We start from the raw sequence: 113,801 nt of genomic DNA on the forward strand, positions 1-113,801 counted from the left end.
TCATGACCTCAAGCGCTCGAACCGCCCGGTGCGGACCCGCATGCCGGGTGGTGTGGGAGGGGCTCCGTCGACAATGACGGACCCCTATCCCGATTTGGCTGATTCCGTTCAGGCGGGCCGAAGCGCGGTGCAGGGCTTCGACAGGCTCGGCCCAAACGGCCGGGAGGCATCACGGCCCGGATGGCCGTGTGCGCCACTGCACTTTGCAAGCCGTCGCGCGCCGTCCGCAAATCCCTGCTCGTCGTGCCGTCGCCGCACCGCCGGTACAGTGCCGGGCCTCGTCCAGGAGACACCACGCTTGCTCTTCCGCTTCTTCGAAAAACTGCTTCAGCCCTATCCGCCCAACGAGCCTTCGCTGCCGCCCAAGGGCTTCTTCGCCTTCCTGTGGTTCACCACCGAAGGCGTGCGCGGCAAGGTGGCCGCGCTGGCCTTCCTCACGGCCATCATGTCGGCCTTCGAGGCACTGCTCTTCGGCATGCTGGGCCGGCTGGTGGACTGGCTGTCGGGCATCTCACCCGCGCAACTGTGGGCCGAGCGCGGCGGCGCCCTCACCTGGCTGGCGGTCGCCCTGGCGGCCAGCGTGTTCGTGGTGGCGCTGCAGACCATCGTCAAGCACCAGGTGCTGGCCATCAACCTGCCGATGCGGCTGCGCTGGAACTTCCACCGGCTCATGCTGGGCCAGAGCATGTCCTTCTACCAGGACGAGTTCGCCGGCCGCATCACCACCAAGGTGATGCAGACCGCGCTGGCGGTGCGCGACACGCTCTTCGTGATGGCCGACGTGCTGGTGACCATGGCCACCTACGTCGCCACCATCGTGGTGCTGGCCGGCGTGTTCGCGGGCGGGCTGATCTGGCCTTTCGTCGTCTGGCTGGTGCTGTACCTGCTGGCCATGGCGTACTTCGTGCCGCGGCTGGGACGCATCGGCAAGGCGCAGGCGGATGCGCGCTCGGCCATGGTCGGGCGCATCACCGACGCCTACACCAACATCGCGACCGTCAAGCTCTTCTCCCACACCCGGCGTGAGGCGCAGTTCGCCCGCGCCGCCATGCAGGACTTCGTCAAGACCGGCTACACGCAGATGCGGCTGGTGAGCGCCTTCGAGATCGTCAACCATGCCCTGTCGATGCTGCTGGTGGGCGGCATGGCCGGCGTGGGCCTGTGGATGTGGAGCCGCGGCGCGGTGGGCGTGGGCGCGGTGGCCGCCGCCACCGCCATGGCCCTGCGCCTGCAGGGCATGTCGCACTGGATCATGTGGGAGACCACCAGCCTGTTCGAGGCCATCGGCACCGTGCAGGACGGCATCAACACCCTGAGCAGGCAGCGCACCGTGGTGGACGCGGCCGATGCGAAGCCCCTGGTGGTCGAGCGCGGCGAGGTGCGCTTCGAGGACGTGAAGTTCAGCTACCGCCCGCCCCTGCTGCCCGGTGCGGCGGCGCCGGCCGTGCAAGGCCGCACGGTGATCGACGGCCTGAACCTCACCGTGCGGCCGGGCGAGAAGATCGGCCTGGTCGGCCGCTCCGGCGCGGGCAAGTCCACGCTGGTGAACCTGCTGCTGCGTTTTCACGACCTGGAAGGCGGCCGTGTGCTGATCGACGGGCAGGACATCGCCCACGTCACCCAGGATTCCCTGCGCGCCCACATCGGCATGGTCACGCAGGACACCAGCCTGCTGCATCGCTCGCTGTTCGACAACATCGCCTACGGCCGGCCCGATGCGACCGAGGCCGAGGTGCGCGCCGCCGCCGAGCGGGCCGAGGCCTCCAATTTCGTCGACACGCTCACCGACCCGCAGGGCCGCCACGGCCTGGCCGCGCACGTGGGCGAGCGTGGCGTCAAGCTCAGCGGCGGGCAGCGTCAGCGCATCGCCATCGCGCGGGTGATGCTCAAGAACGCGCCCATCCTGCTGCTGGACGAAGCCACCAGCGCCCTCGATTCCGAGGTGGAGGCCGCCATCCAGCAGAGCCTGAACCGGCTGATGGAAGGCAAGACGGTGATCGCCATCGCCCACCGCCTGTCGACCATCGCGGCCATGGACCGGCTGATCGTGCTCGATGCCGGCCGCGTGGTGGAGGAAGGCTCGCACCGCGAACTGCTGGCCCGCGGCGGGCTGTATGCGCGCCTGTGGGCGCACCAGAGCGGTGGCTTCCTGGGCGAGGATTTCGGCGACGAGGCCGAGGCGACGGCGGAAGCCGCGGCGCGCTGAGGCGCGGCCTGCTGAGGCGCGGCCTGCGCCGGGGCCGACCGCCCAACGAGGCTGCCCTGCGACAATCGCCGGTTTTTTCGCCGCGCCGCGCCATGGCCTACGCCGTCAAGGAAATCTTCTACACCCTCCAGGGCGAGGGCGCCCAGGCCGGGCGCCCGGCCGTCTTCTGCCGCTTCGCGGGCTGCAACCTGTGGTCCGGCCGCGAGGAGGACCGCGCCGGCGCCCAGTGCCGTTTCTGCGACACCGACTTCGTGGGCACCGACGGCACGCTCGGCGGCAAGTTCGCGACGGCCGAGCTTCTGGCCGACCAGGTCGCCGCCTGCTGGCCCGCGCCGGCGCACGATCACCGCTTCGTCGTGCTGACCGGCGGCGAGCCGCTGCTGCAGGTGGACGATGCCCTGGTGGCCGCCCTGCATGCGCGCGGCTTCGCCATCGCCATCGAAACCAACGGCACCCTGCCCGCCCCCAAAGGCATCGACTGGATCTGCGTCAGCCCCAAGGCCGGCAATGCGCTGGTGCAGCGCCGCGGCGACGAACTCAAGCTGGTGTGGCCGCAGGCCGGCATCGACCTGGCCCAGATGGAGGCGCTGGACTTCGGCCGGCACTACCTGCAGCCACTGGACGACCCGCAGCGCGCCGCCCACACCCGCGCGTGCATCGACGTCTGCCTTCAGCGCCCGCAATGGCGCCTGAGCACGCAGACGCACAAGGTGATCGGCATCCGGTGAGCACGGCCATGGAATTCGAATTCGAGCTGTCGCAGCGCTTCTTCTTCGACGCCGCTCACACGCTGCGGCGGGCGCACGACACGGCCAGCAGCCTGCGCGTGCACGGCCACACCTACCACGCCGAGGTGAGCGTGCAGGGCGCGCGCGACGCCGCCACAGGGATGGTGGTCGACCTGGCCGTGCTGCGCGCCGAGATCGAGACGCTGCGCCAGACGCTCGACCACCACCTGCTCGACGAAGTCCCTGGCCTGGGCACGCCCACGCTGGAGAACCTCTGCGCCTACATCGCCACCGCGCTGCGCGAGCGCCAGCTGCCCGTGTCGGCCGTGCGCGTGTGGCGCGAGGCCGGCGGCGACAGCTGCCGGCTCGTGCTGCCGCGCTGACGCCGCGGGCGCCTCCCTATGGTCCAATCGCGGGTTCGCGGCCCGCGCCGCAACCGATACGACGACGCTTCCTTCCGACGCACATGAGCACCATCCTGCAATCCCTCCCCACCGGCCAGAAGGTCGGCATCGCCTTCTCCGGCGGCCTGGACACCAGCGCCGCCCTGCTGTGGATGAAGAAGAAGGGCGCCCAGCCCTATGCGTACACCGCCAACCTCGGCCAGCCCGACGAGCCCGACTACGACGAGATCCCGCGCAAGGCGCTGGCCTATGGCGCAGAGAAGGCCCGCCTGGTGGACTGCCGCCAGCAACTGGTGGCCGAGGGCATCGCCGCCCTGCAGTCCAATGCCTTCCACATCTCCACCGGCGGCGTGACCTACTTCAACACCACGCCGCTGGGCCGCGCCGTGACCGGCACCATGCTGGTGGCCGCCATGAAGGAAGACGACGTCAACATCTGGGGCGACGGCTCGACCTTCAAGGGCAACGACATCGAGCGCTTCTACCGCTATGGCCTGCTGACCAATCCGGGCCTGAAGATCTACAAGCCCTGGCTGGACCAGACCTTCATCGACGAGCTGGGCGGCCGCAAGGAGATGAGCGAGTTCCTGATCGCCAACGGCTTCGACTACAAGATGTCGGTCGAGAAGGCCTACAGCACCGACTCCAACATGCTGGGCGCCACGCACGAGGCCAAGGACCTGGAACTGCTGTCCAGCGGCATCCGCATCGTCAACCCGATCATGGGCGTGGCTTTCTGGAAGCCCGAGGTCGAGGTCAAGGCCGAAGAGGTGCGCGTGCGCTTCGAGGAAGGCCGCCCGGTCGCCCTCAACGGCAAGACCTACGACGACCTGGTCGCCCTGATGGAAGAGGCCAACCGCATCGGCGGCCGCCACGGCCTGGGGATGAGCGACCAGATCGAGAACCGCATCATCGAAGCCAAGAGCCGCGGCATCTACGAGGCCCCCGGCATGGCACTGCTGCACATCGCCTACGAGCGGCTGGTGACCGGCATCCACAACGAGGACACCATCGAGCAGTACCGCGTCAACGGCCTCAAACTGGGCCGCCTGCTCTACCAGGGCCGCTGGTTCGACCCGCAGGCCATCATGCTGCGCGAAACCGCCCAGCGCTGGGTGGCCCGCGCCATCACCGGCGAGGTGACGCTGGAACTGCGCCGCGGCAACGACTACTCGCTCCTGAACACCGAGTCGCCCAACCTGACGTACGCGCCCGAGCGCCTGTCGATGGAGAAGGTGGAAGACGCGCCTTTCTCCCCCGCCGACCGCATCGGCCAGCTGACCATGCGCAACCTCGACATCGTCGACACCCGCGCCAAGCTGGCCACCTACGTGCAGGCCGGCCTGCTGGCCAAGCCCGAGGGCACGGAGCTGCCGCAGATCAAGGACGACAGCAAGCGCTGATCGGCGGACGGGGCTTCCTCGGCCCCATCAAGACGAAAGCGGCCTCGTGGGGCCGCTTTTTTCATGGATGCGCCACAGGCGCCGGTGCCGCTCAGGCGGTGTCGGCTTCCAGCCGGTAGCCGATGCCGCGCAGGGTGCGCACGCCGACGCCGCTGTCCACCAGCCGCTTGCGCAGGCGGGAGACGAAGGCCTCCAGCGCGTTGTCGCTGAGCGGGCCGTCCGCCTCCTCGGCCAGCTTGCGGGCCAGTTCGCGCTTGGCCAGGACCTGGCCGGGCGGGCTCATCAGGGCCCAGAGCAGGCCGAATTCGCGCGCCGGCAGGTCCAGCGGCTCGCCGTCGATGCGAAAGCGCCGGGCACGGCGGTCCAGCTGCAGGCGGCCCACGGCCACCACGTCCTTCGCGCCTTCGGCACGGCGCACCAGCGCGCGCAGACGCGCTTCGAGCTCGCCAGGATCGAAGGGCTTGCCCAGGTAGTCGTCGGCCCCGGAATCCAGGCCGATGACGCGCTCGTCGGTCCGGTTGCGGGCCGTCAGCACCATGACGGGCGTGCGGTCGCCGCGGGCCCGGGCGCGGCGCAGGGCCAGCAGGCCACTGCCCAGGCCGCTGTCGGGGCGGGTGTTCTCGGGCAGGTTCAGGTCGAGCAGCACGGCGTCGAAACCGCCGTTGGACCACTGCGCATCGGCTTCCTCGACGGTGGCGGCCAGGGCCACCGCGTGGCCTGTGTCGCCCAGGCTGCGGCACATCACGCCACTGAGCACGGCATCGTCTTCGACCAGCAGGATTCGCATGGCGAGCGAGGCTATCAGCGGGCCGGGGGGCAGGCAAATGAACGGTCAGCCGACCGTCAGACGTCGGCCGCCGGGGACAATAGAGCCCATGTCCCGCCCCTCGCCGAGCTGCCGGCTGCTGCCGCGCCTTCCCTCTTGAGCCTCTCGCCTGCCCCCCTGTCCTTCGCCGATGCGCTCACGACCGAGGCGATCCGGCGCATCGAGTCCGACGGCCTGCTGGAAGACCAGTCGGTGCTGCGCCAGCTCGCCCATGCGCCCGAACCCGCACCCTGGCCGCTCGTGCAGCGGGCCCGCCTGCTGGCCGAGCGCCTTGGTCTGCCCGGCCGGCTGGCCCGCGCCCGCGACCTGGCCCCCCTGGTGCTGCTGGGCCTCGCCGCGCTCATGGTGGTGGCCGGCCTGGGGCTGGCGGGCGCGGTGGTGGATGCGCAAGAGCGCCGCATCAACGTCGTCGCCTCGCTGGCGGGCCTGCTGGGCCTGCATGGCCTGTCGCTGCTGGCCTGGCTGGCGGCGCTGCTGGTGCCGGGCCGCGGCCGGGACGGCGCCCTGGCTGGCCGGCTGTGGCTGGCCCTCACCGCGCGCACGGCCCTGGGCCGCGGACGCGAGGGCGCTGCGCTGCTGCAGGCCGGCGTCCAGTTGCTGCAGCGGGCGCGGCTGCTGCCCTGGCTGCTGGGCCTGGCCAGCCACCTGCTGTGGGCCATCGGCTTCGGCGTCGCCATCGCAGCGCTGCTGTCCGCCCTGGCCTTCCGCCGCTACACGCTGGGCTGGGAGACGACGCTGCTCGATCCCGCCGGCTTTGCCCGGGCCATCGATGCGATGGCATGGCTGCCCGGCCTCCTGGGTTTTCCGGTGCCGGACGCCGCGTTGATTCGTGCCGCGGGCGATCCCGCCGCCCCGCCCGATGCGGCGGGCCAGGCGGTGCTGGCCTGGTGGCTGGTGGGCTGCGTGCTCGTCTATGGCCTGCTGCCGCGGCTGCTGTGCGCCCTGTGGTGCGCTGTCCTGTGGCGGGCACGGCGCCGTTGGTTGCAGCCCGACTTCACCCTGCCCTACTACCGGCAGTTGCAGGCGCGGCTGGATGCCCTGGCACCCGCCCGGGTGGTCGACGCCGAGCCGGTGCCCGGACATGGCGCCGGCCTGCCCCGGCCCGCCGGCGATGCGCCGGGCGCCCCCGTGCTGCTGGCCTTCGAACTCCCACCCGAGCAGCCCTGGCCGCCGGCCGATCTGCCGCACGACGTCCGGGCATGGGCCTGCGATGGCAGCGCCGCAGCCCGCGGCGCCGCCGTTCAGCAGGTGGCCACTTGGCGACCGCGGCGGCTGGTGGTGGCCTGCCAGGCCACGGCGAGCCCCGACCGCGGCACCGAACGCCTGCTGCGCGAGTTGCTGCCCCTGACCGCTTCGCTGCACCTTTGGCTGGTCGATGCCGACCAGGCGGACGAAGCGCAGCGGGCCCGCTGGCCGCGGTGGCTGCATGACACTGGCCTGGATGCGCTCGTCGCCTGCCATCCGCACTGGCAGTCCGCCCTGGCGGACGTTGCGTCTGGACCGGCGACGCCGGAGGCACCCCGATGACCGCCGCCATGCCCCCGTCGACCGCCCTGGACCGCGCCGCAGGCACCGGCCCCGACGCGCCGCCGCTGCGCATCGCCGTGGTGGGCCACACCAATGTCGGCAAGACCTCGCTGCTGCGCACCCTGACGCGGCGGGTCGACTTCGGCGAGGTCTCCGACCGGCCCGGCACCACCCGCCACGTGGAGCAGGTGGACCTGCGCATCGACGGCACGCCGGTCGTGCGCTTCCACGACACGCCGGGCCTGGAGGACGCCGTCACGCTGCTGGCCCACGTGTCGCAGTTGCCCGGCGACAGCCGGCCCGCCCGCATCCGGGCCTTCCTGCAGGGCCCCGAGGCGCAGGCCGCCTTCGAGCAGGAGGCGAAGGTGCTGCGCCTGCTGCTCGATGCCGATGCCGCCTTCCTGGTGATCGACACGCGCGAGCCGGTGCTGCCCAAGTACCGCGACGAGGTCGAACTGCTGGGCGCCTGTGCCCGGCCCGTGCTGCCGGTGCTCAACTTCATCGCCCATGGCGCCAGCCGGGAGCCACAGTGGCGCGCCATGCTGTCCGACGCCGGCCTGCATGCCGTGGTGCGATTCGACGCCGCCGCGCCCTTCACCGGTGCCGAGCGCGATCTGTACCACGACCTCGGCACCCTGCTGCCCGCACGCCGCGAAGCGCTGCGGGCCGTGGCCGCGCATCTCCTGGCCGAAGCCGCCGCCCGGCATGCCGGCGCCTGCCATGCCGTGGCGGGCACGCTGGTGTCGTGCGCCGCGTTGCAGCGGGTGGTGCCGACGGCGCAGTTGGCCGATCCGCAGCGCCGCGCCGCCGAGGTGGAGGCCCTGCGCGCCACCTTGCAGGACGAGGTGCGCGGCAACACCGCGGCGTTGCTCAGGCTGTATGGCTTCCGGTCCGGCGACGCGGCGGAGCCGCCGCTGCCGCAGCTGGAAGGCCTCGAAGGGATGGACCTGTTCAACCCCGAGCTGCTGCGTCAGGCGGGGCTGCGCCTGGGCCAGGGCGCGGCGGTGGGCGCGGTGCTGGGCGCCGCGGCCGATCTGGCGGTGGGCGGGCTGTCGCTGGGGGCCGGCGCCCTGCTGGGCGGCACCGTGGGCGGTGCGCTGGCCCAGGGGCTCGGCCCGCTGGGCCGCCGCCTGGCCGGACGCCTGCGCGGGCAGCAGGCACTGACCGTGGAGGACACCGTGCTGTACGTGCTGGCAGAGCGCCAGTTGGCCCTGGTGCGGGCGCTCGAGGCGCGCGGGCATGGCGCGGTGGGCACGGCGGCCGTCGACACCGCAACCGCCGCCGTGTCACCCGAGCGGTCCGATGCCCTGCGCGCCGCCGTCCAGGCCACGCGCGTGGCGCGGGCGCATCCGGAGTGGCGGCCGACCGATGCACGCCGGGCCGTGGTCTCGTCCGCGCGCGACGAGGCCGTCGAGCGCGTGGCGGCGCACCTGGTGCAGGCTGCGGGCCCCGTGGCCGAAAGCCGTGCTGCCCCCTTTTGACGCCTCGATTGCGGCCGGCCGATGGGCCGAATTCCCTCACAACGCGGACGGGCTTCCTACACCGGGCCCCTGGGCCGTCCGACGGCGGACGGCCGTCCGACCGGCCCACACTGCATTCCATCGCAATTCGAGGAGCTCCTCCGTGAACACCATCATCTACATCGTCGGTCTGGTCGTCGTCATCGCTGCCGTGCTCTCCTTCTTCGGCCTGCGCTGAGTGGCCCACCCATGGCTCGGCGCGACGCCGGGCCATCCGGCACCGGATGCCGCCGCACTGCGGCATGATCGGCGGATGACTTCCGCTGGTGCCGCCCTCTCCTCCCCTGCATCCTCCCCCTCCCCGCTCTCGGCCGATTCCCGGCCGCTGCTCATCGTCAAGACCGGCAGCACGCTCGACGCGCTGCGCGCCAAGCGGGGCGATTTCGACGACTGGATCGCTCGCGGCCTCGGCGTCGATGCCGGCGAGATCCAGGTCTGCGATCCGCGCGATGGCGGCCTCCTGCCCGAGCCGGGCATGCTGCGCGGCGTCGTCGTCACCGGCTCCCATGAAATGGTCTCGCACCGCGCGCCCTGGAGCGAGCGAACGGCCGCCTGGCTGGCGCGTTGCGTGGAGGCCGAGGTGCCCGTGCTGGGCATCTGCTACGGCCATCAACTGCTGGCCCACGCCATGGGCGGCCAAGTGGACTTCCACCCGGGCGGGCTGGAGATCGGCACCGTGCCGCTGCGGCTGGTGTCCCACGCGCAGGACGACCCTCTGTTCGCCGGCCTGCCGGAGCAGTTTCCTGTCCAGGTCATTCATCGTCAGAGTGCGCTGCAGCTTCCGCCCGGCGCCGTGCCGCTGGCGTCCAACGCGCACGAGCCGCACCAGGCCTTCCGCATCGGCCGCTGTGCCTGGGGCGTGCAGTTCCACCCGGAGTTCGATGCCGAGGCGATGCAGGGCTACGTCCAGGCGCAGGCGCCCCACCTCGACGACCCCGCGGCGGTGGCGTCACAGGTGCGGCCCACGCCTGAGGCCGCCAGCCTGCTGGGCCGCTTTGCGAGGCTCGCCGCGGCCGGAACCGGACGGCAGACTACATTGGCCGCCGCTGTCGCCGGCTAGGGTGATGCGGTCTTCCAGCCCTTTCCAGGAGTGAACGCACCATGTCCACCCACGTCTCTTCCGTCGACGCTTCCGCACGCCGGCGGCATTTCTCGATGATCCGCGGCTTCCATCTGGCCGACTTCTTCACCCTGGGCAACGCCGCCTGCGGCATGGGCCTGGTGCTGCTGGCCATGGCCTATGTCGCCAGCGGCGATGTGCGGCATTTCTATGCGGCCGCCGTGCTGGCACCGGCCGCCTTCGTGCTCGACATCTTCGACGGCCGCATCGCGCGCTGGCGGCAGACCCATTCCGCGCTGGGCCGCGAGCTGGACTCGCTGGCGGACGTGATTTCCTTCGGCGTGGCGCCCGCTGCCCTGGGCTTCGCGGCCGGCCTGCGCGGCGGCTGGGACGCGGTGGTGCTGCTGTACTTCGTGTGCTGCGGCGTGAGCCGGCTGGCCCGCTATAACGTCACGGCCGAAACGCTGTCCGAAGGCGGCGACAAGGTGCGCTACTTCGAAGGCACGCCCATTCCCACCAGCGTGGTGCTGGTGGGGCTGCTGGCCTGGGCCGCGGCGCAGGACCGCCTGGGCGGCGCGCTGTGGGGCGGCAGCTGGGAGATCGGGCCGTGGACGCTGCATGCCTTCACATTGCTGTATGCCTTGTCGGGCACATTGATGATCAGCAAGACGCTGCGCATTCCCAAGTTCTGAACGCGTCTGCGCCGCCCATCGGCGCCGGCCCCGCCACCCCGACCCGTCCCATGACCCATCCCGCACCCCAACTCACCCAGCATGCCAAGGGCCTGGCGCAATTGATCCAGCTGGCCTCGGCCACGCCCCTGGACCCGGCCGTCGACCACTTCTACTTCCTTCGCCACGGCCAGACGCCGCGCAATGCGCTGCGGATCTTCCAGTCCTATGACGAACCGCTGTCGGATCTCGGCCTGCAGCAGGCCGCGCTCGCCGCCGCCGTGCTCGCGAACGAGCCCATCCGCAGCATCGTCTGCAGCGACGCACGTCGGGCCTTCGACACGGCCCACACCGTGGCCGCGCCGCTCAAGCTCACCCCGGTGGCGCGCGAGGTGCTGCGCGAGCGGCACTTCGGTTGCCTCGTGGGCACCTCGTCGGTGGACATCGACTGGGCCTGCGCCCCCGAAGGCGGCGAGACGCTGGCTCAGTTCGTCGACCGCAAGCGTGCCGCCCTGGACGCCGCCCTGCAGGAGCCGGCGCCCGTGCTCGTCGTGGCCCACGGCGGCACCCTGTACGTGCTGGCTGCGCTGCTGAACGTGACCGTGGATGCGGCGGTGCTGGGCAACGCGCAGCCGCTGCGTTTCGATCGCGCCGCGGATGGCCGCTGGGGCGTGCGCGCGTTGCGGGCCGCCGACGGCAGCATCGCCGCTGTCGCCTGACACGCGGCGGCGGCGCCTGTTGTGCGCGGCGCACTTGTCATTGCGCCTACATTAACGATGAGTTGACTTTTTCTGACGCCACGGGCGGTTGATACCAGCCTTCATGAAATCCGTCCGCCGTCGTTGGCCCCTGGTGGTCAACCTGAGGCACTTGATCATTGCGCTGACCACGTCCAGTGCGGTGGTCTCGCTGCTGGCCACCTTCTACGCCAGCTACAAGGTGCAGCGTCAGCAACTGATCGCGCAGTCGCTCGAATCCAACCTGGCCTATGCGAACAAGCTTGCCAGCAGCACCGACGACTACTTCAAGGGCGTGCTGCAGCAGATGGCCTACGCCGCCAGCCAGGTGGCCCCGGCCCTGAACGACACCCGACGCGTGGACGCCGAAGCCCGGCGCTTGCATCTGCAGACCGACAGCCTCAATTCGGTGGTGATCGCCGACAGCGCGGGGCGGGTTCTGGCCGATTCGCCCCCGCAGCTCAACCTGCGCGGCTCGCTGCTGCACACGCCGCAGGCCACGCAGGCCCTGGAGGCGGCCGGGCCGCGGGTCAGCGCGCCCTACCTCGCACCCAGCGGCAACATGCTGGTGCTGGTCTCGCAGCCCATCGTGGCCGCGGACGGCGCGCGCAAGGGCGTGATCCTGGGCGCGATCTACCTGCGGCAGCAGAGCGCGCTGAACAAGCTGCTGGGCACGCACTACTACCACGATGGTTCCTACCTCTACGTGGTGGACCGCGAGCGGCGCATCCTGTATCACCCCGAGACGCAGCGGGTCGGCTCCGTCATGGGCATCAACCCGGCGGCGGATCGCATCGTCCAGGGGGTCTCCGGCAGCGAGGTGCTCGTCAACTCGCGGGGCGTGGAGATGGTTGCCGGCTATTCCATCGTGCCCACGACGGGCTGGGGCATCGTCGTTCAACGGCCGCTGTCGGCCACGCTGGCCCCCATCGGTGCGTTGATGCGACAGGTGATGGAGTGGACGCTGCCGCTTGCGGCGGTGGCGCTGCTGCTGGTCTGGGCCTTCGCCCTCAAGATCGCCAGCCCGCTCCATGCGCTGGCCGCCACGGCGGCGAGCTACCGGCCCGGCGAGTCCGATGCGCGGCTGCGCTCGATCTCGTCGTGGTACCTGGAAGCAGCCCAGCTGAAGAAGGCCATGCTGCGGGGCCTGGGCGTATTCGACGGCAACCTCCGCCGGCTGCAGAAGGACGCCGCTACCGATCCGCTGACCGGCCTGGGCAACCGCCGGCAGTTCGACTTCAGCCTGGCCGTCTTGACCGAGGGTGAGACCCCCTTCTGCGTGGTGCTGCTCGACATCGACTTCTTCAAGCAGGTCAACGATCGCTTCGGCCACAACGCGGGCGATGCCCATCTGCGCCAGCTGGCGGGTCTCATGGCGGAAGGCCTGCGGCCCGAGGACCTGGCCTGCCGCATCGGGGGCGAGGAGTTCGCCCTGCTGCTGCCTGGCACGGCCCTGACCGAGGCGGTGGCCATCGCCGAGTCGCTGCGGCGCCGTGCGGCCGAGTCGGCGGCGCCCGATGGGCAGGCTGGCACCCTGTCGCTCGGCGTTGCCGAATGGCAGGGCCCGGACGACGACGTGGAGGCGGTGCTGAGAACGGCGGACGAACGCCTGTACGCAGCCAAGGCGCAGGGGCGCAACCGGGTCGTCTTCGGCTGAGCGTCGTCGTCGATGCGGCCCCCCTTGCAAATATCGGGCCAGGACTGCACCTGGGGGTCAGCATCGCCTGGCGCGCAACGCGTGCAGGACCAGCGACGTGGCGGGCCCCCACAGCGCCGCGCCGTCTGCGCGGCACGCCTTGGGCGTCCGGCGACGCAAGGCCCGGCACGGCCCGGGCCTTGCGCATCCACGAACCTGGGACACGCAACGCCATGGACGCTTCGAAGAACCACTACGACACGCTGGGCGTGGCGCCCGACGCCACCGCCGACCAGATCCGCAAGGCCTACCGCCGCCTTGCGCGCAAATACCACCCCGACGTCAGCAAGGAAGCCGACGCGCAGACCCGCATGCGCGAGATCAACGAGGCCCACGAGGTGCTCGGCGACGCGGCCAGGCGCGCCGAATACGACGCGATGGCCGAGCGCCTGCGCCGCGGCGCGACCATGGGGCCCGGCAACGGCTTCGCGCCGCCGCCGGGCTGGGAGGACGGCTTCAGCTTCTTCCGCAGCGGCGGCCCGGGCGCCGGTGCCGAAGCGCCGGACCTCGGCGCCTTCTTTTCCGACCTGTTCGGCGCCGGGCCTGCGGGCGGCGGTGCCGGGCGACGTGCCCGCGGCGCGACGGGCGAGGACCGCCATGCCGCCATTGAGGTCCCGCTGGAATTCGCCCTGGCCGGGGGCGAGCGCGAGATCCAGTTGCGGGCGGTGGAGATCGACGCTGGCGGGCGGCCCCGGCCGGTGACCCGCACGCTGCAGGTGCGCGTGCCGCGCGGGGTGCGGCCCGGGCAGCAGATCCGCCTGGCGGGCCAGGGCATGCCGGGCATCGGCGGTGAGCCGGCCGGTGACCTGTACCTGGAGGTGCGGATCGCGCCGCACCCGCTCTACCGCGTCGAGGGGCGCGACCTGGTCATGGATCTGCCCGTGACGCCCGCGGAAGCCGCGCTGGGTGCCGAGGTGGAGGTGCCGCTGCCGGGCGGCGGCACCGGGCAGGTGAAGGTGCCGGCTGCGGCGCGTGCGGGCATGAAGCTGCGGCTGAAGGGCCGCGGGCTGGGTGGCGACCTGTACCTGGTGCTTTCGATCGCCGTCGCGCCGGCCGACAGCGCGGCGGCGCGTGCGGCCTACGAGCAGCTCGCCAGGGCGACGGCCGGATTCGACCCTCGCCGCGACCTCGGCGCGAGCAGCCGCACGGCCAACACGGCCAGCACGGCCTGAGCCTTCATCGCGGGACGCTCACCAGCCCGCGCCGTCCCTGTGCGCCAGACAACGCCGCGGCTCAGACGGCGGCCGCTCCATGGCCCAGGCGGCGGCTGGCGGCAGACGCGGCCTCGCGCAAGGCCAGGCCCACCCGCCCCTCGGGGTCGGGATCGAACCCGCCTGTGGCGCCCAGCGCCGTGATCACCGCCCGCACCCGGCCGGCATGGTCGAACAGGGGCGCCGCGATGGCGCTGATGCCCGGCAGGTTGGTATCGCGCACCCAGGCGCAGCCGGCGGCCCGCACGGACTCGCACAGCTGCGCGATGGGTCGTTCGGCCGCGAGCGAGGCCCGATGCCGCCCATCGGCCTGCGCGAGTTCCGCCTCGGCCAGCGCACGCACGCGCGCCTCGTCGCCCAGCCACCCCAGGAAGGCACGACCCGTGGCTGACCACAGCAGCGGCAGCACCGAGCCCACGCGCACATTGACGGTGATCGGCAGGCCGGGCTCCTCGAAGCGGACGATGGTCGGCCCTTTGTTGCCCATCACCGCCAGGAAGCAGGTCACTTCGAGCGACTCGCGCAGGTGCACCAGTGCGGGCTCGGCCAGCCGAAGCGGGTCGGCCTGGCGCATGGCGGCCACGCCGATCTGGATGGCCGCCGCCCCCAGGAAGTAGTGCTGCGAGCCGCTGTCCTGCGTCACCAGTTCCTCTTCGACCAGGCTGGCCAGGTAGCGGTGGACCTTGGCCGGGCTTTCTCCCACGTGGGCGGCCAGGGCCGTCAGGCTGGCCCGCCCGCCCAGGCGCGCGAGCCCCTTGAGCACGGCCATGCCGGTTTCGGCGGACTGCACGCGCTGGCGGCGCTCGCGGGCACGCGCGGGGGCTTCGGCCTCGGCCGAGCCGGCGGTGGCGCCATCGGCTTCGGGAACAGGGGAATCGGGCAAGGGCGAAGGTCGGCGAGGCATGGTGCGCGAGGGAATGGGGTTAACCCGATCCGCGAGATTACGCAATGCGTACCAAAATTACGCCTATCAAAAACCCGAAGACGCCTTGTCGGGCGTCAAGTTCTGGAGACTTTCCCATGAAGAAGCTTCTGGCTTCCTGCCTGATGGCGCTGCCGCTGCTGGCACCCGTCGCCTCGGCCCAGGCGCAGGCCGCCTACCCGTCCAAGCAGATGCGCTGGCTGGTGCCGTATCCGGCGGGCGGCGGGTCGGACTTCCTGGCCCGTACCATTGGCCAGCAGCTGTCGACGCAGACCGGTCAGCCGGTGGTGGTCGAGAACAAGCCGGGCGGCAACACCGCCATCGCCGCCGCCGACGTGGTGCGCTCGCAGCCGGACGGCTACACCATGCTCTCGGCCGACAACGGCACGCTGGTCTTCAACCCCGTTCTCTACAAGAGCCTGAGCTACAACCCCGGCAAGGACCTGGCGCCCGTCACGCTGATGGGCCGCTTCCCGATGATCCTGGTCGTCAGCCCCAGCGTCACGGCCAAGGACGCCAAGGAATTCATCGCCCAGGTCAAGGCCAATCCGCAGGGCATCAACTTCGCGTCGGCCGGCGCGGGCAGCCCGCACCACCTGGCGATGGAACTGCCGAGGCCGGCCTCAAGATGACCCATGCGCCCTACCGCGGCGCCGCCCCGGCCCTGGCCGACGTGGCGGGCGGCCAGGTGCCTGCCATGATGGTGGACTTGGCGGCCGGTGCCGGCTTCATCAAGGGCGGCAAGGTGCGCGCGCTGGCCGTGGCCAACGCCACGCGCCTGCCCCAGTTGCCCGATGTGCCGACCTTCGCCGAGCTCGGCTTCAAGAACGTCGAGGCCGCCGCGCTGGTCGGCCTGGTCGTGCCGGCGGCCACCCCGGCCGACGCGGTCAACGCGCTCAACAAGCAGGTGGTGGCCGCCATCAACGCGCCCGATGTGCACAAGAAACTGATCGACTTCGGCGTCGAGCCGGTCGGCAACACGCCCGCGCAGTTCGCCGAACTGCTCAAGGGCGAGAACGCGCGCTGGCACAAGCTGATCCGCGATCTGAACATCACGCTCGACTGATCCTCCACCGACGCCCGCGCCATCTCCAGGGATGGCGCGGGCGTTTCGCTTTCCGGAGTTGCCGAATGACCGCCTCGACCGCCGCCGCCCCCGCTTCCGTGCCCACCGGCGGCTGCCCCTTCGCCCACGGCGCCGCGCCCGCCCCCTCGGCGCCCAATGGCTGCCCCGTCAGCCATGCCGCGGCCGCCTTCGACCCATTCAGCGACGGCTACCAGCAGGACCCGCCCGAGTACGTCCGCTGGGCCCGGGAGCAGGAGCCCGTCTTCTACAGCCCGCTGCTGGGCTACTGGGTGGTGACGCGCTACGAGGACATCAAGGCCATCTTTCGCGACAACCTCACCTTCAGCCCGTCCATCGCGCTGGAGAAGATCACGCCCACCGGGCCTGAGGCCAACGCGGTGCTGGCCAGCTACGGCTTCGCTCTCAACCGCACACTGGTCAACGAGGACGAGCCCGCCCACATGCCGCGCCGACGCGCGCTGATGGAGCCCTTCACGCCCGAGCACCTCAAGCACCACGAGCCGCTGGTGCGACAGTTGGCGCGCGAGTACGTGGACCGCTTCATCGACGACGGCCGCGCGGACCTGGTGGACCAGATGCTGTGGGAGGTGCCGCTCACCGTCGCCCTGCACTTCCTGGGCGTGCCCGAGGAGGACATGGACACGCTGCGCCAGTACTCCATCGCCCACACGGTCAACACCTGGGGCCGGCCGAAGCCGGAGGAACAGGTAGCGGTCGCCCATGCCGTCGGCAACTTCTGGCAGTACGCCGGCCAGGTGCTCGACAAGATGCGCGCCAATCCCGACGCGCCGGGCTGGATGCAGTACGGCATCCGCATGCAGAAGCAACTGCCGGAGGTCGTCACCGACTCCTACCTGCACTCGATGATGATGGCCGGCATCGTCGCCGCCCACGAGACCACGGCCAACGCCACCGCCAATGCGATGAAGCTGCTGCTGCAGCATCCCAGCGCCTGGCGCGAGATCTGCGAAGACCCCGGCCTGATCCCCAACGCCGTGGAGGAATGCCTGCGCCACAACGGCTCGGTCGCCGCCTGGCGCCGCCTGGCCACGAAGGACGTGAGCGTCGGCGGCATCGCCATTCCGGCGGGCAGCAAGCTGCTGATCGTCACCTCGTCCGCCAACCATGACGAGCGTCACTTCGCCGATGCCGACCTGTTCGACATCCGCCGTGACAACGCCAGCGACCACCTGACCTTCGGCTACGGCTCGCACCAGTGCATGGGCAAGAACCTGGCGCGCATGGAGATGCAGGTCTTCCTGGAGGAGTTCACCCGCCGGCTGCCGCACATGCGGCTGGCCGAGCAGCAGTTCAGCTACGTGCCCAACACCTCCTTCCGCGGCCCCGAACACCTGTGGGTGGAATGGGACCCAACGGCCAACCCCGAGCGCCGCGATCCGGGCGCCCGCGATGGCGAGCGCGCGCCAGTGCGCATCGGCGAGCCCACGGGCCATGCGCTGACGCGGCCCGTGGTGGTCGAGCGCGCCGAGCCGGTGGCCGAGGGCATCTTGCGCCTGCGCCTGGTGGCCGCCGATGGCGGCACCCTGCCCCGCTGGTCGCCCGGCGCGCACATCGACGTGGAATGCGGCGACACCGGGCTGTCGCGCCAGTATTCGCTGTGCGGTGACCCGGACGATGCCCGTGCCTTCGAGATCGCCGTGCTGCTGGAGGCAGAGAGCCGGGGCGGCTCGGCTTGGATGCATGCCCATGCCCGCGAAGGCGCCCGCCTGCGCATCCGCGGGCCGCGCAACCACTTCCGGCTCGATGAAGGCGCGCAGGGCCTGGTGCTGGTCGCCGGCGGCATCGGCATCACGCCCATCAGCGCGATGGCGCGGCGGGCGCAGGCGCTGGGCATTCCGTACGAGTTGCACTACTGCGGTCGGCGACGCAGCACCATGGCCATGGTGGACGCGCTGCGGGCGCTGCACGGCGAACGGCTGCACCTGCATGTCGGCGACGAAGGCGGGCGGCTGGACCTGGCCGAGCTGCTGCGCGTGCCGACGCCTGGCACGCAGGTCTATGCCTGCGGCCCGACGCGCCTGCTCGACGCGCTGGCCGCCCGTGCCGCCCACTGGCCGGAGGACAGCCTGCGCGTGGAGCACTTCGCCTCCACCCTGGGCACGCTGGACCCGAGCCAGGAACATGGCTTCGAAGCCGAGCTGAAGGACTCCGGCCTGACCATCGCCGTGCGGCCCGACCAGACGCTGCTCCAGGCCCTGCGCGCCGCCAACATCGACGTCCAGAGCGACTGCGAGGAAGGCCTGTGCGGCTCCTGCGAGGTGGCCGTGGTCGACGGCGAGATCGACCACCGCGACCGTGTGCTCACCCGCGCCGAGCGCGAGGCGAACCGCAAGATGATGAGCTGCTGCTCGCGCGCCTGCGGGCAGAAGATCGTGCTGCAGCTCTGAGCCGCAGCGTCCCTCAATCCAGCAGCCGCACAGGGGTGCTCAGCGAGCGCGCACATGGCCCCGCAGATCGATGGTGCCATCACGCGTTGCCGAACGCCTGAAGCCGCTGCACGGGCTGCAGCGCTTCCACGTCGCCGCGGGCGTGGCCTGGTATTCGCTGCTGGACCGTCTCAGCCAGCGATGAGCGCTGCGCCTTCCGCGCGCCACCAGTCGATGAAGGCCCGCAGCGCCGGCGAGGCCTGGCGCCGGCCCGGGTAGTACAGCTGGAAGCCGGTGCCCGGTGGGCACCAGTCGTCCAGCACCGCGACGAGGCGGCCGCTGCGCAGGTGCGGCGCCGCCATGGCCTCGTACACGTAGGCCCAGCCGGCGCCGTCGAGGGCGGCCTGCAGGGCGAGCGGCTGGTCGTCCACCGTCAGCCGGCCCCGCACGTCGAGCGCCACGCGTTCGGTGCCGCGGGCGAACTCCCAGTGGTACATCTCGCCGTGCGGGAATCGCTGCCGGATGCAGGGCCGATCGAGCAGTGCCCACGGGTCGACCGGTGCGCCGCCTCCGGCCAGCAGCGCTGGCGTGCCCACCACCACGAAGCGTTGCGGGCCGCCCATCGGCATGGCCACCATGTCTCGGGGAACCGCCTCTGCGAAGCGGATGCCGGCGTCGCAGCCGGCTGCCACGATGTCCAGAAAGCCATCCTGCGTCTGAAGTTCGAGCGCGATGCGCGGATGGGCGGTGAGGAAGGCCGACATCACCGGCGCCATGACCAGTTGCGCCGCGCTGCGGGGCATGTTCAGGCGCAACACGCCGGCAGGTTCGCCGGCGGCCTCGTGCGCGCCATGCCATGCGGCCTCCAGTCCGTCGAGGTGCGGCCGCACGCGCGCCAGCAGTTGCAGGCCGAACGCGCTCGGTGCGACGCTGCGCGTGGTGCGCTGGACCAGTGGCTGGCCCAACGCGTCTTCCAACGCGCGCACCGACTGGCTGACCGCCGAGGGCGTCACGCCCAGGCGTGCGGCGGCGCGGCGATAACTCTGCAGTTCGGCCACCGCGGCGAAGGCGCGCAGCTGGCGAAGGTCGGGCATCGACGGGCTCATGGCCACGGATTGTGTAGCCGGGCTGGATGGGCCATGCAGTCCGGGCTGGATTGCGGCAGAGGCTGCCGCGGACGACGATGCGGACCTGTTCCGCGTACCGGCGGTCTTTGCGGCAGTGGGCGTGGCCCGCCGCCCCTCGCGCACCTTGCCGGACGGCCGGCACGCCCGGCAGCCCCCTCGCGGCCCATCCTCTTCTTCCACAAGGCTTCCATGACCATCGGCCCTGACCCTTCCGCCCCTCTCGGCGTTACGCCTCGACAGCTTGCCGCCCGCAAGGTCTTCCCCATCGGCCTCGGCTGCATGGGCATGAGCGAGTTCTACGGCGCCAGCGACGACGCCGAATCGCTCTCCACGCTGCGTGCCGCGGTCGACCTCGGCGTCCAGCATTTCGACACGGCCGATACCTACGGCTTCGGCCACAACGAATCGCTTCTGGGTCGTTTCCTGAACAACCTGGCGCCCGACGAGCGCCAGCACCTGACCGTGGCCACCAAGTTCGGCATCGTGCGCGAGCCGGGCCGCTACGAGCGGCGCATCGACAACACGCCTGCCTACATCCGCTCTGCCTGCGAGGCCTCGCTGCGCCGATTGGGCACGGACTGCATCGACCTCTACTACTGCCACCGGCGCGACCCGGCCGTGCCCATCGAGGACGTGGCGGGCGCGATGGCCGGGCTCGTGGCCGAGGGAAAGGTACGGGCCATCGGCTTTTCCGAGATTGGCGCGGACAGCCTGCGCCGTGCCCATGCGGTCCATCCGGTGGCGGCGTTGCAGAGCGAGTTCTCGCTGTGGGAGCGTCAACTGGAGCGCGAGCTGCTGCCGCTCACCCAGCAGCTGGGCATCGCGCTGGTTGCCTACAGCCCGCTGGGCCGCGGCATGCTGACCGGCGCCCTGCCGGCAGCCTCGGAACTGGAGGAAGGCGACTTCCGCCGCGCCCTGCCCCGCTTCAACGGCGAGGCCGCCGAGGCCAACCGGCGGCAGGTGGAAACCTTGCGGATGCTGGCTGAGCAGTGGGGCGCGCCCGCCACGCAACTCGCACTGGCCTGGACGCTGCACCGCGGCCCCCATGTGCTGCCGATTCCAGGTGCGCGCCGACAGACGCATCTGGCGCAGAACATCGGCGCCGCAGGCGTGTCGCTCGACCGCGCGCAGCTGGAGACGCTGGACAGGCTGTTCGCGCCCGGGTCGACGGCCGGCGCGCGCTATCCCGATGCGGGCTGGGCCGGGATCGAAGACAGCGGCGCGTCGCCGCGATAGCTGCCCTGCTTCCGCCGCCGGGCTGTGATGGCCGGCAGCGCGCCCGCACGGAAGCGCTGCGGCGGGGACGACTCAGGAATCGGCGGTGAAGCCGATCTTGCGCACCAGCGGGCCCCAGCGCTCGGTCTGGGCCCGCTGCGACGCAGCCATTTCCTCGGGCGAGGACACCGAGGCAACCAGCCCCACGCCTGCCAGCGAGTCCACGACGGCGCGGTTCGTCATCGTGAGGCGCAATGCTTCGTTGGCGCTCTTCACGACGGCCGCCGGTGTTCCGGCAGGTGCATAGAAGCCGAACCATTCTTCGCTGCTCAGCATCGGGAAGCCCTGCTCTGCAAAGGTGGGCACCTCGGGCGTGAAGACAGTGCGGGCCGGCCCCGACGTGCCCAGCAGGCGCAGCTTGCCGGCCTTGTAATGCGGAAGCAGATCGCCGGTCGTGGTGAACATCACCGGGATCTGGCCCGCCACCACATCGGCGATGCCGGGCACGGCGCCCCGATAAGGCACCTGCACGAGCGGCAGCTTGGATTCCAGGCCCAGCAACGCGCCCAGGAAGTGCGATGTGGAGCCGGCGGCCGGCGATCCATAACTGGCGAACTGCGGGTTGGCGCGGACCCACGCCACGTAGTCCGGCAACGTCCTGACCGAGGCCGGAACCATGGGGCCAACTGCCATCGCTTGCGTGGTGGTGGCGACGATGCCGACGGGCACGAAGTCGGCCACCGGGTCGTAGCCCAGCTTCTTGTAGACGAAGGGGAAGATCACCATGCACGAGTACGGCGTGCACAGCAGGGTCTGGCCGTCGGGCGCCGCGCCCTTGACCGCCATGCAGGCGATCTGCCCGCCCGCGCCCGAGCGGTTGTCCACGATGGCCGTCTCGGCAAAGCTGCCGCCCAGCTTCTCGGCCACGCGCCGCGCCACGAGGTCGGTGGTTCCCCCGGGGGCGTATCCCACGACGATCCGGGTGGACTTCAAGGGTGCCGTTTGCGCCTGCGCGGATGCAATGGCAAGTGGCGGCAGCACCAGGGCGGCGGATCCGGTGGCGACGAGTCGGCGGCGAGTGAGCATGGAAACTCCAGGTTTCGGGTTGACGGAAATCGGAAAGCCGCGCGTTCAGATGGCGCAGTACCCGCCATCGACCGGCAGCGTCACCCCCGTGATGCAGGCGGCCTGGTCCGAGGCGAGGAAATGAACGGCATGGGCCACGTCGGCCGGCAGCACGGTGCGACGCAACGGCACGCGCTCCAGAAAGGCGGACAGCGCCTCGGGGTCGCGGCGGGTGCCTTCCGTCATATCGGTTTCCGTGATGCCGGGCGCCACCGCGTTCACCCGGACGCCGTCGCCGCCGAGTTCCAGCGCCAGCGCCTGGGTCAACTGCTTCACGCCGCCCTTGGACGCGGTGTACGCCACCGAATTGCGCACGGCCACGAAAGCGTGGATCGACGCCACGTTGACGATGCAGCCCCGGGTCTCCCGCAACTGGGACGAGAAGGCCAACGCGGCATGGAAGCATCCATCGAGATTGACGGCCAACGTGCGTCGCCAATTGGCCAGGCTGCTGGGCTCGTCCAGTGCGCCGCGCAGCAGGATGCCGGCGTTGCTGACCAGCACATCGCAGGGGCCAAGTCGCGCCCGGGTCGCCTCGGCGGCCTCCTGCAGGGCTTGGGCCTGGGCGACGTCACTCACGCATTCCAGGACGGGCGCACCGATCGCCTGGATCTGCGCCGCTGCCTCGCGCAGCCGCGGGCCGTCCACGTCCACCATGGCGATGGCCGCGCCCTCCTGCGCAAAGCGATGCGCCACCGCTAGGCCGATTCCTTGCGCCGCCCCCGTCACGACGACGACGCGGCCCTCCAGTGGTCCAGCAGGCCTGGGCATGGGAAGCATCCGGCTCAGGCCGCCAGGAAGGCCAGCGTCCGGGTGCGCGCCAGCGCAGCCGCCTCGGCGTCGAAATGTTCGCCGCCCGGGCGAGCGAAGGCATGGTCGCAACCCGTGTAGACATGCGCCGGCATCCGGTCCTGCAGAGCCGCTCGCTGCAGGATGGTCTCGCGTGCCGCGGGCGGCACAAAACCGTCGAGTTCCGCGATGTGAAGCAGGCAAGGCGCCGCGTCGACGCGTTGCGCGGGAAGCAGATCCTCCAGCCCGACGCCGTAGTAGCTGACGGCAGCCGCAATCGGCGTGGACAGGGCCATCATCACGGCCAGCCGTCCGCCCAGGCAGTAGCCGAGCGCGCCCACCTTGTCGCCGCGGCCCTGGGTCTCGAACCACTGCCGCGCGGCATCGAGGTCTTGGATCGCGCGCCCGAAGTCCATGCCCTGCATGAGCGAGATGCCTTGCTGGAATTGCTCGGGCACGCGCGGATCGAGCCGGACGCCCGGCTGCTGCCGGGCGAACAGGTCTGGGCACAGGACCTCGAAGCCTTCCTGTGCCCAGGCCTGCGCCGCCTGCTCCATGGCATCGTTGATGCCGAAGATTTCCTGGATCAGCACCAGGGGCCGTCCCCGCCCGGAGGCGCTGGGCACGTGCAGGGCCGGCAGGGAAAAGCCGTCGCCGGCGGGAATCTGGATGAGCTTCATATCGTGTTCCTTTGGATGAGTGAGCGCCTCAGGCTGGTGCCCGATGGCTTTTGAGTTCGATGGAGATGAGGGCCGGGTTGTGGATGGAGCGGACGTACTCGATCAGCACATCGCCCGGTGCATAGAGCCATGCCTGCACCTGGAGTCCGGGCGCGCCCTCTGGCAGGCCCAGTGCGCCAGCGGCCTCGGCATTCAGCGCACAGGCCGAGACGCAGTGCCGGATGCCGTGCACCGCGAGCCCATACACCTTCTCCACCAGCGTGTAGACGCCATCGACCTCTTCGGCGAGGAAGGGGGTGATGCCCGCGTACTTGTTGTCGACGTAGACGCGCGTCCAGGTGCAGGGCGTGCTGGCGCCCTGCATGTGGCGCACGCCGTCGATGGCGAGCCAGTAGCCCGTGCTGCTGGGCACGCCGACCAGTCCGGCGTCCGGCTCTCCCTTGACGGTGGCATGGCCGTGAATGCGCATGGCGGTCTGACCGGCAAGCCTCAGTGCGTGTTCGAGACCGTCCATTTGCTGCACATAGGCGTTGGCCATTGCCGCAGCGATGACTTTGGTTCCTACCTTACGCACGCGTTGGACCACCCCACCCTTCTCTAGGATGTCGAGTGCCTGCCGCAGCGTGACCCGGCTGACGCCCAGCTCGTGTGCCAGATCGATCTCCTTGGGCAGGACCGTGCCGACCGAGCGCACGCCAGACTTGATCTGATCGAGCAGCGTCACGCTGACCTGCCGGTACAACGGTTCGCTTGGCGGATTTGATCTGGTCTTTTTCATAAGGTATGAACTTAATAATAGTTGGAGCGAAGCTTCCTGTGCAAGGGCTATTTGCACAGGACGCATGGAGGACGAAGGAAAGCGCCAGCCACCGGTGCGATCAGCGCCCCGGGGCTGGGACGCGCGAAGCTGCGTCACCCCGGCGCATTGACAGAGCGACGGGACATGGACTCGGCGCGACGCGCGACCTTCCGCGCGCAAGGGGCGCAGCGCACCATCGCCGCGGATCACGGCGCATGCGTGGCTGAGTGAAGGCGGATCTGTTGCGCTTTCCAGGCTTGGAGGTCGAAGCCTGGAAGCGCGAGGGCGGACGAGCTTCGCCGTCCTCACGCTGGCGGAGGCGCCGCTGGTTGGGGCTTCAGCCCTTTTGCACCATCCGGATCACGCTGGAAAAGTCCAGCGCGCCATGCCCCGCCAGGCTGTGCGCCGCATAGAGGCTGCGCGCCAGGCCACCCAGCGGCGTGCTGGCCTTGACGGCCATGGCGTTCTCCTGCGCCAGGCCCAGGTCCTTGAGCATCAGGTCGGTGCCGAAACCGCCGGCGTAGCCCTTGGATGCGGGCGCGGTCTCCATCACGCCAGGCAGCGGGTTGTACTTCTCCAGCGCCCAGTTGCCGCCGGAGCTGCGTCGCATGATCTCGGACAGCACCTTCGGGTCCAGCCCGTTGGCCGCGCCCAGGGCGATGGCCTCGGAGGTGCCGATCATCAGGATGCCCAGGAGCATGTTGTTGCAGATCTTGGCCGTCTGTCCGGCGCCGGGGCCGCCCGCGTGGAAGATGTTGGCGCCCATCTTCTCCAACACGGGCCGGGCCCGGGCCAGGTCGGCCTCGCTGCCGCCCACCATGAAGGTCAGCGTGCCGCCGATGGCGCCGCCCGTGCCGCCCGACACCGGCGCATCGATGACGGCGATGCCGCGTGCGGCGCCGGCCTCGGCCACCTTGCGCGAGGTGGCGGCGGCGATGGTGCTCGAATCGATGACCAGCGTGCCGGGCGCGATCTGCGCCAGCAGGCCGCCCTCGCCCAGGTAGAGCGACTCCACATGCTGGCTGGCGGGCAGCATGCTGACCACCACCTCGGCCCCGCCCACCGCGGCGGAGGCCGATGCGGCGATGGCCACGCCCTGGGCCCGCAGCGCATCGCACGCGGCGGCCGACAGGTCGAAGGCGCTGACGGCATGGCCGGCCTTGTGCAGGTTCAGAGCCATGGGGCCGCCCATGTTGCCGAGGCCGATGAATGCGATCTTCATGTGTGTCTCCTTGGATGTCTTGGGTGATGTCAGCGGACGAGAAGGCCGGCCTGCGCGTGCGGTGGTCGGTGCTGGTGCCTTGTGAGCAAGCGCGGCGGCTGCGGAGGAGCCGCCCGCCGCCGCTCAGCGCAGCGGCACCAGTTCCGGCGCCATGTCGCCGCGCTCGCGCAGGTGGTCCTGCACGAACTCCGGGGTGATCTCGTCCAGCGTCGCGGGCTGCCACTTGGGGTTGCGATCCTTGTCGACCAGCACGGCGCGGATGCCTTCGGCGAAGTCCTTGTGCGCGCAGAAGCCCAGCGAGGCCCAATATTCCAGCCGGAACACCTCTGCCAGCGACATGCGCGGCACACGGCGCCACAGTTCCCACGACAGCGCGATGGAGCTGGGCGCGCCCTTGGTGAAGGCGGTGGCGGCGTTCTGCAGCCAGGCGTCGTCGGCCTTCAGGTCACGCAGGCGCTTGGCAATGTCCAGCAGGTCGTCGCCGGCCATCAGCGCTTCGATGGTGTCGTAGTGCTCGCGCAGCTTCGATGGCAGACGCGGCGCGTCCTCGGCCGCGGTGGCGAGGATGCGCGAGAGCAGCGCGCGGTCGGCCTCGCCCTGCCCTTGCCAAGCCGTGGCGCCGATGGCCTCCAGCACCTGGGCCTTGCGGGCCTGCGGCACCAGCACATCCGCCAGGCCGGCAAAGATGGCATCGGCGGCGTTGATCTGCGCGGCCGTCAGGGCCAGGAAGAGGCCCGTGCGCCCCGGCGCGCGGCGCAGGAACCAGCTGCCACCCACGTCGGGGTACAGGCCGATGTTGATCTCGGGCATGGCGATGCGGCTGCCTTCGGTCACCACGCGGTGCGAGGCGCCCACCATCAGGCCGACGCCGCCGCCCATCACGATGCCATGGCCCCAGCACAGGAAGGGCTTGGGGAAGGTGTGGATCAGGTGGTCGAGCTCGTATTCCTCGGCGAAGAAGCGCTCGGCGTACTCGTTGCGGCGCTCGCCGCGGTCCAGCAGCGTCTGGTAGAGCTGACGCAGGTCGCCGCCCGCGCAGAAGGCTTTTTCGCCCGCGGCCTGCAGCAGCACGCCGACGACTTGGTCGTCGGCCGCCCATTCGCGCAGTTGGGGCGTGAGCAGCCGCACCATGTCGACGGACAGCGAGTTGAGGGACGCCGGCGCATTGAGCGTGGCGACGCCGAAGCGTTTGCCATTGGCGGTGGGCAGGGAATCGAAGAGGACGACAGGTTCGGTCATGGGCGGGGAGCTTAGCGACGCAGGGCGCGCAGCGATATCAAGGACGGGACTGCAGCGGGATGGGTTGGCAGCTCGGCGAGGCGTGGGTGCGCAGCGTCAGCGCAGCTCCGCATCGCCATCGAGCAGCTTGCGCGCGACGATGAGCCGCATGATCTCGTTGGTGCCTTCCAGGATCTGATGCACGCGCGCGTCGCGCAGCAGGCGCTCCAGCGGAAAGTCGCCCAGGTAGCCGTAACCACCATGCAGCTGCAGCGCCTCGTTGCAGACGGTGAAGCCCGCGTCGGTCGCGAAGCGCTTGGCCATCGCGCAATAGGTGCTGGCATCCGCATGGCCGGCGTCGAGCTTGCTGGCGGCCAGGCGCACCATCTGCCGCGCGGCGACCAGTTCGGTCGCCATGTCGGCCAGCTTGAACTGCAGGGCCTGGAAGCTGGCCAGCGGCTTGCCGAACTGCTGGCGCTCGTGCAGGTAGCGCCGCGCCGCATCCAATGCGCCCTGCGCAGCGCCCACCGAGCAGGTCGCGATGTTGATGCGGCCGCCGTCCAGCCCCTTCATGGCGATGCGGAAGCCCTCGCCCTCCTGGCCCAGCAGGTGGTCCGCCGGGATGCGCACGCCGTCGAAGTCGATGGTGCGGGTGGGCTGGCTGTTCCAGCCCATCTTGTGTTCCTTCTTGCCGTAGCGGATGCCCGGCGCGTCGGCCGGCACGGCGAAGGCCGAGATGCCCGAAGGGCCACCGCCACCGGTGCGGGCCATGAGCACCAGTACGTCGGTCGAACCCGCGCCGGAGATGAAGGCCTTGCCGCCGTGGATGACGTAGTGGTCGCCGTCGCGCTCGGCACGGGTCTTGAGCGAGCCGGCGTCCGACCCGGCGCCGGGTTCGGTCAAACAGTACGAGGCCAGCTTGCGGCCGGCGGTCAGGTCTTCGCCCCAGTGCGTGCAAACGGCGTCGGTGCCCCAGGTGCCTAGCATCCAGGTCGCCATGTTGTGGATGGTGATGAAGGCGGTGGTCGAGGGGTCGACCGCCGCCATCTCCTCGAACACCAGCGCCGCGTCGAGCCGCGGCAGTCCCAGGCCGCCGATTCGCTCGGGCGCGTAGAGGCCGCAGAAGCCCAGTTCGCCGGCCTTGGCAATGGCCTCGCGCGGGAAGATGGCCTCGCGGTCCCACTGCGCGGCATGCGGCGCGAATTCGCTGGCGGCGAAGTCGCGGGCGGTGTCGGCGAAGGCGCGTTGTTCTTCGGTCAGTTCAAAGTCCATGGTGCTGGGTGGCGCTTGGGCGCTTAGACGTTGCTGTCGCACTGATGTTGGGTTGGCTCGCCGCTAATGCCGGCCCGCAGCGGGCGAACGCGAAAGGCTTACCGGCAGTTGGGCGCGGTCGTGCGTCGGGGGCGGCGCGCGAGAACCGGCCCGCCGCGGGCTCAGAGTGAGGCGGTCGGCACTGCGTGCCGACTCCGCTGCGATGCTCCCGAACCCGGCCCGCGGCAGAACTCGCTACGCGCTGCCGCGCTCCGCTCAAACAACTGCCGCGAGTCAGATCACGAAGCAGGCCTGTCCTTCGGCAGGCCTGCGGCCGGCTTCGCTGCGCTTCTCGCCGCCTCACAAATCGCCCGCGGCGGGCCGGTTCCCGCGCGCGGGAACGTTGCGCCTGATCTTGCGGGCATGAGCGGCCTTGCCTGTCTTCACCTTCGGCTTGGCGGGAGACGTGACTGAGGCGGCGTCCCGCATACGCCATAGATGCGGGCGTGATTCCGCTGCCCATCCTGGGCGTGCGGAGCACCTGCGGCATTCCACACGAAGGATGACGCATGCAGGCTTTATCGATCTTTATGGCTGCGAAGTCTGCTGTGCAAAGAGCGGTCGCTTCGACGCGGACCTGTCCACGCGAGGAATCGCCCGCAACCTCAACTCCGGCCCGGGCGGCGGTGGGTAGCGCGGCGTGCGCCTGTGAGGCGCCGAGAAGCGCAGTGCACCCGGCCGCAGGCCTGCCGAAGGACAGGACTGCTTCGTGATCTGACTCGCGGCGGTTGTTTGAGCGGAGCTGCCGCAGGCAGCGCAGCGAGTTCTGCCGCGGGCCGGGTGCGCGAGCATCGCAGGGGAGTCGGCGCGCAGCGCCGACCGCCTCACTGAAGCATGCCGCGCTACCCACCGCCGCCCGGGCCGGCGCGCCCGCCTCAAACGCACAAGACCGCAACGCGCACAACATCACTTCAGAGAGATCGTCGTATTGACCCCCTGCGACACCGTCGAGTCGTCGAACCACCGTGCCGTCACCGTCTTGGTCTGCGTGTAGAACAGCACCACCTGCTTGCCGTAAGGCCCCAGGTCCCCCAGCTTCGACGCCCGCGAGCCGGTGAACGAGAACAGCGGAACCGGCACCGGGATCGGCACGTTGATGCCCACCTGCCCCACGTCGATGTCCTCCTGGAACTTGCGCGCCGCCGCGCCCGACTGCGTGAAGATGGCCGTGCCGTTGCCGTTCGGATTGGCATTGATGAAGTCGATGGCCTCGTCCAGCGACGACGCTTCGGCCAGGCACAGCACCGGGCCGAACACCTCCTGGTCGTAGATCGACATCCCCGGCTTCACGCCCGAGAAGATCGTCGGCCCGACGAAATTGCCCTTCTCGTAGCCGGCCACCTGCGGATGGCGGCCGTCCAGCTCCAGCCTGGCGCCGTCGGCCACGCCGCGCTCGATCAGCCCCACCACACGGTCGCGTGCGGCGCAGGACACCAGCGGCCCCACGTCCGTGCCCTTCTCCGTGCCGGCGCTCACCTTCAGCGTCTTGGCCTTCTCCACCAGCTCGGGAATCCAGCTTTGCGCCTCGCCCACCAGCACCGCCACCGACACCGCCATGCAGCGCTGGCCCGCGGCACCGAAGGCTGCACCGGCCAGCGCATTGAGCGTCTGCTCCTTGTTGGCGTCGGGCATCACGATGGCGTGGTTCTTCGCGCCCATCATGCATTGCACCCGCTTGCCGGCCAGCGTGGCGCGGTTGTAGACATGGGTGCCCACCTTGGTCGAGCCCACGAAGCTGATGGCCTTGATGTCGCGGTGGTCGCAGATGGCGTTGACCACCTGCTCGCCGCCGTGCACCACGTTCAGCACGCCGGCTGGCACGCCGGCCTCCAGCGCGAGCTCCACCAGCCGCATCGTGACCATCGGATCCTGCTCGCTGGGTTTGAGCACGAAAGTGTTGCCCGTGGCGATGGCCATCGGGAACATCCAGAGCGGGATCATGGCCGGGAAGTTGAAGGGCGTGATGCCGGCGCACACGCCCAGCGGCTGCAGCAGCGTGTACGTGTCCACGCCCCCCGCCACGTTGTTGGCCAGTTCGCCCAGCTGCAGGTTGCCGATGCCCGCCGCATGCTCCACCACCTCCAGGCCGCGGAACACATCGCCTTCGGCGTCCGGCAGCGTCTTGCCCTGCTCGGCCGTCAGGATGGCGGCCAGCTCGCCCATGTGCTCGCGGATCAGCTGCTGCAGCTTCAGGAAGATGCGCGCCCGCTGGCCGATGGCCGTCTTGCGCCAGGTCTTGAAGGCCTTCTGCGCCGCGGCGACGGCGGCGTCCACCTCGTCGGACGTGGCGAAGGGCACGCGGGCCAGCACTTCCTGCGTGGCCGGATTGACCACGTCGCGCCATTCGGTGCTGCGGGATTCGACGAACTCGCCGCCGATCAGCAGCTTGACGGTGGGCACCCGCGATGCGGGCGTGGGGGTGGCTGTCATGGCTTGTCTCCAGATGAGGCGGCGCTTGTGTCGCCGATGTGATCCGCCGCAGGATAGCTTTGCAGTTTTGCCACAGCAATAGACAAAAATTCGCGCCGCCTTTGCAAAATTGCAGACCATGGACTGGGACAACCTGCGCTACTTTCTCGAACTCGCCCGCGCCGGCACGCTGATGGCCGCCGCGCGCCGGCTGGCGGTGGACCACACCACCGTCGCGCGGCGCATCCAGGCGCTGGAAAAGGCCATGGGTGCCGCCCTCTTCACGCGCGAGGCCGGTGGACATCGGCTCACCGAGGCCGGTCGGCAACTGCAGCCTCAGGCCGAGGCCATGGAGGCCGCCTTCCGCGCCGTCGAGCGCACCAGCCCTGCGCTGGCGCCACAGGACGGCCTGTCGGGCACGGTACGCGTGGGTGCGACCGAGGGTTTCGGCACGCGGGTGCTGGCTCCCGCGCTGGCCGCCTTCGCCGCAGACCATCCGCGCCTGACCATCGACCTGCTCGCCTTGCCGCGCCTGCTGCAGCTGTCGCGGCGCGAGGCCGACATCGTGATCGCGCTGGAACGCCCGGCGCGCGGCCCCGTGGTGGCCACACGGCTCACGGACTACAGCCTGCGCCTGTACGCCTCGCACGACTACCTGGGACGCCACGCGCCCATCTCGCGCCGCGAGGACCTGCGCGGCCACGCTTTCATCAGCTACGTGGACGACCTGCTCTTCTCCAAGGAACTGCGCTTCCTGGGCGAGCTGCACCGGCCCGATGGCTTCTCGCTGCGCAGCACCAGCGTGCTGGCCCAGCACGAGGCGGCCGCCGCCGGCGCCGGCATCGCCGTGCTGCCCGCCTTCGTCGCCGAAGGCGATGCGCGGCTGGCGCCTGTGCTGCCGGCGCTGGCGCGTTTCACGCGGACCTTCTGGATGTCGATGCCGGCCGAGGGCAAGCAGCAGCCGCGAATCCTGGCGGTGTGGAACCTGCTCAAGTCGGTGGCGGAGCGGGCGCAGGCACGGCTTCTGCCGCCCGCACCCGGCACCTGATCAGCGCAGCACCACGCGGGGCGGCGACATCTGCACCTGGTTGCGGCCGCTGGTCTTGGCGGCGTAGCAGGCGGCATCGGCGGCGGCTACCCAGTCCTGCGCGGTGCGGATATCGGGCGTCAGCTCGGCCACGCCGATGCTGGCGCCCACGCGCAGCACCTGGTCTTCCCACGGCACGACGATCTCTTGCACGGCCGCGCGGATGCGCTGGGCCACAGCCAGCGCCGCCATGCCGCTGCACTGCTCGAGCAACAGAGCGAATTCGTCACCACCCAGCCGCACCACCAGGTCCCCCGAGCGCGACTGTGCGGCGATGGCCTGCACCACCAGCTTGAGCACCTCGTCGCCCGCAAGATGGCCTGCCGTGTCGTTGATGGGCTTGAAATGGTCGAGGTCGATGAAGATCAGCACAGCGGGGCTGAAGAGCTCCCGATTGCCCAACACCCGCGCGATGCGCTGGTCGAAGAACATGCGGTTGGCCGCGCCGGTGAGCGGGTCGTGCCGGCTCTGCCATTCCAGGCGCTGGCGCACCAGCTTCTGCTCGGTGACGTCGGCCACGGTCCAGATCTCGCCGAGCGACAGGTCGTCCCAGTCCACCGGTCGGCTGCGCAGGTTGGCCCAGAAACCCAGGCCGTCGCTGCGCCGCAGGCGCCAGTCGCCGCCGTAGGGCACGCCCAGCGCGGCGGCGCCGCGCGCGGCCTGCTGAAAGCGCTGGAAGCCGTCGGGTTCCTCGAACAGCTCGTGGGCGGCACGGCCCAGCATCTGTGGCGCGTCATTGCCGAACAGGCGGCAGCATTCGGCGCTGGCCAGTTCGACCACGCCCTCGCGCACGAAGGCCACCCCCACGGGCGCGGCGGCGAGCACGGCGCGCAGGCGCGTCTGGATCTCGGCGTGGGCATGGGCCAGACCGTCCTGCTCGGTGGCCAACAGCCGAAGCAGGGAGGACAGCTGGCCCAGTTCGCCCGCACCGCCCGGCCACCCCACACCCGGCTGGGCATCGGCCATGGGCGCCGTGAGCCGCTGCACGCGCCGCACCAGCCGGCCCAGCGGCCGCAGCCGCCAGGCGATCCACGCGCAGCCCAACGAGCCGGCCAGCAGCACGGCGCCAATGGTCCATTGGAGGGTGCGCTCCAGTTCATCGTCCAGCGCCCCCTGCAAGCCCGAGACCGGCCGGGCCTGCCAGATGAGCCAGGGCGTCTCCGACACCGGCACGGCGGCCACCACCTGTCCACCGGCCACGGTGACGAAACCCTCGGTGCTGCGCGGACTGCCCTGCGCCCGCCAGGCCTCGAAGGCCTCGGCGAAGCGAGACTCGCGCGACAGCGGCAGGCGCTGGAGGGCCAGGCCGCCATCGTGGCTGAGGATCTGGCCCTGGTCGTCCGTGACCACGCGCACCGCGCCCGGCAGCCGCCCCACGGCCATGCGGCCGATGTCGCCGCTGTCCAGCCGCAGCACGCCCGCCACGACCGCAACCACGCGCTGGCCGTCCATCACCGGCTGCGCCATCACGATGGACACACGGCCTGTGTTGCGGCCCGCGATGGGCTGCGACAGCGCGGGCTTGCGGGTGCGCATCACCTCCTGGAAGTAGGTCCGGTCGTCCATGGCGCCGATGGCGGGCATGAGCTGGACGCCATGCTCATCGGCCCGCGCCAGTGGCTGGCCGAGGGCGTCGATGAGGAAGGAGGCGGAAAAGACGGTGCCCAGGCTCGACGCCAGCACCGTGAAGCGCTGCGCCCGTTCCTCGTCGCTGGCCGCAGGCTGGAGCATGCGCGCCGTGCCGGCCAAGGCGGCTTCGCGCTGGTGCTGCAGGCTGGACATGGCCTCGGCCGTCGCCCGCGTGCTGGCGCGCTGGTGGTCCTCGTCGCTGACCCTGGCGATCCGCTCGGCCAGATGCGACACCGCCAGCCAGATGGCCACGCTCGCCGCCACCGACAGCAGGGCCACGACGGCGACCAGACTCGCACGCAGGCGCCATGCCACGTCATCGAACGCCGGCATGGAGGCCGGGCCGCGGACCGGCGTCTTCCTGCCCCGGCGAGGCATCAGGCGGCGGACGGTCGTCACGGCTGGAGGGCTTTGTTCATGGCGGGCGCATTGTCCGACGCCGGCTTCCACAGCGGCTGCTTCTCGTAGGCGTCGATCCAGCCGAAGACCTCCGCGGCTGGCATGGGCCGGGCGATGCCGAAGCCCTGCGCCAGGTGGCAGCCCAGCGCCAGCAGCGCCTCGCCATGTTCGCGGGTCTCCACGCCTTCGGCCGTGACCTCCAGGCCCAGGGCCTGGGCCAGCGAGATCACGCCCTGCAGGATGGCGCGGTCCTGCGCGTCGGTGAGCACGTTGCGCACGAAGGACTGGTCCAGTTTGAGGCCGCTGACCGGCAGCCGCCGCAGGTAGGTCAGCGAGGAATAGCCGGTGCCGAAGTCGTCCATCACCACGCTCACGCCCAATTGGCGGCAGGACTCGATGAAACTGGCGGCCAGGTCGATGTCGCGGATGGCGCTGGTCTCCAGGATCTCCAGCACCAGGGCGCCGGCGTGGCGCTCGGGAAAGCGCTCCAGCAACGCAGACAGCCGCCGCACCACGTCCGCCCGCATGAGCAGCCCGGCGCTGATGTTGACGCTGACCGACAGCCGGCGGCCCTGCGCGGCCCACTGCCGCACGGCCTCGATGGCGGCGCCGATGGCCCATTCGCCCAGCTGCTCCGACAGTTCGTGGTCCTCGATGGTGGGCACGAACTCGGCCGGCATCAGCACGCCCCGCTGGGCATGGTTCCAGCGGCTGAGCGCCTCCATGCCCACGATGGTGCCCCGCTGCATGTCGACCTTGGGCTGGAAGACGAGGAAGAACTCGCCCGCGTCCAGCCCTTCGGCGATGCGCTGGCGCTGCTGGGCCAGGCGCTGCTCGTGCGCATGCTCCTGCGCGTCGAAGAAGTTGACCTGCCCGCCCCCGGCCCGCTTGGCACCGAAGGCGGCCTGGCGGGCCTGGCGCAGCAGCACCTCGATGGACGGGCCTTCCTGCTCGCGCAGCGCCACGCCGACGCTGGCCCCCACGGTCAGCGGCTGGCCGTGGACCTGGAAGTCGTCGCCCAGCCGGCCGAGGCAGTATTCGAGGATGCCCTGGCATTCCGGCCAGCCCGCGTTGGGCAGCACGGCCGCGAACTCGTCGCCGCCCACCCGGGCCAGCGCCGCGTCTTCGGGCAGCCCCAGTTCCAGCCTGTGCACGACCTCCAGCAGGACGGCGTCGCCGCCCGACGGGCCGAAGCGCCCGTTGATCTCCCGGAAGCGGTCCAGGTCGAGGTAGATGACGGCCAGCCGGGCCAGCGGCACGCTGCGCTCGGCCGACAGCTCGGGCAGCGATGGCAGGCGGCCCGGCAGGCGGGTCAGCGGATCCAGGCGGTGCAGCACCTCGGTGCCCGGGCCGCGGCTGGCGGTCCACAGCACGCTGCCGTCCTCCGCGCGCTCGCCGCGCAATTCGACCTGCACGCGGCCCTTGGGCGAGCGAAGGCCCACCCAGCAGGCCGGGCCGGGGCCCTTGGCGGGCACCTCGGCTTCCTCGAAACCGCGCTCGCCGGCGGCCAGCAGGGTCTTGGCCTTGATGCCGGCTTCGGCCGCGCCGCAGGTCAGCGCCTCGGCCGCGGCATCCGCCCAGCGAAGCTCCCCCGCCACGGTGCGAAAGTGGCAGACCGCCGGCCGGGGAAGACGGTGGGGCATGGTGTGGGGGAAGAAGGGCCGCTGTTCAGCGCAGAGGGCGGCGACGGCGTCCGGCAGGCGCCTCAGAGGGGCCGGCGCTGCGCCGGGCCCTCCGATTCGTAATGGCGCGCCTTGTCCTCGTACATGGCGCGGTCGGCGGCCTGCAGCGCGTTCTCGAGCGACTCGCCGGCCTGGCAGGTGGCGGCGCCCATGGCGAAGCTCAGCAGGTGGCCGGACGGGCCGCCGTAGAACTGGTTGTTGAGATCGACCAACGTGGTCAGGTGCTCGCGCACGCTGCGCACGCCGCGCTCGTCCGTGTCGGGCATCAGCACGATGAATTCGTCGCCCCCCACGCGGGCCACGCACGCGGGCGCGTCCACCAGCTTGGCCAGCACTTCGCCCGCGCGGCGCAGCAGGGCGTCGCCGGCGGCATGGCCGACCTGGTCGTTGACCTGCTTGAGGCCGTTCATGTCGAGCGCAAGGATGGACACGGGCCAGGGACCCTTGCGCGTCAGGCGCAGCAGTTCCTCGGTGTAGAAGGTGCGGTTGCGCAGTTGCGTGAGCACATCGTGCGTGCCCAGGTATTCGAGGTAGGCCTCGGCGCGGCGGCGCGCGGTGATGTCGACCAGCGAGAGCAGCACGAGGTCCCAGTTGTCCTGCCGGTCGGGCAGGATGGAGAACTGCATGTAGATGTAGACCGGCTCGCCGCCCAGCGTGTAGTTGACCACCTCGCGCTGCTGCAGCGTCTTGCCGTCCCAGAGGTCGCGCAGCTGCTCGGCGAAGGAGTCGTGCATCTCGCCGCGGAACACCTTGGGAAGGCTGCGCAGCAATGTGGGCTTGTCGGGCGCGCCCAGCATGCGCAGCGTCTCCTCGTTGACGTCGAGGACGCGGATCTCCTGCACGCAGCGGCCGACGAACTCGGGGTGCACCTTGAGGAAGGTGCCGAAATCGCGGATGCCCTGCGCCCGCACCCCGTCGAGCAGGCGCTTGACGCCGCTGAAGTCCTCCACCCACAGCGACACGGGCGAGCGCTCGAAGAGGCCACGCGCGTAGCGCTCGCTGGCTTCGCGCAGCTTCTCGGCGCGTACGCGGGCGGTGATGTCGTCGAGCGAAATGAGCGCTCGCGACCAATCGGCCTCGTGGCCAGGCAGGATGCGGATGCGTACCGTGACGTCCAGCCGCCGACCGTCGAGGGCATAGTTGACCGTCTGGTTCTCGATCTCGGTGCGTCCGTCCCAGAACTGCGCGAGTTCGTGGATCACCCGGTCAGACATGTCGTCCCGGAAGATTTCCGGCAGGCGCGAGACCAGTTCATCCTGGCTGGCGGCAGCGAACAGGCTCAACGTCTTCTGGTTGACCTGCACCACGCGGATGCTGGCCATGCAGGCCGCCCGGCGCGACGGGTCGGCCTGGAGATATTCGACGAGGTCGATCACGCCCTCGCTGCGCCACTGATCGAAAAGCTGCTTGAGTCCGCTGTAATCCTCGAGCCAGAGCGAGACTGGCGCAAGATCGAACATGGTTTGGAAATCGTCGGAAGACGTCATGGCGGCGGACGCGTGAGACAGCGCCGGATGCTATCAGCAGCCGGGCCGGTCGAGGGCCTCGGCAACTGCGAAAGCAGGCCGGGAACGGCGCAGGAAAACCCGGGAAGGACTCGCTCAGGCGTCGACGTCGCGGTCGGCCTCGGCCGCCGATTCGTGCGCCAGCGCCTGCGGCGTCAGGGCGATGTGCCCGCCCCCCTCGTCGTCCAGGAACTCGACGATGTCCGGAAAGCGTTGCAGAAAGGCCTTGAAGCTGCGGCAGCCCAGCATGCCTTCGTCGAAGGCCGGCATCATGCGCTTCATCAAGGACTTGAGCGCGCCGCAGTGCACGCGGTTCTCGCCCTGGCGGGCGATGATCTGGGTCACGGCCTTGACCAGCGCCTCCCGCGCGAGCTCCACGGTCAGCACCGTGGGGCCGCTGTCGGCGGGCTCGCCCGGCTCGCCGCCCTCGCCCTGCCCTTCCATGGCCAGTACCGAGGCCGCCACCGCCTCGCTGGCCTGGCGCAGCTTGAGCAGCGCGCCATAAAACTTGAACTCGTTGCAGCTCGCCACCCAGTAGCGGTTGCTGTTGCCCTCGACCCCCACGCCGCCGATGAAGCGGCCGGCCTGCTTGACCTTCTGGGCCAGGCTGATGAAGTCGCTGTCGCACGAGACCACCACGACGTGCGTGATGTGCGGATGCGTGTGCAGGTCGGACAAAGCGTCCAGCGCCATGCGGATGTCGGCGCTGTTCTTCATGTTGGCGCCGCGCGGGAAGAGCTGGATCAGGTCGATGCCGGCGCCGTTCAGGGCATCGCGGTAGCGCGAGAAGAACTGCCAGTTGGCGTACGCGCGGTTGATGATGACATCGCCCAGCGAGGCGGCGTAGTCGACGATGGCATCGACTTCCGCCACGGGCATCTGGACCGTGAGCCGGTGTTCGCGGTAGTAGTCCTGGCCGTTCTGTTGGTCGGTCAGGACCGCGTGCAGGTTTTCGAAGTCCCAGTACAGGGCCACCTTGGGCGCCTGCACACCGGCGCCGGTCCATTCACTCATCGATTGACTTTCACTGCAGGAGCTTGACTCCCGTCTTGGCTTGCACGGCGTCGAAGCTGACGCCATCGGCCAGCTCGACCACCTTCAACCCTTCGGGCGTGACGTCGAGCACAGCCAGGTCGGTAATGATACGGTCCACCACCCCCACGCCCGTGAGCGGGAGTGTGCATTGCGGCAGGATCTTCAGATCTTCCGTGCCGTCCTTCTTGCGGGCCACGTGCTCCATCAGCACGATCACGCGCTTGACGCCGGCCACCAGGTCCATGGCGCCGCCCATGCCCTTGACCATCTTGCCGGGGATCATCCAGTTGGCCAGGTCGCCCTTCTCGCTGACCTGCATGGCGCCCAGGATCGACAGGTTGATCTTGCCGCCGCGGATCATGGCGAAGCTCTCGTGGCTGCCGAAGATGGACGAACCCGGCAGCGTGGTCACGGTCTGCTTGCCGGCGTTGATAAGGTCGGCGTCCACCTGGTCTTCCGTCGGGAAGGGCCCGATGCCGAGCATGCCGTTCTCGCTCTGCAGCCAGACTTCCTTGTCGCCGACGAAGTTGGCCACCAGCGTCGGGATGCCGATGCCGAGATTGACGTAGAAGCCGTCTTCCAGCTCCTTGGCCGCGCGGGCGGCCATCTGGTCTTGGGTCCAGGGCATGGGGAACTCCTCTTTTACTTGCTGGCGTTGTTCTTGACGGTGGCGGGCACTTCCGTGCCGGCGGCCGCCTGCGCGATCACGGCCTGGGCCTCGACCTTGGCCGCGGCGGCATCGACGGGCGCGGCGGCGCTGACGGTGCGCTTTTCGATGCGCTTCTCGGGCGTGGCATTGAGCACGATGCGGTGCACGTAGATGCCCGGCAGGTGGATGTCGTCCGGTGCCAGTTCGCCCACCTCGACGATCTTCTCGACCTCGACGATGCAGACCTTGCCGGCCATCGCGGCAGCCGGGTTGAAGTTGCGGGCCGTCAGGCGGAAACGCAGGTTGCCGGACTTGTCGGCCACGTCGGCCTTGACCAGCGCCACGTCGGGCACCAGCGCGCGCTCCATGACGTAGGTCTCGCCATCGAACTCGCGCAGTTCCTTGCCCTCGGCCACCAGCGTGCCGACCCCGGTCTTGGTGAAGAACGCCGGGATGCCGGCGCCGCCCGCACGCAGCTTCTCGGCCAGCGTGCCCTGGGGCGTGAATTCCAGCTCCAGTTCACCGGCCAGGTACTGGCGCTCGAACTCCTTGTTCTCGCCCACGTAGCTGGCGACCATCTTCTTGACCTGCCGCGTCTCCAGCAGCTTGCCCAGGCCAAAGCCGTCGACGCCCGCGTTGTTGGAGATGCAGGTCAGGTCCTTGACGCCGCTTTCCTTGAGCGCATCGATCAGCGCCTCGGGAATGCCGCACAGGCCGAAGCCGCCGACTGCCAGCGTCTGGCCGTCGGCAACGACGCCGGCCAGCGCCTCCTTGGCGGAGGCATAGATCTTGTTCGCCATGGGTCCTCGCTTGAAGAGAAAGTGAGAGGGGGAAGGAAGGGAAAACCCCGCAACGATACTACGTACGGACATACGTAGGATTTCGTAATGGACGCACCCGAGGCCCCTGCCCTTGCAGCCCCCACCATCGACTACCGGCTGGCCTTCGAGCATGCGCCGGTGGGCATGGTGCTGTCCCGCCAGCGGATGATGGTGGACTGCAATGCGCGGCTGTGCGAGATGTTCGGTGCCACGCGCGAAGCACTCGTCGGCCAGTCCTTCCGGCTGCTGTATCCCAGCGTGGCCGAGTACGAGCGCATCGGCCGCCGCATGCTGCCCGCGCTCAACGCCAGCGGCCGCTATGCCGACAACCGGATGATGCGGCGCGTGGGCGGCCTGCATGGCATGCGCGCGGGCGAGACCTTCTGGTGCCATGTCACCGGCCGCGCCCTCAATCGCGAGGTGCCGCACGAGTCCGGCATCTGGACCTTCGAGGACCTGGGTGCGCGCCGCGCCGACAAGGCAGAACTGACGCCGCGCGAGCGCGAGGTCGCCGCTCACCTGATGCAGGGCCTGACCAGCAAGGAGATCGGCCGCGTCCTCGCCATCAGCCACCGTACCGTGGAAATCCACCGCGCCCGGTTGATGCGCAAGTACGCCGCCGGGACCACGGCAGAGTTGGTGCAGAAGCTGCTGGCGGGCTGAGGCGATGCACCGTCCGGGTGCGTTGGACTACCGATGCCCGGAAGACGTCCCACGCCATGGGGGCGGAGTCGGCGCCAACTTGTGGGCCATCGACAACCTTCCAGGAGCAACACCGATGGCCACCCGACCCGAACTGACCGGCGACCGCGACAACAACCGGGCGATGCGATGGGGCATCCTTGTCGTCATCGTGCTGGTGATCGGCGCGATCTTCGCGTTCTTCCGAACCGGCGGTGAAGCGCCGGGCCAGCCCGCCCCGCCCATGGGCCAGTCCGCGCCCCCGCCCGCCAGCGATGGCGCCACGGGCATGGCGCCCGGAACCGGCGGCAGCGGCTCGACCGGCATCGGCGGCAACGCCGCGGGCACCAGCGGCGCTGCACCCGACGCCGCAGACCCCAACCCAGCCGCCGCCAACGGCCTGCCTTCGACCCCCGGCACCGGCACGACCAACACGCCTGGCGGGAGCAGCGGCTCGGGTACAGGTGCCGCCGGCACGGGCACTACGGGCAGCACAGGCACCACCGATCCGGCCAATGGCAGCGGTACGCCCGCCACCGGCGCCCCGGGCGCGCCCGGCCAGTCCCAGTGATCGCCCCGCCCCGGCGCCGCTTCACCAGGCCATGCTGAAACGCAGCTTGACGAAGTTGGCGCCGGGGTTCGGTTCCTTGATGCCCGCGTTGGAGAAATGCTGCAGGCGTAGCGACAACTCATAGGCCTGGCGCTCACCGAAACGGTAGCCGACGCCCAGCACCTCGGTGAACTGGAAAGCGGTGCTGAAACGGTCTCTCGGCGTCTCGTACAGCCGGTCCATCACCGTCCCACCCAGCCCAAGCTCCACGAACCACGGCGTGCCCGGCTCGCCCAGCAGGTGGCGCCACATGGCGGTGGCGCCGATCTGCGAATAGCCGGCGCTCGAGCCGTCCGGCCGCGGCGCCTGCCAATGGCTGGCCCACAGGTCCCAATACAGGGTCAACGGGCCAGCCTGGCGCGGCACCGACGGGAACAACTGCGACGGGAGCATCACGCCCGCCGTCAGCGAGTCGGTCGATTGCGTGTGCAGCACGCTGGACCCACCCTCCACATAGAAGCGGCGGCCTTCGTCGACCTGTTCCTGCGCTGCTGCGTGTGCGGATGCAAGCACAGCCGCTGCCGCAAAGGCCAGAGGCGCGATGCGCCGTTTCAAGTGACGGCCGGCGCCCTGGCGAGAGCGGTTGTCCATGGTGGCTCCAGGAGTTGGAATGAATTTTCTAGAATTTTCATTCTAGGAATCCGAGGCTTGCGTCCGGAGGGCGAAGGGACAATGGCCCCATCTCCCTCTCCAGCTTGTTGCGACGCATGCCCTCGAAAGCACGGATTTCTGCCATGAATACCGAGCCGCCTCCGCAGGACAAAGGCGGGGTGCGCCGTCGGCAGGTACTGGACGCGGCGGCCCGCTGCTTCAGCGAACACGGCTTCCGTGGGGCGAGCATCCAGCGCATCTGCGAGGTGGCTGGCATGAGCCCGGGCCACGTCTACCACTACTTCCGCAACAAGGAAGCCATCGTGGCGGGCATCGTGGAGCAGGACCTGCAGGACACGCTGGCGCGCATCCAGCTCATGCGCGAGCGCGGCCAGGCAGAGGGCGTGCTCGCGGCCTGTCTGGGCGAGGTGGATACCGGCGTGGCGCGCTGCGCGGGCGATCCGGCGCGGCTGCAGCTGGAGATCCTGGCCGAGGCCAACCGTACACCCGACATCGCCGCCCTGCTTCAACAGGCGGACCGCCTCAAGCGCGACGAGCTGCTGGCGCTGCTGCGGCCGTTGCCGGCGCTACGCGGGCTGTCTGCGGCAGAGCTCAAGGCACGCGTGGCGGTGATGTGCACCCTCTTCGAAGGTCTGGCCGCGCGCACGCTGCTGGACCCCACGCTCAACCGCGCCGCCACCGGCCGCGCGATCAGCCGCGTGGTGCGCATGCTGCTGGAGCAGCCGGAAGAAGCGTAGGCGCGCCGGGGCATCGGCCGCCGCACGGTCGAGACCATCGTGCCCGCCTGCTGCGCAAGTACGACGTCGCGACTACCGCCGATTCGGGTGCAGAGGGTGCTGGCGGGTCGAAGCCGTCACTCTGCGCCGGAGGCCAGATGCTCACCACGTGTTCCCCCCCATCGAATGGCCACAGCGCAGGCCATGCGGGAACATCCGCGGAACCGGCTTTGCCGGGCCGCTGGATGTGCCCCCTTCAGGGGGTTGGCGTAGCGCGAAGCGCGCAGCCTGGGGGTGCTCTTATCTACGCGATCTGCTGCCAGGCCTTGTCCAGCCGCTTGATGCTCACCGGCTGCGGCGTGCGCAGCTCCTGCGCGAAGAAGCTCACCCGCAGCTCCTCGAGCAGCCAGCGGAATTCGCGCATGCGCTCATCCGTGGCGCCCTTGCGCTCGGCCACCAGGCGCCAGTAGCGCTGTTCCTGCGGCTTGAGTTCGGCCAGCTTCTGCGCGTCACGCGCCGGGTCGGCCCGCAGCTTGTCCAAGCGCAGCACGATGGCCTTGAGGTAGCGCGCGAAATGCTGCAGCTGCGTCCACGGTGCATCGGCGATGAAGCGCTTGCCGACCAGGCGCTGCAGCTGCTCGGCCGCATCCTTCACGGCCTCGGGCTGGATCTTGGTGTCTTTGATCTTGCGCTGGGCTGCGGCGTAGTCGGTGAGGATGGTCGATGCCAGGCGCGCCACCTCGCTGGCGATCAGCGTCAGCCGGCCACGGCCCTCGTCCAGGCGGCGCTTGAAGCTGGCTTCGTCGGTGGGCAGCGGCTCCTGCAGGAAGGCGCGGTCCAGCGCCACGTCCAGGATCTGGGCGCGCAGTTCCTCCAGCGTGCCCAGCGGCATGTAGGCCACGGCCATCTTCTGCAGGTCGGGGATGTTCTTTTCCAGGTACTTGAGCGCGTCGCGGATCTGCAGCGCCACCAGACGGCGAAGGCCGACACGGTGTTTGGCCGTTGCCACCTCGGGCTCGTCGAAGACCTCGATGGTCACGGCGTCGCCCCCGTCCACCAGCGCCGGGAAGCCGATCAGCGTCTGCGCACCGCGGCGCACTTCCATCAGCTCGGGCAGCTCGCCGAAGGTCCAGGCGGTGTAGCGCTGGCCAGCCGGCGGCGCGGCGGGGCCGGGCGCGGACTTGGGCGCCGGGGCCGCGGTCTTGCCGCTGCCCGGCGACGGCGCGGCCGGCGCGGGCGAAGGCGCCGCCCTGGCCTTGAGCCCCGCCAGCGCCTGGAAGGCGCCCCGCGCCTTGGTGCCCAGTTCGCCCTTCAGTGCACCCAGGTTGCGGCCCATACCCAGCTGCCGGCCGTGCTCGTCCACCACCTGCAGGTTCATGAACAGGTGCGGCGGCAGCATGTCGAGCTTGAAGTCGGCGCGTTTGACGTCCAGGCTGGTGATGTCTCGCACCCGCTTGAGCAGCGCGTCGGTGAGCGAGCCGGCGCCGAAGGCCTCGGGCGTGCCCAGCGCTTCAGCCAGTCGCGCCGCCGATTCGGGCAGCGGCACGAAGCGCGAACGCGGCTTCTGCGGCAGGCTCTTGAGCAACGCCTGGATCTTGTCCTTGAGCATGCCCGGCACCAGCCATTCGCAGCGCTCTTCGCTGACCTGGTTCAGCACGAAGAGTGGCACCGTGACGGTGACGCCGTCGCGCGCATCGCCCGGCTGGTGCAGGTAGGTGGCGGCGCAGTCCACGCCGCCCAGCTTGACGAGGGGCGGAAAGGCCTGCGTCGTGATGCCCGCCGCCTGGTGGCGCATCAGTTCCTCCCGCGTGAGGAACAGCAGCCTGGGGTTGGTCGCGCTCGCCTGCCGGTACCACTGCTCAAAGGCATGGCCGTTCGCCACATCGGCCGGCACCTGGGCCTCGTAGAAGGCGTAGATCAGCGCATCGTCGACCAGCACGTCCTGCCGGCGCGACTTGTGCTCCAGCGCCTCGACCTCGCGCACCAGCTTGCGGTTGGCAGCCAGGAAGGGCAGCTTGCTTTCCCACTCGCCGCCGGCCAGGGCCTCGCGGATGAAGATCTCGCGCGCGCCGGCCGGATCGGCCTTGGCGAAGTCCACGCGCCGGCCGCTGTAGACCACCAGGCCATAAAGCGTCGCACGCTCGAAAGCGGTGACGCGGGCGTCCTTCTTTTCCCAGTGCGGGTCGAGCAGCTGCTTCTTGAGCAGATGGCCCGCGACCTCCTCGATCCACTGCGGCTCGATGTTGGCGATGCCGCGGCCGAAGAGGCGCGTGGTCTCCACCAGCTCGGCGCAGACGATCCAGCGGCCGGGCCGCTTGCGCAGGTGCGCGCCCGGATGGCGGTGGAACTTGATGCCGCGCGCGCCCAGGTATTCGCCGGAGGAGGAACTAGCCTCCTCGTCCATCTTCCAGCCGATGTTGCCCAGCAGGCCGGCCAGCATGGACTTGTGGATCTGCTCGTAGCCGGCGGGCGTGGGGTTGAGCTTCCACTTGTGCTCGGTGACCACGGTGAGCAGCTGCGAATGGATGTCGCGCCATTCGCGCACGCGGCGCACGCTGACGAAGTTCTGGCGCAGCAGCTGTTCGTACTGGCGGTTGCTGAGCTTGTGGGTGGGCTGGGCGGCCGCCGGCGCCGGTGCCGCCTCGGCGGGCGCGCTCATGCGCTGGCTCACCGGCAGCACCGCTGCGCTGGCCTTCTTCGGACCTTGCGTGGCCGCCACCATCTCGCGCCGGTTCTGTGCCACGGGCGCGCCGCCGCGGGCGTCGTGCAGCCATTTCCACAGCGTCAGGTAGCCGCTGAACTCGCTCTTCTCGTCGTCGAACTTGGCATGGGCCTGGTCGGCCTGCTGCTGCGCTTCGAGCGGCCGGTCGCGCACGTCCTGCACGCTCATGGCCGAGGCGATCACCAGCACCTCCTGCAGCGCGCCGCGCGTGCGGCCTTCCAAGATCATGCGGCCCACCCGCGGGTCCAGCGGCAGCCGGGCCAGCTCGCGACCGATCTCGGTCAGCTCGTTGGCATCGTCCACCGCGCCCAGTTCGCCGAGCAGCTGGTAGCCATCGGCCACGGCCCGGCCGCTCGGGGCCTCCAGGAAAGGAAACTGCGTCACGTCGCCCAGGTGCAGCGACTTCATCCGCAGGATCACGCCCGCCAGCGACGAGCGCAGGATTTCCGGGTCGGTGAAGCGCGGCCGGCTGGCAAAGTCCTTCTCGTCGTAGAGCCGGATGCAGATGCCGTTGGCCACGCGGCCGCAGCGGCCGGCGCGCTGGTTGGCGGCGGCCTGGCTGACGGGCTCGACCAGCAGCTGCTCCACCTTGCTGCGGAAGGAATAGCGCTTGACCCGCGCTGTGCCCGCGTCGATCACATAGCGGATGCCGGGCACCGTGAGCGAGGTCTCGGCCACGTTGGTGGCCAGCACGATGCGCCGGCCGGTGTGCCCTTCGAAGATGCGGTCCTGCTCGGCCTGGGACAGGCGCGAGAACAGCGGCAGCACTTCGGCCGCGCGCATCACCGGCTGGTGCGCCAGGTGCTTGCGCAGGTGGTCGGCGGCCTCGCGGATCTCGCGCTCGCCGGGCAGGAACACGAGGATGTCGCCGGCGGCATTGCCCTGCCACAGCTCGTCCACGCCGTCGGCGATGGCGTCGTTCAGGTCGTATTCGCGCGACTCCTCGAAGGGCCGCCAGCGCATCTCCACCGGGAAGGTGCGGCCAGAGACGTAGATGACCGGGGCCGGTCCGTTCCGGCTCTCGAAATGCTTGGCAAAGCGCTCCGCATCGATGGTGGCCGAGGTGACGATGACCTTCAGGTCCGGCCGCCGCGGCAGGATCTCGCGCAGGTAGCCCAGCAGGAAGTCGATGTTCAGCGAGCGCTCGTGGGCCTCGTCGATGATCAGCGTGTCGTAGGCCTTGAGCAGCGGATCGGTCTGCGTCTCGGCCAGCAGGATGCCGTCGGTCATCAGCTTGACCGAGGCATCACGGCTCAGCCGGTCCTGGAAGCGGACCTTGTAGCCCACCACCTCGCCCAGCGGCGTCTTCAGCTCCTCGGCGATGCGCTTGGCCACCGAGCTGGCGGCGATCCGCCGCGGCTGCGTGTGGCCGATCAGCCGGCCCCGGCCCTCGGGCGCATTGAGTTTGCCGCGGCCCAGCGCCAGGGCGATCTTGGGCAGCTGGGTGGTCTTGCCCGAGCCGGTCTCGCCACAGACGATGACCACCTGGTGGGCCTGGATGGCGGCGGCGATCTCGTCGCGCTTGGCGGATACGGGAAGGGAATCGGGAAAGTCGATCTGGAGCGGCACCGGCGGATTATCCCACGCACGAGTTCACGTGCTACACTGATTTTCGTGTAGACCAGGGAGCGCCGGCATGACCAACCTCACCCTCACCCTCGACGACGCCATCATCAAGAAGGCCCGCGTGCGTGCCATCCAGGAAGGCACCTCCGTCAGCGCCAAGGTCCGGGAGTTTCTGGCGGCCTATGCGATGGGGCAGGACCAGCAGCAGGCCGCCGCCGAGGCCTTCATTGCCGCTGCGCAGCGCAGCCAGGCCAACACAGGGGCCGCCCGCTGGTCGCGCGAGGACGCTTACGACCGCCCCTACCCGGGCGGTGGCGCATGATCACCTTCTTCGACACCAACGTGCTGGTGTATGCCGTGGACGCCGGGCACCCGCCGCGGCAGAAGCAGGCCATCGACCGGCTCGCGCGGGCCGTCAAGGAAGGCACGGTGGCGCTCAGCACTCAAGTGCTGCAGGAGTTCTATGCCGTCACCACGCGCAAGCTGCAGCCGCCGCTCAGTCACCTCGATGCGGCTTATCAGATCGAGCAGCTGAGTGCCTTCCAGGTCATGGGCAGTTCCGCGCAGAGCGTGGCAGCGGCACTCGCGCTGGTCGACAAGCACCGGCTCCAGTGGTGGGACGCCCTCATCCTCGAAGCCGCCTTGCGCGCTGGTGCCGATGTGCTCGTCAGCGAGGACGGGCAGGCCGGCCAGCGCTTCGGCAAGCTGGTGGTCGAGAACCCCTTTTCGCCGCTCTGACTGTCGAGGGGGTCGGCGGGGGGACGCGATCCCCTGGCGGTGGACCATCGTCATGGCAACGCCATCACCCATGCCGCCTGCTCATGGACAATGGGCGGTTTCGCCCAATTCCGCCGCCGCGACGCCTCCGCACCCCTCGTCCATGTCCGCCGTCTTCAACTTCACCTTCGTGCCCTGGTTCCGGTCGGTGGCGCCCTACATCCACACGCACCGGGGCAAGACCTTCGTGGTCGGCATCGCGGGCGAGGCCATCGCTGCCGGCAAGCTGCCGTCCATCGCGCAGGATCTGGCGCTGATCCAGTCCATGGGCGTGAAGGTCGTGCTGGTGCACGGCTTCCGTCCGCAGGTCAACGAGCAACTGCGCGCCAAGGGCCATGAGGCCCGCTATTCGCACGGCATGCGCATCACCGACGAAGTGGCGCTCGATTGCGCGCAGGAAGCCGCCGGCCAGTTGCGCTACGAAATCGAAGCGGCCTTCAGCCAGGGCCTGCCCAACACGCCGATGGCGGGCTCGACGGTGCGTATCCTCTCCGGCAACTTCATCACGGCGCGGCCGGTGGGCGTCGTCGACGGCGTCGACTTCCAGCATTCGGGCCTGGTGCGCAAGGTGGACGCCACCGGCATCCGCCGCGCGCTGGACGGCGGCAGCATGGTGCTGCTCTCGCCCTTCGGCTTCTCGCCGACGGGCGAGGCCTTCAATCTGGCCATGGAAGAAGTGGCAACCAGCGTGGCCGTGTCGATCCAGGCCGACAAGCTGATCTTCCTGACCGAGGTGCCCGGCGTCGCCATGGACCCGGGCCAGCCCGTGAGCGAGGACAACCCCATCGACACCGAGCTGCCCCTGGACGTGGCCCGCAAGTGGCTGGCCCAGCTCTCGCCCCCTCAGCAGCCGACCGACACCGCCTTCTACCTGCAGCATTGCGTCAAGGCCTGCGAGGGCGGCGTGGAGCGCAACCACATCCTGCCCTTCTCGGTGGACGGCGCGTTGCTGCTCGAGATCTACGTGCACGACGGCATCGGCACGATGGTGATCGACGAAAAGCTCGAATCGGTGCGCGAGGCCGGCGTGGACGACATCGGCGGCATCCTGCAGCTGATTGAGCCCTTCGAGCGCGACGGCACGCTGGTCAAGCGCAGCCGCACCGAGATCGAGCGCGACATCCACCAGTACACGGTGGTGGAGCACGACGGCGTGATCTTCGGCTGCGCGGCGCTCTACCCCTACCCCGAGGCACGCACCGCCGAGATGGCGGCCCTCACCGTCTCGCCTCAGTCCCAGGGCCAGGGCGACGGCGAGAAGCTGCTCAAGCGCATCGAGCACCGCGCCCGAGCCATCGGCCTGGACAGCATCTTCGTGCTGACCACCCGCACCATGCACTGGTTCATCAAACGCGGCTTCCAGCCCGTGAGCCCGGACTGGCTGCCCGAAGCGCGCAAGAAGAAATACAACTGGGACCGCAAGAGCCAGGTGCTGGTCAAGAAGCTGGGCTGAAGCCGCCCGCCAAGACGAAAGGCGCGTCCATCGGACGCGCCTTTTTCATGGGGACGGTCGAGCCGTGGTGCCGGCTACGACATCCGGGGCTGCCCGTTGGATGCCGTGAGGCCACCATCCACCGGCACCAGCGCGCCATTGACGAAGCTGGCGTCGTCGCTGGCCAGGAAGGCGACCACCGAGGCCACCTCCGCAGGATCGGCACCGCGGCCGAGCGGAATGCGGTCTTTGAAGCGTTCCATGGTGTCCGGGTCGTCCTGCATGTCCTCGGTCATGGGCGTGAAGGTCAGGCTGGGGCAGACGGCATTCACGCGCACGCCCCGTCCGCCATGGTCCAGCGCCATGGCGCGCGTCAGGTTCACAACCGCGCCCTTGGACGCGTTGTAGGCCACCAGGCCCCAATCGCCGCCCAGGCCTGAAACCGACGCCGTGTTGACGATGCATCCGCGACTGCGCTCCAGGTGCAACATCGCGGCCTTGGCGCCGTTGAAGACGCCCCCGGCATTCACGGCCAGCGTGCGGTGAAAGTCCTCGGCCGAGGCATCGGAGGCGTCGCCCTCGGGTGCGATGCCGGCGTTGTTGACCAGCACATGCAGCTCGCCGAAGCGCTCGATGGTGGCCTCGACCAGGGCGCTGACCTGGCCCAGGTCGGACACATCGACCTCATGCACCAACGTGCGCTCGGAAGGGAGATCGGCCGCGACCTTGTCGAGCTTGTCGGCATGGTCCCCGGCGAGCACCACATGGGCGCCCTCGGCGGAGAAGCGGCGGGCGATGGCCTCGCCAATGCCCGAGCCGGCGCCGGTGACGATCACGACACGGCCATGGAAACGGTCGCGGCCCTGGGCGGAAGAGAGTTGGAGTGCAGCAGTCATGGGCTGCATGAACGCATGCGGGCTGACGGCACGACGTCGGAAAAGCGCGCGTCGGGGCCGTCCAGTGCGACGCACGCGCGGTGGCCGCATCCTGGCGCTTCGAACACCGCGAGGCCCCCGCTCAGCCCGCCATGCCCAACCCGCGCAGCAACAGCAAGGTCGCCGTGCCCACCACCACCGGTCCGGTGACGCCGCGCCGCCAGCAGAACCAGGCCACCGACACCGCCACGGCCAGCCAGCGCGGGTCGTGCCAACCCGGCGCGACCACGGCGCCGCCCGAGCCGCGCAGCACCTCCGGCACCACGACGGCCATCAGGGCCGCCAGCGGCGCATGGCGCAGGCCTGCAGCCAGCCAGCCCGGCAGGCGCGGCTCCCGCCGCGGCAGCAGGAACACGCCGCGCGTGAGCACGGTCACCCCCGCCAGCGCAAGGATGGCGATCCACAGGTGCAGGTCGGTCATGGCGTGGCGATGTGCGGGGCGCGCCGTTCGGCCCAGTGGCCGGCCGCCATGGCGGCGGCGATGGCCGCGATCACCTGCAGGCCGAAGGGCCAGCCCTGCCCCATCCAGCCGATGGCGCCGGCCACGGCCGCCACCAGCCAGCTGGGCCGGTCCGCAATCATCGGCATGGCCAGGCCAAGCAGGGCGAGCACGCCGATGAAGCGCAGGTCCCAGTCCGGCGGAATGGCATCGGCCAGGAAGATGCCCGCCAGCGAGGCCGCCTGCCACGCCGCCCAGTTGAACAGCGCCAGTCCCAGGAAATAGGCCAACTGGTCGGGCGCGCGCCGCGGGTAGCGCTGCATGAAGCGCACGTACACCGGGTCGCCCGCCAGGTAGGCGAGCCCCAGCCGCTGCGGCCGCGGCAGCAGGCCGAAGTAGCGCCGCCAGTGCGCGCTGAACACGACGAAGCGCACGTTGAGCATCAGCGCCGTCAGCACGATCACCCACAGCGGCGCGCCCGCCAGGATCATCGGCAGGCAGGCCAGCTGCGAGGCACTGGCGAAGACCAGCAGCGACATGGCCAGCACCGCGCCCAAGGGCAGACCGCTGCGCGCCATGGCCACGCCGGTCACCAGGCCCAGGGCCACCGTGCCCAGGGCCGGGCCGGCGATGGCCCGCACGCCCTCGGCAAAGCCCGGGTGCGTGAAGAGCGAACGCAGCGATCGCGTGCCGAACAGCGCCATGTCGTGAGGGTCTCCGTGTCCCCGCCGGTCAGCCGGCCGTGACGTGCACGCCCGGGCGGCGGCCGTCGTTCCAGCGGCCGCCCAGGGCGCGCTCGATCTGCGCCGCCAGTTGCAGCAGCAGGCCGTCATTGGCCTGGCGCGCCTGGGCGTGGATGCCGAAGGGCAGCCCGTTGGCCTGCTGCGCCATCGGCAGCGAGATGGCCGGGATGCCGCACAGGTTGGACAGCGGCGTGTACGAGAAGAACTTCCAGAGGTTGTCGAACCAGTCGAGCACGTCCGGGTTGTCGCTGGTCGTCAGGTACTCGGTGGTGCCGATGCGCGGCGTGGGCAGCGCCGTAATCGGCGTGAGGATGATGTCCCAGTCCTCGAAGAAGGCGCCGAAGGCCCGCGCGGTGCTGTTGAAGACGGCCTGCATCTTGTAGCGCTCGGCATACGACAGGTCCTTGCCGGCCTCCCAGATGCGGATGTTGATCGGCTCGATGAGCTCCGCCGGCGGGCGCTCCAGCCCGGCCTTGGCCAGGAGGCCGTTGATGACCTGCGCGAAGTTGCTGATGTAGCAGGTGGTCTGCGCACGGAAGGCCTCGCGCAGGTCGGCCTGCGGCAGCGCCCATTCGACATGGTGGCCCAGGCCTTCGAGGAAGCGCGCGGCCTTCTCCAGCTCGGCCACGAGCTCAGGGGTGGCGCGGTAGTCGCCCCATTCGTGCGACAGCGCGATGCGCAGCCGGCCCGGGTCCTTCTGGATCAGCTGGGTGTAGGGCTCGGGCGTCGTCCAGAAGGGCATGAACTCGCCAGGCGCGCCGCCGCGGCAGGCATCGACGAAAGCCGCCGTGTCGCGCACCGTGCGGCTGTGGCAGCCCTGGATGGAGACATAGCCGGTGATGTCCGACAGGTTGGGCCCGATGCTGAACACGCCGCGCGAGGGCTTGAGACCGATGTTGCCGTTGAAGCCGGCCGGGATGCGGATCGAACCGCCACCGTCCGTCGCATGCGACATGGGCACCACGCCCGCCGCCACCATGGCCGAGGTGCCGGCGGAGGAGCCGCAGGTGGTGAAGTCGGTGTTCCAGGGGTTGCGCGTGACGTACACGGCCGGGTTCTCGGCCGAGCTGCAGACGCCGAACTCCGGCGTGGTCGTGCGGCCCATCAGGTTGAGGCCGGCCTTGCGCATCTGCTTCGTCAGCCAGGCATCTTCGGTCGGACGGTTGCCGCGCATGAAGAGCGAGCCCTGCTCCTGCAGCCGGCCCTTGAGCGTGGGGCCCAGGTCCTTCATGAGGAAAGGCACGCCGGCAAAGGGGCCTTGCGGATTCAGCCCGTCCTTGAGCGGGTCGGCCACCACGTCCTCGAAGACCTCGACCACGGCCGAGAGCGTCGGGTTGGTCTTCGCGATGCCAGCCGCGGCCTGTTGCGCGAGTTCGGCGGCGGTCAGCTCGCCCTGGCGCACCTTCTCGGCCAGGGCCGTCGCGTCCTGCGCGGCCCATTCGTCCCAGCTCATTGCCAATGTCATGTCGTGTGTTCCTGTTGTTCGGATGTCGGTCGAACCGAAAATTCTGCCTGCTGGGGCCGATGCGCGCTCAGGCGGCGAGCGCAAGCTCGGTGCGCGGGGCCGCCTCCAGCAGCTTGCGCGTGTAGGCATGGGCCGGCCGGCCGAACACCTCGGCCGTCAAACCCTCTTCCACGATGCGCCCCTGGTTCATCACGATCACGCGGTCGCACAGCTGCGCCGCGACCCGCAGGTCGTGCGTGATGAACAGGATGCCGAGCCCGAAGTCGCGCTGCACTTCGCGCAGCAGATCGAGAATCTGCGCCTGCACCGACACGTCGAGCGCCGACACGGCCTCGTCCGCCACCAGCACCTGCGGCTGGCAGGCGACGGCGCGGGCGATGGCCAGGCGCTGGCGTTGCCCGCCCGAGAACTGGTGCGGGTAGCGCGAGAGCGCGGCACGCGGCAGCTGGATGCGGTCCATCAGCTCTTCGGCCAGCTTGCGCGCGGCGGGCACGTCCAGGCCGAAGTTGACCGCGCCTTCGATCATCGAAGAGCCAACGGTTCGCCGCGGGTTGAGCGAGCGGTTCGGGTCCTGGAACACCACCTGCACCCGCGAGCGCAGCGGCCGCAGCCGCGATTCGGACAGGGACTGCACCTCGCGGTCGCCCCAGGTGATCGTGCCTTCGCTGGGGTCGATCAGCCGGATCATGCAGCGCGCAAAGGTCGACTTGCCCGAGCCCGATTCGCCCACCACGCCCACCGTCTCGCCACGGTGCACGGCCACGCTGGCGTCCTGCAGGGCGGTGTTGGGCTTGGCGCGGCCCAGCCAGTCCCGGCGTACGTAGGTCTTGCCGACCCCGCGGCCGGCCAGCAGCGCCGGGCCGCCGGGCAGCGCGCGCGGTGGTGGCGGCACCATGCCCGGCACGGCGGCCAGCAGCATGCGGGTGTAGTCCTCGCGCGGCGTGCGCAGCACCTGCTCGCGCGGGCCCTGCTCCACCACCTTGCCGCGGTGCATCACCATCACTTCGTCGGCGATCTCGGCCACCACGCCCATGTCGTGCGTGATGAACAGCACCGCACTGCCCTGCTCCTGCTGCAGCTCGGCGATGAGCTTGAGGATCTCGGCCTGCGTGGTCACGTCCAGCGCCGTGGTCGGCTCGTCGCAGATCAGGAGGCGCGGCTTGAGGATGATCGCCATGGCGATCACGATTCGCTGGCGCTGGCCGCCCGAGAGCTGGTGCGGATAGCTCGAAAAGATGCGCTGCGGATCGGGCAGGCGCACGCGTTCGAACACCTGCAGGATGCGCGCCTTGCGCTCGGCCGGCGTCAGCGACGTGTGGTTGCGCAGCAGCTCGTCGACCTGCTCGCCGCAGCTGAGCACGGGGTTGAGCGCCGTCATCGGCTCCTGGAACACCATGCCCATCACCTGGCCGCGCAGGGCGCGCAGGCGCTTCTCGGGCAGGTACTTGCCATGAGTCAGCAGCGCCTCGCCGGCCAGCACGATGTCGCCGGCCGTGATGGTCAGGCCCTTGGCCAGCAGCGCCATCACGGTCGTGGCCAGCACCGACTTGCCGGAGCCGGACTCGCCCACGATGCACAGCGTGCGGCCGGCCTCGATGCGCACGTCCAGCCGCTCGATGGCGTGGGGCCGGTCGGCGTCGGCGGGCAGCGCGACCTGCAGGCCGCGCACCTCCAGGACGGGGCTTGCGGGCATGGGCGGGGCTTCGCCGGCGGCGATGCGGGTGGGAAGGGGTTTCATCGTCACACCTCGCTCAGCTGCGCTTGGAGAACTTGGGATCGAGCACATCGCGCAGCCCGTCGCCGAGCAGGTTGATGGCCAGCACGGTGGGCACCAGGAAGAGCGCGGGCCACAGCACGTTGCCCGGCGCCTGCGAGAACAGCACGCGGCCCTCGGCCATGATGTTTCCCCAGGTGGGCACCTCGGCCGGCAGGCCCAGGCCCAGGAAGCTCAGGATGGCCTCGGTCAGCACGGCCGAGGCAGCGATGAAGGTGCCCTGCACGATCAGCGGTGCCAGCGCGTTGGGCAGGATGTCGCGCCACAAGATGGTGGCATTGGGCGTGGCCAGCGCACGGGCCGCTTCGACGAAGGGCTCGTCGCGCAGGCCGATCACCAGGGCGCGCACCAGGCGCGTCACCCGCGGCACCTCGGGCACGGCGATGGCCAGGATCACCGTCGGCAGGCTGGCTCCGAGCATCGCCACCAGCGTGATCGCCAGCAGCACGGCCGGGATGGCCATCAGGCCGTCCATCACCCGCATCAGCACGGCGTCGGCCGCGCGGAAGTAGCCGGCCAGCATGCCCAACGAGCAGCCCAGCGCGATGGCCAGGAAGGCGGTGAGCACGCCCACCAGCAGCGAGATGCGGGTGCCGTAGAGCACGCGGCTCCACACGTCGCGGCCCACGCTGTCGCTGCCCATCCAGAAGGTGTGCTGCACCATCGCGCCGTCGGGCAGCGTGACTTGGCCGGCGGTGCCGGCAGGCACGGTGATGAAGTTCGCGTCCATGGCCGACGGGTCGAAGGTGCCCAGCCAGGGCGCCATCAGGCCCAGCAGCGTGAGCACCAGCAGCACCAGCGTGCCGCCGCGCACGGCGCCATGGCGCCAGAGTTTGTGGAAGGTGCCCATGGCTTCAGTACCGGATGCGGGGATCGAGGAAGAGGTAGCTGACATCCACCAGCAGGTTGACGCCCACGTAGATCAGCGCAAAGAACAGCACCACGCCCTGCAGCACCGGGAAGTCTCGATTGAGCACCGCGTCCACCGTCAGCTGGCCCAGGCCGGGAATGGCGTAGACCGTCTCGGTGACGACCACGCCGCCCAGCAGCAGGGCCGCGCTCACGCCGATGACGGTCACCACCGGCACGGCGGCGTTGCGCAGCGCATGGTGGCTGAGCACCGCGCGCTCGCCGATGCCCTTGGCGCGGGCGGTGCGGATGTAGTCCTCCGTCAGCGCCTCGCTCACGGCGGCGCGGGTCACGCGGGCCAGCAGCGCCACGTAGGTGACGGCCAGCGTCAGGCAAGGCAGCACCAGCTGTCGGGCCCAGGGGCCCACACCCTCGCCGATGCGGCGGTAGCCCTGCACCGGGAACCACTGCAGCTTCATCGCTAGCAGGTAGATCAGCACGTAGCCGATGACGAACACCGGCACCGAGAAGCCGGCCACCGAGAAGGCCATCACCGCCTTGTCCAGCCAGCCGCCCATGCGCCACGCCGCCAGCGTGCCCAGCGGCAGCGCGATGGCCACGGCCAGCACCAGGGTGCCGATGGCCAGCGAGAGCGTGGGCTCGATGCGCTGGCCGATCAGGGCCACCACCGGCTTGTTCAGAAAGAACGAGAAGCCCAGGTCGCCCTGCAGCACATGGCCGGCCCAGGTGGCGAACTGGGTCCACAGCGGCTGGGTCAGGCCCAGTTGGGCGCGGATGCGGTCCAGGTCTTCGTTGGTGGCGCTGTTGCCGCCGATGATGGCCGCCGGATCGCCGGGGGTGAGCCGCACGATCATGAAGACCGCGATGGCCACCACCAGGATCACCGGCAGCGTGGCGAGCAGGCGTTTGCCCAGAAAGCTCAGCATGGCCGCCCTGCCCTTACTGCTTGCGGATGTTCCAGTACACCTGGGCACCGGCGGGCACCAGGCCGCTCACGCCCTTGCGCACGGCGGCAGGTTGGTTGTACTGGCCCACGGGCACATGGGTGACGCTCTGGAAGGCCTGCAACTGCGCGGCCTCGGCCAGCTTCTTCTTCTCGGCGTCGGTGGTGGCGGCGATGAACTGCTTCTTGATGGCTTCGAGCTTCGGGTCGTCCTGCCAGCCGAACCAGCCCTTGTCGCCGGTGGCGTTCATCATGGCCATGGTCAGCGGGTTGAGGATGTCCGAGGCCGTCCAGGAGGTCATGAAGATGCTCCAGCCGCCGGCCGAGGGCGCGTCCTTCTTGGCGCGGCGGGCCACCAGGGTCTGCCAGTCCATGTTCTGCATGTCGACCTTGAAGCCGGCCTGCTCCAGCTGCTGCTTGGCCACCAGCGGCAGCTTGCCGATGGTGCCGTTGTCGGAGGGGCGCATCAGCACCACGGGCTCGCCCTTGTAGCCAGCTTCGGCCAACAGGGCCTTGGCCTTCTGCGGGTTGGCGATGCCGGTGTACTCGCCCGTCTTGTCCGACTCGTACAGCGTGCCGCAGGGGAACATGCTCTTGCAGTAGCGCGTGAGGCCCGGCGTGCCCACCTGCGTGCGCAGGAAGGCCTCCTGCCCCAGGGCCAGCATGGCGGCGCGGCGGATCTTCTCGTTGTCGAAGGGCGCGTGCAGGAAGTTGAAACGCAGGATGAACTGGTTGCCCGCCGGCTGGGCGTCCACCAGCTCGATGTTGGGGTTGCTGCGCAGCGTGGCGTACTGCTCGAAGGCCGGCTGCTCCAGGATGTCGGCCTCGCCGTTGAGCAGCGCATTGAGCTGCGTCTGCGCGTCGCGGATGAACAGCCACTCCACGCGATCCACGTACACGTTCTTGCCGCCGGCCGTGCCCGAGGGCGCCTCCGCGCGCGGCTTGTACTTGGTGTTCTTCAGGAAGACGGCCTTCTCGCCCGGGCGGAACTCGTCGGCCTTGAAGATGTAGGGACCGGAGCCGATCGTCTCCTTGATCTGCACGTCGCCGGGCGTGTCGGCCACGCGCTTGGGCATGATGATGGGCACGTTGGACGAGGGCTTGCCCAGCGCCTCGGTCACCAGGCCGAAGGGCTCCTTCAGCTGGATGACGAAGGTCCTGGCGTCGGGCGTCTCGTATTTGTCGATGGCCTTGGCCAGCTGGCCGCCGAAGGTGTCGCGGCTGGCCCAGCGCTTGAGCGAGGCGACCACGTCCTCGCTGGTGACCGGCTTGCCGTCGTGGAACTCCAGGCCGTCGCGTAGCGTAAAGCTCCAGGTCTTGTTGTCCTTGGAGACGCTCCACTTGCCCACCATCTGCGGCTGGATCCTGCCCTGGGCGTCGGTGCCGAACAGGGTGTCGTAGATCATGTAGCCGAAGTTGCGCGAGATGTACGCCGTGGTCCAGATCGGGTCCAGCACCGTCATGTTGGTGGTGGGAATGATCTTGAGCGTGGTGCTCTGCGCGGCCGCAGGCAGCGCGGTGCCGGCCGTCACGACCAGCATGGCGGCGCAGGCCGCCCACTTCGACAGGGCACGGCGGCTCACGGGGCGGGCGGCGGAGGGGTTGGAGGTGTGCATGAAAGTTCCGAAGTAGGCGGTGGAAAGGCAGGAAAGATCCGGCTTGCCGGTGGGGATGGATTGGGACAAAAATCGCCGCAATTGAATATGTACAGTTGATCAAGGCTGCACTAGAACAGTCCAACTGCGCGATCACAGACAGGTGCATCGCATGCACCCATTCAGTGCTTCACCAGCCGCCCTCGCCCCACGTCAACCTCCCATGATTTCGCTCGACCCCAACTCCGACGTACCGCTGGTGCGCCAGATCCGTGACGCCCTGGCGCTGCAAATCGACCGCGGCGCGCTCGCCGTCGGTGCACGCCTGCCCTCGGTGCGGGAGATGGCGCGCGAGTCGGGCGTGAGCACCATGACGGCCACCAATGCCTACCAGCGCCTGGTGGCCGATGGCTATGTCGAAGCCCGGCCGGCCAGCGGCTACTACGTCGCCGCCCATGGCGATGCCGCAGGCCAGGCCGCGCGGCGCAAGCCCTTCGTCGGCCGCACCTCGGTCGATTCGCTGTGGCTGATCCGCCGCGTGTATGAGGACGACGCCTCGCTCCTCAATGCCGGCTGCGGCTGGATCCCGCCCGAGTGGCTGCAGTCGGATGCGGTGCGGCGGGCCTTGTCGGGCCTGGCCCGCAAGCAGGGCCCTGCCCTCGCCCGCTACGGCTCGCCCCACGGCTACCTGCCGCTGCGCCAGCAGATCGAGGCGCAATTGGGCGCCCGCGCCATCCAGGCGCCGCCGCACCAGATCGTGCTGACCCACGGCGCCACCCAGGCCCTGGCCCTGGCCGGCCGCTGCCTGCTGCAGCCCGGCGATGCCGTGCTGGTGGATGACCCCGGCTCCACCAACCTCTTCGAGACGCTGCGCCAGTTGGGCGCGCGCCTGGTCGGTGTGCCCCGACTGCAGGACGGCCCCGACCTCACGGCCCTGCAGGCCCTGGCCCAGCGCCATCGGCCCAAGGCCTTCTTCATCCAGACCCAACTGCACAACCCCACCGGCTCCTCCTGCGCGCCGGCCAAGGCCTACCAGCTGCTGCGCCTGGCGGAGCAACTGGGCTTTGCCATCGTCGAGAACGACGTCATGGCGGGCCTGGAGCTGCCCGGCGCCACCACGCTCGCCAGCCTGGACCAGCTGCGGCGGGTGATCTACGTGGGCGGCTTCTCCAAGCTGGTCTCACCCAGCCTGCGCGTGGGCTTCGCCGCCGCCAACGAGGAGATGGTGGACAAGCTCATCCACGCCAAGATGGGCGACAGCCTGACCAGCTCGGAGATGAACGAGCGGCTGGTTCACGCCGTACTGGCCGAAGGCAAGCACCGCGCCCACGTGGCGCGGCTGGCGCAACGGCTGGCCGAGGCGCAGGTGGCCGTGTGCGCGGGGCTGGCGAAGGCGGGGCTGGAGGTGTTCGGGCAGCCGGCGGGTGGGCCGTTTCTGTGGGCGCGGTTGCCGTCGGAGGGCGTCGATGCGGTAGCGGTGGCGCAGCGGGCGGTGGCAGCGGGGTTGTTGCTGGCGCCGGGGCATCTGTTTCGGCCGACTGCGGAGCGGACGGGGTGGATGCGGTTCAATGCGGCGTATGCGGATGATGCGCGCGTTTATGAATTCGTAGCTCGTGAGGCGGCGGAGGCGGGCAAGTTCTGAGGAAAGGCCAACCCGACAGGGAATTTCAACCGTGTTGACGTGGCGCGGGCGATCAAGTGTCACCAGTGAACGAAGCTGGTCGCAACAATGCGGGAGCGGGTTCGGACTAAATCGCGCCCAGTCTCTCTTTCACCTCGATCGCGTCCGGGACACCAACTGCTCCGTGCTGGACGATCAATACTCACCGCTCGGCCTTTCCTACCTTTTTGGCGCTATCCGCCCAAGCCCCGGAAGTCGCCGAGACCGGCCCGCACCGCTGAATATCTTCAGCACCGGGCTTCGCAATTCGCCCCGTTTTTCATCTCGTCGAGCTAGGCTCTTCACAACTCGGCATCGAGCTCGATCGACTTGATTGCAATCGGTCGTCGAATGATCTGCCCTGATTTTCGATGCCTCACCTTGAATTTAAGCATCACAGTCTCAGACCTACGGTCTCTCATCACATCCTGATCCGAGACATGAAATTCAGGGTCCATAAGCTCTATCTTGTAGCGAGGCGCAATCCTCATCGGGGCCGAAAAGATCATTCGAATCACCCCCTCCCCATTCGGGGCGTAAAGCACGATTTCCTTGGTCGCCGCCAGCGCTTGATGATAGGAAATCAATGCCTGACCCTCTGACATCTGCTGCTGAAGAAAAAGACCTCTTTCGGGTGTAAACGTGGTGAAATACAGATCCAATGCTGAGGGTACGGCAATGGTTACTGGATCGACTAGAAATGTAATCGAATAACCTTCGGCTTTATACTCCAGCTTGATAGACCGTCCTTGCGGGGAAAAATCCACTGGACCCAGAATTACGGAGAAAGATACTGGGCCTTCAGGTAGATGCGGCAGATCGAATACAGCGTCTTCTCCAGCGACTTCTTCGTCGTGAAGATCCAGTCTGTCGAGCGCAGGCACACGATACCCGTAAAGAGCGAAGGCCTGCGTGACTTGAGTAAGCGGGGCGACGAAGATGGTTTTTCCATTTTCGTGATAATTCACGCGTCCAGATTGATGAATCGTGATCCGTTTATTCTTAGGGCGTGGCGAAGAAAATTCGATAATCTTTTGCTCCTGCCCTGCAGAGTTCGTACTCCATCTTTTGCGTGAAGTGCTAACGCCTTCCCTACGGACAGTCAGATTCAGTGATCCGTCTCGGTCGCTTGTTTCTAAGACCATAAACTTTCTGGTAATCGAACCGTAGCGAATAAGAATGCGCATGGCTTGGCGGCGTAGCGTTTAAAACAATCAACGCAGTGAAGCTGCAATGGTTTGCCACTAGGGCAAGATATTTTAGGGGGTAGGTCGTCCGGACGTATCGCCGAGTGAGAGGAAGAACCAATTTTGCGCCCCACGACGAAAACGGCTCTCCGCTGTTTGCGGACGTACGGAGGCCGAACGTCAGTGGGAAACACATAGGAGCAAAGCCACTCTAGAAAAATTCGGCATATGGGGTGAGCTTCATGTTCCAACGCGACCAGCCCTCATTGCCCAACCCTTTGAGCGCCCATCAGCCGCACCTATCGCTCGGCCCAACGCCCACCCCAATGGCATAGGAGTTGCGAAACGCCCGCACACTCCCGGAGCTGTCCATGACGCTGTTCTCCCGCCGCCGCTGGCTCGCCCAGACCTCGCTTGCCGCCGCCTCCATGGCCTTGCCCACGCTGGGGCGCGCGCAATCGCCCGTGAAGATCAAGTTCCAGATGGACTGGCGCGTGGACGGGCAGTCCGCACCCTTCTATTACTCGCTGGCCAAGGGGTATTTCGAGAAGGAAGGTCTCGACGTCTCCTTCGACGTGGGCGCCGGCTCGGCCATGGCGGTCAACCGCCTGGCGAGCGGCAGCTACGACATGGGCTATGGCGATGTCAACGCGCTCATCGAATTCTTCGGCTCCGGCGCGCCCGCCGTGGCGCGTCCGCAGGCCGTCTACCAGACGCTCGATCAGACGCCGGCCGGCGTGATGGTGCTGACCAAGAGCGGCGTGACCGCGCCCGCCGGCCTGGCCGGCAAGACGCTGGGCGCGCCCGTGTTCGACGCCGGCCGCAAGCTGTGGCCGCTGTTCGCCAAGGTGCAGGGCCTGCCGGTCGATGCGGTCAAGTGGCAGAGCATGGACCCCGGCCTGCGCGAGGTGATGCTGGTGCGCGGCGACGTCGACGGTGTCACAGGCTTCCAGCCCTCCGGCCTCATCTCCGCGATCGCGGCCGGCGCCAAGGAAGAGGATCTGCGCGTCTTTCTCTACAAGGACTTCGGCGTGAACGTCTACGGCAACGCCATCCTCGCGACCTCCAAGTTCATCGCCGAACAGCCGCAGGCCGTGGCCGCCTTTCTGCGGGCCTACAACAAGGGGCTGAAGGAGGTCATCGCGAACCCCGAAGAAGGCGTGGCCATCGTTCGCCAGCGCGAGCCGCTGGTCAATGCCGCCGTCGAGGTGCGCCGGCTGAAGGGACTGATCGATGTCTGCATCGTCTCGCCGACCACCCGGGCGCAGGGCCTGGGCGAGGCCGACATGGCGCGGCTGGAGAAGCAGATCGACGACGTCTCCACCGCCTTCAACCTGAAGTCGAAGCCCACGGCGGCCACCCTGTTCAACCCGGCCTTCCTGCCGTCGAAGCGCGACCGGATGCTGGCCTGAGCGCCGGTGCCGTTGCGCCCCACTCCTCCATGACCGAGACAGTCCCCCCTTCCACCGACGCGCGGCTCGTCGATCTGCCTGTCGAGCCGATCCGTACTGACACCTTCGCGCCCTACGGCACGCTGATCGAGAGCACTTACGACGGCAAGCCCTTCGGTGACGACGAGGCCCAGTTGACGCTCGACCGGGGCACGCCGCGCTTCTACATCATGAAGCTCGAGCGGCGCGAGCCGGTCTTCCGGCAGATCACACGGCACCTCGCCGTCACACAGTGCCTTGCCTCCGCGGGCGGGCGGCCGTGGATGATTGCCGTGGCGCCGCCCGATGCACCGGACGACCCGGCCGCCCCACCTGACATCACGCGGTTGCGCGCCTTTCGCGTGGAAGGCCACCAGGCCATCATGCTGGCGCGCGGAACCTGGCATGCCGGCCCCTTCTTCGAGGACGAGACGGTCGACTTCTTCAACCTCGAACTGGCCGACACCAACCTGATCGACCACCACAACTGTGCGCTCGACCGGCGCTTTGGCGTGCGCTACCGCTTCGTGACGGGCTGAACAACGGCCAGCGCTTCCGCCAGCGTGCCCCAGTCGCGGCCGCCCTGGCCTGCGGCTTGCGCTGCGTCCAGGCGTGCGCGTGCCGCATCGGCGATGGGCATGGCAACCTGTGATGCACGCGCTGCCTCGTCGGCCAAGCGCAGGTCCTTCAGGCCGAGGGCGATGGTGAAACCCGGTGCATCGGCCGGTGAATCTTCCCCGGCCGCCACCCGCTCGACCGACTGCGCGACCGCCCGTCCCACGCCCTCGTACACCGGCCCGCGGAAGAGCTTGGCTGTGAAGACCTGGTGCGCCAACGCGGCAGGCACGCCGTGCGCGCGCACCAGCGACATCGCCTCGGTCAGGGCGGCCACGGCACTGGCAATCAAGCCATTGCCCGCGAGCTTGACTGCACAGGCGGCGGCCGGGCCCGGCACCTCGAAGACACGCGGCGCGAACGCCGCCAGCGCCTGGCGCACGGCCGCCAAGCGTTGGGCCGGCAGTGCGGGTGGCACGCCGACGACGGCCGTCAGATCGCCGGCCCATGCCTCATCGGGACGGCCGAACACCGGGCAGGCGACGAAGTACTGGCCGGCCGCGTGGTGCCGCTCCGCCAGCGCCTCGGCGCACGCGCTGCCGATGGTGCCGAGGCACACATGGACGCTGCCAGCCGGCAGGTGCGGGACGATGCCGGTCGCCATCCGGCCGTCGCCCTCCTCCTCACCCGCATCGCCGAAGCAGACGGCACCCAGCGCGTCGCCATCGGTCACCGCGCTGAACCACAGGGCCGGCCCCGCTGGCCCGAGCGCCCCGCACAGCGCCTGCGCCGTCGCGCAGGGCTCAGCCCCCTCGTCGCTGGCCAAGCCGGTGCGCGCCGGATCGATGTCCCAGGCCAGCGGTGCAAAGCCGTTGCGCGCCAGGCAGGCCGCCACCGCCAGGCCCATGCGGCCGAGCCCGACCACCGCCACCCGGCCGCTCACAGGGCCTCCGGCACTTCCACGCCCGACAGGCGCGGCGACACCAGCTCCGCCTCGCGGTAGCCGTGCAGCGTGGGCAGCAGCGCGTCCTGCTGCTCGCGCATCAGCGCCCGCGTGATGCCGCCCACCAGACGCGGCACCGCGTACTTGTGGCCGCTGGAGGACGTGGTGTGCGGCCCCATGCTCACCGTCGACGAGAAGTTGAAGGCATGCACGCGGCGCACCCACGCATCGCGAGCCGGGTCGAGCGGCTGGTATTCGAACCCGGTGCCCAGGTACGGGTACTCGCCCATGGCGTCGCTGCGCTCTGCCTCCGGCGGCATGTAGCGATGGCGCCAGCGCTGCACGCTGCCGCCGAGCGTGCGCAGTTCGTCGCGCGCGTCGTAGTCGACCACCGAGCCGGTGGCGCACAGCAGGTGGTCGAAGACGAAGTCAGCGTGGGGCGTGCGCACATGGATCTCGTCGCCCACCTGCCGCACGCGCGTCCACGGGGAGCCAGCATGCATGCGGAAGTTGCTGAAGGAATGCGCCAGGTCGAAACCATTCTGGGTGGGCGGCTGGTCGTGCACCTCGAAGAAGCGGTTGACCTGCCAGCGCGTGGCGTCGTCTAGCTCCGCGAAGTGCCGCAGAAAGCCCGAAAACTCGACGATGCGGTGCGGGTTGACCGTGGGCAGCTTCTCGCGCCGGAAGCACAGGTCGACCGACGCCGCGCCATGGGCCAGCAGCACGCAGGCGTTGTCGAAGGCCGATGCGCCGTGCCCCAGCACACCGACGCGCCGACCATTGAGCGCGGCGAAGTCGACCGGCCCGTTCGAATGGCTCACCTGGTGCGGCGCCACGGCGTCGGCGATGTGTGCGGGAATGCGCCAGGCGCCCGCGCCGTCGTAACCCGTGGCCAGCACCACATGGCGGGCCAGCAGGGCTTCTTGCGGTGCATCTGCCGCGGCCGTCGAACGGATGCGCACCCGCAGCAGATCGCCCTCGGGCTCCAGCCCGACGCAGGCCGTGTCGTTGCGCACCGGCACACCGGTCATGCGCCGGAACCAGCGCAGGAACGCCATCCACCGTGGCCGCTCGATGCGGTCGATGGCCGCCCAGGCGGCTTCGCCATAGCAGGCCCGGTAGAAGGCCGGCGCGGACAGGCTGGGCACGCCCGATTCGATGCCGATGGTGCGCTTGGGCGTTCGCAGGTGCGACATGCGTGCAAAGTCTTCCCACACGCCCTCCTGCCCGGCGGGCCGGGCGTCGATCACCTGCACATCGGCCACGCCCTCCCGCCGGAGCGCGAACGCAGCGGCCAGGCCCGCCTGGCCGCCCCCGACGACCAGCACGTCGTGCACATGTGCACCGGACGGGTGCGCGACAGGCCGCACCCAGTCGCGCCCCGGATAGGCCAGCAGGTCGAGTTCGGCCTGCACCTGGCGCTCCAGTTGGGCCAGGGTCGGGGCCTGCGGCTCAGCGTCGGTCGTCATGGTCGGCTCCTTGGGATTGAAGTGCTGCCGGGCCTCAGCCGTGCTGCGAGGCCTGCAGGAACTCGCGTGTGCGCGCGCTCTGCGGCGCGGTGAACATCGCCTCCGGCGTGCCAACCTCCACGATGCGGCCCTGCTCCATGAAGACGACGCGGTCGGCCACCTCGCGCGCGAAGCCGAGTTCGTGCGTCACCACCAGCATCGTCATGCCCTCCTCGGCCAGCGCGCGCATCACGCGCAGCACCTCGCCCTTAAGTTCCGGGTCGAGCGAGGACGTGACCTCGTCGAAGAGCATCAGCTTGGGCCGCATGGCCAGAGCCCGGGCAATGGCGATGCGCTGCTGCTGCCCGCCCGACAGCGAGCGCGGATAGCTGTCGGCCTTGCTCGCCAGGCCGACCTTGTCGAGCAGCACCATCGCCTCGGCGCGCGCCACCGCGGGCGCAATGCCCTTGACGTGGATGGGTGCCTCGGTCACGTTCTGCAGCACCGTGAGATGCGGGAACAGGTTGAACTGCTGGAACACCATGCCGAGCTCGCGCCGCAGCAGGTTCAGCGCTTGTTCCGGCACGCGCTGGCGTATGGCGCCGCCGGCCGGCCCGTAGCCCACCGGGCGGCCATCGAACACCACCTCGCCGGCGTGGAAGGGTTCGAGAAAGTTCACGCAGGCCAGCAGGCTGCTCTTGCCCGAGCCCGAGGGGCCGATGACGACGACGACCTCGCCAGCCTGCACCGCGAGGTCGATGCCGTGCAGCACCTCGACCTCGCCATAGCGCTTGTGGAGGTTGGTGATGCGCAGGATGGGCGTGTTGGGCAATGTCATGGCGTCAGGTCACGTCACGCGGTAGCGCTTTTCGAGCCAGGCGTTGATGGCGATGAGCGGCAGCGTCAGCAGCAGGTAGCCCAGGGCCACGCCGGCGAAGGGGCTGAAGGTGTTGGCCTTCCAGCTCATGAAGTCCATGCCGGCGCGCAGCAGGTCGGAGATGGCGACGGTCGACACCAGCGAGGTGTTCTTGATGAGGCTGATCAGCTCATTGGTCACCGGCGGCAGCACGCGGCGCGCGGCCTGCGGCAGCACGATGCGGCGCATCGCCAGCGGGTAGGACATGCCGAGTGCGCGCGCCGCGCGCATCTGGCCGCCGTCGATCGACTCGATGCCGCCGCGCAGGATCTCGCTCATGTAGGCGCCGTTGGTGATGCCCAGGGCGAGCACGCCCACCGTGGTCGCATCGAGCAGCAGCCCGGCCGACGGCAGGCCGTAGTACAGGAAGAGCAGCGTGACCAGCACCGGCGTGGCGCGCATCAGCGTGACGTAGACCAGCGCCGGCAGCCGCAGCACACGCCGCGGCGACACGCGGGCCAGGCCGCCCAGGGTGCCGAGCACCAGCCCGACCAGCGCCGACAGCGCCGCGATCTGTGCGGTGACCACCATGCCCTTGAGCAGCGACGGAATCGCCGCCAGGAAGACGTCGAAGGAGAAATCCATCCGCCCGGCCCGTCAGTGCGCGGCGCTTGCCAGGCCGAGCCGCTCCGACAGCAACCGCGCGCGCTGCAGAACGCCTTCGTCGTCGCCGCGCGCACCGATCACCGACAGGCCGACCGGCGCGCCCTCGCTGCGCATCCACGGCATGCTGAGCTGCGGCAGGCCGGCCAGGCCGGCGGGTGCGAGCATGCGGAAGGCGCGCGCGCGGATGTCGTTGACCGCGTCGAAGGACGCATCGAGGCTCGGCGCCGGCGTCGGCACCGTGGGCCAGACGATCACCGCGCCACCGGCCAGCACGCGCGCCATCGTGGCATTGGCATCGACCCGCAGCCGCTGCATCTGGGCCACTTCGTCAAAGCGCACGCGCGCCGCGGCGTCGAAGCGCTGCGTCACGTCTTCGCCCATGTGCGGCTGTCGGCTGCGCACCCAGTCGCCCAGCTGCAGCCAGATCTCGCTCGCCTGCAGCACGCGGAAGGCGTTGGCCCAGTCGGCCAGTGGCAGCGTGCCCTCGGGCAGCATGGTGACGGGCGCCAGTTCACGCAACTGCGCAATGAGCGCCTCGTAGGCGGTACGCACCGGTGCGTCGAGCAATGGCATCACGTCGGCCGCGACCACCAGGGGGCCGATGGCTCGCGCTTCCACGACGCGACTGCGCGCCAACTGCTCGAACACCCGGGCCATCGCATCGGCGTTGGTGGCGAACCAGCCCACGGTGTCGAAGCTGTGGGCCAGCGTGAAGCAGCCCTGGGCCGCGATGCGGCCGTGCGTGGGGCGCATGCCCCACACGCCGCAGTAGCTGGCAGGCAACCGCGTGGAGCCGCCGCAGTCGGTGCCCAGCGCGATGTCGGCATGACCAGCCGCAACGGCCACCACGGAGCCCGATGAGGAGCCGCCCGACAGCCGGTCCGGCACCGCCGGGTTGGTCGGCTTGCCGTAGTGCGCGTTGTTGCCGGCCAGGCTGTAGGTCAGTTCGTCGGTGACGGTCTTGCCGACCCACTGCGCACCGGCATCGAGCAGAACGCGCACGGCCGGTGCCGATGACTTGGCCTCGGCCTGCTCGGCGAACCAGTCCGGCTGCCCCGCGCCCACACGCAGGCCTTCGACCTCGAACACGTCCTTGACCGCGAGCCGCAGCCCGGCGAGCGGGCCGGCCTCGCCATGGACCTGCCTCAGCCGCAGGGCGCAGGCCTCATCGCTGCCATCGGAGACGAAGGCGCCGTGGCGTCCTGAAAGGGTCTGGAGCACGGCCGCGCTCATTGGAACCACTTCGCGTCGAGCTTGTCGAGGAAGCCCTCGCGCTTGAGGTCGGCCAGGACGGCGTTCACCGCCTCCAGCAGACGCGTGTCGTCCATTCGGGTGTTGATGCCGACATCGCGCTTGTCCCAGGTCTCCGACACGGCCAGCTTGCTGGGGCGGCGCGCGGCGTTGTAGCGCACGGTGGGCAGCGTGTTGACCACGACGTCGGCCCGGCCGGCCTCCACATCCGCGAAGGCCAGCAGGAAGTCGTTGTAGGTCTTGACCTCCTTGGCGATGCCGAGGTCGCGCACGAAACGTTCGCCCGCGCTGCCTATCTGCACCGCCACCACCTTGCCCGCGATGTCGTTGGCCTTGACGATGTTCGCGGCCGGCTTGGCCCCGCCCGCGATGCCGGAGTTGTAGTACGGCGTGGAGAAGGTGATGCGCTGCGCGCGTTCGGCGGTCCAGGTCATGGCGGTGACGAGCAGATCGACCCGCTTGGAGTTCAGCGCCGGGATGAGGCCGCTGAAGTCGATCTTCTCCCACTTGGGCTGCACGCCCAGGCGACGCGCCACCTCGTTGCCCAGGTCGATGTCGAAGCCGACCATGGTGCCGTTCTCGACATAGCCGAAGGGCGGATAGGCCCCGCCGTTGGCCATGACGAGCACGCCGTCCTTCTTGATCTTGTCCAGCGTGTCGGCCTGCACCGCCGTGGCCGCGCCGGCAATCAGCGCGGCGGCGAGGCAGGCGGAACGGAGAAGTTGTCTGCGATACATGGATCGTCCTTCGGTTATCGGGAGAGGGGAAATGGGGAACGCTCGGCCGCGGCCAGGGCCAGCACGCGGCGCACCGCGTCGACCACGGGCCCGCCCGCGCTGCGACGGGCGAAGATGTCGTGGCGAAAGCGCTCGGCCGCCTCGGCGATCTCGTCGCGCAGGGCGCATTCGTCGACGCCAGTGGCACGCCCGTTGGCGAAGACCACGCGGCCGTCGACCACCACGGTGTGGACGGCGCTGCTCGTCGCCGCAAAGCACAGCTGGCGGCGCGGGTCGTGCAGCGGCACGAAGGCCAGGTCGCGCGCGTCGAGCAAGGTGAAGTCGGCGACCCGGCCCACGGCGATCTCGCCGGAGACGGCCGCGGTGCCCATGGTGGCGGCGCCATCGGCCGTGGCCATGCGCACGAGCCGGGCGGCGTCGGGCGCGGGGTGCGCGGCACTGGCGTCGAGCTTGTGGATGAGCGAGGCCATGCGCAGGCTGTCGAGGTAGTCGACGCTGTCGCCGGTCGCGGCGCCGTCGGTGCCGATGGCGACCTCCACGCCCGTGGCCAGCAGCCGACCGACCGGGCACCGCCCGCTGGCCAGCTTGAAGTTCGACAACGGGTTGTGCACCACGCGCGCGCCTCGCCGGGCGATGCGTTCGATGTCGGCATCGGTCAGCCACACGGCATGGTTCATCGCCAGTTGCGGGCCGAGCAGCCCGGCCTCGTCGAGCACCTCGATGAAGCTGCGGCCGTACTGCTGTTGCGCGGTGACGGCCTGGGTGCGGGATTCGAGCACGTGCATGTGCACCGGCACCGCGTGTGCCGCGGCGGTGTCGGCCACGCGGCGCAACAACGCGGGCGTGCAGCGCTGCGGGCCGCGCGGCCCCAGCGACAGGCCGAGCCGCGAATGGCCACGCGCCGCCAGTGCATGGCGGGCGCGATGGAAGACGTCGAATTGCGCGTCCAGCGCGCGCGGCGGCTTGGCGTCCAGGCGTGCGCTCAGGTCAGGGCCGAACACCGCGCGCGCAAACGGGAGCCCGTCGAGGTAAGCCCGGTCGGACAGCGTGACCGCCACCCGGGCGCGAAGGCCTGCGTCGTCGTAGGCATCGAGCACGGCCTGCAGCGCCGCTTCATCGCCACCGGGATTGAGGAAGTCGTCGTGCAGCGCGGCCACGCCCGAGCGCAGCGAACGCAGGGCCAGCATCATGGCCCGCAGGTAATGCCAGCGCACGGGAATGACGTCGCCGCCCAGCGGCGGATAGGCCAGCGCCAGCCAGACTTCGAGCGGCTCGCCATCGCAGCTGCCCTGTTCGAACATCTCGTTCGAATGCGCATGCGCATTGACGAAGCCCGGGAAGGCGATGAGCCCGCTGCCGTCCAGGTCCGCAGGGCCGAACGGCCCCACGATGCTGCCGGCCGGGCCGATCGAGCGGATCAGGCCACCGTCGATGCCGATGTCCACGCGCGGCGCATCGGCCGGCGCGTCGCCGAGCCGGAGGTTGCGAAGGCTGCGCAGCGCCCGCGTCATGCGGCGCTTTGCGCGGGTGCGATGCCCCGTGCCACAAAGGCACGCATCTGCGAATCGGGGGCGTTGAACTCCAGCGCCGCGTCGAAATGCGCGCGGCCCTCGATGCGCAGCAGACGGCTGTCGACGTCCAGGCTCTGCAGTCGCCAATCCAGCGCCTGCGCCTGCCGCAAGAACTCCGGCGACTCTTCATCACCGACGGCAACCAGCACGGGTGGCAGCGTCGGCCGTTGCGCTGCCTTGGCCAAGGCTTCGAGTGTCAGCAGGGGGCTGCAGGCGATGGCCTCCTCCGGCGTGAAGCCGAGGGTGTCTTGGGGAATGCTTCGCGCCAGCGGCCGCAGGTCGTACATGCCACCGAGCAGCAGCACCGCACGCATGCAGCCCACCCACGGCTGCCCGCTCATCGCCGCCGACAGCGCGAGGTGCGCGCCCGACGAATGGCCCGCCAACGAGAGTGCGGCCGGATCGATGCCCAGGGCCTGCGCTTGCGCGACGACCGCGGCAATGCCCGCTTCCACCTGCGCCACGATGGCCGGCAGACGGGCCTGGCCGAGCGCGGCGAAGTTGATGCCGACCCAGGCCATGCCCTGCCGCACGCAGGCATCGGCCCAGAAGGCCGTCTCGCGGCTGGTGTTCAGCCGCCAGCGACCGCCGTGCACGAAGACCATCGCCGGCACTGGCCCCCGCGCGCTGGGCGGCAGGAAGACGTCGACCCAGCCCTCGTCGCCGGCACTGAATCGATGCGTGGCATGCCCGATGCGGTGCGCAAAGGCGGCGGCCGACAGCGCGCGCAGGGCGGCCAGGTCGTTGGCATTGCGGGCCGCGCTGTTGTTGTCGTACTGCGCCGCCAGGGCCGCATCGCTCAGGGAAGGCGGCTCGATGAAAGGGTTGGGCGCGAAGGCATGCATGGGCGCTGCGGCCGCAAATTCCATGCCCCGAGGCCCTTTGGCCGAGCCGCAGGGCCGTGCTGGGCGACAGCCATCCGATCTTCCTGTGAAGCTTCCCTGCGAAAAAGTCTGGGCATAGCCGACACCTATGGCTGACCTGCGCCCCGGCCGAAGGCTCCCAATTGCACCCTGCGGATGGCATGCGCTTTGCTGCGCGCCAAAGCGGCGCAAAGAGGCCGCCATAGGCCCTCTCAATGTTCTGCAGGATGGATTCCCATGGACGCGATCTTCGATTCGACCCGCTACGACAACGTTCGGAAGCCTCTGCTGCAGGCGCATGGCCTGCCTGCCGATTGCTACCACGACGCCCGCTTCTTCCAACGCGAACTGGAGACCGTGTTCGCTCGCAGCTGGCTGATGGTGGGCCGTGCCGATCGCATTCCGAACACCGGCGACTTCTTCACGCATGACCAGGCGGGCCTGTCGCTGATCGTGATGCGAGACCGCGAAGGCGACATCCGCGCCTTCGTCAATGCATGCCGGCATCGCGGCGCGCGCCTTCTGGATGTGCCGGCAGGCCAGGCCTGCGGCAACGAGCGCGCCATCGTCTGCCCGTATCACGCCTGGAGCTACAACCTCGAGGGCGAGCTGCGTGGATGTGCCGGCATGGAGGCGACGCAGGCTTTCGACCGCGCCGACTTCCCGCTGGTCGCTGCGCGCGTCGGCGTCAGCGATGGCTTCATCTGGGTCTGCCTCGACCACGGCGCGCCGCCGCTGCTCGAATGGCTGGGCGAGTTGCCCGACCGGCTGGCGATGTACCGGCTCGGCGACATGGTGGCCACGCGCATCGTCACGCACGACGTGGCCTGCAACTGGAAGGTGTGGGTCGAGAACTTCATGGAGGGCTACCACATCCCCACCGTGCACCGCGCCACCATCAGCAGCCACAAGGCCGTCAACCATCCCGAGGAGCCCAGCGGCAACGGCCAGTACACCGCCATCTTCGAGCAGCACGACGGCACGCTCGCCCTGCTTGACGGCGACGCCGGCTTTGCGCCCATCGAGAGCCTGCACGGCGAGTCGGTCCGCGGCAGCCGCTTCATGCTCGTCTACCCCGGCACCATGCTCGCGCTGACCATCGACACGATGTGGTCCTTTCAGTGCCTGCCGATGGGGCCGGAGCAGACGCGGATCGTCCACACCTCGATGTTCCCGCGCTCGCGCGTCGCGCAGCCCGACTTCGAGGAAGTCGCGCAGCGCTACTACAAGCGGCAGGACCGGGTGGTGGCCGAAGACAACGCCATCTCGGTGCAACAGCAGCGCGGCCTGCGCGCCGGCCCGGTGCATCCCGGGCGCTTCGCCGCCAAGGAACGCATCGTCCATGCACTGGACAACTGGGTCCTCGACCGCGTGCTGGCACCAGCGCAGACCGCGACCATCCACCCGCTGAAGCGGAGCGCCTGATGGACGGCCCCCTCGCCATCGACGCGAGACCCGGCGCGGTGCATTGGCGCGCGGACGAGACCGCGCTGATCGTCGTCGACATGCAGAACGGCTTTCTCAAGCCGGGCGGGTACTTCGACAACGTGGGCTACGACCTGGCGCATGCACCGCACACCGTGGCGCAGGTGGTGGCCGCCGTGGCGGCGGCGCGCCAGGTCGGCGTGCAGGTGATCTTCATCCAGAGCGGCTTCGACGCGATGCACCTGTGCGTGGGCGGCGCCACCGCGCCGGTGTGGCACAAGTCGGAAGCGCAGGTGCTGATGCGCGAGCGTCCCGAGCTGGCACGCCGGCTCATCACCGACGGCACCTGGGACTATGAACTGGTGGAAGAGATGGCGCCCGCGGCCGACGAGCCGGTGATCCGCAAGTCCCGCTACAGCGCCTTCGCCGGCACCAGCCTTGACCAGCTCTTGCGCGCCCGGCGCATGCGCAACCTCGTCTTCTGCGGCGTGGCCGCGAACGTCTGCGTGGAGACCAGCCTGCGCGATGCCTACGGGCACGAGTACTTCGTGCTGCTGCTGGAAGACGCGACGCACCATGCCGGCCCCGACTTCCTGCGGCAGGCGACGCTGTGGAACGTGGAGCGCTTCTTCGGCTGGGTGGCGCCGGTGGCGGCCTGGCAGAGCGCGACCGGGGCCGCACGATGAGCGCCGCCGCCAAGATCATGGCCGGGCGCGAGAGCGTGCGCGTGGCCGTCGTCCAGACGCCGCCGGTCTTCCTCGACCTCGAGCGCTCCATCGACAAGGCCTGCCGCAAGATCGCCGAGGCGGCCGCGGGCGGTGCCTCGCTGGTGGTGTTCAGCGAGAGCTGGCTGGCCGGCTATCCCTACTGGGACGAAGGCTGGAACAGCAACTCGCACGCCTGGGTGGCCGTGCGCAGCCGCTTTTTCGACAACGCCCTGCTGATTCCCAGCGCGCAGAGCCAGCGCCTGTGCGAGGCGGCGGCGCAGAGCGGCGTGACGGTCGTCATCGGCTGCAACGAGCTCGACGCCCGCCCGGGCGTGCACACGCTCTACAACACGATGCTCACCATCGGCGACGACGGCCGCATCATGGGCAAGCACCGCAAGCTGCGGCCGACCTTCGTCGAATCGGCCTTCTGGGGCCAGGGCGCGGGCGACGACCTGTATGTGCACGAAACGGCCGTCGGCCGCGTGGGCGGACTGATCTGCGGCGAGCATGTGATGACCCTGGCGCGGGCGCGCATGATCTCGCAGGGCGAGGACTTCCACATCGCGCTCTATCCCGGCGCGTTCAACGTGTGGAGCGGCCCGAAGATGCAGGTGGAAGACCCGGACGGCAGCCACTTCATCGGCTATGCCTCGTGCCGGGCGCATGCCAACGAGGCCGGCGCCTTCGTGATCTGCGCGGTCGGGCTGATCGACGAGGCGTCGATTCCTGCCGACTTTCCGATGCGCGATTCGCTCAACATCTCGTATGCGCGCGGCGGCAGCATGGTGATCGCGCCGGCCGGCGTGCCGCTGGTCGGCCCGATGTACGGCGACACCATCGTCTATGCCGATTGCCCGGCCCGCATGATCAAGCTGTCGAAGGCGATCATCGACACCAACGGGCACTATGGGCGGCCCGACGTTCTTTCGCTGCGCTACCACCCCGAGGAGCGCGCATGAATGGGCCCGCCGCGGCCCATGTCGAAGGCGCCCTGTTCGGCCGCGCCGGGCTCGCCGACCACGCACCCGTGTTGGTTATCGGGCTTGGCACGATGGGCCTGCCGATTGCGCAGCGGCTACGCGCGGCCGGTGTGCCGGTCTGGGGCATGGACAGTCGGCCAGAGTTGCACGACGCGCTCCCCGGCGCCCGGGTGCTCACGTCCGGACCGTTGCGCGACGCGGTGCACGCGAGCCGCGCCGCCACCGTCATCACCTGCGTCAGCGACGAAGCCGCACTGCAGCGCCTGTGGCAGGCACCGGGCGGGTTGCACGAGGCGCTCGTGCCCGGCCTCTGCGTCGTCGACCACACGACGACCTCGGTTCCCGCGGCACTGCAGTTCGCCGCCGAGGCCGCGCAGGCGGGTGCGATGTGGGTCGATGCACCGCTCTCCGGCGCGGCCGCTGGCGCGCGCGCGGGAACGCTGTCCGCCATGCTCGGCGGCGAGCCGGAAGCGGTCGAGCATGTGCGCGCCCTGCTCTCTGCCTACTGCGCCACCCTCACCCACCTGGGCCCGGCCGGCGCAGGCCAGGCGGGCAAGCTGACCAACCAGATCGCCATCGCGGGCATCAACGCCGGCCTGCTGGCCGCCACGGGCTTTGCGGCCCTGCAGGGCCTCGACATCGCGCGCTGCTTCGATGCAATGGCTGCCGGTAGCGCCCATTCCGTGCAGATGGCCCAGCACCGCGCGGCACTGACGCGGGCGCCGGCCGACAGCACCCTGTTCGACTGGCTCCGGCGCGACCTGGCGCTGGTGCTGGAACACCTTCCCGTCGACGAGGCTGCTGCGACGCGCGGCGCCTCGCAAGCCCTGCACGACCGGCTCCACGCCCTGAACCGAATGCTTCTCGATGGAACTGCGGCACCTCCGTTACTTTGAGGCGATCGCTGCGACCGGGAACGTCACCCGGGCCGCCGCCACGCTCCACATCTCGCAGCCTTCGCTGAGCCAGGCCATCAAGGAGCTGGAAGCCGAGGTGGGCATGCCGCTGCTGGTGCGGGGGCCGCGCGGCAGCGTGCTGACCGAAGCCGGGCGGGAGTTCATCAAGCACGCCAGCGACATCCTGGAGCGCGTGTCGGCCGCGCGCGATGCCAGCCGTCGCGCCGCGCATGGCGCCGCCGGCCAACTGGTGGTGGCCGTCACGGGCTCCAGCGTGTTCGACGTGGTGCCCGAGCTGATCCGCCAGGCCGCCGAGCACATGCCGGAGGTCTCGCTGCGGCTGGTCGAGATGCTGACGGACAAGCAGATCGAGGCGCTGTACGCGCGGCGCGTCGACGTCGCCATCGGCCGGGCCCTGCGCAACGAGCCGGGCCTCACCTCGCGCGTGATCGCCAGGCGCTCCTTCATGGTCGCGGTGCACGTGCGGCATCCGCTGGCGCGGCAACGCAGCATCACGCTCGACGACCTGCGCAACGAGCCGCTCATCACCCCGCAGCGGCGGCTCGGCCCCGGCTTCCATGCGCAGCTGATGACGCTGCTCACGCGCGCCAAGCTCAATCTGCAGATCGCGCACGAGGTCACCCACATGCCCACCGTGCTGGGCCTGGTGGCGGCCGGCCTGGGCCTGGGCATCGTCAGCGACGAACTGCGCGACCTGGAAGTGCGGGACGTCGTCTACCGGCCACTGTTCGAAGGCCACGACGCGCTTGAACTCGCCGTGTCCTGGCGTCTGGACAACCCTTCCGTGGCGCTGGCGCAGTTCGTCGGCCTCTGTCGCAACCCTTCCTCCCTGGAGATTCCCCATGCCCCCTGACTCGCTCGAGGCGCTGAGCGCGCGCGTGCAGCGCGACCTCAGCTACCTGGCCTATCCCGCCAAGCCCTGGGTGCTCGACTTCGACGCCGCCCGGCTGCGTGACATGGGCGTCGACGCCGCGCCCGAGGCGGTGCTGCACTGCGCCATCGTCGGCGGCGGGCAGTTCGGCCTGACCATCGCGCATGGCCTGCGGCGCGAGTGCGTCGACCGCGTGCGGGTGTTCGAGAAGAACCCGCGCGGCCTCGAAGGACCATGGATGACCTTCGGCCGCATGAAGATGCTGCGCACGCCCAAGGATCCGACGGGCCATGACCTCGGCAACGCGAGCCTCACCTTCCGCGCCTGGTACGAGGCGCAGCACGGCGCCGAGGGCTGGGAGCAGCTCTTCCGCATCAATCGCCCCGACTGGCAGGCCTACCTGGGCTGGTACCGCGAGGTGACCGGCATCGACATGGTCAACGAGGTCGAGGTCACCGCCGTGGAGCCCTGGCCCAGCGCGGCCGACTGCCAGCTGTTCCGGCTCACGGTCCGCGGCAAGGACCGGACCGACACGGTGTGGGCCCGCACCGTGGTCTTTTCAGGGGGCGCGGAAGCCTCGGGCGGCCATGTCGTGCCGGAGTTCATCAGCGAGCACCTGCCCCAGAACCTCTATGCCCACACCAGCGATTGGCCGATCGACTTCCGCCGCTTCGAGGGCAAGCGGGTCGGCCTGCTCGGCTCCGGCGCGGCGGCCTTCGACGCCGCCATCGCCGCGCTGGAGGCGGGCGCGCGCGAGGCGGTGCTGTGCTTTCGCCGCCCCGCCCTGCCCCGGACGAACCCGCGGCGCTGGATGGAGTTCGCCGGCTTTCTGGCGCACTACCCCGAGCTGCCGGACGACCAGCGCTGGGCCTACATGCAGGAGCTCTACCGCATCGGCCAGCCACCCCCGGTGCCGACCTTCGACCGCGCGGTCAGCCTGCCCGGCTTCGTCATGAAGGCGTCGACGCCCTGGCTGGCCGTGCGCGAGGACGCGGGCCAGGTGCTGGTCGACACGCAGCAGGGCCAGGAGCGCTTCGACTTCGTCTTTGCGGCCACCGGCGCCTTCGTGGACCTGGCGCAGCGGCCGGAGTTTGCCGGGCTGCTGCCATACGCAGCGCTGTGGGCCGACCGCCATGTGCCGGCTGCCTCGAAGGCCGAACCTCGGCTGGGCCGCTTCCCCTACCTCGGCCGCTTCGGCGAGTTCACCGAGAAGACGCCGGGCTGCGCACCCTGGCTGGACCACCTGTTCACGACCACGCGGGGCGCGACGCTCTCGTTGGGCCCCAGCGCGGCATCGAACAGCAACATCAAGTACACGGCACCGCGCGTGATCTCCGGCGTGACGCGCGCACTCTTCCTGGACGATGCCCCCGAGCATGGGCGCCGCTTCGCGACGGCCAACCACGACGAGCTGGCACCGGACAAGCTGCAGGCCATGATGGACCACGCCGCCTGAAGCGTGCGATGACCGAAGTCCACTGGTTCGACATGGCACACCCGGCCGACTACGCCGGGCTGCAGGCCTTGATCGGCGACCCCGATTCGGTGGCGCGGCTGGCGGTGCTGGTCAAGACCGAGGGCCACACGGCCACCAACGACTTCGCTCGGCAACTGTCGCGCACCGCGTTGGATCCGCTGCTGGCGCCCTGGACTGTGGCCGGACGCGCCGTCGCCGTGTTGGCCAATGGCTGCGAAGGCGTGGCGACCCCGGGCGGCTATGCGCTGATCGAGCGCCGCTCCGCGCGAGCGCATGACGGCCCGGGGCTGCGCCTGGGCATCGCGCGTTCGGCCGCGCTGCCACCGGCTGTCGTCGGCGAGCCCGAAGCCATCGATGCGGTCGCCGCCTGCGTGAGCGCCGCCTGTGCCGACGCCGGCCTCGCTGCGGACCAGGTCGCCCTCGCCATCCTGAAATGTCCGACGCTGCTCGCCAGCCGCTGCGCCGGCTCGCCGCACCGCAGCGACCAGCACCGCGGGCGCGCCATCGCCGCGCTCGGGGCCGCGGTGGCGTTGGGCGAGATCGACCGCGCCCGCATCGGGCCCGACGCGATCGCGAACGATCCGACCCTGCGCAGCGCCAAGGCGATGACCTTTGCCGGCCCGGAACAGGAAGCGGTTGAGGCCGTCGTGCTCGGCCATGCCAACGGAACCAACGGCCGGCCGGGTGCGGTGCGCCTGGGCGTCTGCCATCCCCGCGACATGCTCGACACCGCCAGCATCCGTCGGCTGGCGATGTCGCTGGGCCTGCGTTTCGACGAGGCCGGCGAACTGACCGAGCCCAAGCGTCTGCTGGCCGTCTTCAGCAAGGCCGGGCCGACGCCGGACGGGCGGGTGCGTGGCGCCCGCACGGGTGTCTTCACCTCGGCGTACTCGCCGGACAGCCACATGCGCGCGGCGCAGTCGGGCCTGCTGGGTGGCCTGTTCGGCAGCACGCGCTTCTTCGTCTCCGGCGACCCCGTCCAGCAGGCTCCACCGGGCGGCGGCGTGGTCGCCCTGATCGTCAAAGGCCAGCCATGACCGAACCTGCTTCGCCCCTGCGCATACTGCCCACGCACGGGCGCTACGACTATTCGCCCATCGTCGACCGCCCAACCTACCAATGGCCCAACGGCGCCCGGCTCGCCTTCTATGTCGCCTTGAACATCGAGGCCTTCCCCTTCGGCGAGGGCATGGGCCCCGAGCTGAACCCGCGCCAGCCCGAGCCCGACGTGGTGAACCACACCTGGCGCGACTGGGGCAACCGCGTGGGCATCTGGCGGCTGGTGGAACTGCTCGATGAGTTCGACCTGCCCGCCAGCGCCCTGCTCAACACTGCCATTTACGACAGCTGCCCGCAGATCGCGCAGGCGCTGCGGCGGCGCGGCGACGAGATCGTGGGCCACGGCCACACCAACGCCGAGCGCCAGGCCGAGATGGATGCGGAAGCCGAAGCGCGCATGATCGAGAACGTCACCGCCCGGCTCCGCGCCGAAGAAGGCAAAGCGCCGAAGGGATGGATGGGCCCGTGGGTCAACGAAACCGTGCGCACGCCCGACCTGCTGGCGCGCAACGGCTACGCCTACGTCATGGACTGGATGATGGACGACCAGCCGGTGATGCTGCGTACCGCACACGGACCCCTGGTGGCGCTGCCCTACGCCCGGCCGACGAACGACATCACGGCGCTGCACGGCGCCAAATGGACGCCCCAGGAATGGGCCGACATGCTCATCGACCAGGTGGACGAGATGCTGCGGCAGTCACGGCGGCAGCCGCTGGTCTTCAATGTGTCGTTGCATCCCTATTTGATGCACGCCTTTCGGCTCAAGCACCTGCGGCGATTCTTCGAATACCTGGCGACCGTGCGCAATGAGCTGTGGGTGGCGCGGTGTGCGGATATTGCGCTGTTTGCCAAAGCGGAAATGGAGGGGTTGGGCGGCAGATGATTCGCAGTGCAGCCATGAGATGCCGATCCGGGAGTCACGCCCCTGACCGCCAATGTTCATGAAGTCCCTGGATGTCTCCTGAGCAAAGCAGGGGCATGGCGGCTTCGATGGCGGGCAGAGGCCAATCCCACCACTGCCTTTCGAGCAACATCTGAACCTGTTCCGTCGGGAAGCGCCTGCGAATCTCCTTGGCGGGGTTCCCCGCCACGATGGCATAGGGCGCCACGTCACGGGTGACAACCGCCCTGCTGCCGATGACAGCGCCATGCCCGATTGAGACACCCGGCAGGACCATCGCCTCGGCGCCGATCCACACGTCGTTGCCGATCACCGTATTACCGGCCGGAATGAAAGCGTCTCGCGCGGCCGCAAAGGCAGGCTCATGCTGCATGTAGAAGAACGGGTATGAGGATGCCCAGTCCGCCCGGTGCCCTTGGTTCCCCGCCATGATGAAGGACGCCCCTGAGCCTATGGAACAGAAGCTGCCGATGATGAGCCTGTCCACGTCATCGCGGTCCGGCAGGAGATAGCGTGCGCAGTCGTCAAAGCTGTGCCCGTGGTAGTAGCCCGAGTAGTAGCTGAAGCGCCCGACTTCAATGTTGGGGTTCGTGACCTGCTCGCTCAGCAGCCTGCCTTTGAATGGACTCTCGAAGAAGTTGCTCATGCGCGCGAGTTTGCATCACCGCCACGCGCGGCTGAAAGACCGTGGTAGGCCTGTCGCCGTCAACAGCGTGCAACCGTGTAGGGCGACATTCAGGCACGGAGGCCCTTGCGAAATGAGAGGCGCCGATCGCGCACGGCCCGTCCAAGCCGGAGGGATGCCCAAGGCCAATCAAGAACACGGCCCGGCTCGCCGCACGGGCTCACCGCTTTTCTCTGAGTTGCTCCCCCACCAACCCCACCAACGCATCCGCCAAACTCGAAGGCGGCATCGCCCCATGACGCACAGCCAGCACCGGCTGCGTCGGTGCCGCCGCAATCGGCCGCCACGCCAGCCGCTCGTTCCGCCAGGCCCGCGCCGTCAGGTCGTCGACCAGCGCCAGGCCCGCACCGCTGGCCACCAGGGCGCAGGCCGCCTGGCCCGAGCGCACTTCGATGCGTGAGGCCGGCACCTGCCCGGCCTTCTCCGCCGCCTTGCGCATCAGCTGCCCTTGCGGCGTGTCCTCGCTGAAGGCGATCAGCGGCTCGCGCAGCAGGTCGGCCATGCGCACGGTGCGCCGCTGGGCGAAGGCGTGGTCGGCCGGAAAGACGCAGCCCATCGTCCAGTGCCCGAGCGTCTGCGCCGTCAATAGCGGATGCGTCACGGGCAGCGTGCAGATGGCGACGTCGGCTTCGTGGTGCACCAGCTGGCCCACCATCTCGCGGGCGCGCAGCGTCTCCATGTAGAGCTGGGCGGATGGAAAGCGCTGCGACAGCGCCTGCAGCGCCCGCGGCACCAGTTCCAGCCCGGCGCTGGGGCTGCACAGCACGCGCAGGCGCAGGCCTGTGCCGTCGCGCAGCGCCTGGGCGCGGGTCTCGATGCCGCGCACGCCGCGGTAGACCGATTCGACCTCTTCATACAGCGCCTGCGCTTCGGGCGTGGGCCGCAGCCGGCCGCGGCCACGCTCGAAGAGCTTGAGGCCCAGCTGCAGTTCGATGTGCGACAGCATGCGGCTGATGCCGGGCTGAGACACATGCAGCAGCCGGGCGGCATCGGTGATGGAGCCGGCCAGCATCACGGCGCGGAAGACTTCGATCTGGCGCAGGTTCATGGTCGGCGAGAGGGGCGGGGGTGCATAACGGCATGTTATGCAGATCGCGCGTCTTGGTATTTCACGGCAAGCCCGCAAGCGGCCATGATCCCGGCCGTTGCGAAAGACGGAGACACGCATTCCATGACCCCTCGATTCACCCGCCGGGCTGCGCTCGGCTGGCTCGCCGCCTCTGGCGCGGGCGCCCTGCCCTTCACCACCCACGCCCAGGCCGATTGGCCCACCAAGACCGTGCGGATCATCGTGCCCTTCGCGCCCGGCGGCGGCGCGGACAGTTCGGCCCGCGTGCTGGGCGACCTGTTGTCGCCACTGCTCGGCCAGGCCGTGATCGTCGAGAACAAGCCCGGCGCCGGCAGCGCCATCGGCGTGATGGCCGCGGCCCAGGCGCGCGACGGCCATACGCTGCTGATGGCCAGCAACAGCATGGTCATCAACCCTGCGCTCAATCCGCAGATCGGTTACGACCCCATTGCCGACTTCGATGCCGTGGGCATGGTCTCCGACCAGCCACTGGTGCTGGTGGTGCCGGCCAGCTCGCCCATCCGATCGATGCAGGAGTTGGTGGCGCAGGCCAAGGCCAAGCCGGGACAGTTGAGTGCCGGCAACAGCGGCAACGGCACGCTGGCGCACATCGCCTCGGAGATCTTCGCGGGCCAGGTGGGCGCGGAGATCGTGCCCGTGGCCTACAAGGGCGAAAGTGCGCTCATGCCCGACCTGATCAGCGGTCTGCTGGGCTTCGGCTTCCTCAACCTGCCCAGCGTGGCGCCGCACATCAAGGCGGGCAAGCTGCGGGCGCTGGCGGTGTCCTCCTCGCAGCCGGTGGCCGATCTGCCGGGTGTGCCGACGGTCAAATCGCTGGGCTATCCGGCGCTGGAGGTGCGCGGCTGGGCGGCCCTGTTGGCCCCGCACGGCAGCATTGCGCCGGCCGGGCTGGCAAGGCTCGAAGCCGCGCTGGCCAAGGTGCTGGCGTCGGAAACGGTCAAGTCCAAGTTCGCCATGCTCAATGTGGAGCCCGTGGTGATGGACCGCCAGGCCACCGCCCGCTTCCTGCAGGCCGAGACGCGCCGCTATGCCGACATCGTGAAGTCGCGCGGCATCAAGGCGGGCTGAGTCGATGACGCTGACGACGCCAAATCTGGCCGAAACGCTGCCCGCCATCGAGGCCGACGTGCTGGTCTGCGGCGGCGGCGTGGCCGGCACGGTGGCGGCCGTGGCCGCCGCGCGCCAGGGTGCCCGCACCGTGCTGATGGAGCGCTACGGCTTCCTGGGCGGCAATGCCACGGCCGGCGCCGTCGCGCAGTTCAACAGCTGGCAGACCGCCGCCGGCCGCCGCGTGGTCGCCGGCCTGGCGCAGGAGGTGGTGGAGCGCCTGCGCGGCTACGGCGGCGCTGGCGAGCACCACAGCTTCGTCATGTCCACCGGCCACCGGATGGACCGGGTCGAATACGCGCCCGAGCTGCTCAAGCTGGTGCTGGACGACCTGGTGCGTGAGGCCGGCGTGCAGCCGCTGCTGCATGCCACGCTGCTGGACGTGCAGCGCGAAGGCCGGCGCATCGCATCGGCGCGCGTGCTGACCAAGGGCGGCCCGCGCACCGTTCGGCCGCAGGTGCTGATCGACACCTCGGGCGACATGGACGCCATGAAGCACGCCAGCGCCACCTTCCTCGAACTGGGCGATGGCGAGGCCCTGCAGCCCGCGACCATGATGTTCCGCTTCGGCCCCATCGACTTCGCGCGGCTCGACGCCTTGAGCAGCGAAGAGAAGGAGGCCATCGCGCGCCGCGGCTTCGAGCAGGGCGAGCTGGCCCGGGCAGCGCTGCATCTGGCGCGCGATCCCTTCTCCGACGACGGCTGGTTCAACATCAGCCGCCTCGGCATCGACGCCACCGACCCCATGGCCCTGGGCCGGGCCGAGATCGAAGGCCGCCGCCAGGCCTGGCGCGCCGCGGCCTTCCTGCAGCGCGCACTGCCGGGCTGCGAACGTGGCCGGCTGCTGAACTTCGGCACCCAGGTCGGCATCCGCGAGACGCGCCGCGTGGCCGGCGACCACGTGCTGACCGCCGAAGAACTGCTGCGGCCCGAGCCCTTCGCCGACGCGATTGCGGCCGGGGCCTATCCCATCGACATCCATCCCGCCGCGGGTGGCGGGCTGACCTACCGCGCGCTGGGGGAGGAGCATGCCTACCGCATCCCGCTGCGCAGCCTGATCCCGCGCGGGCTGGACAACGCTCTGGTGGCCGGCCGCGGCATCTCGGCCACGCATGAGGCGCTGGCCGCGGTGCGGGTGATGACCATCTGCATGGCGATGGGCCAGGCGGCCGGCACGGCGGCGGCGATGGCGGTGCGCGCGGACGGTGGCGCCGACCTGCGCGCCATCGACGTGCAGGCGCTGCGGCGCCAGCTGCTGGGCGACGGCGCCTGCCTGGCCTGACGCGGCCGGGCGCGCTGGATGTCGGCCTCCCCCGATAATCCGCCCCATGAATCCCCTGCTCGACAGGCTGCAGCCCTATCCCTTCGAACGGCTGCGGCAGCTCTTTGCTGGCGTCACGCCCAGCCCCGCCTACTCGCCCATCAGCCTGGGCATCGGCGAACCCAAGCATCCCACCCCGCCCTTCATCAAGCAGGCCCTGATCGAGGGCCTCGATTCGCTCTCCGGCTACCCGGCCACGGCCGGCGACCTGAAGCTGCGCACCGCCTTCACCAACTGGCTGAGCAAGCGCTACGGCCTGGCGCTCGATCCGGCCACGCAGGTGCTGCCGGTCAACGGCTCGCGCGAGGCGCTGTTCGCGCTGGCGCAGACGGTGGTCGACAGCAGCCGCACGCCGCGGCCCATCGTCGTCTCGCCCAATCCCTTCTATCAGATCTACGAAGGCTCGGCCCTGCTGGCCGGCGCCGACGTCTGGTACGCACCCAGCGACCCGGCCCGCAACTTCGCGGTGGACTGGGACAGCGTGCCGGCCGAGGTGTGGCAGCGGACCCAGCTGGTGTACGTCTGCTCGCCCGGCAATCCGACCGGCGCCGTGATGCCGCTGGATGAGTGGCGCAAGCTCTTCGCGCTCTCGGACGAGCACGGCTTCGTCATCGCCTCGGACGAGTGCTACAGCGAGATCTACTTCCGCGACGAGCCCCCGCTGGGTGGCCTGGAGGCCGCGGCCAAGCTGGGCCGCGATTTCCGCCGGCTGATCGCGCTCACGTCGCTTTCCAAGCGCAGCAACGTGCCCGGCCTGCGCAGCGGCTTCGTGGCGGGCGACGCCGAGATCATCAAGCGCTTCCTGCTCTACCGCACCTACCACGGCAGCGCCATGAGCGGCCTCGTGGCCGCCGCCAGCATCGCGGCCTGGGCCGACGAGACCCATGTGGTCGACAACCGCGAGCAGTACCGCCGCAAGTTCGCGGCCGTCACGCCGATCCTGGAGCCGGTGCTGGACGTGCGCCTGCCCGACGCCAGCTTCTACCTCTGGGCCGGCGTGCCCGCAGCCTGGAACGGCGACGACGCGGCCTTCGCCCGCGCCCTGTACGCTCAATACAATGTGACGGTGCTGCCCGGCAGCTACCTGGCGCGCGAGGCGCAAGGCAGCAATCCCGGCCGCGGCCGCGTGCGGATGGCCCTGGTGGCCGACACCGCCGAATGCACCGAAGCCGCGCGCCGCATCGCCGAATTCGCCATCCAGGCACCTTCGGCCTGAGCCGCTTCCCCTCTTTCTTCGATCACAAGATCCCATGACCCAGCAACTGCAACAGATCATCGACGCCGCGTGGGAAGACCGCGCCGCCCTCTCCCCCAGCCAGGCGCCCAAGGAAGTGGCCGACGCGGTCGAGCATGTGATCGTCCAGCTCAACAACGGCAGCCTGCGCGTGGCCACCCGCGAAGGCGTCGGCCAGTGGACGGTGCACCAGTGGGTCAAGAAGGCCGTGCTGCTGTCCTTCCGACTCAAGGACAACGAGCAGATCCAGGCCGGCAGCCTGGGCTTCTACGACAAGGTGCAGACCAAGTTCTCGCACCTCTCGGCCGACGAGCTCAAGCAGGCCGGCGTGCGCATCGTGCCGCCCGCCGTGGCCCGTCGCGGCAGCTACATCGCCAAGGGCGCGATCCTGATGCCCAGCTACGTCAACATCGGCGCCTACGTCGACGAAGGCACCATGGTCGACACCTGGGCCACCGTGGGCAGTTGCGCCCAGGTGGGCAAGAACGTGCACCTGTCCGGCGGCGTGGGCCTGGGCGGCGTGCTGGAGCCCCTGCAGGCCAACCCGACCATCATCGAGGACAACTGCTTCATCGGCGCCCGCTCCGAAGTGGTCGAAGGCGTGATCGTCGAAGAGAACTCGGTGCTGGGCATGGGCGTGTACATCGGCCAGAGCACGCCGATCTTCAACCGCGACACCGGCGAGATCAGCTACGGCCGCGTGCCCTCGGGCAGCGTGGTCATCAGCGGCAGCCTGCCCAAGAAGACCAAGTCGGGCCAGGACTACAGCACCTACGCCGCCATCATCGTCAAGACGGTGGATGCGCAGACCCGCTCCAAGACCAGCCTCAACGACCTGTTGCGCGACTGATCCTGCCGGGCAGCGGCCGCCTGCGGGCGGCCTTTTTCTTGCAAGCCCCACCACCACACGCCGATTTCACTCTGGAGCTGCCATGGGAACGATGGAGCGCATTCTTCGCCTGATGGCCGAGCGGCAGGCATCCGACGTCTACCTGTCGCCCAAGGCGGCAGCGCTGATCCGCATCAATGGCCAGTGCATGCCCATCAATGGGCAGGTGCTGCCGGTGTCGGCACCGCTGGAGTTGCTGCGCGAAATCATCGACGAGAAGCGCATGGCCGAGTTCGAGCGCACGGGCGAGCTCAACACCGCCGTGCCGCTGCGCGACGTGGGCAGTTTTCGCGTCAGCGCGATGCGCCAGCGGGGCAGCTGCGCCGTGGTGGTGCGCTTCATTCCCGTCACCGTGCCGGCCTTCGACACGCTGGCCCTGCCCCCGGTCCTCAAGACGCTGATCATGGAGCGCCGCGGCCTCATCCTGATGGTGGGTGCCACGGGTTCGGGCAAGTCGACCACGCTCGCCTCGATGATCGACCTGCGCAACGAGAGCACGCCGGGCCACATCCTCACGATCGAGGAACCGATCGAGTTCGCCTTCCAGAACAAGAAGTCGGTGGTCAACCAGCGCGAGGTGGGCCACGACACGGCCACGCTGGAGACCGCCTTGAAGAACGCCTTGCGTCAAGCGCCCGACGTGATCCTGATCGGCGAGATCCGCGACCGCGAGACGATGACCGCCGCGCTGGCCTACGCGCAGTCCGGCCACCTGGTGCTGGCGACGCTGCATGCCAACAACGCCTACCGCGCGCTCAACCGCATCCAGAGCTTCTACCCGCTGGAGGTGCGCTCGACGCTGCTCAACGACATGGCCAGCGGCCTGCGTGCCGTGATCGCCCAGCGCCTGCTGCGCACGCCGCAGGGCGCGCGCGTGCCGGCGGTAGAGGTGATGCTCAACACCGCGCTGGTGCGCGACCTGATCGAGCGCGGCGACTTCGACGGCATCAAGGACGCCATGGAACACTCCATGGCCGAGGGCTCGCAGACGTTCGAGGAAGCCATCGCCAAGCTGGTGCTGGAGGGCAAGGTCAGCCGCGACGAGGCCGTGGTGCATGCAGATTCGCCGGCCAACCTGATGTGGCGGCTGCAGAACGAGAACCGTCCGCGGGAGGCCGGCAAGGCCGAGCCCACGCTGATGCAGCAGACCGAGGCGCCGACATTCACGGACATCACGCTGGATGTGCATCCGGGGTGATGAGCGTTCACCCCCCATGCCGCTTCGCGGCTCCCCCCTCTCTTGCGCCTTCGGCTTGGAGGGGGGCGCACCCAGAGGCCTGGCGAAGCCAGTTCCTCGGGTGCTCTGGGGTGGCCTGCTCCGCGGCCTTCTGATGACTCGGTAAATTGCGGCTTCTGGCGCTTTCGTCCGCGCGCCGGATCGCTCGCGCCAAGGGCCTGTGCCCTAGCCATTTTTTCGGGGACACCAAAGCTCATGGCGTCCCTTTCATTCCGCCATTGCCATGACCCAAACCCTGCAACTCGCCGAAGAACTGATTGCCTGCCCTTCCGTCACGCCCGATGACGCGCAGTGCCAGCAGATCCTGGGCGAACGCCTGGCGCGTCTGGGCTTTTCGCTCGAGACCATCGTGAGCGGGCCCGAGGACTTCCGCGTGACCAACCTGTGGGCGGTGCGCGGCGCGCCGACGGCGCCGACGCTGGTCTTTGCCGGCCACACCGATGTAGTGCCGACGGGGCCGCTGGACCAGTGGACCAGCCCGCCGTTCACGCCCACGCACCGGGGCGGCAAACTCTACGGCCGGGGCGCCTGCGACATGAAGAGCTCGCTGGCGGGCTTCGTCGTCGCCATCGAGGAATTCCTGACGGCCCATCCCGACCCCGCGCTGCGCCTGGCGCTGCTGCTGACCAGCGACGAGGAAGGCCCCGGCGTCGATGGCACCGTGGTGGTCTGCAACCAGCTGGCGGCGCGGGGCGAACGGCTGGACTACTGCATCGTCGGCGAGCCCACCTCGGTCAGCCGCTGCGGCGACATGATCAAGAACGGCCGGCGCGGAACGATGAGCGGCAAGCTGACGGTGCACGGCGTGCAGGGCCACATCGCTTACCCGCATCTTGCGAAGAACCCCGTGCATGCCTTCGCCCCGGCCCTGGCCGATCTGGTGGCCATCAACGCCGCTGGCGGCTGGGACCCGAAGCCCAACCCCTACTTCCAGCCGACCAGCTGGCAGATCAGCAACATCCACGCGGGCACGGGCGCGAGCAACGTGATCCCGGGCAATGCGGTGATCGACTTCAACTTCCGCTTTTCCACCGAGGTGACGCCCGAGGCGCTGCAGCAACGGGTGCAGTCGGTGCTGGATGCCCACGGCGTCGAGTACGACCTCAAGTGGACCATCGGCGGCCTGCCCTTCCTGACCACGCCCGGCGCGCTGGTCGAGGCCGTGCAGGCCGCCATCCGCGACGAGGCCGGCATCGAGACCGAGCTGTCCACCAGCGGCGGGACCAGCGATGCGCGCTTCATCGCCAAGGTCTGCGCGCAAGTGGTGGAGCTGGGCCCGGTCAATGCCAGCATCCACAAGATTGACGAGCACATCGAGGTCGAGGCCATCGAGACGCTCAAGAACATGTACCGCCGCACCATCGAGCGGCTGGAGGCCGGCGCGCATGTCTGACGACGCCACGCTCACCGTGATGGCCCTGGTGCAGGAGGCCGAGCAGCGCCTGGCCCAGGCCCGCGTCGCCTTCGGCCACGGCACCACCAACGCCTTCGACGAGGCCGCCTGGCTGGTGCTGTGGCGCCTGCGGCTTCCGCTGGATCAGCTGGACGAGAACGCCGAACGTGCCGTGTCGCCGGGCGCCGCCGCGCAGGTGCGCGCCCTGGTCGAGGAACGCATCGCCACCCGCAAGCCCGCCGCCTACCTGACCAAGGAAGCCTGGCTGCAGGGCGTGGACTTCTACGTGGACGAGCGCGCCATCGTGCCGCGCAGCTTCATCGCCGAACTGCTGGCCGACGCCAGCATCGACAACTGGCTGGGCGCGCACACGCAGCGCGTGCTGGATCTGTGTACCGGCAACGGCAGCCTGGCCGTGCTGGCCGCCATGGCCTGGCCCGAGGTGCAGGTCGATGCGGCCGACATTTCGCCCGAAGCACTGGAGGTAGCGGCCATCAACGTCGCGCGCCACCAGCTCGATGCCCGGGTGCGTCTGCTGCCGTCCGACGGGCTGGCGGGCGTGGACGGCGTGTACGACCTGATCCTGTGCAACCCGCCCTACGTCAACGCCGCCAGCATGGCCGCGCTGCCGCAGGAATACCGTGCCGAGCCCGAACTCGCCCTGGCCGGCGGCAGCGACGGCATGGACTTCGTGCGCCGCCTGCTCGCCGAGGCCCCCGCCCGCATGAGCGAACACGCCGTGCTGGTGCTGGAGATCGGCAACGAGCGGCCTTTCTTCGAGGCCGCCTTTCCCCAACTCGAGGCCGTCTGGCTCTCGACCAGCGCCGGCGACGACCAGGTGCTGCTGCTGACCCGCGACGCCCTCGTCGCCCACTCATGATCATCCTGAACAACGTCGTCCTGCGCCGCGGCACCAAGGTGCTGCTCGACAGCGCGAGCGTCACCCTCAATCCTGGCGAGAAAGTCGGCCTGGTCGGCCGCAACGGCGCCGGCAAGTCCACCCTGTTCGCCCTGCTCAACGGCACCCTGCACGAGGACGGCGGCGACTTCAGCATCCCGAAGCAGTGGCGCATGGCCCAGGTGGCCCAGCACATGCCCGAGACCGAGGACTCGGCCACCGACTTCGTGGTGGCCGGCGACACGCGCCTGGCCGAAGCCCGCGAGGCCCTGGCCAAGGCCGAAGCCCTGCACGCCGCCAACCCCGACGATGCCGATGCCGGCATGGCCCTGGGCCAGGCCTACAGCGACATCGCCGATGCCGGCGAGCACGATGCCGTGCCGCGGGCGCAGGCGCTGATCATGGGCCTGGGCTTCAAGCTGCACGAGCTGGACCGGCCGGTCAACAGCTTCTCCGGCGGCTGGCGCATGCGCCTGCAGCTGGCCCGCGCGCTGATGTGCCCCAGCGACCTGCTGCTGCTGGACGAGCCCACCAACCACCTGGACCTGGACGCCCTGGTCTGGCTCGAGGCCTGGCTGCAGAAGTACGACGGCACCATGCTCGTCATCAGCCATGACCGCGAGTTCCTGGACGCGGTGACCAACGTCACCGTGCACATCGAGCAAGCCAAGCTGACGCGCTACGGCGGCAACTACAGCAAGTTCGAGGACATGCGCGCGCTGCGCATGGAACAGCAGCAGATCGCCCACGAGCGCCAGCAGGAAAAGATCGCCCACCTGCAGAAATTCATCGACCGCTTCAAGGCCAAGGCCAGCAAAGCCAAGCAGGCGCAGAGCCGCGTCAAGGCGTTGGCCCGCATGGAGCGCGTGGCGCCTCTGCTGGCCGAGGCCGAGTTCACCTTCAGCTTCAAGGAGCCGGCCAACCTGCCCAACCCGATGCTCAGCATCACGGATGCCAGCTTCGGCTACCTGCAGGAGGACGGCAGCGCCACCACCATCCTGTCGGGCGTGAGCCGCGGCGTGCTGGCCGGGCAGCGCATCGGCATCCTGGGCGCCAACGGCCAGGGCAAGTCCACCTTCGTGAAGACGGTGGCGCACGACCTGCCGCTGGTGTCCGGCACCGTGACCGAGGGCAAAGGCCTGGCCATCGGCTACTTCGCCCAGCAGGAGCTGGACGTGCTGCACGAGACCAGCAACCCGCTGGAGCACATGGTGCGCCTGGCGCGCGAACTGGGCTCCGCCGCACCGGCCGCCCGCACCGAGCAGGACCTGCGCGGCTTCCTGGGCAGCTTCAACTTCAGCGGCGACATGGTCAAGCAGCCGGTGGGCACCATGAGCGGCGGCGAGAAGGCGCGGCTGGTGCTGGCCATGATGGTGTGGCAGCGCCCCAACCTGCTGCTGCTGGATGAGCCGACCAACCACCTGGACCTGGCCACGCGCGAGGCCCTGGCCATGGCTCTGAACGAGTTCGAAGGCACGCTGATGCTGGTCAGCCACGACCGGGCCCTGCTGCGCACCGTGTGCGACGAGTTCTGGCTCGTGGGCCGCGGCGAGGTGCGCGACTTCGACGGCGACCTTGACGACTACCAGCGCTACCTGCTGGACGAATCCAAGCGGCTGCGCGAAGAGGCCAAGCAGGCGAATGCGGCGGAGGTGGCGGCGGCTGCGCCGGCGCCTGCCAAGGCTGTGGCGCCTATGGCATCCGCAGCAGTCACAACCACCACCGCTTCTCCTGTCGCCGCTTCGGCGCCGGCGGCACCCGCCGTGGACGGCCGTACGCAGCGCCAGAACGACGCCCGCGAGCGCCAGCGCCTCGCCGAGCAGAGTCGTCCGCTGCGCAAGGAACTGGCAAGTCTCGACCAGCGCATGGCCCAGGCCAATGCCGAGAAGAGCGCCCTGGAAGCGCGCCTTGCCAGCGCGCTGCCGCCCGCCGAGATCGCGGAAGCCGGCAAGCGCCTCAAGCAACTCGGCGACGAGATCGAGGCCATGGAAGAGCGCTGGCTGGAGCTGTCCGAAGCGCTGGAAGCGCTGGCCTGACGTCGGAACGCCGGACGTCTGCTTTGGATGCAATCAGGGCCCGCATCCGTCTCTTTGGATACAAACACTCTTTGAAGTCAGCCTGAATGGCCGTTTTCTGGGCATTTTTTGGGCTTTATGGATATCCCCTAGTTGCTTTGGATACATCCGGTGAGAGGATGCGGCCGCAGCAGGTCGTGACTCCGCCGCCCTTTCCGGTCGGCGGCTCAACCAAGGAGATCGCCGATGTCCAGGACGCAAGGGCCCGTTCCGCGCAAGAAACCCAGCCAGGCCATGGCCGTGCTCGGCATCTGCGCCGTGGTGTTCATTGGCTTCAGCCTCACGCTCCCCGGCTTTCTCTCCTTCGGCAATCTCCTCGCGCTGGCGCGCAACATCTCCATCCTCGGCGTGCTGGCGCTGGGCATGGCCATCGTCGTGATCGCACGTGGGCTGGACCTCTCGCAAGTGGCCTCGATGGCCTGCTCGACGGCGGTCACGCTGATCCTCATGAACGACGGCTGGCCCACGCCCCTGGCCCTGGCCGCAGGCCTGTGCATTGCGGTGGCGGTGGGTCTGGTCAACGGTTGGCTCATCTCGGTGGTCGAGATGCCGGCGCTGCTCACCACACTGGCGTCGGGCCTGGCCGTGCTGGGCATCACGCGTTCGACAGCCGTGCAGCATTTCGTGGTCAATCTCGGCCCGGGCCATGAGCAGTTCCTGCGCCTGGGCGGCAACCTGCCGGGCGGCGTGCCGGCGTCGCTGGTGGTGTTTGTGGCGGCCGTGGTGCTGGTCCACCTCTTCCTGTCGCGCACGGTGCTGGGCCGGTTCATCTACGCCCATGGCGACAACCCCGAGGGGGCACGCCTCACCGGCCTGCCGACACGGCCGCTCACGATGCTGGAGTACGCGCTGTGCGCCGGCATCGGCTACGTCGGGGGCGTCGTGATGATTGCGCAGACGGCGCTGATGCACCTGCAGGTGGTCGAAGGCACGCTGATCTTCGACGTCATCCTCGTGGTGGTGCTCGGCGGAGTCAGCCTTACCGGCGGTCGGGGCAACGTGGCCAGCGTCGTGGTGGGCACGCTGCTCATCGGCGTGCTCCTCAACGGCATGACGATCATGGACCTGGACATCCAGACGCAGAACATCGTCAAGGGCATCGTCCTGCTGGGCGCCATCGTGCTGGACTCGGTGCTCCACCCGCGCGACGAAGAAACCTCGAAACAGGGCGACTGACACGGGGTCGGTCGGCTGCAAACGGCTGCGGCACAAGCACCGTGGCCTACAACTGAAGGAGACAGCGATGAGACGGTGGGACAGTCTGTGGGCAAGGAAGGCGCTGTGCAGCGCCACGGCAGCCGCGCTGGCGGCGGCGACGCTGGGCATCGCCGGCGGCGCGCATGCGGCAGAACCGCGCGAAGAGCTGCGGGCCGCTTTCGACAAGGCACTCAAAGGCAAGAAGGTGGCCTGGTCGCCGGTCTGGATGGGGGTGCTCGAGTCCGAATGGACGCGCAACATGAAGGCGCACTTCGACGACTACGGCATCCAGTTCGTCACGCGCGACGCCAACTTCAAGTCCGACGTGCAGCTGCAGACCGTCAGCCAATTCATCAACGAGAAGCCCGACGTGCTGATCGTGCAGAACCCCAACGTGACGCTGCTGGCACGCGAGCTCAAGCGGGCCATGGATGCCGGCATCTACGTCATCCAGGTGAACATGGCCTCCAACCAGCTCACGGACGCCTACGTGGGCGTGGACGCCAAGGACATGGGCCGACGCCTGGCGCGGGACGTGGTGGCCGAATGTGGTGGCGGCAAAGGCTCCGGCCAGATCGCGATCCTCGAAGGCGAGGCCACGGCCGCGTATTCGCTGGACATGAAGCGCGGCGCGATGGAGATCTTCAACACCGACAAGTCCATCAAGGTGGTGTCGTCACAGCCGACCAACTGGGACGCCAACAAGGCCGGCGAAGTCACCACCACCGTGTTGCAGCAGAACCCCAACCTCTGCGGCATCCTGAGCGTGTGGGGCCCGCAAACGGCCGGTGCCGCGCAGGCAGTCAAGGCGGCGGGTAAGACGGGCAAGGTCAAGGTCTGGGTTGCCAGCGACGGCCAGCCGGCCGACTGCGACATGCTGGAGCAGGGCCTGTTCACCAAGAACCTGTCGTATCGCGCGGATACGCAGGGCGAGGCCATCGTGGCTGCCGCACTGGCACTGATCCAGAGCGGCGAAAAACCCGGCGCCAAGCGCATGGCCTTCTATACGGTGCCCTACTGGGTGAACAGCAAGGCCGACCGGCAGTACTGCTTCAGCGTGCCACAGGCCGCCAAGTAGGCCGCCCACGCCGCCCGCGGCGTTCACTGACGCGAGCTGCGCAGCCCCACGGCGGGGCTGCGCCGGCCGCGCCGTGGGCACCGCATTCCGCCGATCCGTCGATGCACCCTCTTCCATGACAAACCTCCAGCGTCTGTGGCACCGGCATTCGCCGCAAGTCTTCCTCGGGGAGCTCCTCGAGAAGCGGTGGATGGAGCCGGTCATTCCCTTCACGCTGACCATCCTGGTCTTCGTGAGCTTCGCGTTGCTCATTCCGGGCTTCGCAAGCGCCTCCAGCCTGCGACAGTTGTCGCTGAGCTTTGCCGAGCAGGCGATGGTGGCGGGCGCAATGGCCATCGCGGTGCTTTCGGGCGGCATCGACCTGTCGGTGGGTGCCATCTTCGCGATGGCGAACTTCCTGACGCTGTATGTCTACCTGGTCAAGGATGTGCCGCTGCCGCTGGTGATTGCGCTCGTGGTGATCTTCGGCGCTGCGGTGGGTGCGATCAATGGGGGACTCATCGCCTATGGGCGCACCCGCCCCTTCCTGACCACGCTGGTCACGCTGATCGTGCTGCGTGCGCTCTACAACAAGCTCACCGCCGCAGCCACGGACGAGCTGGCCAGCGTCGCGCCCGACAGTCCGGCATGGGACTTTCTGGGGGCGGGCTCGGTGCTGGGCGTTCCGACCAACATGGCGGCACTCATCGTCGTGGCGGTGTGCGCACATTTCTTTCTGACCCGCGTGCGACCCGGCGTGCACATCATGGCCGTGGGCTCCAGCCGCAAGGCGGCCCGGCATGCGGGGGTCAACGTCAAGCGCACGCTGTTCTCGGCCTATGTGCTGTCGGGAGCCCTGGCCGCGCTGGCAGGCGTGTTCTACGCCGCACGGCAAAACAGTTCGGGCACCGACACCGGCCTGGGCTGGGAGATCAATGCCCTGGCCGCCGTGGTGCTCGGCGGTATCAGCCTGGCGGGCGGGCGCGGCACCATCGCCCGCGCCATGATGGGCGCCGCCATCATCTTCATGCTGGTCAGCGGCCTGGTGCGCATGGGCGCCTCGGGCAACATCACCACGGCCCTGGTCGGCCTGATCCTGCTGGTTGCCGTAGGCTTCAACGTCAAATGGGTCAAGAACAAGGGCAAGGTGCAGCAGAAGGTCTACGTGGTGCCCAGCTGGGTCGACTTCACGCCGCCGCCATCCATCGAGCGCGGCAGCGGCACTCCCTTTGCCGAGAACGACCGCCTCAAGGGCGCCGAGGCCATCGCCCTGGGCGAGATCGAGGGACCCGAGGACATCATCCTCGACCGCAACGATCACCTCTACGCCGTCACACGCAACGGCTCGATCATGCGGTTCCTGGCCCCCGACTATTCGCGCCGCGAGGAGTTCGCCCGAATCGGCGGCCGTCCGCTGGGCATGGCCTTCGACCGCGACGAAAACCTCATCTGCTGCGTGGCCGGCATGGGTGTCTACGGCGTGCGGCCTGACCGCACCGTCTTCAAGGTGACCGACCGCACCAACCGCACCCGCACCCGTCTGAAGGACGACTCGCGGCTGTACCTGGCGGACGACCTCGACATCGCGCCTGACGGGCGCATCTACTTCAGCGAAGCCACCACACGCTACGAGTTGACCGACTGGGCGCTGGACGGATTCGAGGGCAGGGGCAACGGCCGGCTGATCTGTCACGACCCCGCCACCGGTCAGACGCGCACCATCCTCAAGAACCTCACCTTTCCCAACGGCGTGTGCGTGTCGCACGATGGCAAATCCGTGCTGTGGGCCAGCACATGGCTGTGCCAGATCAATCGCTACTGGCTCGAAGGCCCCAAGGCCGGCACCAGCGAAGTGCTGATCGACAACCTGCCCGGCTACTGCGACAACATCAACCGCGCCAGCGACGGCAGCTATTGGCTGGCGCTGGTAGGCCTGCGCTCGCCGGTCTATGACCTGGCCATGGCATCGCCGGACTTCCGCATCCACATGGTCAAGCAGATCCCGCCTGACGAATGGCTCTGCCCCGGCATCAACTACGGCTGCATCGTGAAGTTCGACGACCACGGCACGGTGCTCGAGTCGCTGTGGGATCCGGGGGGCCAGTCGCATCCCACCATCACCTCGGTGCGCGAGCACAAGGGCTGGCTCTACATCGGCGGGCTGGAGAACAACCGGATCGGCCGCGTGCGGCTGCCGGATGCCGATCCGCAGTGGAACGGCTGGGATTCGTACTGGAAGGGAGGCGCCGATGGCACTGCTGCGTGACGTGATCGACCGCGTGCTTTTCCCCAATCGGGACGTGCATGCCATCCCAGTGCTGGACGGCGCTTTCTCCCCCAATACGCGGCTCGACAAGGCGCGGCGACTCGGCGCGCCCATCGAGCGGCCGGACGATCTGGCGGCTGGTCCGGATGGTGCGCTCTACATCTCCAGCGGCCGTCAGATCCTGCGCTGCACCGGTGCAGACTTCGAGTACCGCACCCTGTTCGCCACGGCGGAGTCGCTGGTTGGGCCGCTCGCCGTGGCGGCCGACGGGCGGGTGTTTGCCGGCGTCTCCGGCCAGGGCGTCGTGGCCTTCGACGCCGAAGGACGGCCTCTGGCGGCGCTCAAGGCGGTCGACAGCGAAGCCCTCGCGTGTCCGACGGCGATTGCGCTGGCCTACGACGGCTCGCTGATCCTGACCGACGGCTCGCGGCGTCATCGGCCAGAGGACTGGCTGCCCGACCTGATGAGCCGGCTGCCGCCCAGTGGCAGGCTCGTGATGTGCGATGCCAGCCTGCGCCAGGCCCGCGTGGTGGCGGACCGGCTCGACTGGCCGTCCGGCGTGGCGGTGGCCTGTGCAGGCGGGCCGATCCATGTGTCCGAGGCCTGGGCGCACCGCCTCAGCACCGTCGACCCCGGCAGCGGCGCGCGCCGTGTCGTGGTCAAGAACTTTGCCGGCTATCCCGCACGCCTCACGGCCGACCCGGTGGATGGCGGCTGGTGGATGGCCTTCTTCGGCATGCGAACGCAACTGATCGAGTTCGTGCTGCGCGAGCGCAGGTTCTGCGAGGACATGATGCGCCGCGTACCGCGCGACCTGTGGATCGGGCCCAGCCTGGAAGGCCGTTTCGACTACCGCGAGCCCACCCAGATCGGCCGCATCAAGAAGCTCGGCATTCAGAAGCCCTGGGCGCCACCCCGTTCCTATGGTCTGGTCGCCCGGCTGAACAGCCAAGGCGAGCCCGCGGCCAGCTGGCACAGCCGGGTAGACGGCCAGGTGCATGGCATCACCGCGGTGCGCCGTCTGGGCAGACGCGTCATCGCCGTCTCCAAGGGCCGCAACCTGCTGGTGGAACTGCCGGAAGCACCGACCGGCGCGCAAGGAGCCATGCAATGACCCATGAGAACGTCGCGCAGCCGCTGCTGCGCATCGAGCAGGGCAGCAAGGTCTATGGCGGGCTGCACGCCATCGAGAAGGTCGACTTCGAACTGCGCGCCGGCGAGATCCACGCCCTGCTCGGCGAGAACGGGGCCGGCAAGTCCACGCTGTGCAAGGCCATCGCCGGTGCCATCCAGCTGAGCACGGGCCGCTATCTGATCGAGGGCCGCGAGGTCTCCTTCGCTTCGCCGCGGGAGGCCCTGGCCGGCGGCGTGGCCATGGTCTATCAGGAGTCGAGCCTCGTGCCCTCGATGACCGTGGCCCAGAACCTGGAGCTGGGCATGGAGGACTTCGTCACCCGTTACAGCAAGATCAACATTGCCGCCACGCAGTCGCTGCAGTCACTCAACTTCAATGTCGATGCGCTGCAGCTGGTGGAGAACCTTGGCACGGCCAAGCGCCAGATGGTCGAGATCGTGCGAGCGGTGCGCCACCACGCCAAGGTGTTCATCTTCGACGAGCCGACGGCCTCGCTCACGCCTGAGGAGACGCAGCATCTGTTCCATCTGCTGCGCACCCTGCGCGAGCGAGGGGCCGGGATCATCTTCATCTCGCACGCACTCGAAGAAGCGCTGGAACTGGCCGATCGCATCACCGTGCTTCGGGACGGCCACCACGTGGCCACTGTCGCCGCGCGCGATGTGACCCGCGAAGGGCTGGTGCGGATGATGATCGGGCGCGACGTGGTGGTCGAACGCGCAGCGGCGGCATCTGCCGCGCCGCCCCGCGGCGAGAAGGTGCTGTCGGTGGAGAACATCACCATGGGCAGTGTGGTGAAGAACATGTCCTTCTCGATGTTCGCGGGCGAGGTGGTCGGCGTCTTCGGCCTGGTGGGCGCGGGCCGCAGCGAGGCGGCGCAAGTGGTGTGCGGCGCGCGCAAACGCAACTTCCTGCGCGGCGGCATGATCTACCTGCGCGACAAGGCGGTGCGCTACCGCGTGCCCCGGCAGGCGGTGCGAGACGGCATTGCCTACATCACCGAGGACCGCAAGGTCGACGGCTTCTTCGAGACGATGACCGTGGACCAGAACATCTACCTGGGCTGGCTGGCTTCGCCGCGGGTGCGGCGATGGTGGTTCTCTGCCCGCGAGATGAAGCAGGTGGCAGATCGGTGGATCGAGGCCCTCAAGATCTCGGCACTCAAGCGCAGCCTGAAGATCATCGAGTACTCCGGCGGCAACCAGCAGAAGGTGGTGGTGGCCAAGTCCCTGGCGCAGGAGCCGTCCATCGTCATCTTCGACGAGCCCACGCGCGGTGTGGATGTCAGCGCCATCCCGCAGATCCATGCGGCCATTCGCGAACTTGCCGCCCAGGGCAAGGCCGTCATGGTCATCACGTCGTACCTGCCCGAGGTGCTCGCGGTGTCCGACCGTATCCTCGTCGCCCGGGGCGGGCGCATCGTCGAGGAGATGTCCGCCGCGGACGCCACCCAGGAAAAGATCATGTATGCCGCCATTCACTAGCGCCACGACCTCACCGCCCCCCGCCGTTGCCACTGGCGGCACGGCCGAGGACAGCACTGTCCTGCTGTCAGTGCGCATTGCCGACGAGATCCGCCGCGCGGTACTCGACGGCGAGATGCTGCCTGGCACACGGCTGGGTCAGGAGTGGCTGGCCGCCAAGTTCGGCGCCAGCCGGATTCCCGTGCGAGAGGCGCTTCGCCAGCTGCAGGACGAAGGGCTGGTGGTGCTGGCCCCCAACCGCGGCACCTGGATCGCCGACGTCAACTCGCAGGAATCGCTCGAGGTCTACAAGATCCGCGAGGCGCTGGAGCCATTGGCCATGGCCGAGAGCGTGCCGCACCTGTCGGCCGAGACGATCGCGCAACTGGAACTGATGGTGACGCGGCTGGAGCAGGTCGCCGACGTGCAGGAGTACATCCAGCTGGACCGCGCCTTCCACTTGGCGACCTATTCGGCCGCGCCGATGCCGCAGTTGCTGCGCATGATCGAGCGCTACTGGAACAGCACGCAACATTTCCGGCGCTGGTTCGTGAAGGACTCGCTGGCCAAGGGCGGACTGCCCTTCTCCGACCCGCAGCACCTGATGCTCTACGAGATGATCCGCAACCGGGATGCCGAGGGGGCTGCCGCCATCGTGCGCCTACACATCCGCCGCACCCGGCTGCTGATCGAGAACCTGGTGATGCAGGCGCCCGATCGGGCTGCGGCGCCAAAGCCCTGAAGGACGCTGCCGCCATGGACCTTCCTGCTTCGTCGGCATCCCTCTGGGAGGAAGCCGCCCGCCATCGACCCTGGCGGCAGCCACTGGGGCCCCTGGCCGCCCCCGTGGCGCCCGAAAGGCGCACGGCGCTGGATCTCTTCCTCGACGCCGACCCGGAGGCCGCCGCCCTCGCCTACTTCGATGGCCGGCTGAGCTACCGTGCATTGCAGACACAGGCCCGGCAACTGGCCGCCTACTGGGCCAAGGCAGGCGTGCAGGCGGGCGACCGCGTCGCCCTGGTGCTGCAGAACACGCCGGCCTTCGCACTGGGCGTGCTGGCCACCTGGATGCTCGGGGGCATCGTGGTGCCGATCAATCCCATGTACAAGGCGGCGGAACTCGGGCGGCTGTTCGACGACTGCAGCCCTGCGGCACTGCTGTGTCACGACGATCACTGGGGGGTGGCGCAGGGCGTTGCACAAGGCCATATGCCGCTGTCGTGCATGCTGTGGAGTTCGCCGCGCGAAGGCCAGACGCAGGACGACGCCCGCGTGCTGCCGCCAATGCCGGCGGTCTCTGCGCCGGCCGGGCAATCGCTCGCGGGCCTGCTGGATTCGGCAGCGACGCCTGCAGCGCCGGTCCAGGGGCGTTCGCGCTCGCCGGACGACGTTGCGGTGCTGCTCTACACCTCGGGCACCACGGGCGCGCCCAAGGGGGCGATGCTCACCCACGCCAACCTGGTGCTCAATGCCCGCACAACCGCGCGCCATTTCGGGCTGCATGCCGGTTCACGCCTCTATGGCCTGGCGCCGCTGTTTCACGTCACGGGCTTCGAGCTGCATCTGGTGTGTGCCTTCGCCGTCTCCGCGCAACTCGTGCTGGCTTACCGCTTCCAGCCCGCGGTGGTGCTCGACGCCTTCATCACGCACCGGCCCACCTTCATCATCGGTGCCATCACGGCCTTCATCGCGCTGATGAACCAGCCGGCCGCCACGCCGACCCATTTCGAGAGCTTCGATGCCCTGTACTCCGGCGGCGCGCCCATCGCGCCGGCCGTGGTGCAGGCCTTCGAAGCGCGCTTTGGCCGGTCGATCCGCAGCACGTACGGCATGACGGAGCTGTGCGCGCCCAGCCATCTCTCGCCGCCGGAAGGCGAGATTCCCGTCGATCCCGCGTCGGGCGCACTCTCCATCGGGATGCCGACCTCGGCCGTGGACGTGATCGTGATCGACGAGATGGGTCGGCCTCTGGGGCCTCGGGAGCCGGGTGAACTGCTGGTGCGGGGGCCGGCCGTGATGGCCGGCTACTGGAACAAGCCCACCGAGACGGCCGAGGCCCTGGCCGGTGGCTGGATGCACACGGGCGACATCGGCTTCGTCGACGAAGCGGGCTGGTTCTACCTGGTCGACCGCAAGAAGGACATGATCTGCGCCTCGGGCTTCAAGGTGTGGCCTCGCGAGGTGGAGGATGTGCTCTATGCCCATCCCGGTGTGCTGGAGGCGGCGGTCGTCGGCGCACCCGACGCCTACCGCGGCGAGACCGTGGTCGCGTTCGTCTCCGCCCGGGGCGGCCAGCAGCTGGACCCGGACGCCCTCCTGCGGCACTGCCGGGATCGACTGGCCGCCTACAAGTGCCCGACCGCGGTGCACGTACTCGATGCGCTGCCCAAGACCGAGACCGGCAAGATCACCCGCGTGACACTGGCCCGCGCACTGAGGCAAGTCTGAGACACATCAGTCGCCGCGCGAACGCTCCAGCCACCACAGCAGCAGCCCACAGGCGCACACCACCGCCTGCGTACCGATCAGCATGCCGAAGCCGGCGAAGAAGCCGGCCGCCGAGCCTGCGGGCACCGAGGCGATCACGCTGCCCATCAGCGCCGGCATGAAGCCCGCCACCAGGCTGCCCGTGCCGTTGACCACACCGTAGGCGCTGGCCACGTGCTCCGGCCTTGCGAAATGCTGCACCGTGCTGGGGATGGCCGGGCTCATCAGGCCCCAGAAGAAGTTGGCGGCGATGAGCGTGAAGGCTGCCGCGTAGCGGTCCTGCACGGCGATGGCCAGCCACACGGCCAGCGCCACGCCAATGCCGCCCACGACGAAGATCAGCGGCACATGCCGCCGCGCGACCCGGTCGATGAGTACGCCACCCACCAGCACCGCCACGACGGACGCGTATTGCGGCAGCGACGCCAGCCAGCCCATCTCGCGCAGCGAGAAGCCCCGCGCCTCGCGCAGATAGGCCGGCAACCAGTTGCTGCTGCCCCAGAGATAGGCCAGGAAGGCCGCGGTCAGCACCGTCACCAGCAGCAGATGCCGCGTCTGCAACGCACCGCGCACGATCTCGCCGACCTGCCGCAGCGCCGGCGTTTTGCCGGGCGCCGAGGCGGCTGCGCCCGGCGCGGGCATGCGCACAAAGGCCAGCACCAGCGGAATGCCCAGTACGATGTTGATGAGGCCCAGCACATGGAAGGACGTCGCCCAGTCGTGGCCCGCCACCAGGTAACCCACCAGCGGATAGCCCACCGCCAGGCCCAGCCCGGTGCCCATGTTGACCAGCGCATTGGGCTTGCCGTTCTCGCGGCTTTCGAAATGTGCCTTGATGTACGAAGCCGCGAGCGAGAACAGCGGCCCTTCCGACACCCCGAGCAGGGTGCGCGAGGCCAGCAGCAGCCCATAGCTGCTCAGCATCGGTGACGCGAAGGTCACCACGCCCCACAGCAACAACCCGCCAATGAGGCTGCGGCGCACGCCCAGCAAGGCCGCCGCGAAAGGTGTGAGCACGAAGGACGAGATGCCGTAGCCCACCATGAAGGCCGTGGCAAGCAGGCCCTGCCGCACCCGGTCGTTGGCGGCGAGGCCGACATGGTCCAGGAAATCGCGGTCGGTGATCAGGATCGAGATGTTGATGCGGTCCACGTAGGAGATGGCAACGATCAGGAAGATCGTCACCACACCCCACCAGCGCGCGGCGCGGGAGTCGGTCATGGCAGCGGTTTCGCCGATATTCCGGCGCCAGGAAGTCTCAGAAGAAATGGCGGATGCCGAGGTCGAAGCCGGTCGACTTGCCGCCGAGATTGGTGCCGGAAGCGGCCACGCCCTGGGCACCGATGGCACGTTGCGCCCCGGCCCCGTTGTGGACGCGCGCCACGGCGCCGTAGACCTGCGTGCGGCGCGACAGGTTGTGGCCATAGCCCAGCGCCACCTTGGTCCAGTCGGCATTGCTGCCCACGGTGTCGTAACGGCTCACCTGGGCGCGGATCTCGCCAGCGCCCACGGGCACCTTCACACCCAGCTGCGTGGCGCGGAGCTCGACCGTGCCGCGTTTCTCGCTGGCCCACAGCAGCATGGGCGTGGCCACGCCGAAGTCGTAGCTGGCGCCGAGGTTGCGGATGCGCACATCCAGCGCCTGCGTCGTGCCCTGCAGCTTGGCCAGCGAACCCGACACATGGAAGGCCCCGCCCCGCCAGCCGAAGCGCGCACCGTTGTATTCGCCAGCCGCCGTCGGTGCAGTGTCGAGTTGCTCGCCGGCCGCATGCTGAACCTGGCCGTAGAAGCCGCCCAGATTCGGTGGCAGGAAGTAGCTGATGGCATTGCTGAGCTGGATCGGCGCGCCGTTCATGACGAAGGCGTTCGTGCCGCCCACGCCGTTGGTCAGAAAGGGATCGAAGATCAGCGTATTGAGGAAGGTGGCCGAGTCGTCGCGGCCCAGACGGATCTCGCCGAAAGGGCCCATCAGGCTCACCGTCGAGCGGCGATTGAAGGCCAGCCCACCGCCGCTGGCCGAGCCCAGCCCCGTGTCCGGGGCAAGCCCGGATTCAAGCCAGAAGCCTGCCGACAGGCCCCCGCCCAGGTCTTCCGTGCCGCGAAAGCCAATGCGGCTGATGTTGGCACCACTGTGCGACAGGCCCGTGCGCGAGCTGTTGTCGCCGTTCACGTGGGCGATGCCCACGTCCAGCGTGCCGAAGAGCGTGACGGAAGACTGGGCCCAGCCGACGGCAGGCAGCGCCGAAGCTGCTGCGATCGTCGCTGCGGCGCGCAGGAACGGAATGGACATCGGGAGACCCTGGACGAAAAAAGACGAAGGCTGCCGCCGGCCCTGCCATTGCAGGGCCCGCACGCGCGATGGAGAAATGGAAAGAAAGAAGGGTCTCAGACGTCCAGCACCAGCCGCTTGCCGGTGCATCGGGAGACGCAGATCATCATGGTCTTGCCCGACTGGCGCTCGATCTTGGTAAGGATGCCGTCCTGGTGGTCCAGTTCGCCGTCGAAGTCGAGCACGGGCGTCTCGCAGGCGCCGCAGACGCCTTCCTTGCAGCTGTGGTCGGGGTTGAGGCCGGCGTCGATCAGCGCGTCCAGGATGGACTTGCCGCCGGGCACCGGCACGGTCTGGCCGCTCTTCTCGCAGACCACCTCGAAGCCGTGCGTCTCCACCGGCGACTCGACCACCACGGCGGCAAAGCGTTCGATGTGGGCGTTGGCGTAGCCCAGTTGTTCGCAGGCCTTCTCGAAGGCGTCGAGCATGGGCGTGGGACCGCAGCAATAGAAATGGCTGTCGGCACCGCGGCCTTCCAGCAGTTGGGCCAGCTTGGGCGGGCCGCCCTGCTCGTCGTCGAAGTGCCAGGTCACGGGCACCTTGGCCTCGGCGGCCAGGGCGGTGATGGGCTCGATGAAGGCGGCCTCCTTGCGGGTGCGGGCGCAGTAGACCACCTCCGCCGGCCGGCCCAGGGCGACCAGGCGCTGCAGCATGCAGAAGATCGGCGTCACGCCGATTCCGCCGGCCACCAGCACGCTCTTCGGTGCATCCTCGTGCAGTTCGAAGTTGTTGCGCGGGGCGGAGATGTCGATCACCTGCCCCACGCGCAACTGCTGGTGCACAAACTTCGAGCCGCCGCGGCTGTTGCGGTCGTTGAGCACGCCCACCACGTAGCGGCCGCTGTCGCTGCAGGGGTTGCACAGCGAGTAGCTGCGCACCAGGCCGTTGGACAAATGCAGGTCGATGTGCGAGCCGGCAGCAAAGGCCGGGAAGCTCACGCCGGCCGTGGCCGGGCGGAATTCGACGCTGACGATGCCATCGGCCTCGTGGCGCATCGTGTGGACCAGGGCTTTGAGCGTGGGGGCGGACATGGCGGAGATCTCTCTGGACTTGTCGGTGTAGGGAAGGAGGAAGCGCGCCCTTCCTTCTGAGGGCCGGCGGGGCGGCGGCGGGCATGCAGCACCCGGATCATAGGCAGCGAGCAAGCCGTATGCCGCCCGCTGCCGCTCCGCCCCCCGGCCTCGGGGGCTGTTCAGGCCTGGGCCGTCTGCTTCGCCTCGATCTGCTGCTGCGCCAGATTGCGCAGGTGGCGACGCAGCCGCACGATGCCCAGGTCGTGCTGGTACAGGTTCTCGTGCTGGTTGGCGTCGGGCTCCATGTCCTCCAGCATCACGCGGTCCTGCTCCAGCACGCGCCAGTGGCGCTGCTCCAGGCGGTTGCGGTACAGGAAGCGCCAGGTGTCGCGCTCCCAGCCCTTGGGCAGCTTGCGCACGCGCCAGTGGAAGACCGCCGCCAGGCCGGTCGAGATGGGCGTGTAGCTGCCGACGATGATGAAGTTGCCGCCGGGGCCGCCGGTCTTCGGGTACGGGATCTCCAGACGCATCCAGTGGATGCCGGTGTCGCCCCACTCCGTCCAGTCGAAGTTGACGTTGCGCTGGCCTTCCTTCTCGAAGACGAAGCCGGTGTCGGTGGCACGGATGCCGAACTTGGCCTTCGAATCGCCCTCGGCCATCGAGTGCGACTGCTTGTGCAGGAAGGTGCCGTGCATCGGGTCCATGACGTTGTCGAGCACGTAGCGATAGTCGCCCTTCCACTCCGTGTAGCAGAGGAAGTGGCCGTACTCAGCGTCGTTGGTCAGCTCCTCGGGCAGCACCAGCGGCGGCGGCTCGTCGACCGGCTCGCTGCTGTTGTAGAGGAAGACGGCGCCGGCCGCTTCCTTGACATGGAAGTGGCGCGTGGCGCGCGTGCCTTCGAGCTTGCAGCCGGGGCTGCCCGGCACGCGGGTGGTCACGCCGTCACAGCGCACTTCGACGCCGTGGTAGGGACAGGACAGGCGGTCGCCCAGCACCACGCCCTGCGACAGCGGCGCGCCGCGGTGGGGGCAGCGGTCTTCCAGCGCGTGCAGCACGCCGTCGAAGTCGCGCCAGAAGGCGAGCTTGCGGCCCAGGCGGCGCAGCGAAACGGGCTTTTCCTTGATGAAGGAGGATGGGCAGATCGGGTACCAGAGGTCCTTGAGACCGACTTCGAGCAGCTGGTCGACCGGATCGGCGTGGATGGCGATGGTGGTCATGGGGTGTTCCTCGCGGGCGTCGTAGGGTTCAGGGCTGTTCCGACAGGATGGCGATTTCCTGGCGGTAGACCTCTTCGGTCCAGGGCTTGCCGCTGGGGCTGGCCAGGCCGCTGTCGTTGAGCGCCTGCACCAGGCCGGGCAGGTCGTGCACGCCGGCGCCAAAGGCGCGCTCGATGGCATCGCCCAGCAGGTCTTCGTAGGTGGTGGGGTTGCGCTTGCGCGCCTGGTGGGGCTCGAGGTAGCGGTCGGTCATGGTGTGCTCCATCGGGGGGGCGGGAATGCGTTGTTGGTCGAAGGCGGTGCGCCGGCTCACTCGGCCTTGATGCCGCGGCTCTTGATGACGCCGGCCCACACGGCTGTCTCGTCCTTCATGGCCTTGGCGAAGGCGGCGGGCGCCATGGTGGCCTGGGTCATGCCCTGGGCCTTGAGCTTGTCCTGGATTTCGGGCTGCGCCAGGATCTCGGCGGCGTCCTTGGCCAGCTGCTCGGCCACGGCGGGCGGCGTGCCGGCCGGGGCCAGCAGGCCGTACCACGACGTGACGTTCACGCCCTGGATGCCCTGCTCCGCCAACGTCGGAATCTCCGGCGCCACGGGCGTGCGCTGGGCCTCGGTGATGCCCACGGCCACCAGCTTGCCGCTGTTGATGAAGGGCAGCGCGGCCGGCAGGTTGGTGAACATCAGCGGCACGATGCCGGCCACGGTGTCGTTGAGGGCCGGTGCCGTGCCCTTGTAGGCCACGTGCAGCATGTCGATGCCCGCCTGCTGCTTGAACAGCTCGCCCGCCAGGTGCAGGCCGCTGCCGATGCCCGGCGAGGCATACGACAGCGCGCCCGGCTTGGCCTTGGCCTGGGCGATCAGGTCCTTCGCGTTCTTGATGCCCGACGCCGGCGAGGCCACCACCACGTTGGGCGCCTTGGCCAGCATGGTGATCGGCACGAAGTCCTTCTCGATGTTGAACGGGAAGTTCGTCATCAGCGTCGGGTTGATCGTGAGGTTGCCCGCGGGCACCACCAGCAGGTTGTGGCCGTCGGCCTTGGCGCGCTTGATCTTGTCGATGCCGATGTTGCCGGCCGCGCCCACGGCGTTCTCCACCACGGCCGGCTGGCCGTAGCGCTTGCTGAGGCCGTCGGCCAGGAAGCGCGCCAGCGCATCCACCGGGCCGCCCGCCGGGAAGGGCGAGACGATGTTGAAGCGCTCGCTGGCGAGCTGCTTGTGCACCTCTGCAGGCGTCTGGGCCCAGGCGGCGGCGGTAGCGAACAGGCCGCACAGCGTGGCGGCCAGGAAGGACTTGCGTTGCATGGCGATCACTTCTTTTCTGTGAGGAACTTGCCCGAGGCGTCCACGCCCCTCTGCCGCCGCGTGTGGCCATCCAGGCCGCCGTCCACGGCCCATTCGGCGAACACCGTCGGGCCCGGCTCGAAGTCGCGCGCGGCCCACTCGGCCGTCAGCTGGTCCTCGTCGGCGTAATACTCGATCAGGCCGCCGGCCGGGTTCTTGAAGTACCAGAAGTAGGCCGAGGAGATCGGATGCCGGCCCGGGCCCAGTTGGGTTTCCCAGCCGCAGCGGGAGAAATGCAGGCCACCGCCGAACACCTCGTGGATGTCGCGCACGGTGAAGGCCACATGGTTGATGCCGCGCTTGCCCGTGGGCAGCTGCAGCAGGAACAGGTCATGGTGGCCGCCGATGTCGGCGCAGCGCAGGAAGGCGCCGCGGCCCGGATAGCGGTCGGAGGCGACGAAGCCGAAGCGGCTGGCATAGAAGGCCTCGCAGGCCTTCACGTCGGCCACGAAGAAGACCACGTGGCCCACCTCGATGGGCGTGGCCCGGTCGTAGATCGGGCTGGGTTGGTTGACACGGGCCTTTTCGGTCCAGGTGTTCACGCGGGCGCAGTCGATGTCGATGGCCTTCTTGCGGCTGACCTGCAGGCGCACGGCCAGGCCGTTGGGATCGGTGCAGCCGATGCGGCGGCCGCCGGCCACCTCGCCGTCGACGAAGCCCGCATCGCCGCGGATGGCGTCGGCATAACGGTCGAGGTCGGCGGCGCTTTCCACGCCCCAGACCACCTCGCGCAGCGTGGGGCCCTCCTCGATGGCGGGCGGCAGGCCGGCCTTGTCCATGGCGGCCACCACGATGCGGCAGCCGTTGAGGCTTTCGAACACCAGCTCGTCCGCGCCCTCGTGGGCCAGGGTCAGGCCCCAGTCCAGGAAGAAGCGGCGGCTGGTGGCGAGGTCGTCCGTGCCGTAGGTGATCTGATCGATGCCGAGAACGCTCATTGCTTGCTTTCCAGTTTGTTCACTTGGCCCACGGGATCGGCTGCTCGTTGGTTCCCCAGTACATGCTCTTCTGCTCCATGTACTGGAAGATGCCTTCGCGACCCTTCTCGCGGCCCAGGCCGGAGTCGCGCCAGCCGCCGAAAGGCGTGGAGACCGAGAACTGCTTGTAGGTGTTGACCCAGACGGTGCCCGCCTGCACCGCGCGGCCCAGACGCCACGCGCGCTTGAAGTCGCGGCTCCACACGCCGGCCGCCAGCGCATAGACGCTGTCGTTGGCCTGGGCGATCAGCTCCTCTTCGCTGTCGAAGGGCATGGCCACCAGCACCGGCCCGAAGATCTCTTCCTGCGTGATGCGGGCACTGTTGGTGAGGCCTTCGAGGATGGTGGGCGTGTAGAAATAGCCCTTGTCGAAGGCCGCCCCCTGCGGACGCACGCCGCCGGTGCGGATGCGACCGCCTTCGCTCACGCCCAGGTCCACATAGCGCTCGATGCCCTCGCGGTGCTTCGCGGTGATCAGCGGGCCCATCTGCGTGCGCTCGTCCGCCGGGTCGCCCACACGCAGGTTCTTGGCAGCCTCGGCCACGCGGGTGACGAACTCGTCGTAGATGCCGCGTGCCACGAACAGGCGCGAGCCCGCGATGCACGACTCGCCCGAGCTGCTGAAGATGCCGTAGAGCACGCCGGCCACCGCATGGTCCAGGTCGGCGTCCTCCAGCACCATGGTGGGCGACTTGCCACCCAGTTCCAGCGAGACCGGCATCATCTTGTCGGCCGCGATGTGGGCGATGTGCTTGCCGGTGGTGGTGCCGCCAGTGAAGGACACGCGCTTGACCAGCGGATGCTTGGTGATGGCATCGCCGATCACCGAGCCCTTGCCCGGCAGCACGCTGACGATGCCCTTGGGCACACCGGCTTCTTCGCAGATCTTCGCCAGCTCCAGCGCCATCAGCGGCGTGACCTCGGCCGGCTTGACCACCACGGCGTTGCCGGCGGCCAGCGCGGGCGCGAGCTTCTGCGCCTCGCTGGCGATGGGCGAGTTCCACGGCGTGATGGCGGCCACGACACCCATGGGCTCGTGCACGCTCATCGTCACGTAGGGGCCGCGCGAGGGCGTGATGGTGTCTTCCAGCGTCTCCAGCGCAGCGGCGAAGAACTGGAAGGTGCCGGCGGCGCTGGCGACCAGCGCACGGGTCTCGCTGATGGGCTTGCCGTTGTCCAGGCGCTGCTTCTGCGCCAGGTCTTCGGCGCGCTCGCGGATGAGGGCGGCCACACGGTGCAGCACGGCGGCGCGCACATGCGGCAGCATCTGGGCCCAGCCGCTGGTGCGGAAGGCCACGTCCGCGCGGGCGATGGCTTCTTCCACGTCGGCCAGGCTGGCGGCGCGCAGGCGGGCGATGGGCTCGCCAGTCGCCGGGTACAGGCTCTGGTACTCATCGCCGCCGCCCAGGCGCCATTCGCCGGCCACGTTGATGGGGAGCAGTTCCAGGTTGGGCATCGGGGGCTTCTCTCTCGTGTTTCGTCGTCAGATGACCAGGGGCGCCACACGGCTGCGCAGCGCGCGCACCGCGCTGTACACGGTCAGCGCCGAGGTCTTGGGATTGGCGGCCAGCGGCTGGTTGCGCATGGTCAGCTCGAAGCGGCCGAAGGCGCCCTCGGCCTCCACCTGGTGCACGTTCTCGGTCACGGCCGGGTCGGCGATCAGGCGCACCGTGGTGCGGTCCAGGCCCAGGCCTGCGAGCGACACGGTGGCCGCCACGTTGGCGTTCTTCGGAAAGAGGCGCGCGGCATCGCGGGCACTGCCTTCAAAGATCACGGCCTCGGCGGCCAGCGTGTCGAGGTCGCGGCCCTCTTCGGCCGGCGTGCCCTTCCAGGCGCGGGGCGGCTTGCGGCCGGTGTAGCGCACCGTCTCCAGCCCGCCGACGCGGGCGGCGGCCAGGGCATCGATGGCGCCGATGGCGCCGGCGATCAGCTGCACCTGCGTGCCGCCCTCGCGGGCTGCGGCTTCGAGCTGCTCCGGTAGGCCGGGCGCCGACAGCGCACCGACCGAGGCCACGATGGCGGGAATACCGCGCTTCAGGGCCGGCAGCACGTGCTGCTCGATGGCCGCATGGCCCGCGGCCTCGACGACCAGGTCGATGCTTTCGGCCGGCACGGCCTGCAGCACCTGCGCATCGGGCGCGAGCCGCCCTGCGACGTCCTGTGCCGCCGCCTCGCTGCCTGCGGGCACCACGATGGCAGCCGCAGCCAGGCCGGCGTCGTTCTTCACCAGTTCCAGCAGCGCGGTGCCGATGGCGCCGCAGCCGATCAGGGCGAATTTCAGGGCCATGATGTGCTCAAGCTGCAGGTGCGGCCGGCACCTGGTCCATCTTGTTCACCGGCGGGCCGGCGAAGTTGGTCTTGAAGCCGCCGATGGCGCGCATGTCGATCTCGAGCAGGAAGGGGCCCTTGCGCGACCAGGCGCCGTCGAGCACGCCGGGCAGCTCGGCCAGGTCCGTCACCCGTGCATGCGGCAGCTGGATCGAGGCGCACAGCTGCGCATAGTCGGGCGTGTGCAGCTCGACATAGCAGCGGCGGCCGCCATAGGAGGCATCCTGGATGTTCTGGATCACGCCGTAGCGCTGGTCGTTCATCAGCACGATGAGGGCATCGCACTCTTCCTGCACCAGCGTGGCCAGCTCGCCCAGGTTGAGGATGAAGCCGCCATCGCCGGCCAGGGCCAGCGTCTTGCGGCCGGAGCCGGTCACCGCCGCGCCGACTGCCGCACCGATGGCCATCGGCATGCCCATGCCGATACCGCCGCCCGTGGCATGCACGCCGGCATTGGCCTCGAAGAAGCGCAGCTCGCGGTTGCCCCAGGTGCTGTTGGAGACCGTGACGTCGCGCACCCAGTTGAACTGGCGGCCTGCCTGCTTCTGCAGCTGCTGCACCAGCGCGGTGTAGGGCCCCAGGCCGTCGTGGAGGGTGGCCACGACTTCGTCATGCGTCTTGCGCAGGTCGGCCAGCAGTTCCGGATCGGCCTTCCAGCCGCGGGCTTCCAGGCGGTCGGCCAGGCCGTTCAGCACAAGGGCGGAATCTCCCCACACGAAGCCGTCGTCGGCATAGCAGCGGCCCTGCTGGGCGGCATCGGCGTCGATGCGCAGCAGGGGGCGCGGCAGCTTGAGTTCGTACTTCAGCGTCTCGTTGCTGCGCAGGCGCGAGCCCACCACCAGCATGGCGTCGCAGCGCTGGTAGAAGGCCTCGACCGGCTTCTGGATGTTGTAGGCGCCCAGCGAGGCCGGGTCGTCCTCGGCCACGATGCCGCGGCCCTGCACCGTGCTGACGATGCCGAAGCCCAGCGCCTTGAGGCGCGCCACGGCCGCGCCGGCATGGCGGGCGCCGCCGCCCAGCCACAGCAGCGGACGGCGCTTGGCGGCCAGCTGTTCGGCCAGCGCGTCGATGGCCGCTTCGCTCGGCACCGGCACCGTGATGGGCAGCGGCGACAGGTCGGCCGGCATCTCGATCAGCGACTGCTGGATGTCGATCGGGATCTCCACGCTCACCGGGCCGGTGGGCGCGGTCTGCGCGGCCTGCACGGCGGCCTTGAGCGTCGAGAGGCAGGTCTCGGCATTGCGCACACGGAAGGCGGCCTTGGAGACGGCCGTCAGCATGGCCAGCTGGTCGGGCGCCTCGTGGATGTACGCCAGGTTCTGGTCCAGGTACTGGGTCTCGATCTGGCCGGTGATGTGCAGCAGCGGCGTCCCGGCGTTGCGCGCCTCGACCAGGCTGCCGGCGATGTTGCCGGCGGCTGGGCCGGTGCTGGTGATGCACACGCCCAGGCTGGAGGTGGAGCGGGCATAGGCGTCGGCCATGTTGCCGGCGCCGGCCTCGCCGCGGGCCATGACGAAGCGCGTCTGGCCGCGCAGCGCGAAGGCGTCCAGGATCGGCATGTTGTGGATCGAGATCACGCCGAAGGCGGCCTTGACCCCGCACTGTTCGAGGAAGGCGGCGACGACCGTGCCGACGGTGACTTTGGGGGTGGAGGTCATGGGTATTCCGGAATCGAAGACGAGGGCTGTTTCAGGCTGCTCTGGAATGGCCGCCGGAGACATCGATGTGGCTGCCGCTCGTGTACGACGAGAAGGGCGAAACCAGGAAGGCCAGCGCGCGCGCCGCTTCCACCGGCAGGCCCAGGCGGCCCAACGGGATGTGCTTCTTGGTGGCCAGGTCGGCGCTCCACGTGGCCCAGTCCTGCGACTTGTCCTCGCGCGCTTCGAAGCGGCGGCGCCATTGGCCCGACTCGACCAGGCCGATGAGGATGCCGTTGACGCGCACACCCTGCGGCGCGAACTCGGTGGCCAGCGAACGCACCAGGTTCAGGATGCCGGCGCGCGCGGCCGAGGTGGCGACCATGTGCGGCTCGGGCTGGCGGGCCAGCAGCGAGTTAGCGCAGGCGATGGCGGCATCGCCCAGCCGCTGGCGCTCGGCCACCAGCTGCGGCAGGAAGGCGCGGGTGGGATGGATGATCGAGAAGAACTTGAGCTTGAGCTCGTCCATCCAGGCCTGGTCGTCGGTGTCGGCGAAGGTGGAGACCCGCCCCTGCCCCGCGTTGTTGACCAGCATGGCGGCCGGGCCCAGCGCGGCCTGGCTCTCGGCGGCAAAGGCCCTGACCGACTCGGCGTCGAGCACGTCGCAGGTGCGGGCGAAAAGCTTCGCACCGGGGAACTGCTCGCGCAGGCCGGCGACGGCCCCGTCGAGCCGCTCGGCATTGCGGCCACACAGCGCGACGGCGGCGCCGGCCGACAGCAGCACCTGCACGGTGGCGAGGCCGATGCCCGAGGAGCCGCCGGTGACGACGGCCGTACGGCCAGCCAGGGCGTCCGCGGCGAGGAAGGAAGACAGAACGTTCATGAGCAAAGGTCTGAACAGAATCAAATGGCCGCGGAGCAGGCCATGCCAGAGCACCCGAGGAACCGGCTTTGCCAGGCCTCTGGGTGCGCCCTCCTCCAAGCCGAAGGCGCCAGGGAGGAGGGAGCCGCGAAGCGGCTTGGGAGGTGCCCTTTCATGTCATCGGCGCAAGGGGATGACCTTGCGCGTCATGCCCGGATGGGCGCCGTCGAGCAGGCCGGAGATCTCGTCAGCAGCCGCGCGGACGCGGCTCACCAGCTGGTCCACCGGACCTTCGTCGATGTGCGCGGTGGTGAAGGTGGCACCCAGTGCCGCGATGGTGTGTCCGGCACGGTCGCGCACCGGCGCGGCGATGGTGGAGATGTTGCTTTCGAAGAAGCCCTCGCCCAGGACGTAGCCGTGGTCACGCACGGTCTGCACCATGTCGAACAGGGCGTTGACGGTGCGCGGCGTGTTGTCCGAGAAGACCTCGAGCTTGTCCTCGGGGTACAGCGCGCGCAGCTGCGGCAGGCTGAGGTCCGCCAGCAGCACATGGCCGAGCACGGTGGCATGGGCGGGCAGGCGCGTACCCACCGTGACCGCGCTGCGGAAGGGCGTGGGCGAGGCGGTCTTGGCCACGTAGACGATGGAGCGGCCATCGCGCACCACCATGTTGCAGGCATGACCGATGTCCTCCGACAGGCGGGTGAGCACCGGCAGGCCCAGCTCGGTCAGCTCCAGCGAGGCCAGGTATTCGAAGCCCAGGCGCAGCACGGCCAGGCCCAGGCGGTAGTCGCGGCCACTCTCGGTCTTCTCGATGAAGCCCATGTTCTCCAGCGTGGAGAGCAGGCGGAAGACGGTGGAACGCGGCAGGTTGAAGCGGCGGGCCAGCTCGGGCGCGGAGAGTGTGGGCGTCTCGCGGCTGAACTCGCACAGCAGGCGCAGGCCCCGCTCCAGCGCGGGCACGTTGTAGCGGTCGCCGCTGTCGTCGCTGGGGGCGTCGGGGGTGTCGTTCTGGCTCATGGCGTCTCTCCTCCTCGTCAGGCGTCTTGTTCTTGTGCGGCGGCCAGCAGCAGGCGGGCCACCGGCTCCGGCTGCTCGACGTAACAAGCGTGGCCGGCACCGGGCAGCAAGGCAAGTTCCACGCCGCAGGCCCGGGCCACCTCGCCGCAGGCCAGGGGCGTGGTGACCACGTCCTCGCTGCCGCAGAGCACCTGCACCGGCATGGCCGGCGGCAGGTAGGCCAGCAGGTCGTCATCGGTCAGCAGTTCGACGGCCTGGCGGTAGCCGGCTTCGTTGAGCCGGCCCATGTTCCAGCGCACCCACTGGCGGGCACGCTCGCTGGCGTCGTCGGACACCAGCCGCGCGCTGCGCTGCGTGGCCATGCCGGCGATGCCCAACTGGTCGAGCGTGGCCAGGCGCTCGGTGCGCACCTTCTGCGCCTGGGACTCGCGGCCGGCTGCGCCATAGCCGCGGGCCGGGCTCATCAGCACCAGCCGCGCGATGCGGCCGGCCAGGGGCGCCCCGGCATGCACGGCGCCGCCGGCCATCAGCGCGCCCAGCGAATGGCCGACGAGCACGCAGCGCGCGATGCCAAGCGCGTCCAGCAGGCCCGCCAGGCGCGCGGCGTAGTCGGTGGCGCGCGGCGCCGGCCGGGCCAGGGGCGTGGAGGTGCCATAGCCGGGCGCGTCCCAGGCGATCAGCCGGGCGCCGCCTTCGAGCGCGTCGGCCACGCCCAGCCACGAGGCCGAGCCGGAGCCGATGCCGTGCAGGCACACCAGCGGCAGGCCACCTGCACCCTGCCCCGCCTCGCGCACGGCCACGACGCCGCCCTGGGCCAGGGCCACCTCACGGACGGGGAAGCGGCGGTCGAGGGCCTCGACTTCGGCTTCGGGCAGCGGAGCGGGGGCGGCAGCAGCGGTCATGGGCAAGCTCGGGTCGGCCAATGTCGGGGCAGCGGGCGATCAGCCGCGCTTGACCTTGGTCAGCGGATGGTCGGCGGGGTAGGTCGGCGTGATGGGCTTCTTGGCGCCCAGCATCACGCACATCAGCGCGTCTTCGTCGCCGATGTTGATCTCCTCGCGGTACACGCCGG

The 113,801-nt window shown here is 69.5% G+C and carries 98 protein-coding genes and 1 pseudogene (1 of these 99 running past the window's edge); 47 read left to right on the plus strand and 52 right to left on the minus strand.

The window, feature by feature from the left end:
* Window positions 1-298 precede the first annotated feature (298 nt).
* The 4 genes from DFR41_RS23375 to argG all read left to right on the plus strand — a co-directional run bounded on the left by DFR41_RS23375 (window position 299) and on the right by argG (window position 4,741).
* Window positions 299-2,206, plus strand: a complete 1,908-nt coding sequence (locus DFR41_RS23375; protein WP_114804493.1) for an ABC transporter ATP-binding protein — start codon at window positions 299-301, stop codon at window positions 2,204-2,206.
* A 92-nt stretch (window positions 2,207-2,298) separates the two neighbouring features.
* Window positions 2,299-2,934: a 7-carboxy-7-deazaguanine synthase gene (gene queE / locus DFR41_RS23380; RefSeq protein WP_114804494.1), complete on the plus strand. Its 636-nt coding sequence runs from the start codon at window positions 2,299-2,301 to the stop codon at window positions 2,932-2,934.
* Between the two features lie 8 nt (window positions 2,935-2,942).
* The gene (locus DFR41_RS23385) at window positions 2,943-3,317 is read left to right on the plus strand and encodes a 6-carboxytetrahydropterin synthase (protein ID WP_043119036.1); all 375 of its coding nucleotides are present in this window, start codon (window positions 2,943-2,945) and stop codon (window positions 3,315-3,317) included.
* Window positions 3,318-3,400: 83 nt separating this feature from the next.
* A complete protein-coding gene (argG, locus tag DFR41_RS23390) occupies window positions 3,401-4,741 on the plus strand; it encodes an argininosuccinate synthase (RefSeq protein ID WP_114804495.1) in 1,341 nt (446 codons plus the stop codon).
* Window positions 4,742-4,832: 91 nt separating this feature from the next.
* Here argG and DFR41_RS23395 read toward each other — a convergent pair whose 3' ends face one another.
* Complete coding sequence (locus DFR41_RS23395; RefSeq protein ID WP_017760790.1) at window positions 4,833-5,528, minus strand: response regulator transcription factor; 696 nt, start codon at window positions 5,526-5,528, stop codon at window positions 4,833-4,835.
* A gap of 135 nt (window positions 5,529-5,663) precedes the next feature.
* On the opposite strand from DFR41_RS23395, the gene DFR41_RS23400 reads away from it, so the two are divergent.
* The 7 genes from DFR41_RS23400 (at window position 5,664) to DFR41_RS23435 (ending at window position 13,950) form a co-directional block, all read left to right on the plus strand.
* Window positions 5,664-7,094, plus strand: coding sequence for a DUF2868 domain-containing protein (locus tag DFR41_RS23400; RefSeq protein WP_114804496.1), 1,431 nt, complete (start codon window positions 5,664-5,666; stop codon window positions 7,092-7,094).
* Window positions 7,091-8,575, plus strand: coding sequence for a GTPase/DUF3482 domain-containing protein (locus DFR41_RS23405; RefSeq protein WP_244917856.1), 1,485 nt, complete (start codon window positions 7,091-7,093; stop codon window positions 8,573-8,575). The genes DFR41_RS23400 and DFR41_RS23405 overlap by 4 nt, the downstream gene beginning before the upstream one ends.
* Before the next feature lie 292 nt (window positions 8,576-8,867).
* A complete protein-coding gene (locus tag DFR41_RS23415) occupies window positions 8,868-9,674 on the plus strand; it encodes a glutamine amidotransferase (protein ID WP_114804498.1) in 807 nt (268 codons plus the stop codon).
* Between the two features lie 41 nt (window positions 9,675-9,715).
* Window positions 9,716-10,366 (plus strand): CDP-alcohol phosphatidyltransferase family protein, encoded by a 651-nt coding sequence (locus DFR41_RS23420; protein ID WP_017759447.1) that lies wholly within the window; start codon window positions 9,716-9,718, stop codon window positions 10,364-10,366.
* 50 nt (window positions 10,367-10,416) lie between these two features.
* Entirely contained in the window at window positions 10,417-11,064 is a 648-nt protein-coding gene (locus DFR41_RS23425) for a histidine phosphatase family protein (RefSeq protein ID WP_017759446.1), read from the plus strand.
* A 103-nt stretch (window positions 11,065-11,167) separates the two neighbouring features.
* Complete coding sequence (locus DFR41_RS23430; RefSeq protein WP_114804499.1) at window positions 11,168-12,739, plus strand: GGDEF domain-containing protein; 1,572 nt, start codon at window positions 11,168-11,170, stop codon at window positions 12,737-12,739.
* 212 nt (window positions 12,740-12,951) lie between these two features.
* Window positions 12,952-13,950, plus strand: coding sequence for a DnaJ C-terminal domain-containing protein (locus tag DFR41_RS23435; protein WP_114804500.1), 999 nt, complete (start codon window positions 12,952-12,954; stop codon window positions 13,948-13,950).
* Between the two features lie 61 nt (window positions 13,951-14,011).
* Here the strand turns inward: DFR41_RS23435 and DFR41_RS23440 are convergent, their stop codons facing one another.
* The gene (locus DFR41_RS23440; protein WP_114804501.1) at window positions 14,012-14,893 is read right to left on the minus strand and encodes an IclR family transcriptional regulator; all 882 of its coding nucleotides are present in this window, start codon (window positions 14,891-14,893) and stop codon (window positions 14,012-14,014) included.
* 116 nt (window positions 14,894-15,009) lie between these two features.
* Between DFR41_RS23440 and DFR41_RS23445 the strand changes: the two are divergent.
* Both DFR41_RS23445 and DFR41_RS23450 read left to right on the plus strand, forming a co-directional pair.
* Window positions 15,010-15,977, plus strand: a pseudogene (locus tag DFR41_RS23445) (Bug family tripartite tricarboxylate transporter substrate binding protein).
* Between the two features lie 65 nt (window positions 15,978-16,042).
* A complete protein-coding gene (locus tag DFR41_RS23450) occupies window positions 16,043-18,406 on the plus strand; it encodes a cytochrome P450/oxidoreductase (protein ID WP_114804502.1) in 2,364 nt (787 codons plus the stop codon).
* Window positions 18,407-18,576: 170 nt separating this feature from the next.
* Here the strand turns inward: DFR41_RS23450 and DFR41_RS23455 are convergent, their stop codons facing one another.
* Window positions 18,577-19,479: a LysR family transcriptional regulator gene (locus DFR41_RS23455; protein WP_114804503.1), complete on the minus strand. Its 903-nt coding sequence runs from the start codon at window positions 19,477-19,479 to the stop codon at window positions 18,577-18,579.
* A 222-nt stretch (window positions 19,480-19,701) separates the two neighbouring features.
* On the opposite strand from DFR41_RS23455, the gene DFR41_RS23460 reads away from it, so the two are divergent.
* On the plus strand, window positions 19,702-20,748 hold the full coding sequence (locus DFR41_RS23460) for an aldo/keto reductase (RefSeq protein WP_043115052.1): 1,047 nt from the start codon (window positions 19,702-19,704) through the stop codon (window positions 20,746-20,748).
* Between the two features lie 72 nt (window positions 20,749-20,820).
* Here DFR41_RS23460 and DFR41_RS23465 read toward each other — a convergent pair whose 3' ends face one another.
* From DFR41_RS23465 to DFR41_RS23500, 8 genes are all read right to left on the minus strand, one after another.
* The gene (locus DFR41_RS23465) at window positions 20,821-21,813 is read right to left on the minus strand and encodes a Bug family tripartite tricarboxylate transporter substrate binding protein (RefSeq protein ID WP_017761780.1); all 993 of its coding nucleotides are present in this window, start codon (window positions 21,811-21,813) and stop codon (window positions 20,821-20,823) included.
* A gap of 45 nt (window positions 21,814-21,858) precedes the next feature.
* The gene (locus tag DFR41_RS23470; protein WP_114804504.1) at window positions 21,859-22,632 is read right to left on the minus strand and encodes a glucose 1-dehydrogenase; all 774 of its coding nucleotides are present in this window, start codon (window positions 22,630-22,632) and stop codon (window positions 21,859-21,861) included.
* 5 nt (window positions 22,633-22,637) lie between these two features.
* Window positions 22,638-23,321, minus strand: coding sequence for a dienelactone hydrolase family protein (locus DFR41_RS23475; protein ID WP_114804505.1), 684 nt, complete (start codon window positions 23,319-23,321; stop codon window positions 22,638-22,640).
* A gap of 28 nt (window positions 23,322-23,349) precedes the next feature.
* The gene (locus DFR41_RS23480) at window positions 23,350-24,099 is read right to left on the minus strand and encodes a GntR family transcriptional regulator (RefSeq protein ID WP_043115053.1); all 750 of its coding nucleotides are present in this window, start codon (window positions 24,097-24,099) and stop codon (window positions 23,350-23,352) included.
* A gap of 358 nt (window positions 24,100-24,457) precedes the next feature.
* Entirely contained in the window at window positions 24,458-25,342 is an 885-nt protein-coding gene (gene mmsB / locus DFR41_RS23485; RefSeq protein ID WP_017761776.1) for a 3-hydroxyisobutyrate dehydrogenase, read from the minus strand.
* 123 nt (window positions 25,343-25,465) lie between these two features.
* Window positions 25,466-26,581: an enoyl-CoA hydratase/isomerase family protein gene (locus tag DFR41_RS23490; protein ID WP_114804506.1), complete on the minus strand. Its 1,116-nt coding sequence runs from the start codon at window positions 26,579-26,581 to the stop codon at window positions 25,466-25,468.
* A gap of 96 nt (window positions 26,582-26,677) precedes the next feature.
* Window positions 26,678-27,832 (minus strand): acyl-CoA dehydrogenase family protein, encoded by a 1,155-nt coding sequence (locus tag DFR41_RS23495; RefSeq protein ID WP_114804507.1) that lies wholly within the window; start codon window positions 27,830-27,832, stop codon window positions 26,678-26,680.
* Window positions 27,833-28,777: 945 nt separating this feature from the next.
* Window positions 28,778-30,301: a CoA-acylating methylmalonate-semialdehyde dehydrogenase gene (locus DFR41_RS23500; protein ID WP_114804508.1), complete on the minus strand. Its 1,524-nt coding sequence runs from the start codon at window positions 30,299-30,301 to the stop codon at window positions 28,778-28,780.
* 118 nt (window positions 30,302-30,419) lie between these two features.
* Here DFR41_RS23500 and DFR41_RS23505 point away from each other — a divergent pair, with 118 nt between their 5' ends.
* Window positions 30,420-31,328, plus strand: coding sequence for a LysR family transcriptional regulator (locus DFR41_RS23505; protein WP_017760513.1), 909 nt, complete (start codon window positions 30,420-30,422; stop codon window positions 31,326-31,328).
* Here DFR41_RS23505 and DFR41_RS23510 read toward each other — a convergent pair whose 3' ends face one another.
* From DFR41_RS23510 to DFR41_RS23535, 6 genes are all read right to left on the minus strand, one after another.
* Window positions 31,329-33,329, minus strand: a complete 2,001-nt coding sequence (locus DFR41_RS23510; protein WP_114804509.1) for a sensor domain-containing diguanylate cyclase — start codon at window positions 33,327-33,329, stop codon at window positions 31,329-31,331. It abuts the gene before it with no gap.
* Window positions 33,330-33,391: 62 nt separating this feature from the next.
* A complete protein-coding gene (locus DFR41_RS23515; RefSeq protein WP_114804510.1) occupies window positions 33,392-35,038 on the minus strand; it encodes a putative bifunctional diguanylate cyclase/phosphodiesterase in 1,647 nt (548 codons plus the stop codon).
* A 62-nt stretch (window positions 35,039-35,100) separates the two neighbouring features.
* The gene (locus DFR41_RS23520) at window positions 35,101-36,537 is read right to left on the minus strand and encodes a sensor domain-containing diguanylate cyclase (RefSeq protein ID WP_244917858.1); all 1,437 of its coding nucleotides are present in this window, start codon (window positions 36,535-36,537) and stop codon (window positions 35,101-35,103) included.
* 141 nt (window positions 36,538-36,678) lie between these two features.
* The gene (locus DFR41_RS23525; RefSeq protein ID WP_017758628.1) at window positions 36,679-37,596 is read right to left on the minus strand and encodes an NYN domain-containing protein; all 918 of its coding nucleotides are present in this window, start codon (window positions 37,594-37,596) and stop codon (window positions 36,679-36,681) included.
* A 10-nt stretch (window positions 37,597-37,606) separates the two neighbouring features.
* A complete protein-coding gene (locus DFR41_RS23530; RefSeq protein ID WP_017758629.1) occupies window positions 37,607-38,245 on the minus strand; it encodes a 3-oxoacid CoA-transferase subunit B in 639 nt (212 codons plus the stop codon).
* Between the two features lie 14 nt (window positions 38,246-38,259).
* Complete coding sequence (locus tag DFR41_RS23535) at window positions 38,260-39,066, minus strand: CoA transferase subunit A (protein ID WP_114804512.1); 807 nt, start codon at window positions 39,064-39,066, stop codon at window positions 38,260-38,262.
* 87 nt (window positions 39,067-39,153) lie between these two features.
* Here DFR41_RS23535 and DFR41_RS23540 point away from each other — a divergent pair, with 87 nt between their 5' ends.
* Together DFR41_RS23540 and DFR41_RS23545 are read left to right on the plus strand one after the other, a co-directional pair.
* Window positions 39,154-39,750 carry a PAS and helix-turn-helix domain-containing protein gene (locus tag DFR41_RS23540; protein WP_017758631.1) on the plus strand — a complete coding sequence of 199 codons (597 nt, stop codon included), beginning with the start codon at window positions 39,154-39,156 and terminating at the stop codon, window positions 39,748-39,750.
* Between the two features lie 115 nt (window positions 39,751-39,865).
* Window positions 39,866-40,339: a hypothetical protein gene (locus DFR41_RS23545; protein ID WP_114804513.1), complete on the plus strand. Its 474-nt coding sequence runs from the start codon at window positions 39,866-39,868 to the stop codon at window positions 40,337-40,339.
* A gap of 21 nt (window positions 40,340-40,360) precedes the next feature.
* Here DFR41_RS23545 and DFR41_RS23550 read toward each other — a convergent pair whose 3' ends face one another.
* Window positions 40,361-40,969 carry an acyloxyacyl hydrolase gene (locus tag DFR41_RS23550; protein ID WP_017759731.1) on the minus strand — a complete coding sequence of 203 codons (609 nt, stop codon included), beginning with the start codon at window positions 40,967-40,969 and terminating at the stop codon, window positions 40,361-40,363.
* Between the two features lie 143 nt (window positions 40,970-41,112).
* On the opposite strand from DFR41_RS23550, the gene DFR41_RS23555 reads away from it, so the two are divergent.
* A complete protein-coding gene (locus DFR41_RS23555; protein WP_017759730.1) occupies window positions 41,113-41,727 on the plus strand; it encodes a TetR/AcrR family transcriptional regulator in 615 nt (204 codons plus the stop codon).
* 283 nt (window positions 41,728-42,010) lie between these two features.
* Here DFR41_RS23555 and hrpA read toward each other — a convergent pair whose 3' ends face one another.
* Window positions 42,011-45,997, minus strand: a complete 3,987-nt coding sequence (hrpA, locus tag DFR41_RS23560; RefSeq protein ID WP_114804514.1) for an ATP-dependent RNA helicase HrpA — start codon at window positions 45,995-45,997, stop codon at window positions 42,011-42,013.
* A gap of 67 nt (window positions 45,998-46,064) precedes the next feature.
* Here hrpA and DFR41_RS23565 point away from each other — a divergent pair, with 67 nt between their 5' ends.
* From DFR41_RS23565 to argA, 3 genes are all read left to right on the plus strand, one after another.
* Complete coding sequence (locus DFR41_RS23565) at window positions 46,065-46,316, plus strand: DUF6364 family protein (protein WP_017757778.1); 252 nt, start codon at window positions 46,065-46,067, stop codon at window positions 46,314-46,316.
* Entirely contained in the window at window positions 46,313-46,732 is a 420-nt protein-coding gene (locus tag DFR41_RS23570) for a PIN domain-containing protein (protein WP_114804515.1), read from the plus strand. Before DFR41_RS23565 ends, DFR41_RS23570 begins: the two co-directional genes overlap by 4 nt.
* A gap of 142 nt (window positions 46,733-46,874) precedes the next feature.
* Complete coding sequence (gene argA, locus DFR41_RS23575) at window positions 46,875-48,224, plus strand: amino-acid N-acetyltransferase (protein ID WP_017758810.1); 1,350 nt, start codon at window positions 46,875-46,877, stop codon at window positions 48,222-48,224.
* Between the two features lie 74 nt (window positions 48,225-48,298).
* On the opposite strand, the gene budC is transcribed toward argA, so the two are convergent.
* The 8 genes from budC to DFR41_RS23615 all read right to left on the minus strand — a co-directional run bounded on the left by budC (window position 48,299) and on the right by DFR41_RS23615 (window position 56,988).
* A complete protein-coding gene (gene budC, locus DFR41_RS23580) occupies window positions 48,299-49,099 on the minus strand; it encodes a meso-2,3-butanediol dehydrogenase (protein WP_211322650.1) in 801 nt (266 codons plus the stop codon).
* 121 nt (window positions 49,100-49,220) lie between these two features.
* Window positions 49,221-49,559 (minus strand): AzlD domain-containing protein, encoded by a 339-nt coding sequence (locus DFR41_RS23585; protein WP_114804517.1) that lies wholly within the window; start codon window positions 49,557-49,559, stop codon window positions 49,221-49,223.
* Window positions 49,556-50,281, minus strand: coding sequence for an AzlC family ABC transporter permease (locus DFR41_RS23590; protein WP_017758176.1), 726 nt, complete (start codon window positions 50,279-50,281; stop codon window positions 49,556-49,558). The genes DFR41_RS23585 and DFR41_RS23590 overlap by 4 nt, the downstream gene beginning before the upstream one ends.
* 28 nt (window positions 50,282-50,309) lie before the next feature.
* Window positions 50,310-51,785 (minus strand): amidase, encoded by a 1,476-nt coding sequence (locus DFR41_RS23595; protein WP_114804518.1) that lies wholly within the window; start codon window positions 51,783-51,785, stop codon window positions 50,310-50,312.
* A gap of 67 nt (window positions 51,786-51,852) precedes the next feature.
* A complete protein-coding gene (locus DFR41_RS23600; RefSeq protein WP_114804519.1) occupies window positions 51,853-53,523 on the minus strand; it encodes a dipeptide ABC transporter ATP-binding protein in 1,671 nt (556 codons plus the stop codon).
* 13 nt (window positions 53,524-53,536) lie between these two features.
* Complete coding sequence (locus tag DFR41_RS23605; protein WP_114804520.1) at window positions 53,537-54,409, minus strand: ABC transporter permease; 873 nt, start codon at window positions 54,407-54,409, stop codon at window positions 53,537-53,539.
* 4 nt (window positions 54,410-54,413) lie between these two features.
* Window positions 54,414-55,355 (minus strand): ABC transporter permease, encoded by a 942-nt coding sequence (locus DFR41_RS23610; protein WP_114804521.1) that lies wholly within the window; start codon window positions 55,353-55,355, stop codon window positions 54,414-54,416.
* A 13-nt stretch (window positions 55,356-55,368) separates the two neighbouring features.
* Entirely contained in the window at window positions 55,369-56,988 is a 1,620-nt protein-coding gene (locus DFR41_RS23615) for an ABC transporter substrate-binding protein (RefSeq protein WP_114804522.1), read from the minus strand.
* Between the two features lie 202 nt (window positions 56,989-57,190).
* On the opposite strand from DFR41_RS23615, the gene DFR41_RS23620 reads away from it, so the two are divergent.
* Window positions 57,191-58,609: an aminotransferase-like domain-containing protein gene (locus tag DFR41_RS23620; RefSeq protein ID WP_114804523.1), complete on the plus strand. Its 1,419-nt coding sequence runs from the start codon at window positions 57,191-57,193 to the stop codon at window positions 58,607-58,609.
* Window positions 58,610-58,929: 320 nt separating this feature from the next.
* On the opposite strand, the gene DFR41_RS23625 is transcribed toward DFR41_RS23620, so the two are convergent.
* Window positions 58,930-59,814 (minus strand): hypothetical protein, encoded by an 885-nt coding sequence (locus DFR41_RS23625; RefSeq protein WP_114804524.1) that lies wholly within the window; start codon window positions 59,812-59,814, stop codon window positions 58,930-58,932.
* A gap of 371 nt (window positions 59,815-60,185) precedes the next feature.
* Between DFR41_RS23625 and DFR41_RS23630 the strand changes: the two genes are divergently transcribed.
* Window positions 60,186-61,226 (plus strand): ABC transporter substrate-binding protein, encoded by a 1,041-nt coding sequence (locus DFR41_RS23630; protein ID WP_114804525.1) that lies wholly within the window; start codon window positions 60,186-60,188, stop codon window positions 61,224-61,226.
* 29 nt (window positions 61,227-61,255) lie between these two features.
* The gene (locus DFR41_RS23635) at window positions 61,256-61,783 is read left to right on the plus strand and encodes an ureidoglycolate lyase (protein WP_114804526.1); all 528 of its coding nucleotides are present in this window, start codon (window positions 61,256-61,258) and stop codon (window positions 61,781-61,783) included.
* Here the strand turns inward: DFR41_RS23635 and DFR41_RS23640 are convergent.
* The 8 genes from DFR41_RS23640 to DFR41_RS23675 are packed head-to-tail and all read right to left on the minus strand — an operon-like array spanning window position 61,762 to window position 70,140.
* The gene (locus tag DFR41_RS23640) at window positions 61,762-62,742 is read right to left on the minus strand and encodes an NAD(P)-dependent oxidoreductase (protein ID WP_114804527.1); all 981 of its coding nucleotides are present in this window, start codon (window positions 62,740-62,742) and stop codon (window positions 61,762-61,764) included. The two genes, DFR41_RS23635 and DFR41_RS23640, sit on opposite strands and share 22 nt — an antisense overlap.
* Window positions 62,739-64,211, minus strand: a complete 1,473-nt coding sequence (locus tag DFR41_RS23645; protein ID WP_114804528.1) for an NAD(P)-binding domain-containing protein — start codon at window positions 64,209-64,211, stop codon at window positions 62,739-62,741. The genes DFR41_RS23640 and DFR41_RS23645 overlap by 4 nt, the downstream gene beginning before the upstream one ends.
* Before the next feature lie 34 nt (window positions 64,212-64,245).
* Window positions 64,246-65,028 (minus strand): amino acid ABC transporter ATP-binding protein, encoded by a 783-nt coding sequence (locus tag DFR41_RS23650; RefSeq protein WP_114804529.1) that lies wholly within the window; start codon window positions 65,026-65,028, stop codon window positions 64,246-64,248.
* A gap of 9 nt (window positions 65,029-65,037) precedes the next feature.
* On the minus strand, window positions 65,038-65,691 hold the full coding sequence (locus DFR41_RS23655) for an amino acid ABC transporter permease (protein WP_114804530.1): 654 nt from the start codon (window positions 65,689-65,691) through the stop codon (window positions 65,038-65,040).
* 12 nt (window positions 65,692-65,703) lie between these two features.
* Window positions 65,704-66,933 carry an amidase gene (locus tag DFR41_RS23660; RefSeq protein WP_342354308.1) on the minus strand — a complete coding sequence of 410 codons (1,230 nt, stop codon included), beginning with the start codon at window positions 66,931-66,933 and terminating at the stop codon, window positions 65,704-65,706.
* Window positions 66,934-66,941: 8 nt separating this feature from the next.
* On the minus strand, window positions 66,942-67,700 hold the full coding sequence (locus DFR41_RS23665) for an ABC transporter substrate-binding protein (RefSeq protein ID WP_017757510.1): 759 nt from the start codon (window positions 67,698-67,700) through the stop codon (window positions 66,942-66,944).
* Between the two features lie 14 nt (window positions 67,701-67,714).
* Window positions 67,715-69,211 (minus strand): amidohydrolase family protein, encoded by a 1,497-nt coding sequence (locus tag DFR41_RS23670; RefSeq protein ID WP_114804532.1) that lies wholly within the window; start codon window positions 69,209-69,211, stop codon window positions 67,715-67,717.
* Entirely contained in the window at window positions 69,208-70,140 is a 933-nt protein-coding gene (locus DFR41_RS23675) for an alpha/beta hydrolase (RefSeq protein WP_170159455.1), read from the minus strand. The genes DFR41_RS23670 and DFR41_RS23675 overlap by 4 nt, the downstream gene beginning before the upstream one ends.
* 231 nt (window positions 70,141-70,371) lie before the next feature.
* Between DFR41_RS23675 and DFR41_RS23680 the strand changes: the two genes are divergently transcribed.
* The 8 genes from DFR41_RS23680 to DFR41_RS23715 are packed head-to-tail and all read left to right on the plus strand — an operon-like array spanning window position 70,372 to window position 78,459.
* Complete coding sequence (locus DFR41_RS23680) at window positions 70,372-71,559, plus strand: aromatic ring-hydroxylating oxygenase subunit alpha (protein WP_170159456.1); 1,188 nt, start codon at window positions 70,372-70,374, stop codon at window positions 71,557-71,559.
* Window positions 71,559-72,245 carry an isochorismatase family protein gene (locus DFR41_RS23685; protein ID WP_017760390.1) on the plus strand — a complete coding sequence of 229 codons (687 nt, stop codon included), beginning with the start codon at window positions 71,559-71,561 and terminating at the stop codon, window positions 72,243-72,245. Before DFR41_RS23680 ends, DFR41_RS23685 begins: the two co-directional genes overlap by 1 nt.
* The gene (locus DFR41_RS23690; RefSeq protein ID WP_114804534.1) at window positions 72,242-73,228 is read left to right on the plus strand and encodes a carbon-nitrogen hydrolase family protein; all 987 of its coding nucleotides are present in this window, start codon (window positions 72,242-72,244) and stop codon (window positions 73,226-73,228) included. Before DFR41_RS23685 ends, DFR41_RS23690 begins: the two co-directional genes overlap by 4 nt.
* A complete protein-coding gene (locus DFR41_RS23695) occupies window positions 73,225-74,145 on the plus strand; it encodes an NAD(P)-dependent oxidoreductase (RefSeq protein ID WP_114804535.1) in 921 nt (306 codons plus the stop codon). Before DFR41_RS23690 ends, DFR41_RS23695 begins: the two co-directional genes overlap by 4 nt.
* Complete coding sequence (locus DFR41_RS23700) at window positions 74,117-75,019, plus strand: LysR family transcriptional regulator (RefSeq protein ID WP_114804536.1); 903 nt, start codon at window positions 74,117-74,119, stop codon at window positions 75,017-75,019. Before DFR41_RS23695 ends, DFR41_RS23700 begins: the two co-directional genes overlap by 29 nt.
* On the plus strand, window positions 75,009-76,493 hold the full coding sequence (locus DFR41_RS23705; RefSeq protein ID WP_114804537.1) for an FAD/NAD(P)-binding protein: 1,485 nt from the start codon (window positions 75,009-75,011) through the stop codon (window positions 76,491-76,493). The genes DFR41_RS23700 and DFR41_RS23705 overlap by 11 nt, the downstream gene beginning before the upstream one ends.
* 8 nt (window positions 76,494-76,501) lie before the next feature.
* Window positions 76,502-77,551, plus strand: a complete 1,050-nt coding sequence (locus DFR41_RS23710; protein ID WP_114804538.1) for a ring-opening amidohydrolase — start codon at window positions 76,502-76,504, stop codon at window positions 77,549-77,551.
* Window positions 77,548-78,459, plus strand: coding sequence for a polysaccharide deacetylase family protein (locus tag DFR41_RS23715; protein WP_211322651.1), 912 nt, complete (start codon window positions 77,548-77,550; stop codon window positions 78,457-78,459). Before DFR41_RS23710 ends, DFR41_RS23715 begins: the two co-directional genes overlap by 4 nt.
* Window positions 78,460-78,493: 34 nt before the next feature.
* Here DFR41_RS23715 and catB read toward each other — a convergent pair whose 3' ends face one another.
* On the minus strand, window positions 78,494-79,123 hold the full coding sequence (gene catB, locus DFR41_RS23720) for a type B chloramphenicol O-acetyltransferase (protein ID WP_114804539.1): 630 nt from the start codon (window positions 79,121-79,123) through the stop codon (window positions 78,494-78,496).
* A gap of 199 nt (window positions 79,124-79,322) precedes the next feature.
* Entirely contained in the window at window positions 79,323-80,210 is an 888-nt protein-coding gene (locus tag DFR41_RS23725) for a LysR family transcriptional regulator (RefSeq protein ID WP_170159457.1), read from the minus strand.
* Between the two features lie 123 nt (window positions 80,211-80,333).
* Here DFR41_RS23725 and DFR41_RS23730 point away from each other — a divergent pair, with 123 nt between their 5' ends.
* The 15 genes from DFR41_RS23730 (at window position 80,334) to DFR41_RS23800 (ending at window position 99,972) form a co-directional block, all read left to right on the plus strand.
* Window positions 80,334-81,320, plus strand: a complete 987-nt coding sequence (locus tag DFR41_RS23730) for a Bug family tripartite tricarboxylate transporter substrate binding protein (protein WP_114804541.1) — start codon at window positions 80,334-80,336, stop codon at window positions 81,318-81,320.
* A 4-nt stretch (window positions 81,321-81,324) separates the two neighbouring features.
* On the plus strand, window positions 81,325-82,641 hold the full coding sequence (locus tag DFR41_RS23735; protein ID WP_114804542.1) for an FAD-dependent oxidoreductase: 1,317 nt from the start codon (window positions 81,325-81,327) through the stop codon (window positions 82,639-82,641).
* A gap of 46 nt (window positions 82,642-82,687) precedes the next feature.
* Window positions 82,688-83,896, plus strand: coding sequence for a succinyldiaminopimelate transaminase (gene dapC / locus DFR41_RS23740; protein ID WP_114804543.1), 1,209 nt, complete (start codon window positions 82,688-82,690; stop codon window positions 83,894-83,896).
* 34 nt (window positions 83,897-83,930) lie between these two features.
* Window positions 83,931-84,764, plus strand: coding sequence for a 2,3,4,5-tetrahydropyridine-2,6-dicarboxylate N-succinyltransferase (dapD, locus tag DFR41_RS23745; protein ID WP_114804544.1), 834 nt, complete (start codon window positions 83,931-83,933; stop codon window positions 84,762-84,764).
* A gap of 82 nt (window positions 84,765-84,846) precedes the next feature.
* Entirely contained in the window at window positions 84,847-86,001 is a 1,155-nt protein-coding gene (locus tag DFR41_RS23750) for a PilT/PilU family type 4a pilus ATPase (protein WP_114804545.1), read from the plus strand.
* Between the two features lie 262 nt (window positions 86,002-86,263).
* Window positions 86,264-87,433, plus strand: coding sequence for a succinyl-diaminopimelate desuccinylase (gene dapE, locus DFR41_RS23755; protein WP_114804546.1), 1,170 nt, complete (start codon window positions 86,264-86,266; stop codon window positions 87,431-87,433).
* Window positions 87,426-88,313, plus strand: a complete 888-nt coding sequence (prmB, locus tag DFR41_RS23760) for a 50S ribosomal protein L3 N(5)-glutamine methyltransferase (protein WP_114804547.1) — start codon at window positions 87,426-87,428, stop codon at window positions 88,311-88,313. The genes dapE and prmB overlap by 8 nt, the downstream gene beginning before the upstream one ends.
* Window positions 88,310-90,367 carry an ABC-F family ATP-binding cassette domain-containing protein gene (locus DFR41_RS23765; protein ID WP_114804548.1) on the plus strand — a complete coding sequence of 686 codons (2,058 nt, stop codon included), beginning with the start codon at window positions 88,310-88,312 and terminating at the stop codon, window positions 90,365-90,367. Before prmB ends, DFR41_RS23765 begins: the two co-directional genes overlap by 4 nt.
* Before the next feature lie 225 nt (window positions 90,368-90,592).
* Window positions 90,593-91,582 (plus strand): ABC transporter permease, encoded by a 990-nt coding sequence (locus tag DFR41_RS23770; RefSeq protein ID WP_114804549.1) that lies wholly within the window; start codon window positions 90,593-90,595, stop codon window positions 91,580-91,582.
* A 67-nt stretch (window positions 91,583-91,649) separates the two neighbouring features.
* Entirely contained in the window at window positions 91,650-92,681 is a 1,032-nt protein-coding gene (locus DFR41_RS23775) for a sugar ABC transporter substrate-binding protein (protein WP_114804550.1), read from the plus strand.
* A gap of 115 nt (window positions 92,682-92,796) precedes the next feature.
* Window positions 92,797-94,926, plus strand: coding sequence for an ABC transporter permease (locus DFR41_RS23780; RefSeq protein ID WP_114804551.1), 2,130 nt, complete (start codon window positions 92,797-92,799; stop codon window positions 94,924-94,926).
* The gene (locus tag DFR41_RS23785; RefSeq protein ID WP_114804552.1) at window positions 94,910-96,040 is read left to right on the plus strand and encodes an NHL repeat-containing protein; all 1,131 of its coding nucleotides are present in this window, start codon (window positions 94,910-94,912) and stop codon (window positions 96,038-96,040) included. The genes DFR41_RS23780 and DFR41_RS23785 overlap by 17 nt, the downstream gene beginning before the upstream one ends.
* Window positions 96,037-97,545: a sugar ABC transporter ATP-binding protein gene (locus tag DFR41_RS23790; protein ID WP_114804553.1), complete on the plus strand. Its 1,509-nt coding sequence runs from the start codon at window positions 96,037-96,039 to the stop codon at window positions 97,543-97,545. Before DFR41_RS23785 ends, DFR41_RS23790 begins: the two co-directional genes overlap by 4 nt.
* Window positions 97,529-98,266 (plus strand): GntR family transcriptional regulator, encoded by a 738-nt coding sequence (locus tag DFR41_RS23795; RefSeq protein WP_114804554.1) that lies wholly within the window; start codon window positions 97,529-97,531, stop codon window positions 98,264-98,266. Before DFR41_RS23790 ends, DFR41_RS23795 begins: the two co-directional genes overlap by 17 nt.
* A 14-nt stretch (window positions 98,267-98,280) precedes the next feature.
* Window positions 98,281-99,972: an AMP-binding protein gene (locus tag DFR41_RS23800; RefSeq protein ID WP_114804555.1), complete on the plus strand. Its 1,692-nt coding sequence runs from the start codon at window positions 98,281-98,283 to the stop codon at window positions 99,970-99,972.
* Window positions 99,973-99,978: 6 nt separating this feature from the next.
* Here the strand turns inward: DFR41_RS23800 and DFR41_RS23805 are convergent, their stop codons facing one another.
* The 14 genes from DFR41_RS23805 to DFR41_RS23870 all read right to left on the minus strand — a co-directional run.
* A complete protein-coding gene (locus DFR41_RS23805; RefSeq protein WP_114804556.1) occupies window positions 99,979-101,232 on the minus strand; it encodes an MFS transporter in 1,254 nt (417 codons plus the stop codon).
* 37 nt (window positions 101,233-101,269) lie between these two features.
* The gene (locus DFR41_RS23810) at window positions 101,270-102,301 is read right to left on the minus strand and encodes a porin (RefSeq protein WP_114804557.1); all 1,032 of its coding nucleotides are present in this window, start codon (window positions 102,299-102,301) and stop codon (window positions 101,270-101,272) included.
* 95 nt (window positions 102,302-102,396) lie between these two features.
* Window positions 102,397-103,371 carry a PDR/VanB family oxidoreductase gene (locus DFR41_RS23815; RefSeq protein WP_114804558.1) on the minus strand — a complete coding sequence of 325 codons (975 nt, stop codon included), beginning with the start codon at window positions 103,369-103,371 and terminating at the stop codon, window positions 102,397-102,399.
* A 161-nt stretch (window positions 103,372-103,532) separates the two neighbouring features.
* Entirely contained in the window at window positions 103,533-104,570 is a 1,038-nt protein-coding gene (locus tag DFR41_RS23820; RefSeq protein ID WP_114804559.1) for an aromatic ring-hydroxylating oxygenase subunit alpha, read from the minus strand.
* 28 nt (window positions 104,571-104,598) lie between these two features.
* Window positions 104,599-104,823 (minus strand): recombinase-like helix-turn-helix domain-containing protein, encoded by a 225-nt coding sequence (locus tag DFR41_RS23825; protein ID WP_017757816.1) that lies wholly within the window; start codon window positions 104,821-104,823, stop codon window positions 104,599-104,601.
* Window positions 104,824-104,879: 56 nt separating this feature from the next.
* The gene (locus tag DFR41_RS23830; RefSeq protein WP_114804588.1) at window positions 104,880-105,869 is read right to left on the minus strand and encodes a Bug family tripartite tricarboxylate transporter substrate binding protein; all 990 of its coding nucleotides are present in this window, start codon (window positions 105,867-105,869) and stop codon (window positions 104,880-104,882) included.
* 5 nt (window positions 105,870-105,874) lie between these two features.
* Entirely contained in the window at window positions 105,875-106,843 is a 969-nt protein-coding gene (locus tag DFR41_RS23835; protein ID WP_017757818.1) for a VOC family protein, read from the minus strand.
* A 19-nt stretch (window positions 106,844-106,862) separates the two neighbouring features.
* Complete coding sequence (locus tag DFR41_RS23840; RefSeq protein WP_017757819.1) at window positions 106,863-108,338, minus strand: aldehyde dehydrogenase; 1,476 nt, start codon at window positions 108,336-108,338, stop codon at window positions 106,863-106,865.
* A gap of 27 nt (window positions 108,339-108,365) precedes the next feature.
* Window positions 108,366-109,169, minus strand: a complete 804-nt coding sequence (locus tag DFR41_RS23845; protein WP_114804560.1) for an aspartate dehydrogenase — start codon at window positions 109,167-109,169, stop codon at window positions 108,366-108,368.
* A gap of 7 nt (window positions 109,170-109,176) precedes the next feature.
* Window positions 109,177-110,868, minus strand: a complete 1,692-nt coding sequence (locus DFR41_RS23850; protein ID WP_114804561.1) for a thiamine pyrophosphate-binding protein — start codon at window positions 110,866-110,868, stop codon at window positions 109,177-109,179.
* Window positions 110,869-110,899: 31 nt separating this feature from the next.
* Window positions 110,900-111,730, minus strand: a complete 831-nt coding sequence (locus tag DFR41_RS23855; protein WP_017757822.1) for an SDR family oxidoreductase — start codon at window positions 111,728-111,730, stop codon at window positions 110,900-110,902.
* 156 nt (window positions 111,731-111,886) lie between these two features.
* Window positions 111,887-112,729, minus strand: a complete 843-nt coding sequence (locus DFR41_RS23860) for an IclR family transcriptional regulator (RefSeq protein WP_017757823.1) — start codon at window positions 112,727-112,729, stop codon at window positions 111,887-111,889.
* A 17-nt stretch (window positions 112,730-112,746) separates the two neighbouring features.
* A complete protein-coding gene (locus tag DFR41_RS23865) occupies window positions 112,747-113,631 on the minus strand; it encodes an alpha/beta fold hydrolase (protein ID WP_114804562.1) in 885 nt (294 codons plus the stop codon).
* Window positions 113,632-113,670: 39 nt separating this feature from the next.
* On the minus strand, window positions 113,671-113,801 hold the 3' portion of the coding sequence (locus tag DFR41_RS23870; RefSeq protein ID WP_114804563.1) for a cupin domain-containing protein. 421 nt of this gene lie beyond the right edge of the window; the window shows 131 of its 552 coding nt (coding positions 422-552); its start codon lies off the right edge, out of view; its stop codon occupies window positions 113,671-113,673.

Origin of the sequence: Pseudacidovorax intermedius (assembly GCF_003350475.1) — a bacterium.
GTDB classification, from domain to species: domain Bacteria; phylum Pseudomonadota; class Gammaproteobacteria; order Burkholderiales; family Burkholderiaceae_C; genus Xenophilus; species Xenophilus intermedius.

Excerpts from the sequence above, each read along its gene's own strand:
- queE (WP_114804494.1), top strand. The coding sequence starts at position 2,299 with ATGGCCTACGCCGTCAAGGAAATCTTCTACACCCTCCAGGGCGAGGGC.
- DFR41_RS23385 (WP_043119036.1), top strand. The coding sequence starts at position 2,943 with ATGGAATTCGAATTCGAGCTGTCGCAGCGCTTCTTCTTCGACGCCGCT.
- argG (WP_114804495.1), top strand. The coding sequence starts at position 3,401 with ATGAGCACCATCCTGCAATCCCTCCCCACCGGCCAGAAGGTCGGCATC.
- DFR41_RS23395 (WP_017760790.1), bottom strand. The coding sequence starts at position 5,528 with ATGCGAATCCTGCTGGTCGAAGACGATGCCGTGCTCAGTGGCGTGATG.
- DFR41_RS23405 (WP_244917856.1), top strand. The coding sequence starts at position 7,091 with ATGACCGCCGCCATGCCCCCGTCGACCGCCCTGGACCGCGCCGCAGGC.
- DFR41_RS23415 (WP_114804498.1), top strand. The coding sequence starts at position 8,868 with ATGACTTCCGCTGGTGCCGCCCTCTCCTCCCCTGCATCCTCCCCCTCC.
- DFR41_RS23420 (WP_017759447.1), top strand. The coding sequence starts at position 9,716 with ATGTCCACCCACGTCTCTTCCGTCGACGCTTCCGCACGCCGGCGGCAT.
- DFR41_RS23425 (WP_017759446.1), top strand. The coding sequence starts at position 10,417 with ATGACCCATCCCGCACCCCAACTCACCCAGCATGCCAAGGGCCTGGCG.
- DFR41_RS23430 (WP_114804499.1), top strand. The coding sequence starts at position 11,168 with ATGAAATCCGTCCGCCGTCGTTGGCCCCTGGTGGTCAACCTGAGGCAC.
- DFR41_RS23435 (WP_114804500.1), top strand. The coding sequence starts at position 12,952 with ATGGACGCTTCGAAGAACCACTACGACACGCTGGGCGTGGCGCCCGAC.
- DFR41_RS23440 (WP_114804501.1), bottom strand. The coding sequence starts at position 14,893 with ATGCCTCGCCGACCTTCGCCCTTGCCCGATTCCCCTGTTCCCGAAGCC.
- DFR41_RS23450 (WP_114804502.1), top strand. The coding sequence starts at position 16,043 with ATGACCGCCTCGACCGCCGCCGCCCCCGCTTCCGTGCCCACCGGCGGC.
- DFR41_RS23455 (WP_114804503.1), bottom strand. The coding sequence starts at position 19,479 with ATGCCCGACCTTCGCCAGCTGCGCGCCTTCGCCGCGGTGGCCGAACTG.
- DFR41_RS23460 (WP_043115052.1), top strand. The coding sequence starts at position 19,702 with ATGACCATCGGCCCTGACCCTTCCGCCCCTCTCGGCGTTACGCCTCGA.
- DFR41_RS23465 (WP_017761780.1), bottom strand. The coding sequence starts at position 21,813 with ATGCTCACTCGCCGCCGACTCGTCGCCACCGGATCCGCCGCCCTGGTG.
- DFR41_RS23470 (WP_114804504.1), bottom strand. The coding sequence starts at position 22,632 with ATGCTTCCCATGCCCAGGCCTGCTGGACCACTGGAGGGCCGCGTCGTC.
- DFR41_RS23475 (WP_114804505.1), bottom strand. The coding sequence starts at position 23,321 with ATGAAGCTCATCCAGATTCCCGCCGGCGACGGCTTTTCCCTGCCGGCC.
- DFR41_RS23480 (WP_043115053.1), bottom strand. The coding sequence starts at position 24,099 with ATGAAAAAGACCAGATCAAATCCGCCAAGCGAACCGTTGTACCGGCAG.
- mmsB (WP_017761776.1), bottom strand. The coding sequence starts at position 25,342 with ATGAAGATCGCATTCATCGGCCTCGGCAACATGGGCGGCCCCATGGCT.
- DFR41_RS23490 (WP_114804506.1), bottom strand. The coding sequence starts at position 26,581 with ATGACCGAACCTGTCGTCCTCTTCGATTCCCTGCCCACCGCCAATGGC.
- DFR41_RS23495 (WP_114804507.1), bottom strand. The coding sequence starts at position 27,832 with ATGGACTTTGAACTGACCGAAGAACAACGCGCCTTCGCCGACACCGCC.
- DFR41_RS23500 (WP_114804508.1), bottom strand. The coding sequence starts at position 30,301 with ATGACAGCCACCCCCACGCCCGCATCGCGGGTGCCCACCGTCAAGCTG.
- DFR41_RS23505 (WP_017760513.1), top strand. The coding sequence starts at position 30,420 with ATGGACTGGGACAACCTGCGCTACTTTCTCGAACTCGCCCGCGCCGGC.
- DFR41_RS23510 (WP_114804509.1), bottom strand. The coding sequence starts at position 33,329 with ATGCCGGCGTTCGATGACGTGGCATGGCGCCTGCGTGCGAGTCTGGTC.
- DFR41_RS23515 (WP_114804510.1), bottom strand. The coding sequence starts at position 35,038 with ATGCCCCACCGTCTTCCCCGGCCGGCGGTCTGCCACTTTCGCACCGTG.
- DFR41_RS23520 (WP_244917858.1), bottom strand. The coding sequence starts at position 36,537 with ATGTTCGATCTTGCGCCAGTCTCGCTCTGGCTCGAGGATTACAGCGGA.
- DFR41_RS23525 (WP_017758628.1), bottom strand. The coding sequence starts at position 37,596 with ATGAGTGAATGGACCGGCGCCGGTGTGCAGGCGCCCAAGGTGGCCCTG.
- DFR41_RS23530 (WP_017758629.1), bottom strand. The coding sequence starts at position 38,245 with ATGCCCTGGACCCAAGACCAGATGGCCGCCCGCGCGGCCAAGGAGCTG.
- DFR41_RS23535 (WP_114804512.1), bottom strand. The coding sequence starts at position 39,066 with ATGGCGAACAAGATCTATGCCTCCGCCAAGGAGGCGCTGGCCGGCGTC.
- DFR41_RS23540 (WP_017758631.1), top strand. The coding sequence starts at position 39,154 with ATGGACGCACCCGAGGCCCCTGCCCTTGCAGCCCCCACCATCGACTAC.
- DFR41_RS23545 (WP_114804513.1), top strand. The coding sequence starts at position 39,866 with ATGGCCACCCGACCCGAACTGACCGGCGACCGCGACAACAACCGGGCG.
- DFR41_RS23550 (WP_017759731.1), bottom strand. The coding sequence starts at position 40,969 with ATGGACAACCGCTCTCGCCAGGGCGCCGGCCGTCACTTGAAACGGCGC.
- DFR41_RS23555 (WP_017759730.1), top strand. The coding sequence starts at position 41,113 with ATGAATACCGAGCCGCCTCCGCAGGACAAAGGCGGGGTGCGCCGTCGG.
- DFR41_RS23565 (WP_017757778.1), top strand. The coding sequence starts at position 46,065 with ATGACCAACCTCACCCTCACCCTCGACGACGCCATCATCAAGAAGGCC.
- DFR41_RS23570 (WP_114804515.1), top strand. The coding sequence starts at position 46,313 with ATGATCACCTTCTTCGACACCAACGTGCTGGTGTATGCCGTGGACGCC.
- argA (WP_017758810.1), top strand. The coding sequence starts at position 46,875 with ATGTCCGCCGTCTTCAACTTCACCTTCGTGCCCTGGTTCCGGTCGGTG.
- budC (WP_211322650.1), bottom strand. The coding sequence starts at position 49,099 with ATGACTGCTGCACTCCAACTCTCTTCCGCCCAGGGCCGCGACCGTTTC.
- DFR41_RS23585 (WP_114804517.1), bottom strand. The coding sequence starts at position 49,559 with ATGACCGACCTGCACCTGTGGATCGCCATCCTTGCGCTGGCGGGGGTG.
- DFR41_RS23590 (WP_017758176.1), bottom strand. The coding sequence starts at position 50,281 with ATGGCGCTGTTCGGCACGCGATCGCTGCGTTCGCTCTTCACGCACCCG.
- DFR41_RS23595 (WP_114804518.1), bottom strand. The coding sequence starts at position 51,785 with ATGACATTGGCAATGAGCTGGGACGAATGGGCCGCGCAGGACGCGACG.
- DFR41_RS23600 (WP_114804519.1), bottom strand. The coding sequence starts at position 53,523 with ATGAAACCCCTTCCCACCCGCATCGCCGCCGGCGAAGCCCCGCCCATG.
- DFR41_RS23605 (WP_114804520.1), bottom strand. The coding sequence starts at position 54,409 with ATGGGCACCTTCCACAAACTCTGGCGCCATGGCGCCGTGCGCGGCGGC.
- DFR41_RS23610 (WP_114804521.1), bottom strand. The coding sequence starts at position 55,355 with ATGCTGAGCTTTCTGGGCAAACGCCTGCTCGCCACGCTGCCGGTGATC.
- DFR41_RS23615 (WP_114804522.1), bottom strand. The coding sequence starts at position 56,988 with ATGCACACCTCCAACCCCTCCGCCGCCCGCCCCGTGAGCCGCCGTGCC.
- DFR41_RS23620 (WP_114804523.1), top strand. The coding sequence starts at position 57,191 with ATGATTTCGCTCGACCCCAACTCCGACGTACCGCTGGTGCGCCAGATC.
- DFR41_RS23625 (WP_114804524.1), bottom strand. The coding sequence starts at position 59,814 with ATGCGCATTCTTATTCGCTACGGTTCGATTACCAGAAAGTTTATGGTC.
- DFR41_RS23630 (WP_114804525.1), top strand. The coding sequence starts at position 60,186 with ATGACGCTGTTCTCCCGCCGCCGCTGGCTCGCCCAGACCTCGCTTGCC.
- DFR41_RS23635 (WP_114804526.1), top strand. The coding sequence starts at position 61,256 with ATGACCGAGACAGTCCCCCCTTCCACCGACGCGCGGCTCGTCGATCTG.
- DFR41_RS23645 (WP_114804528.1), bottom strand. The coding sequence starts at position 64,211 with ATGACGACCGACGCTGAGCCGCAGGCCCCGACCCTGGCCCAACTGGAG.
- DFR41_RS23650 (WP_114804529.1), bottom strand. The coding sequence starts at position 65,028 with ATGACATTGCCCAACACGCCCATCCTGCGCATCACCAACCTCCACAAG.
- DFR41_RS23655 (WP_114804530.1), bottom strand. The coding sequence starts at position 65,691 with ATGGATTTCTCCTTCGACGTCTTCCTGGCGGCGATTCCGTCGCTGCTC.
- DFR41_RS23665 (WP_017757510.1), bottom strand. The coding sequence starts at position 67,700 with ATGTATCGCAGACAACTTCTCCGTTCCGCCTGCCTCGCCGCCGCGCTG.
- DFR41_RS23670 (WP_114804532.1), bottom strand. The coding sequence starts at position 69,211 with ATGACGCGGGCGCTGCGCAGCCTTCGCAACCTCCGGCTCGGCGACGCG.
- DFR41_RS23675 (WP_170159455.1), bottom strand. The coding sequence starts at position 70,140 with ATGGAATTTGCGGCCGCAGCGCCCATGCATGCCTTCGCGCCCAACCCT.
- DFR41_RS23680 (WP_170159456.1), top strand. The coding sequence starts at position 70,372 with ATGGACGCGATCTTCGATTCGACCCGCTACGACAACGTTCGGAAGCCT.
- DFR41_RS23685 (WP_017760390.1), top strand. The coding sequence starts at position 71,559 with ATGGACGGCCCCCTCGCCATCGACGCGAGACCCGGCGCGGTGCATTGG.
- DFR41_RS23690 (WP_114804534.1), top strand. The coding sequence starts at position 72,242 with ATGAGCGCCGCCGCCAAGATCATGGCCGGGCGCGAGAGCGTGCGCGTG.
- DFR41_RS23695 (WP_114804535.1), top strand. The coding sequence starts at position 73,225 with ATGAATGGGCCCGCCGCGGCCCATGTCGAAGGCGCCCTGTTCGGCCGC.
- DFR41_RS23700 (WP_114804536.1), top strand. The coding sequence starts at position 74,117 with ATGGAACTGCGGCACCTCCGTTACTTTGAGGCGATCGCTGCGACCGGG.
- DFR41_RS23705 (WP_114804537.1), top strand. The coding sequence starts at position 75,009 with ATGCCCCCTGACTCGCTCGAGGCGCTGAGCGCGCGCGTGCAGCGCGAC.
- DFR41_RS23710 (WP_114804538.1), top strand. The coding sequence starts at position 76,502 with ATGACCGAAGTCCACTGGTTCGACATGGCACACCCGGCCGACTACGCC.
- DFR41_RS23715 (WP_211322651.1), top strand. The coding sequence starts at position 77,548 with ATGACCGAACCTGCTTCGCCCCTGCGCATACTGCCCACGCACGGGCGC.
- catB (WP_114804539.1), bottom strand. The coding sequence starts at position 79,123 with ATGAGCAACTTCTTCGAGAGTCCATTCAAAGGCAGGCTGCTGAGCGAG.
- DFR41_RS23725 (WP_170159457.1), bottom strand. The coding sequence starts at position 80,210 with ATGAACCTGCGCCAGATCGAAGTCTTCCGCGCCGTGATGCTGGCCGGC.
- DFR41_RS23730 (WP_114804541.1), top strand. The coding sequence starts at position 80,334 with ATGACCCCTCGATTCACCCGCCGGGCTGCGCTCGGCTGGCTCGCCGCC.
- DFR41_RS23735 (WP_114804542.1), top strand. The coding sequence starts at position 81,325 with ATGACGCTGACGACGCCAAATCTGGCCGAAACGCTGCCCGCCATCGAG.
- dapC (WP_114804543.1), top strand. The coding sequence starts at position 82,688 with ATGAATCCCCTGCTCGACAGGCTGCAGCCCTATCCCTTCGAACGGCTG.
- dapD (WP_114804544.1), top strand. The coding sequence starts at position 83,931 with ATGACCCAGCAACTGCAACAGATCATCGACGCCGCGTGGGAAGACCGC.
- DFR41_RS23750 (WP_114804545.1), top strand. The coding sequence starts at position 84,847 with ATGGGAACGATGGAGCGCATTCTTCGCCTGATGGCCGAGCGGCAGGCA.
- dapE (WP_114804546.1), top strand. The coding sequence starts at position 86,264 with ATGACCCAAACCCTGCAACTCGCCGAAGAACTGATTGCCTGCCCTTCC.
- prmB (WP_114804547.1), top strand. The coding sequence starts at position 87,426 with ATGTCTGACGACGCCACGCTCACCGTGATGGCCCTGGTGCAGGAGGCC.
- DFR41_RS23765 (WP_114804548.1), top strand. The coding sequence starts at position 88,310 with ATGATCATCCTGAACAACGTCGTCCTGCGCCGCGGCACCAAGGTGCTG.
- DFR41_RS23770 (WP_114804549.1), top strand. The coding sequence starts at position 90,593 with ATGTCCAGGACGCAAGGGCCCGTTCCGCGCAAGAAACCCAGCCAGGCC.
- DFR41_RS23775 (WP_114804550.1), top strand. The coding sequence starts at position 91,650 with ATGAGACGGTGGGACAGTCTGTGGGCAAGGAAGGCGCTGTGCAGCGCC.
- DFR41_RS23780 (WP_114804551.1), top strand. The coding sequence starts at position 92,797 with ATGACAAACCTCCAGCGTCTGTGGCACCGGCATTCGCCGCAAGTCTTC.
- DFR41_RS23785 (WP_114804552.1), top strand. The coding sequence starts at position 94,910 with ATGGCACTGCTGCGTGACGTGATCGACCGCGTGCTTTTCCCCAATCGG.
- DFR41_RS23790 (WP_114804553.1), top strand. The coding sequence starts at position 96,037 with ATGACCCATGAGAACGTCGCGCAGCCGCTGCTGCGCATCGAGCAGGGC.
- DFR41_RS23795 (WP_114804554.1), top strand. The coding sequence starts at position 97,529 with ATGCCGCCATTCACTAGCGCCACGACCTCACCGCCCCCCGCCGTTGCC.
- DFR41_RS23800 (WP_114804555.1), top strand. The coding sequence starts at position 98,281 with ATGGACCTTCCTGCTTCGTCGGCATCCCTCTGGGAGGAAGCCGCCCGC.
- DFR41_RS23805 (WP_114804556.1), bottom strand. The coding sequence starts at position 101,232 with ATGACCGACTCCCGCGCCGCGCGCTGGTGGGGTGTGGTGACGATCTTC.
- DFR41_RS23810 (WP_114804557.1), bottom strand. The coding sequence starts at position 102,301 with ATGTCCATTCCGTTCCTGCGCGCCGCAGCGACGATCGCAGCAGCTTCG.
- DFR41_RS23815 (WP_114804558.1), bottom strand. The coding sequence starts at position 103,371 with ATGTCCGCCCCCACGCTCAAAGCCCTGGTCCACACGATGCGCCACGAG.
- DFR41_RS23820 (WP_114804559.1), bottom strand. The coding sequence starts at position 104,570 with ATGACCACCATCGCCATCCACGCCGATCCGGTCGACCAGCTGCTCGAA.
- DFR41_RS23825 (WP_017757816.1), bottom strand. The coding sequence starts at position 104,823 with ATGACCGACCGCTACCTCGAGCCCCACCAGGCGCGCAAGCGCAACCCC.
- DFR41_RS23830 (WP_114804588.1), bottom strand. The coding sequence starts at position 105,869 with ATGCAACGCAAGTCCTTCCTGGCCGCCACGCTGTGCGGCCTGTTCGCT.
- DFR41_RS23835 (WP_017757818.1), bottom strand. The coding sequence starts at position 106,843 with ATGAGCGTTCTCGGCATCGATCAGATCACCTACGGCACGGACGACCTC.
- DFR41_RS23840 (WP_017757819.1), bottom strand. The coding sequence starts at position 108,338 with ATGCCCAACCTGGAACTGCTCCCCATCAACGTGGCCGGCGAATGGCGC.
- DFR41_RS23845 (WP_114804560.1), bottom strand. The coding sequence starts at position 109,169 with ATGGCCCTGAAATTCGCCCTGATCGGCTGCGGCGCCATCGGCACCGCG.
- DFR41_RS23850 (WP_114804561.1), bottom strand. The coding sequence starts at position 110,868 with ATGACCTCCACCCCCAAAGTCACCGTCGGCACGGTCGTCGCCGCCTTC.
- DFR41_RS23855 (WP_017757822.1), bottom strand. The coding sequence starts at position 111,730 with ATGAACGTTCTGTCTTCCTTCCTCGCCGCGGACGCCCTGGCTGGCCGT.
- DFR41_RS23860 (WP_017757823.1), bottom strand. The coding sequence starts at position 112,729 with ATGAGCCAGAACGACACCCCCGACGCCCCCAGCGACGACAGCGGCGAC.
- DFR41_RS23865 (WP_114804562.1), bottom strand. The coding sequence starts at position 113,631 with ATGACCGCTGCTGCCGCCCCCGCTCCGCTGCCCGAAGCCGAAGTCGAG.